The following is a 100754-nucleotide window of genomic DNA, read 5'->3' on the forward strand; positions in this document are numbered from 1 at the left end:
CTGACCAGTAACAGGTCCTCAGGGCCCGACCACGCCGGCGGCGCCGGAGGCGATCACGGACCGGACCTCGGCGACCATCAGGGCGATCTCCTCGGCGTCGTGGACGAAGTCGCCCGGTCGGCAGCGGACCAGGACCTGCACCGGCAGGCCTACGGCGGCGACCGCCTCGACGAGGGCGGCCGACGGGGTCAGACCGCCCAGTTCAAGGCCGGTGCAGAGTTCGACACGATCGGCTCCGTGGTCGAGGGCGACACGGGCACCGGCCGGTGAGGTGACGGCGATCTCCAGAGAGGGTCGGCGGACCGGTCCGGGAACCCCGGCGGCCGCCACCGGTGCCGGGGCCCGGCCCGCCCCGTCGGCCCGGGGCGGGCCGACGGGACGGGTGGCGTGGTCAGTCATTCGTCGTCCCCGGTGAGCGGCTGGTCGGAGGCCGGGATGACACGGGCCGTCAGGTCGGGGTCGGCCATGTCGCGGTCGAAGGGGAACATCGGGCGGCGGATGCGGCGGTGGCCGAGGCGCAACAGGTCCTGGTCGACACCTCCCGGAGTGAGGGCCATCTTCCAGCCGACCGACATGTCGAACAGCTCGGGCTCCAGGTAGCCGATCTTGACGATCACGATGTCGGCAGAGCGCGGGTGGAGGCCGAGGTCAGTGAAGTCGTGCTCGTGGTGGTAAGGCTTGCGCAGCCTGGTGAGGATCGCGTACACGCTGCCGACCCGGATGACGACCTCGGTCTCGGCGTCCCGGTCGCCGTGCCGGATCGCGTGGACCACGCCGGTGAGGGTGACGGGGCCGGCGTGCCGGTCGTCGACCTCGGCGCCGGCGGTGACGGTGACGGTGGCACCGACCCCGGCGGCGACGGCGGTCTCGATCGCGGCGGGGCCGGGGACCGAGGCGTAGATGACGGTCGGCCCGTCCTCCTTCTGGAACTCGGGGCGCTCCAGCAGCCGGGTCAGGCCCCAGGTGACGTCACCGGCGCCGCCCGCGGTGGGGTTGTCGCCGGTGTCGCTGATGAAGTACGGCCGTTGGTCGGAGGCGAGGGCCTCGTCGAGGAGTTCGTCGTAGGTGCCGGTCGGGGCGACGAAGTCGAAGTCGTGGCGGGCGGCCCAGACACCTCGGGCAAGTCGTTCGGCCCCGGCCGAGACCGCCGCCGTGTCGTCGCCGGTGACGACCACGACGGCGCGGTTGCGGGGCTCGTCGGCCCAGGCGTAGCCGACCCAGATGGCGGCATCCGTCACGCCGTCGGCGGCCTCGACCTCGTCGACCGCCGCGTACACGCTCTTCGCGGGTTCGATCCGGGTGGAGGTCTGCTCGCCGGCCAGGAGCACCGGGACCGGGATCCACGCCTTGACCGGGCGGGGGGCGCCGGACGTCAGCAGGCCGACCAGGTTGCGGACGGCACGCTCCTTCGTCTCCATGTGGTCCTCGTGCGGGGCCATCCGGTAGCACGTGATCAGGTCGCTGCTGTGGGCGAGTTCGCGGGAGACGTTGCCGTGCAGGTCCATCGAGGTGGAGATGATCACGTCGGGGCCGAGGGTGGCGCGTATCCGCTTCAGCAGCACGGCCTCGGCGTCGTCGATTCCCTCCACGGTCATGGCGCCGTGGATGTCGTACCAGAGGCCGTCCAGCGGGGGCAGCGCGGCGAGGCGCTCGATGAGCTCGTCGGTGAGCGCGGTCCAGGCGGCGGCGGTGACGGTGCCGCCGGGCAGTGACTTGCCGACCAGAGCGCCGTGCCACTCGGCGGCCTCACGCAGTGCCTGGCCAGGGGTGAGGAAGGGGTACCGGTCGAAGATCTCGGTGCCGCGCGACGGGTGGAAGGCGGGGGCTTCGGTGCGGGCCGGGGAGAAGGTGGACGACTCGATGCCGAGCCCGGCGACGGCGATGACCGGGCGGGCGGCGGGGGCGGGGGTGTGCGACATGGCTCCTCGGACGGGGTGTGGGTGCGTGAGGCTCGTTCCGCGGCCCGCCGCGAGGGGCGTGCCGCGGACTTCGATATCCGGGCGGGTGCGGGGACTTCGGGAGTGGGCCCTGGACAGGACCCTGGGTTCAGGGCTCGGGGAGGGGCGCAGAGCGGGGATCGCCCGGGAGTCGGGGTACGGGCCGTGGCTCCCGGGCGGGTGTGTCGCCGTGTGCTCGGAGTAATTTCCGTGGCTGTCAGGCTTTTTGCAGCGGCGTCAGATCCCCCTGCGGCCGGCGGCTGTGTGCTGCCGGTCGGCGCCGGGGGCGGCGCGGACGATGTCGCCGAGGGCGCGGGTCAGGGCGCGCTGCAGGGCGAAGAGCCCGGCGCCGACCAGGCCGGCGTCGGCGCCGAGACTGGCCCGCTCGATGGTGAGGTGTTCGGTCACCAGCGGGTGGCAGCTCTCGTAGAGCTTGCTGCGCACCGCGGCGACGAACGGTTCGAGGGTGGAGAGGATGCCGCCGAGGTAGACGGCGTCCGGGTTGAAGAAGTTGACGTTGGCGGCGAGTACCTGGCCGAGGTGGTCGCCTGCCCTGCGGACGGCGCGGGTGGCTTCCGGGTCGGCGTCGGTGGCGAGCCGTACCACGTCCTCGGGGCTGGAGACGTCGAGGCCGCGTTCGCGCAGGATGCGGACGAGCGCGGCGCCGGACGCCACCGTCTCCAGGCAGCCAGTGTTGCCGCAGGAGCAGGGGATGTCGGCGCCGCCGTCGATGCGGATGTGGGTGATGTCGCCGGCGGCTCCGGTGGCGCCCCGGTAGAGGCGGCCGTCGGCGATGACACCGGCACCGATCGCCGAGCCGATCTTCACCATGATGGACTGCCGGTGGTCGGCGGGCCTGACGCTCTGCTCGCCGACGGTCATGCAGTTGGCGTCGTTGTCGACGGCGGCCGGGACCCCGAAGCGCTCCTCCAGCCAGGCGGCGACCGGGAAGCGGTTCCAGCCGGGCATCCGGGACGGCAGCACGACGGCACCGGAGGCGACGTCCACCGGCCCGGGCAGTGAGAGCCCGACACCCCGCAGCCGGTCGCGTCCGTGCTGCTCGGCGAGGGACTCCAGGTGCTCGGCGAGCCTCGGCAAGGCGGCCTCGGGACCGTCGGCGACCTCGAACGGGACGTTGGCGACGTCACGGACGCCGCCGCCCGGGAGCACCACACCGATCCGGGCATGGCGGCCCCCGACGTCGGCGGCGACGGCGTACTCGTCGTTGCTGCCCGCCCTCAGGACCCTGCGGGGGCGGCCGCCGGTGGAGGACTGGGTGCCCTCCTCGGCAATGAGCCCGCGCTCGACCAGTTGAGCCACGGTGAGGGAGATGGTGGAGGCGGCCGTGCCGAGGAGCTCCGCGAGTTCGGCACGGGACGATGCCTGGCCCGAGGCGACGAGTTCGAGGACCCGCGTGGCAAGGGTGGTTGTGCTCTTGGGGGACACGCCCTTGGTGGTCTTGCGGTCCCGTGCACTTATTTCTGTCATGTACGAAGTAACTTCCGCAACGGTGGGTGTGATGGAGACAGTACGCCCGTCCAAGTGGGCGGGGAATAGGGCCAAGAAGAAAGTGGAGAACGTCCGTGCAAGTGAAATCGCCTCAAATCGGCGCGTAGACACCGCCCGAGGCACCTGGAGCGGAGGAGGGGAAGTTTTGTCGAAATTGCAGAAACTTACTTGTTATTAATTTTTGTTTGTTTGTTCGGGGCTTCCGTCATTGACTGTCGGCCGTACACAGCGCCGACCCCGCGGCGTCGACCCGGTCTCCCGGGACGGGTCCTTTCACACTGAGGAGAGCCATGTTCCTTGCTCACACGGCGGCCGGCCGCCGCCGGGCCCTCGTCGCGGGTGCCGCCGTCACCACCGCCGCGCTGCTCACCGGCTGTTCCGGCGGCGGTACCTCGTCGGCCTCCGGTTCGGCAACGTCGGACACCATCAACTACGCCCTCCCGGCGAACTTCACGCCGAACTGGATCCTCCCGGTCGGCACGGCCTCGCATCTGAACACCAACAACTCCTCCATATCCCAGGCCGTCTGGGAGCCGCTGATCGCGTACGACGGCTCCACCGGCAAGGTCGACTGGAACAAGGACAACTCGCTGGCCCGCGACGCGAAGTTCGCCGCCGACAGCAAGAGCGTGACGATCACCCTCGGCGATCGTCACTGGAGCGACGGCAAGCAGATCACCTCACGCGACGTGGAGTTCTGGTTCAACCTGGTCAAGGCCAACAAGGCGGACTGGGCAAGCTTCAGCCCGGGCAAGGCACCGGACAACTGGACCTCCTTCAAGACGGTCGACGACACGCACTTCACGATCACCTTCGACAAGGCGTACAACCAGGAGTGGATGCTCGCCAACGAGCTGAGCATGATCCGCACGATGCCGCAGCACGTCTGGGACAAGACCAGCGAGTCCGGCGCCGTCTCCGACCTGGACCGCACCGCCGCCGGCGCCAAGAAGGTCTGGACGTACCTCAACAACGCCGCCAAGAAGATCTCCGGCTACGCGACCGACCCGCTGTGGAAGACGGTCAGCGGCCCCTACACCATCAAGTCGTTCTCCACCGCGGGCAAGGTCGAGCTGACCGCCAACGCGAAGTACGACGGCGGCGGCAAGGCCAACATCAAGAACGTCAATCTGCTGCCGTTCACCACGACCGACGCCGAGGAGAACGCCCTCCGCGCCGGCACCGTCGACTACGGCTACATCAACGCCACCGACCTGAGCCAGGAGTCCTCTTTCAAGGCAAAGGGCTACTCGGTGAAGCCGTGGACCGGCTGGGCGATCACCTACATGCCGTACAACTTCAACAACCCCACCATGGGCCCGGTGTTCAAGCAGCTGTACGCCCGCCAGGCGATCCAGATGTCGGTGGACCAGGCCACCCTCTCCAAGGTGGTCTTCAACGGCACCGCCGTCTCCACCTACGGCCCGATCCCGCAGGGCCAGGACTCGCCCTTCGTCTCCCCGGAGCAGAAGAGCAACCCGTACCCCTTCGACACGGCCAAGGCGAAGAAGCTGCTCACCGACCACGGTTGGACCGAGCAGGGCGGCACCATGGTGTGCCACAGCCCCGGCACCGGCGACAACCAGTGCGGTGCGGGCGTCGACAAGGGCACCAAGTTCGAGATGCAGGTGCTGTCCCAGTCCGGCTCGACCGTGACCGACAACATGATGAGCGCGCTGCAGTCGTCGTTCGCGAAGACCGGCATCAAGTTCGGCATCAAGACCGCCCCGGTCAACTCCGTCCTGTCGCAGTCCGGCCAGTGCACCGCCGACGAGCCGAGCTGCAAGTGGCAGCTGTCCTTCTTCGGCACCGCGGGCAGCTGGTACTTCCCCGCCTACCCGAGCGGTGACTCGCTCTTCGCCACCGGCGGCGGCTCCAACTTCGGCAGCTACTCCAACGCCGAGGTCGACAAGCTGATCACCGAAACCACCACGTCCTCCTCGAGCGAAGCGGTGCAGAAGTACAGCGCCGCGCTCGCCAAGGACCTCCCCGTGATCTGGCTGCCGGAGCCCGACTACCAGATCTCCGTGGTCAGGAACGGCCTCGACGGCTTCGCCCAGGACTCCCTCGCCAACTTCCACCCCGCCATGTGGAAGTGGACCAAGTAAGCCCGGTCGGTGCCCGCGCGGGCCTGCGGAGTCGTCCGGCCACCAGGACGGCCGCCCCGGGGCCCGCGCGCACCCCTCGCGCACCCGCGCCACACCGGCCACGCCGACCACCACGTCGCCGTGACGTCCATGTCCGGGTGACGCCCGCGCGCACCACAGAGACGAAGCGACCGGAAAACACATGACCACTTCCTCGTACCTGATACGACGCGTCCTCCAGGCCGTCGCGGTGATCGTCATCGTGACGATCGTCGTCTTCGGCCTGCTGCACGCCCTGCCCGGAGGCCCCGCGCGCGGGATCCTCGGGCCGCAGGCCACCGCACAGCAGATCGCCCACTTCAACCACGAACAGGGCCTCGACAAGCCCCTGCCCGTGCAGTACTTCTACTACCTCGGCCAGCTGCTGCACGGGGACCTCGGGACCTCGTACACCCTCAACGCGCCGGTCTCCCAGCTCATCACCGAGCGGCTGCCGAAGACCTTGGTCCTCACCATGCTGTCGGCTCTCGTCGGCCTCGCCCTCGCCATCCCGATGGGCATGCGGCAGGCCGTGCGCCGCAACAAGCCGGTGGACTACGTCATCACCACGCTGAGCTTCATCGCCTACTCCACGCCCGTGTACTTCCTCGGGCTGATCCTGGTGCTGGTCTTCAGCCAGGGGCTGAGGTGGTTCCCGTCGCAGGCTCCGCAGGGCGAGACGCTGGGCCAGGTGTTCTCCGAACCACAGGCCCTGGTGCTGCCGGTGGTCGCGGGCGCGGCCTCCATGGTCGCGGTGTTCAGCCGCTACATGCGGGCGGCCACCCTGGAGAACCTCTCCGAGGACTATGTCCGCACGGCCAGGGCGGGCGGCTCCAGCGCCCGCGGCATCCTGTGGCGGCACGTGTTCCGCAACTCGCTGACGCCCGTGGTCGCCATGCTCGGCTACTACGTGCCGGTGCTCTTCGGCGGTGCCCTGGTCGTCGAGCAGCTCTTCAACTACCCCGGCATGGGGCTGCTGTTCTGGACCGCGGCGCAGTCCTCCGACTATCCGGTCCTGCTGGGCTGCGTCCTGGTGATCGCCGTCGCCACCGTCGTCGGCACCCTGCTCGCCGACACCGTCCAGCGGATCATCGACCCCCGAGTGAAGGCAGGCCAGGCATGAGCGCCGCCATCCAGCCGGACATGGTCCCGGCGAAGGCCGCCACGCCGCGTGAGGCCTCCGGCGCACGGCTCACCGTCCGCCGCTTCAAGCGCAACAAGCTGGCGGTCGTCGGACTCGCCATCGTGGTCTTCTTCTTCCTGTTCTGCTTCGCCGGTCCGCTGGTCTACTCCACCGACCAGACCCACACCATGCTCCAGCAGGTCAACCTCGCCCCCAGCGGCGCGCACTGGCTCGGCACCGACGCCGTCGGCCACGACGAGCTCGGCCGGCTGATGTACGGCGGCAAGGTCTCCCTGATCGTCGGCCTCGCCGCGGGCGTCCTCGCCACTGTCATCGGCACTCTGTGGGGTGCCGCCGCCGGTTACGCGGGCGGCTGGATCGACAGCGTGATGATGCGGATCGTCGACGCCGGCATCGCGATCCCCGCGCTGTTCATCCTGCTGGTGGTCTCCGCCATCACCACGCCGGGGCTGACCGGTCTCGTCGTCATCCTGGGCCTGGTGTCCTGGCTGGTGCCGTCCCGACTGGTCCGCGCCGAGACGCTGACCCTGAAGAACCGGGACTACGTCCTGACCCTGCGCGCCATCGGCGGCACGCACGCCCGGGCGATCCTGCGTCACATCCTGCCGAACTCGGTCTCCACCGTCATTGTCGCCGCGACCTTCCAGATCGCCGACGCCATCCTGCTGGTCGCCTACGTCTCCTATCTGGGCATGGGAGTTCGGCCGCCGCAGACCGACTGGGGCGGCATGCTCTCCGCCGGTCTTACCGCCGCCTACTCCGGCTACTGGTGGCTCATCCTGCCGCCCGGCCTGGCCATCATCCTGGTGGTGTGGGCGTTCAACGCGATCGGGGACGGACTCCGCGACGCATTCGATGTGAGGGGACGCGGATGACCGCCACCACCAACGGCTCCGCGGCCCGCACCGCGGCATCCGGGCCGATCCTCGAACTCGACGACCTCGGCGTCGTCTTCACCACCGAGACCGGCGACGTACCGGCGGTGAAGAACGTGTCCCTTCAGGTCGGGCCGGGCGAGACGCTGGCCCTGGTCGGCGAGTCCGGCTCCGGCAAGTCGACCATCGCGCTCGCCGCGATGGGCCTGCTCGCCGGGAACGCCCGCGCCACCGGCAGCGCCGTCATCGCCGGCACCCAGATCGTCGGCGCCTCGGAGAAGGGCCTCGCGGAGCTGCGCGGCAAGACCGTCTCCATGGTGTTCCAGGAGCCGGCCACCGCGCTCGACCCGCTCACCCGGATCGGCAAGCAGATCACCGAGGTGATCCGCAACCACCGCGAGGTGTCCGCCAAGGACGCCGCCGCCGAGGCCGTCGAACTGCTGCGCCGGGTCGGCATCCCCGAACCGGAGAAGCGTGCCCGCGCCTACCCGTTCCAGCTCTCCGGCGGACAGCGCCAGCGGGTCGTGATCGCCATGGCCATCGCCAACAGGCCGGGCCTGCTCATAGCCGACGAGCCGACCACCGCCCTGGACGTGACGGTGCAGGCCGAGATCCTCGACCTGCTGCGCCGGCTCGCCGTCGAGACCCGCACCGGCGTGCTGCTCGTCACCCACAACATGGGCGTCGTCGCCGACTTCGCGGACCGGGTCGCCGTCATGTACCAGGGCGAGATCGTGGAGACCGGATCGGTCGAGGACGTCCTGCTGCGCCCCACCCACGACTACACCCGTCGCCTGCTGGCCGCCGTGCCCCGGCTGTCCGTCGCCGAGACCACGGACGACACCGGCAGGAGTGCCGCGTCCGTGCCGGCCCGGACGCACGGTTCCGCGGCCGACCCTTCGGCCTCGCCTGCCCGGCCAGGGCCCTCCGAAGACGAAGCGCTGGTCGAGCTGCGAGACATCAGAGTGGAGTTCGGCCGCGGCAAGTCCGCCGTACGCGCCCTCGACGGAGTCTCGTTCCGGGTCGGTCCGGGGGAGACCCTGGGCCTCGTCGGCGAGTCCGGCTCCGGCAAGTCCACCGCCGCCCGGGTCGCGCTCGGCCTGATCCCGCCCACCTCCGGCACCGTCTCCCTGTTCGGCACCGACCTCGGCCGCACCCGTGCCCGGGCCCGCCGCGCCCTGCGGGCCGGAATCGGAGTCGTCCTCCAGGACCCGGTGGCTTCCCTGGACGCCCGGATGACCGTCGGCGAGTGCATCGCCGAACCCCTCCGGGTGCACCGGCGCGACCTGTCCGCCAAGGACCGGCAGACCAAGGTCGCCGCCGTCCTCGACCGGGTCCGGCTGTCCCGCGAACTCGCCCGGCGCGCGCCCCGCGAACTCTCCGGCGGACAACGCCAGCGGGTCAGCCTCGCCCGAGCCCTGATCCTGGAACCCCGGCTGCTGGTCGCCGACGAACCCACCAGCGCGCTCGACGTGAGCGTGCAGGAAGCGGTCCTGGAGGTCATCTCCGAACTCCAGGGCGAACTCGGCTTCGCCTGCCTGTTCGTCTCCCACGACCTCGCCGTCGTTCAGCACTTCGCGCAGCGCGTCGTCGTGATGCGTGCCGGACGTGTCGAGGAGCAGGGCTCCACCGGGACGACCCTGCTGCGTCCGGACACCGACTACACACGCCGTCTGCTGGCCGCCGTGCCGGTGCCCGACCCGGTGGTGCAGCGGAGCCGCAGAGGCGAACGCCTGGCCACCCTCGCCGCCGGCCGTACGGAGGCCCAGGCGTGACCGGACCTCTTCCCTTTCCCTACACCTCGCAGGACACAGCCATTTCCACCACCCTCCGGCCGTTGTTCGCCGGCATCGACATCGGCGGCACCACCACCCAGGTGGTGCTCTGCTCGGACGATCTGACCGTCCTCGACCGCGCGGAGGCCGTCACCCCGGCGCTCGAGGGCGGCCGGGCCATGGTCGGCGCCGCGCTCGACGCGCTCGCCCCGCTGCTGGCCCGCACCCCGGGCCGCCTGGTGGGCGCCGGAATCGGCGCCGCCGGCGTTGTGGACCCCGCGAACGGCCGCATCCTCGTCGCCAGCGACTCCTTCCGCGGCTGGGCCGGCTTCGCCGTCACCGACGCCGTCGAGGAGACCCTCGGCGTCCCGGCCTTCCTGGACAACGACGTCAACGCCTTCCTCTACGGAGAGGTCTACGGCGGAGCGGTGCGCGGCGAGTCCGACGTCCTCGGCATGACCCTGGGAACCGGCGTCGGCGGCGCTCTGTGGACCAACGGCGCCCTGTACGCGGGTCCGCACGGCGCGGCCGGCGAGATCGGGCACATCCCCGGCTTCGGCGACCTGCGCTGCTCATGCGGCGGCCGGGGCCACCTGGAGACCTTGGCCTCCGGCCGCTCCATCGGCTCTCGCTACGCCGACCGCACCGGCCGCCACCTTACCGCCCGCGAAGTCGCCGAGGCCGCTGCCCACGGCGACGAGGACGCTCTCGCGGTCTACCACGCCGCGGGAGCGGGCATCGCCCGCGCGATCGTCATCACGGCGGGCGTCCTCGACATCACCACGGTGGTAGTCGGCGGCGGCGTCAGCCGCGCCTGGCCCCTGCTGGAGCCCATCATCCTGTCCGCCCTCGCCGTCGACCCCCCGGTAAGCGGCCACCCCGTCCGCCTGGTCCAAGCCGCCCTGGCCGCCGACGCGGTCCCGGTCGGTGCCGCCGCCCGCGCCCGACGCCAACTGGGCACGGGGGTGAAAGCGACGACGTAGGGACAGGGCCACACCGGCCTCCGAAGTCCGCGGGCCTCGCTCGTCGCTCAGTCCGCCGGAGGGCTGGGCGAAGGTGGGTGTAAGTGTCGCCGCATCGCGGATGGGCCAGGGCCGCCCGAGCCTGTCGCGCTGCGGGAGGGCGCCGTCGGCATGTCCCAGGGGGCAAGGCCGCCCCTGGCCGCTGATGTGGAGCATGCCCCACGCCTCCGAATTTGCGTTGGAGCGCACTTCAATTCCTAGGTTCGGAGGCATGCGATACATCAAACTCGGAACGACCGGGCTGGAAGTCTCCGCCATCACCCTCGGCTGCATGAGCTTCGGCGAGCCGGACCGGGGTGGCGAGCCCTGGTCGCTGGGCGCGGACGCCGGCCGGGACATCATCAAGCAGGCCCTTGAGAGCGGCATCAACTTCCTCGACACGGCCAATGGGTACAGCGCCGGTAGCAGCGAGGAGATCGTCGGCCAGGCGGTCAAGGACTTCACCCGGCGCGAAGAGGTCGTTCTCTCCACCAAGGTGTGGATGCGGATGCGCCCCGGCCCGAACGGTGCCGGGCTGTCCCGCAAGGCGATCTTCGCCGAGCTCGACGCCTCTCTGAAGCGACTGGGGACCGACTACATCGACCTGTACCAGATCCACCGCTGGGACTACGACACTCCGATCGAGGAAACCCTCGAGGCGCTGCACGACGCGGTCAAGTCCGGGAAGGTCCGCTACATCGGTGCCTCTTCCATGTACGCCTGGCAGTTCGCCAAGGCGCTGTACCTGGCCGACCTGAACGGCTGGACCCGGTTCGTGTCGATGCAGGACCACTACAACCTCATCCATCGGGAAGCGGAGCGGGAGATGCTCCCGCTCTGCGCCGACCAGGGCGTCGGCGTGCTCCCGTGGAGCCCGCTGGCACGGGGCAGGCTGACGCGGGTCGCGGGCGCCGCCACGGCGCGCGCCGAGACCGACGAGGGCGGCAAGATCCTCTACCGCGACGGGGACCGGGCAGTGGCCGAGCGTGTCCACGAGATCGCGGCGAAGCGGGGTCTGTCGCCGGCCCAGGTCGCCCTGGCCTGGGTCATGCGCAACCCGGTGGTGACGTCGCCCATCGTCGGGGTCACCAAGCCGGCCCAGCTGGCCGACGCGGTCGCCGCGGTGGACGTCGAACTCGACGAAGACGAGGCCGCCTACTTGGAGGAGCCGTACCAGCCGCACGCCACCGCCTACCTGGAGGAATCCTTCTACAAGCAGCGGCCTGTGGCGGGCTCCCGATAGGCCGGCTACCGCCGGGCCTTCCACGACGCCACAGGAGCCGGCGGCGAGAACAGCAGCGGCGGAACCACGTCACGGCTCGACAACCGCGATGTCGGACGGCGGATTGAAGACGCAGAACTCGTTGCCCTCGGGATCGGCAACAACAATCCAGCGAAAGCCGTGTTCGCTGAGTTCTTCAGAGAGCCTCGCGGCCCCGAGCTCTTCAAGGCGGTTGACTTCGGACGCGAGGTCTGACGTGTCAAAGTCGAGGTCGAGGTGCATGCGGTTCTTGCCCTGCTTTGGTTCGGGCACATGCTGAAGCAGCAGTGTGGGCGCAGGCGAGGGACCGACCAGACTGAGGTAGGGATGCCCGTGAAATCCGCGCCGGTAGCCGAGCGGGGTGAGCGCAGCGAGCCAGAAGGCAGCTTGAGCCTCGGTGTCGGCACAGTCCAGAGTCACGACGATCTGCATGGCGGAACGGTAGAAGGCTCGACCCGCCATTGACGATCCAATTTCCGCTGGGATCGGCGGGTCACTCGGGCTGGTGCTCCGTCCCTTCGTAGTCCGGGCTCGAGAAGTCCGGGCTTGAGAAGCTGGGGCGCTGCCCGGTGGGATTGTCCGGGCTATCAGGGCTGCTGAACCCGGGTCTGTGGTAACCGAGTTGGGGCATACGGCCCGCGGAATCTTCCTGGCCGTTCCGTCGCGGACCGATGTAGGCGGGAGGATCCTCGAGCGCCTCCGTAAAGAACGGCATGATGCCGCGCTCCCGCAGCGCTGTCACCCATGCTTCTCTGGCCTCTTCCACCGCCTCGTCGGCATTGCCGTGTGCGCTTGCCTGCAACGACGTCGGGTCATTACGCAGAGCCGTCACGACCAGCCCGGCCACCGCGACGAGAATGCCCGCACCTGTCAGCGCCGTGAATACCCAACCAGCCACCACCAGGTGCTCAGCGATGGCCGGCGCGGGGTTGAGCAGCATCATCAGGAGTCCGACGAGGAAGAAGATCACGGCTACGCATCCGGTGAGCAGTGGGGCGAGCACGAGCATGACGGCGAGCAGTCCAGCCCCCTTCTCCTCCGGATTCCCCTCAGACCTGGCTTCCCGATGGGTTCGCCGGGTGCGGAGGACCGGCGGTCGTGCGGTCGTGTGCCGTGGCTGTGCTCCCGCCGTTGTCGGCGCCTCGGGGCGAACGCGCAGGCCGATCACCGCTGCCAGCAGACGACGGCCATAGGACATCCCGGCCCACCGTTGCGGAGCCACTCCGTCGCCGGCTCGCGGGCCTCCGGATTGTCGGGTGCCGAGAATGGTTTGGGTGAGACGACGTCCCAGGCCGGCTCGCGGGCGGCGGTCAGCTGCTGCCGGGCGGACGGACGAGGCAGGGGCGGAAGCCAGGTTCGACGGGGCATACGCAGTGTCTGATGACTCGTCCTGGAACACCCTGTCGCGGTTCTGTTCGCGCACCCGTACGTAATGGTCGTACTCGAGCGCTGCGGCTGCCGTGATGAGGGCGGTCGCGTTCAGTGCCATGGTGCGCAGCTGCCCGGGATTGAGTCGCTGGCCCAGGCTGGCCAGTTCGGGGCGGTCAGAGGCGTTGAGCAGAACCTCGTCAAGGATTCTCTCGTAGGTCTGGCGATCTTCAGCGAGCAGATGCGGAGCGCTCTTCACAGCCCCTCCTCCCCGATCGCGGGGCCCTGGTGCCATCGTGGCCTGCCCGGGCTGTCGAGGCCAGGCGTTGTTCCGTCGGCCGGGGTTGCAGGGTGGGAACCGTCGTCCTCAGGGCGCGTGAGGTCCGAGAGCTGCGGTTGATTTACGGGAAGCTCCGCGGGCGTCGGCTCGGACGTCTGGGCACTGGCGCCCGCGGTGGCCGGCGGCCTTGGCGCAGGCAAGTGCCGTGGAATGGGCCGGGCTGGGCCGGCCGTGGTCGCGTCTGGTTCGGCGGGCGGTTGTGTCAGAGGGGGAGGCCCGCTCCTCGGTGCGGTGACGGGGCGAGTGTTGGCAGTCTCCGGCTCGCCGGTCCCCGGCGTCGTGCCCAAGGCACTGGAGGGTGAAGCCGCACCGGCCTCCGCTGCCACCGCCTCGGCATCAGCTGGTTGCCGGTTGCCGGTCACCGCCTCGTTCACCGTCTGGATGCGGCTGAGCTGAGTGAGCAGCATGGGCGCCGACATTCCCACCACGACGGCTGCGTACTGGCCGTTGATCTGTCCTGTCTCGCCCAGTAGAGCAGCGGTACCTGCGCCCATGAGGCAATGCACGAGGGCCGCTGCGATGTCGACGGAGGGGTCGAAGTAGGCGAGGAAGCGTGGGCGGTTGTCCTGAGTTGGCTGCGTCGCCCCTGCCGCGACCGACTGTCGATGGGTGAGGCGATCGACTCGCCAGGACGTGAACCGGGCGTAGAAGTCCACGGCGCCGCGAAGCAGACCGCCCGCAGCCCCCAGCAGGGCTAACGTCGTGACGTCCACGTTCTCCCCCGGCTGGCGGCGCCGACGTCCGGCGGCGGGCATACGAGCATTGAATGAGCGTATAGCCGTGGGCGAGTGGGATGGAAGGCCAACTGGGCTTGTGGGCACGTGTCGTTGACGTCAGTATGCCGACGGCGCTCGCGGAGTCCGGGCCCGCAGTCGTAGAACACACCGTACGGACGGGCCTGTACGTCATTCCAGGATCAGGCGCGTTCCGACCCCGCGAACCACCGTCATCGGATCCTGCAGTTGATGCCCACCATGAACCGAGGCGGGCCAAACGCCGATCACTCGACTGCCGGATTCCTCGCACCGTTTCCGAATCCGGACTCCAGGTATTGGCGCAGGGCTTCCGTCCCTCCCGGAACGAAGCGCCATTCATCGACGACTTCGCGCAGCTCGGCCACTTGCGTCCAGTCCTGCCAGCCGATCTCACCCGACTCCGGTACCAGTTCCTCCGGCACGACGGCCTCATGCACCCCGATCCAGATGGGGCCAATCCCTTTCCGGCAAAGGAACTTGAACAGGAAGTGCACCGGCACACGGACGCCCAGCTCCTCGGACAGTTCCCGGGCCGCTGCTTCCTCATACGTCTCGCCCACGTTCACGGCGCCGCCGACCATCACGTCGTAGTAGCCCGGGAACCGGGGGTGAGTCTCGGACCGCCGCAGCACCAGGATCCGCCCTGTTCGATCACGGCAGATCGTCGTTGCGATGCGATGAGGCCAGCATTGGCGCTCCGCCTCGCCTCGCTCGACGACACCCAGCACACGGTCGTACTCATCGACATGCTCAACCAGTTCGCTCACAAAGACACGATCGCACCACTCGAGGAATGAGCTGTGGCATCGGCCCGAAGCAGCCGGGCCGGACGGCTGGGGAACGACGTGAACTTCCGGTTGGTAGAGGGACCGACGGCGGGGTATCAGAGGGCATGGCCCCTGCAACCTGGTGGTGGCACGGGACCATCACCGACGTCCCGTCTCTGGTCAGAGCGTGGCGATGTCGCCCGGCAGCGCGTTCACCGCGTCCGTGATCTCGGTGAAGTAGACGTAGCAGTCGTCGGACCCGCCGAGCGTGCCGCCGCTGTAGACGCCCTTGGCCCAGACCTGGCCGGCCCCGTCGACCGTGTAGACGGCGCCGCCGGAGTCCCCGTGGTCGGTGCAGATCCCGGTCCTCCGGTATCCCTCCGTCACATTGCGGATGATTTCACCGGAGTCGTACCTGAGGGACATGCTCGCGTTCTGCACGGTCCAGTTGCACTGCTCGCCGGTCCTCGCGCCGCTGGTGCAGAACTCGTCGCCGTAGTACGACTTGCGGTTCCAGCGCGCCGTCACGTTGCGCCAGTCGCTGGAGCTCACTCCGTAGACATAGACGCGGGCGACGCTCGCCGCCTGGCCCGCCGGAACCTGGATCAGCGACAGGTCACCGCGGTCGTAGGGGTCGTTCGGGTAGCGCACCGTACCGACGCCGTCGTTCCAGTTGTTGCTGATCGAGTAGCCCATGAACTGATTGCCACTGGACCACGCGCCGCCACCGTTCGGCATGCAGTGACCCGCGGTGAGCATGCCGTGATATCCGCCGGGGATGCGCCACGCGAACGCGGTGCTGCAGATGGCGGATGATTCGGACGCGTCGAACGAGGCTCCGCCGAGGAAGGGGCTCGTGTCGTTCTGCCGTCCCCCGTAGGCGGGCTGGAGCGGGCGGGCGCCCGGGGTCAGTTGAATGGCGATCCTGTCGCTGCCGTACCGGCGGGCGAGTTCTGCGCGCAGCTGGGGTGTCACGCTCCGGACCTGGACCACCACCCGGTTGTGGTCGGCCTGGATGCGCGATGCGTAGATGGCGTCCGCACCCGGTATCTGGGCATTCGTCAGGCCGATGGCCTCGTCCTGAATGCCTGCCAGAAGCGCCTTGCTGTTCGCCGCGCGCGGCACGTCCTCGGCCGCGGTGGCGGCGGCGCCGGAGGATGTGACGACGGGCGCGACCACGGCCCCGTTGGCCCGGTCGAGGTACGGGGGCGCAAACTCCGCGGGCTTCGCTTCGGCCCGCTGCTCGGCCGCGTTGAGGGCCTGGACTGCCTTGGCGGAGGGAGCGTCACCGCGAGGTGTGTCCTTGGTGAAGACCTCCACTCCGTCCGGCCCGGCCGGGGACACGATCGATGCCGCGATGTTGTCCGCCTGCGCCGAGGTGGGGCTGAGGCCGATGCCAAGGGTGAGGAGCGTGAGCGAGGCGGCCAACAGCGGTTTTCTGCGCAGCAGTAGAGATCTCCGGTTCGGGACGCGGACGACGGTGGTGGGGTAGGACGCTTCGGCAGCGGTGGCCATGGATGTCCTCTCGGAGGGGTGATCGTTTCTGTGCCCCCCCATGCTCGATTTCCGGCTCACACCGCGGAAGAAGGCACTTGGAAGTGCGTATCCTGCCGCCAGGTGCGGAGGGGGAGATGCGGTCGGTGCCCAGGGGGTTGAGACCGCGCTCGACGGCCTCGGTGATGTGCTGGGGTTCCCGTCGAGGTACGCGGTCAGGATTCCGGATCGGTCCGCGTTGGGCGGTGAGCGTGACCTGTCGCGGTGTTCGCCGGCCAGCGGTCGGTCCTCTTCTGGTCCACTTTGGAGAGGGTGCAGACGCCGTTCACACAGTTGCGTTCGAGACGGCCGCGGGTGATGGTCTGCGCCAGGCCGACCATCCAGCAGGTGGGGCAGCCGCGGAAGGCGATCAGGGCCAGCGGGGCTGCCAGGAGGGTGGCCGGGCCGAAGGCGGGCACGAGGGCGATCGAGGCGGCGATGAGCCCGAAGCCGATGGCGCCGCGTGCCGCGTGCCAGGTGGCGCGGGACGGACGTGCTGGCGAAGTTCGTCTGGGGCGCTGCGGGGCTTTCGGCGGCCGGGGTGTTTGTGCGCTTCGCGGTTCTCACGGTGGTCATGGTCGTGCCTCTCCTCCGGCTGCTTGATCGGCTGCCTGGTCGGCTGCTTGGTCGGCCGGTGTGAGTGAGTGACGCAGTGCTGCGCGGGCTCTGTGCAGCCGTGACTTCATCGCGGCGTTGCTCAGACCGAGTGACCGGGCGACGGTGTTGCCGGGCAGGCCCTGGACGTCCCGCATGATCAGGACCTGCCGCTGGTCACGAGGAAGGGCACTCACCGCGGCCGCGATCCGCTCCGCTTCCATCTGGCGCAGCACCGCTTCCTCGGCGGACTGCTCCGCGCACGCCTCCGATTCGCCTGCTGCCTGGTCACTGCGCGAAACGAGCAACCGCACCTGCCGCAGGCATTCGTGGCGCACGATCCGGAACATCCATGAGGCGAGCGCGCCGGTAGCGCGCAGCGTGCCGAGCTTCCGGTACAGAATGATCAACGCTTCCTGTGCCGCGTCCTCCGCGTCCTGCGGTGAGGCGCACAGCGACAGGGCGAACTTGCGCACGTGAGGCTGCGATTCGATGACGACAGCGGTGAGCGAGGTGACGTCGCCGTCCTGGGCGGCCTTGATCAGCCGATTGTCCGGCCAGGGTGAGCGTCGAGTCATGTGGTCCTACCCCTACTCCTGCTCCTACGCGGAAGGCGCTGTGCGTGAAGATGCTGGTCAGCCACGGCTCTTCTTCCAGCGCCTCATGAGGTGCACGCTGCACGCGGACACCAGCAGCGCGCCGATCACTACGATGCCAACGACCATGGTTTCCTCCTGATTTCCGTCGGCCCACGCGGCCGGTACACGGATAAGAGGCGGGGGAGCCCGGAAAGGATTCACCCCGGTCGTAGGAGATTCTCGAGACGGTTCGGTGTGCCGTCCCGGCAGCTGCCGGCAATGTACGCAGTGGACGTTCTCGGTGGCTCGGTTCGCGGCTCTTGGGCTTCTTGCGCAGAGATGAGCGGCACGGTTGTCGGGTGCAGTCGCGCGGGGATCGGCGGCACCCGAGTCAGGGCCGGCATCGGTGGGACGGTAACCGGGCCAGGATCAGGCGCCGCTGTTCTTGCGGGCCGCCGCGGACGGGGAGGGCCCGCACGCCGGGAGGTTCGACGCCGTGAGGTGATCGAGCCAATCGGTCAGACTGGCGGCGTCGCGAAGGTCGAGCATGACGGCGAACTGCCGTACCGGGTCGTGCGCGGAGACTTCTACCGGACCCAGGGAGTGTCCCAGGGCGCGATCACGATCGCGCCTTGACTGCTGCCGCCGGGCTGGCCCCCACCACTGGACCCCGGTTGGCGCCTCGGCGTCGTAGGGACCCAGCGTGCACACGAGTGGTCACGGTCATGCAGACCACCTTGGGAACCGACGTTGACGATCGAGGAGCCGGGCGGCATCAGCGGAGCAGGGTGCTGGATGCCCAGCAGCCGACCGTTGACGTTGACGTGGTGCACCCGGTCGAAGTCTTCGGCCCGTACATCACCGAGGCGGGCGCGCCAGATGACGCCCGCGTTGTTGACCAGGGCCGTGCACCTGACCGCACGACTCTCGATCGTGCTACTCGCGGGCGTGTGCGGGTGCGCTGTGGCGTACTGCGGGCTGAGCGGCAGCGATGTTGAGCTCGGGTAGGGCCGCGAGCGTGCCGCCTTCGACGGGTAGGCAGATGCCGTTGACGTAGGAAGAGGTGGGCCCGGCCAGGAAGGCGACGACGTCGGCGACTTCGGCGGGCGAGCAGAGTCGGCGTAGTGGGTAGGCGGCCTCGATGCGGTCGCGTTCGGCGGGGTCCTGCCAGCGGTGGGCGTTGCGTTCGACGGCTACGAATCCGGGCTCGACGACGTTCGTGCGCACGCCGAGTGGGCCCCATTCCACGGCTGCCGCGCGGGCCAGGGCGCCCAGTCCAGCTTTGGTGACCGCGTACGGCGCCATGCCCGGCACTGCCCCGTGGGCGTGCACTGAGCCGACCAGGACGACGGACGCCGGCCCCGGGCCCTTGCGCTGGACGAGTTCGGCGGCGGCCTGCCACGCGCTGACCAGTCCGACGTCGAAGACCCGATGCCACTGGGCAGGCGTCAGCGCGCCCAATGCCGCGCGCTCTTCCGCGAGCAGGGCGTGCACCAGAACGGATGGGGATTCGGGTCCGGCGTCGAAGGCGTTCGCCATCAGCCCGGGGTCGGTGGCATCCCCGGCGAACGCGGCGTGCACGTTCGGTAGCTCCAGTACCGAGGGGTTCTGGTCGACGGCCACGACAGCGAGGCCGCCGTCGGCGAGCCGGTCGACGACGGCGCGTCCGATGCCACCGCCCGCGCCGAGGACAAGGGCAGTGGTCATGATGCGACCCCCGTCCGCGCGTGTGCCGTGGGGGTCACACCGATGCCGGATCGGGGGCCCAGCGAGTACGTGGCCGCTGTGAGCGGCTCCGGCGGGCTCACCGTCGCCGCCCGCCACTCCACCTCGCCGAACATCGTCTCCAGTGGGGGAGAGGTGGACGGCAGAAGTGCGCTCAGGTGGGCGCTTGCCGCCGTTGCCACCGGGCCGCTCGGGTTGTGCAGGGAAACAGCGATGCCGTACCGGGCCGCGAGATCCGCGAGGCGCAGTACCTGGAGAGGGCCGGCCGCGTGTTTCACGTCCGGCATCAGGACATCGAGCGCTCCTGAACGCAGGGCAGGCAGTACCTCGGACTCGGACGCCGCGAACTCGCCGCCGGCCAAGGGGGTTCGGGTCGCTTCGCGGACCGCCCGCAGGCCATCCGGGTCGTCCAGCATCGCCGTGTCCTCCAGCCAGCCGAGGCGCAGTTCCGCCAACTCTTCGGCATGATCGAGTAGTTCGTCGACTGTCAGCAAGTGGTGGCAGTCGAGAAGGAGGTGACGTTCGTCGCCGATCGCCTCCCGTGTCGCGCGGGCGAGGCGGAGGCCTTCGGCCACCCGGTCAGGGCCGGTCAGCCCGTCCCATGGGGCGATCTTCACGGTGTCGTACCCGGCGGCGACCGCCCGCGCCGCCGTTTCGGCCGCGCTCGTCGGCGTGCGGGCGCGTACCGCGCGGTTGATGTTGGCGTACAGCGGGACCGTGCGCCGGGTGACCTCCTTGCCTGTGCGTGCCGCCAGCCAGTCGGCGAGGGGCAGGTCGGCCGCGCGTGCCATGGCGTCTGCGGCCGCGGTTGCCAGGCCCCCGGCGACGGTGCGGCCCGCGAATGTGTCCGGGAGGCGGTCGGTGGAGGTGAGGAGCCGGGCTGCCTCGTCCTGCGGGATGTCCGACAGCTCACCCCATCCCTCGCCTCTTTTGACCAGCAACCAGGTTGTTCGGGGCGTGACGCTGACCGGATGCAGACTGGCTGTCGCCGTGCAGCCGGAAGATGCGGGTGGTGCTGTCACGTGCGTCAAAGTCCTTTCAAGAACGTCAGTGGAAGGTCTCGAAGTTCAGAGGGTCGGCGTAGTACGCAGCGAGCAGGGGCGCCGCTGACGAGGCGGCGAGTGCGTGCGGGCCGAGCTCCGTCGGCTGTACGCACTCCGGGTTCCAGGAACGGCCGATGCGGCGGGCGGCTTCGGCGCGGACCTCGTCGACGTAGGGGAGGACACCGCCGGACAGGACGACAAGGGCGGGGTCGAAGAGGTCCACCAGATGGGCGACGGCTGCGCCGATGTGCCGGGCTCGGTGGCGAAGCAGGGCGTCGGCGGCCGTGCCGGGCGCGGCCAGTTCGGTGAGCTGTGACAGGTCCTCGCCCTGTGTGATCAGGCCGGCCGTGACTGCCTCGTCGACGACGGCTCGGTCGGATGCCACTGCCTGCAGAACGCCACGCCGCCCGCATGTGCAGGCCGGTCCCGACGCCTGTATCGGAAGGTGCCCGATCGCGCCGGCCGCGGCGCGCGCGCCGGTGAGGACCCGGCGATCGATGGCCAGGGCCGCGTCGATGACGTTGCCTGTGAACAGGTGGGCGGAGGTGTCGGCGCCGCGCGCGCAGCCGAACCACACTTCGGCGGTGGCGTGTGCACGGGCCCCCGAGTCGACGACGATCGGCAGATCGGGTCCGAGGGCCTCGCCGAGCAGAGCGCGCAGTGGGACGGCCTGCCAGCCGAGTGCCTCGTTGTCGACGACGAATCCGGTGCCGGGGTCGACCCATCCGCCCGTTGCCGCGCCGACACCGAGGATCGGCACGCCCCCTGCGTCGTTGCGCAGCTCGTCCACCAACGCCCGTGCCCCGCGGATGATGTCGTCTGCCGATCCGGGCCCCCGTTCCTGCCTGCGTACGTGCTGAACCGTGCCCCGGAGATCTACCAGTCCTGCGGTCGTGCGCTGTCGCCCCAGGTGCACGCCGATCGCGTACCGGGACCGGGTGGCCAGGTCGACCGGCACCCGGGGGCGGCCGCCGCCACCGGACAGCGCGGGCAGTTCCCGTAGCAGTCCGGTGGCGACGAGCGGGGAGACGATCCGGCTGACCGTGCCCGGGGCGAGGGAGAGCCGCTGGGCGAGGTCGGCTCGGGGCAGTGGCCCCTCGCCGAGCACGGTCTGAAGGACGTCCGCGGTGTTGGTGCGGCGCAGTCCCGCCGGTGTGCGCAGGTCGTCGGTCCCGGCTGTCGTCATGTTCCCGTCCTTCACGCCTCGTACTTCATCACTGTGCCGGTGCTGCGCCGGCGTTGGTCTCCTCCAACTCCACCCCGGTGGTGGCGAGGAACGGCGCGGAGGCGACCAGACCCGCGCACACAACGTACGCGCACGCCGCGACGGCGACCGTCTTGAGGCCGAAGGACTCCAGCATCGTGGGGACGAGGGTGACGTTGAGGGCGGCCATCAGACGGCTCGCGGACTGGGTGAGACCGGAGCCGACCCCGCGCAGATGGGTCGGGAACACCTCCGACGACCACACCCATGCGAGCACTCCGGGGCCGAACCAGGTCAGCAGCGAGTACGCCAGCCAGAACACCAGCAGTGCCGCGTGGCTTTTCGGGCCGAGGAAGGCGATGCCGAGTCCTGCGGCGAACACGCCGAGGCAGGCGGTGACGCCCATCGTGCGCCGGTTGACACGGTCGATGACGAGCGCGCCCACGAGGACACCGGCCAGGCCGACCGCGTAGCCTCCGAGCGAGAAGTACAGCGCGTGCTCGGCACCGATCCCCGCGGCCGTCATCACCAGCGGGCCCGCCACGGTGGCGACGGCGCCGCCGAAGGAGTTGAACGCGAAGAACCCGGCGACCACCGCCAGACGGCGCCCGGCGCCGTCACGCAGCAGTTCCCGCAGGTCCCGCTCTGCTGGGGCGGGCGCTGCCTTCGGCTCCTCGACCCCGAGCAGCGCGAACACCTGCCGCGCCTCCTCGTGCCGTCCCCGCGCGCGCAGCCATCGCGGCGACTCCGGCAGGAACTGCCGGGCGATGAGGACGGCGAGCGCGGGTACGGCCGCGAGGCCGAACATCCAGCGCCAGGTGTTGGGCCCGGCCACGTCGCGCAGTGCGAGTGCGACCAGGACACTTGTGATGGCGCCGAGCAGCCACATCATGTTGGGCAGCGAGCCTGCTATCCGGCCGCGCCGCGCCTTCGGCGATATCTCGGCGAGGTACGCGTGCGAGGTCGGGATGTCCATTCCCACCGCGACGCCGATGAGGAACCGGGCGATCATCAGCTGCCACACTTCGGTGACGAAGGCTGCGGCGATCGAGGCGGCGACGAAGAAGACGAGGTTGATGACGAAGATGACCTTGCGTCCGAACCGGTCGGACAGATCGCCGAAGACGACGAGCCCGACGGCTGCTCCGATGAACGCGACGGCGCTGAGCCAGCCGACCTCGAAGTTGGTCAGCGCGAACGCGGGCTTGAGGAAGATCATGGCCGCGCCCATGACGAGCAGGTCGTAGCCGTCGATGAACTCGCCGAAGGCGACGATGCGTGGGGTCCACTTGCGGGCGTATCTGGCGCGCTGCTCGGAGGGGCCCCCGGTGGGTGCCGGAGCGGTTGCGGAGTCGGTGGTGGTCATGGGCAGTCTCAGTTTCCTTCGTGGAAGCCGATGGACGGCGGGTCGGCGGGAGTGGTCCCGAAGAAGTCGCTGCCGCCGTTGGCGGTCACCGGCGCCCCGGCGCTCAGGGCGGGGGAGGTGGTGAGCAGTTTGAAGTCGTCCGGGTCCGACGATGTGGTGGAAGGCGAGGCGAGTTGGGGCGCCGAGGTGAGCGTGTTCGTGCCGGTCGGGGGGACGGCGGCGGAGTAGATCAGGTTGTGGTCGATCCGGAACGCGGAGTCGTTCAGTGTCCAGATGTACGATCCTGCGCTCGCTCCGCGGAGAAGGTTGTTGGTGAATGCCACGTCGAGCGCGCCGTCCTTCGTGGCGCTCTCCGTGACGACCTGGTGGCCGGCGTCTTCGGGCAACTGGATGGTGTTGTTGTAGATCCGCCCCCGCACGAGGCCGCCACTGCACACCTGGAAGGTCCGGCCGTGGTCATTGACGGACAGGTTGTAACGGACCACGAAGTCCTTGGAGTTGCCCGGCACGTCGGCGCCGTAGGGGCACAGCAGCATGAAGCCGCCGTCGTTGTCGTGCGACACGTTGTACTGGAACGTCACACGGTTCGTGGAGTGGTCGACGTCGTATCCCTGACCGTCCTTGGTGGAGTTGCCGCCCGACGCTTCGTTGTACTGGAAGGTGACATCGTCGCTGTTGGCGGTCCACATCCCGGCGTTGGGTGATCCGGCCCGCTCGTTGAAGCCGGCGAGGGTGTTGTGCTGGACGACGGCGTCGCTGCTGGTCTTGATGACGACACCGTCGCCGCCGACGTCGGAGAGGTGGTTGTCCTCGACAACGGTGCCGGTGTGCGGGTGCCAGCCGGAGGAGCAGTACGAGGACCAGAAGCTCACCAGATCGGAGCGCCGGCACCAGTTGGACCAGAAGTAGATGCCGGCTCGGTCCACCGACGTGATGGTGTTCTCACGGATTCGGATACCGGTGAAGGCGGAGGGAGTTGTGGAACCGAGTGCCTCGACGATGACGCCGCCGGACGCTCCCGCGTACTTGCCGTTGGAGACGGTCCCTCCGGTCGTGGCGGGGAGCACGCCGCGCACGTCGTGAATGTTCAGCCGCTGCAGCGTCACCCCCGAGAGGTCCCCGGAGTCGACGGCCTGCGCCCATACCCCGCGACGTGCGGTGGTGTTGTCTCCGGGGGCGGTCAGTTCCAGATCCTGCACCGTGACGTGCGAGGCGTTCTTGAGCCAGACGGCCGCGTAGTTGCCGTTCGCGTCGATGTGCGCGGCATTCCCGGAGCCGTAACTTCCGTACGTGACCGGCGAGTCAGCGGTTCCCGACCAGCGGGCGTACAGCTGCCCTTTGCATGTCGTCCCACGCTTGAACAGGACCGAGTCGCCGGCGCCGACGGTGAGCGCGTTAACGGCGGGCATGGAATTGAGTGGCGCGGCCTGGGTTCCGGTCCCGTTCGTGGCGGCGGAACAGTCGACGTAGAGGGTCGTGGGGGCGGCGGACGCGGGGGCGGCGAAGGTCAGTTGGGCGGCGCAGACGAGCGCGCCGAGGGCCAGAGAGAGGGGGCGGAGCACGGTCACCTCCTAGTTGTGTGCGGAAAGAAAATAAGCCTCCGGGGTGTCCGTCAAGGGGGTGCGCACGGATAGCCACACGCGTGCAATACGCGCAACACAAAGAACGGGAGTGAGTGGGGATAAGTTGGGAGGAATCACTCGCGGCGTGGCAGCTTGATCCTGCGTCTGCTCCCGGACACGACAACGCGGCGGGGGGGGGGGGGGGGGGGGGGGGGGGGGGGGGGGCGGGGGGGGGGGGGGGGGGTGGGGGGGGGGGGGGGGGGGGGGGGGGGGGGGGGGCGGGGGGCGCCCCCGCCGCCCCCCCCCCCCCCCCCCCCCCCCCCCCCCCCCCCCCCCCCCCCCCCCCCCCCCCCCCCCCCCCCGCGGCGAGGTCAGTTCTGTGCGTCGGGGGCTACCAGTTCGGGGAGCTTCGCGTCGAACTTCGTGCCGAACTCGCGGCCGTTGGACGTGCCGTGGTGGCCGCTGGAGGTGTAGCTGCAGTCACCGACGTTCTTCGGAAGCTCCGTTGCAGCACCACCCGGATCACCGCCGTCGTCAGAGCCGTCGTCACCCTCGAACTCGCCATCTGATCAAGATGGAGAGCGCTCAAATCGGTGAGGTCAGGTCACCGAGATGTGCCACTTGCCATGATCGGACAGGGTGACGTATCCGTGCTGGGGAAGGCGGAGGGTGCCCTTCTGGTTGACAGCGGAGGTTAAGCGGATCAGCTGCTTCCCGCCGTTGGTCGGCGTGTAGATGATGGTGCCGGGGGAGTCGATGAAGTCGTAGTGCACAACCGGGGCGTATTCGAAGTACGGCTTGGGGCTGAAATAGCCGAAGGTCCGAGTTCCCTTTCCCCGTGCTGTTTTGGTCGGGAGCTGAGGCAGCGCGTCGCTGTCCACGATGCGCATCTTCCATCGGCCCAGGCCACTGGCGGCCTCGTTGCCCACCGTGACTCGGCGGATGGCGAGGGCGTCGCAGTCGGCCGGCAGGACGATGTGCGACGGGCCAGTCCGGCTGATGGTGACGAGCGTGTCATGGGCCCGCTGATGATGAGGACCCTCGCGCACGGTCGACAGGTTGAAGCTCGTGGTGAAGCCCGCGCGGAACTCCAAGAGGACCGGCTTCCCGTCCCCTGCGCCCGGTATCTCGACAATCCGGCTGCGCCAGCCGGACCATTTGGCAGACGTGGCGCTGCCCACGTTCCCTCCCTGTTTCGGTCGCGAAGAGCTCGGGAGCCATGGTGGCACGCGGGCCCGGGGTCCGGCTCCGCTCCAGTCCGACGGGTGCGGCTGTAGCTCCGGAGGAGAACCTGGCATCGCCGACACCGGATCGAACTCCGCCTTCGGGAGACCGACTTCCCTGCGCGGCGGGCTACGGCGGCGTACCGGCCGAGGAGGTTGAAGGGGCTTCGCATCCTCCTCCCTGTTGAACCACTCATCCAGGTTGGAAGAGGCTCCCTGCTCCGTGCGCAGGGGAGTGATGGGCGTCCCGGTGAAGCCGATCGAGAGTGAGCCGTCAGCTCGCGGTTGGCCGCCCGTGCGGCGGTGAGGTCCTCGTCTCGTTCGGCAAGTTCCGCGCGGAGGTCGTGGATCTGCTGTCCCAGCTAGGTGACCAGGCGGGTGAGCGTTTCGACACTGATCTCCAATCCTGCCTGGCACCGGTCGTTTACGCGGCCGGGTTGAGTTCGGCCTGGCCGAACAACAGGGCGTAGCCGGTGGGGAGTTGGTGAAGGATGCGGGCGATGAGGTGGGGGCCGGCCTGAGTGGCGACGGCGGCGAAGACGGAGCCGGTGTCCCAGCGGGTGGTGGCCAAGGAGGTGCCGGAGCGGGCGGCGAGATCCTTGACAAAAGCCCAGCCGGTGAGCGGCTGGAGGTCGGGGATCTGCGAGGTCAGGACACGTGCGGCCTCCAGGGGCAGGCAGGCGGCCAGGTCGACGCGTTCGTCTCCGGTCAGCTGGCGGCCCAGCCCCGAAAGGACCAGGCGGACGACTTCGTCTGCTCGCTCGCGGGTGGGGTAGGCCCCTTCGTAGCGGACCTTCTCCAGCATCTGCTGATACGCCGCCCCGAACGACTGCTGGTGGTCAAGCGGTACGCGCACGTCGGTGGTCACTGCGCTGCATGCCTTTCGTCAAGCCAGGGTTGGACGGTGCCGGTGCGTGGCACCGGTGGTCAGGTGGGCTGGGGGCGGCCGAAGAGCAGGTCGTAGCCTGCGGGGAGCTGGAGCAGGATCTCCTCGAGGAGGTCGTCTGCGGCGGTGTCGGCGACCGTGGAGAGCACGGCGCTGACATCCCAGGTCGCGGTCTGCTCGGTGGCGCCCTCGATCCACGCCGCGGTCGCTCGCACGAACCGCTCCGGCGAGAGCGGTTCGGCGCTCTGCAGGGGGTTGAGCAGGATCAGGGCGAATTCCTCCGGCAGGCGTGCCGCGAGCTGGGCGCGGACTTCGCCGACCAGGTGCGCGCCGAGCAGGGCGAGCACCACGCGGGCCGCGCGTTCGGCCCCCTCTCGAGTGCTGTACCGGCCACGTTCTTGGACGTGGTCGAGGAAGGCTTCGCGTCGCAGAGTCATCTCGGCTGCCACCCCTTGTTGTTCTTCGAACTGCCCGCGGGGTGCGGAGGGCGGGATAGGGGGGGAGATCAGGTGTCCGTCCTCCGCACCTGTCCGGCCGGTGTCAGCCGGAGATCTCCTTGTGGCCGGTCCCGACGCCGATGGAGATCTTGCGGGGCTTGGCGCGCTCGGCGATCGGGATGCGCAGGGTGAGCACGCCGGCGTCGTAGTCGGCCTTGATGTGCTCGGTGTCGAGAGTGTCGGCGAGCACGATCTGGCGGGAGAAGGCACCCAGCGGCCGCTCGGACAGTTCCATCTGCACGTCGTCGGCCTTCGCCATCGGCCGGCGCTCGGCCTTGACCGTCAGCATGTTCCGCTCGACGTCGATATCGATCGCGTCCGCGGTGACGCCGGGGAGGTCGAAGGCCACCACGTACTCGTCGCCCTCGCGGTAGGCGTCCATCGGCATCGCCGACGGCCTCGACCAGGTCCCCGGGCCCATCAGCTGCTGCGTCAGCCGGTCCAGCTCACGGAAGGGGTCAGTGCGCATCAACATCGTGAAAACACCTCCAGCAGGTTCAGGCAGTTACTGCCAATGCGCCTCACTGACACCGTTGTAACATGTCATCCAATGGATGACAAACATGATGTCGTCAGTTCGATGACAAGCTCCAGGGAGGCGTCCGTGACCCCGGCCGACCAGCCGTCCACGAACGGCACCGACGCCCACAGCCCGGCGTCGTTCCTCGCCGCCGCGACAGCCCTCAACGCCATAGACGACGCCTTGCGCGAAGCCCAGCGGGACGCCCCGGACGCTTCCGACGCCGAGCCGGGCCCGGAGCAGGCCCTGGCCTCGTTGTTGCTGCTGCGGCAGGTCCGCGAGCGGCTCGCCGGATGGGAGACCTGCCTGATCGAAACGGCCCGTGACGCGGGCGCCAGCTGGGCCGACCTCGCCCCGCCCCTCGGCGTCACGAGCCGACAGGCCGCCGAGCGTCGCTACCTGCGCGGTCGCCCCGGCCCGGCCGGTACCACTGGCGAGCAGCGCGTGACGGCTACCCGCCAGGCCCGTGCCGCCGACCGCACCGCCGCCGCCCGGGCTCGCCACAACGCCGCCGACCTGCGCCTGCTCGCCGGACAGATCACCGCACTCACCGACCTACCGGCCGCGGCCCGCCGCCCGCTCGGCGAACTCCACGCGGCCCTCGCCCACGACGACGCCGCCGACCTCATCGCGCCCTTGGCCGCCGCCCGTCCCCACCTGGTCACCGCCCACCCCGATCTCGCCGCGCGGCTCGACATCCTCACGGCCCCGTAGGACGAGTCAAAGACCAGCCGCCCGCCGAGGGCGCCGGGCCGGGTCTTCAGGCGAGGCGGAACTCGTTGCCCTCGATGTCCTGCATCACAAGGCAGGACTCGTTCTCTTCGTCGGCATACATCGTGCGCACATGTGTCGCGCCGAGCGCGACAAGCCGTGCGCATTCGGCCTCGAGCGTGGACAGTCGCTCGTCCCCTACGAGTTCCAGGCCGGCCCGCACGTCGAGATGCACGCGGTTCTTGACCTTCTTGCTCTCGGGGGCGCGCTGGAAGAGCACGCGGGGGCCTGCGCCCGAGGGGTCGGTGCACCGGAAGTAGACGACCTGCTCCTTGCTGCGCCCGACGCTGATGGTCTTCGCCTCCGCGTCGATGTTCGTGATCGTGCCGGCGGGCGGGTAGCTCCAGATGTTCTCGCCCATGGCTCATCCTCCGCAGATCGTGAGTCATGGACGAGCACGACGTTTCACGCGGTGCGCCCATATTTGCGCTCCCGTCCCGCGTTCCCTGCCGCGCGCGGATAAACCGCCTGCTGACGCGTGTGGGGCCACGGGCAGTCCCGGAGAACAGCATGCCTTGTCCTCCCGCCGCATCATGTGGCCTCCTCGCGCAGCACGTCGGACACCGATTTGACGCCGCCGTGCGAGGTGAGACCGCCGTCGACGGGGATCTCGGCGCCGGTGATGAACGACGCATCGTCCGAGAGGAGGAACACCACCAGCGGGGCGACTTCCTCGGTGGTTCCGGTGCGGCCGAGGGGGGGGCTCGCGGAGGTTTGCCTCGCGGAAGGCGGGGGCGGCCGAGGCGGTCATCTAGGTCTCGATGTATCCGGGGTGGACGAGGTTGACGCGGATGCCGCGGGGCCCGAGTTCCAGCGCGGCCGTCCTGGACAGCCCCCGCAGCGCCCACTTGCTGGCGGTATAGGCCACCGGGTAGTGGGCAGTGAGGGCCGCAGAGGAGCCGACGTTGACGATCGAGGCGCCCGGCGGCATCAGTGGCGCCAGGTACTGGATGCCCAGCAGCGGCCCGGTGACGTTCACGCGGTGCACCTGGCCGAAGTCCTCGGGCCGCACGTCGCCGAGTCGGGCGCGCCAGGTGACGCCCGCGTTGTTGACCAGGCCGTGCACCTGGCCGTACGACTCCTTCAGCTCGGCGGCGAGACCGGACCAGTCCTGTGCGCTGGTCACGTCGAGGCGACGGCAGCCGCCATACGGCCGTACGTCGGTGGCGATCACCTGAGCGCCCTCCCGGGCGAGTGCCTCTGCCTCGGCGGCGCCCTGGCCTCGTGCAGCGCCCGTGACGACGACCACCTTGCCCAGGAGCCGCTGGGAGCGCAGGTCGCTCACGGCCGCTCCCGGGGCCGGCGCCGGCCGGCGGGCAGTGGTACCGAGTCCGGGCCGGGCGCGACGGTGTTGGACACGCTGCCAATGCCTTCCACGGTGAGGGTGACGGTGTCGCCGGGCTTCAGCGGCGGAGGGACCTGCTCGCCGCGCAGCCCCCACAGTTCGGCGAGGCAGCCGCCGTTGCCGCAGGTGCCCGAGCCGAGGACGTCACCGGGCATGACCCGGGTGCCGCGCGAGGCGTAGGCGACCATCTCCTCGAAGGTCCAGCTCATGTTGGACAGCAGGTCCTTGCCGACCACCTCCCCGTTGATCTCGGCGGTGAGCGCGAGACGCAGGAAGCCGTCGCCGTCCCGGTGCCGGTCGAGCTCGTCGGCGGTGACGAGGTACGGGCCGAGCGTGGTGGCCGTGTCCTTGCCCTTGCAGGGGCCGAGGCCGACCTTCATCTCGGCGGACTGGAGGTCGCGCGCGGACCAGTCGTTGAAGACGGTGTAGCCGATGATGTGGTCGCGCGCCTGCTCCGGGGTGAGATCGTGGCCCTCGCGGCCGATGACGGCGGCGACTTCGAGCTCGTAGTCGAAGGCGGTGCAGCCGGGCGGCACGGGGACGGCGTCGCCGCTTCCGTAGATCGCGTGCGGGTTGGTGAAGTAGAAGGTGGGGGCCTCGTACCACTGCTCCGGTACGCCGCTCGTGCCGTCGACCGAGCGGCGTACGCCCTCCACGTGTTCCTCGAAGGTGACGAAGTCGCGTACGGACGTCGGCTGGAGCGGGGGGAGCAACCGCACTTGGGAGACGTGCGGGCCGGGCGGCACGTCCAGGGCGGCGGCTCCCGCGGTGAGGAGGCCGGGTAGTCCGCCGCATGTGCGCACCAGATCGGCGAGTGACGCGGTGCCGGGCAGTGGGTAGAGGGTGCCGTCCGCCTCGACGACGGCGACGCGGGTGCGGTGCTGGTGTGCGTAGGTGGCGAATCGCATGAGGGCTCCTGGCAGCAGGGGCAGGGGGCGCGGAGGGCGGAGTCAGGGCATGGACAGGGCCGCCGCGCCCCCGGAGTTCGAGGGCGGAGGGTCAGACGGGCGGGGCGACGAAGACGCCGCGGTCCGGGTCGTTGAACGACTCCTTGGCGACCAGTTCGTTCATCGGGTTCGCGGTGCCCCACTGGTCGGTGACCTCGGGCCGGGAGAAGTCGTAGACGTGCGGGTGCCAGGTGTCCTCGTCCAGGCACTCCAGCTCGGTCGTGTACTCGACGGTGTTGCCGTGCGGGTCGAGGAAGTACGTGAACGTGTTGTCGCCCGCCATGTGGCGTCCCGGGCCCCAGATCTTCTGGTACCCGGCGCGCATCACGCGGCCGGAGCCGCGCATGTACTCGTCCAGGCCGCGCATCTCGAACGAGACGTGGTGCAGGGAGGTGTGCGGACCGCGCGCGATCGCCATCGAGTGGTGCTGGTTGGAGATGCGCATGAAGTGCATGACCTCGCCCATGTGCGAGGAGGACAGCGTGTCGGACAGGGCGAAGCCGAGGTGGCGCTCGTACCACTGCCGGGTCCGGTCGAGATCGGGGGAGTTGAGGACGACGTGGGAGAGCTTGACCGGGATGGCCTCCTTCTCCTCGATCTTGCGGTGCCGCCTGACCTCGACGTCGGCGGAGACCTCGACGGTGCGGCCGTCGACGTCGAAGAACCGGAAGCCGTAGCCGCCGCCGGGGGTGTCCACCGTGCCGGGCCGCGAGATCAGCTGGACGCCGCCGGCGAGCAGTTGTTCGGCGAGGGTGTCGACGTCGGCGGCGGAGGCGGCACCGTAGGAGACGAGGTCGAGGCGCTTCTCGTCGGCCTTGCGCAGGCGGATCACGTACTGCTCCGGACTGCCCTCGGCGGCGAGGAAGGAGATGCCGGAGTCCTCGGCGACCTTGGTCAGGCCCCAGACGCCGGCGTAGAAGTCGAGCTGCTTGTCGTAGTCGGGCACGGCGAGGTCGACGTGCCGCAGGTGGGTGAGCAGACGGTTGCTCATGACGGATCAGTCCTTCCGGAGGAAGAGGGCGGCCGCGGTGCCGCCGCGCACCGCCTCGAAGTCGGCGTCGGGCAGGCGGGCGGCGCGCAAGGCGCCGAGGGGATCATCGGAACCCATGTCGAAGGGGAAGTCGGAACCGAGCAGCACCCGATCCGCGCCGGCCACGCGCACCAACTCCCGCAGCACGCCCGGGTCGTGGACCAGGGAGTCGAAGTAGACACGCCTGAGGTAACTGCTGGGCGGGTGGGCGCATCCGGCCCCGGCGTCGGAGCGGGCCTGCCACGCGTGGTCGGCGCGTCCGATGTGGGTGGGCAGGTAGCCGCCGCCGTGTGCCGCGATGATCCGCAGGCCTGGATGGCGGTCGAGGACGCCGGAGAAGATCAGATGGGAGAGGGCGACGGCGTTCTCGGTGGGCTGGCCCACGGAGTTGGACAGGTACCACCGGTCGAGGCGCTCGTCGAGGGTGCAGCCGAACGGATGCAGGAAGACGATCGCGCCGGTGTCCGCCGCCCTGGCCCAGAAGGGTTCGTAGGCCGGGTCGGACAGTTCTCGCCCCGGGGAGTGGCTGGACATCTCGATGCCTTCCAGGCCCTGTGCGAGTGCGTGGTCGAGTGCGCGTACCGCCTGTGCGGGGTGTTGCAGGGGTACGAGACCGAGGCCGCGCAGCCGGTCGGGTGCGGCCGCACAGTGCGCGGCGGTCGCCTCGTTCGCCAGCCGGTACACCTTCTCGGCCGTCTCCTCGTCGGCCCAGTAGTGGTAGTGCGAGGGGGAGGGGCTGACCAGTTGGATGTCCACGCCCTGTGCGTCCATCGCCGCGAGCCGGGCCGCCGGATCGGTGAGGCGGGGCATGCGGTCCCCGATCATCGGGCCGTTGACGCGCAGCGCGTCCGGTCCGTTGCGGCGGGCGTCCAGGGCCCGGGCCTCGGCATGGCCCGGCAGGCCGTCCACCAGGGCCTCGATCTCGGGCAGCAGGACGTGCGCGTGCACGTCGACGGTGGGCGGGGGCGTCACGGCAGCTCCCGCAGCATCGTCATCGTGCGGTGCATCAGGCCGGGCACGTCGGCGTCGCGGACGCCGTCGAGCTGCCACTGGCCGATCTGGACGGAGGCGTCGACGACGGGACGTACGCGGGCCACGCGCCGCTCGTAGTACGCCTGGAACAGTGCGTCGTCCCAGGCGTCGGACGAGGTCAGGAGCTGCGCGAGCACCCAGGAGTCCTCCAGGGACAGGGCGGCGCCCTGGGCGAGGGTGGGCGGACAGCAGTGCGCGGCGTCGCCGACGAGGACGACACGGCCGCGATGCCAGGAGCCCTCGACCAGCATTCGGTCGAACCAGGTGTAGTTGACCTGGGCCGGGTCGGTGATGTGCGCGGTGATCTCGGGCCAGTGGCCGCCGTACTGCCGGGCCAGGGCGCGCATCTCGTCCGCGTACGAGCCGGCCGGGATGGAGGCACGGTCGCGGTTGGCCTCGACGACGTACGCGTAGATCGTGTCCGGGCCGGTGGGGCAGTAGCCGGCGATGTAGGCGGGGCCGCCGTAGGTGAGGTCGGTGCGGGTGACGCCGGCCGGGCGGGCTGCGGCGACGCGCCAGATGGCCATGCCGGTGGGCTCGGGCCGGTCCGTGACGCCGATGGCGGCGCGGGTCGTGGAACCCAGGCCGTCGGCGGCGATCACCAGGTCGTAGTGCCCTTCGGTCCCGTCGGTGAAGCGGACGGTGACCCCGGTGTCGTCGGGGGACTGGTCCAGGGTGGTGGCGCGCACGCCGAGGCGGACACCGGCGCCGCTGTCGCGGACCGCGTCGCTGAGGATGCGCTGCAGCCGGGGGCGCTGCATGCCGACGGTGGCGGGCAGGTCGTCACCGCCGGTGCGCAGGTCCTCGGCGACGTGCAGGACGGTGCCGTCCGGCGCGGTGATGCCGACCGCGCCGAAGCCGTGGCCGGACGCTTGCACCTGGTCCCACACGCCGAGTTCGCGCAGGACGCGCAGGGCGTTGCCTTGGAGGGTGATCCCGGAGCCCGCGGTGGCGTTCCAGTCGTCCGTGGCCTCGATCAGGTCGACCGCGATCCCGGCGCGGCGCAGCAGGATCGTCGCGGCGTTGCCGGCCGCGCCACCGCCGATGACGAGGACGGTGCGGGGTGTGCTCATGGAAGAACTCCCTTTGTCGCTCAAGGAGGTTGCCGTTCAAGGAGGTTGCGGGGACTACTTGACGGCGATCGGGTTGACCGGGGAGCCGACGGCGCCGGTGATGGGCAGGGGGGCGGCGGTGAGCCAGAACGCGTACACGCCGTCGGCGGCGCAGTCCTCGGCCAGCGTGTCCAGGTCCCACATCTCGCCGATGAGCAGCCCCATGTTGGGGATGGCGACCTGGTGCAGGGGCTGGAAGGCGTGCTCGAACTCGTTCGGCCGGACCTCGAAGCCCCAGGTGTCCGTGGCGATCGCGGCCATCTCGGTGCGGTGCAGCCAGCCGGCGGTCGTGAAGGAGAGGCCGGGCGAGGGGCCGCCCGCGTAGTCGCCCCAGCCCTCGCGCCGGGCCCGCGCGAGCCGTCCCGTACGCACCAGCACGATGTCGCCCCGGCCGACGACCACGCCGTGCGCGTCCGCCGTCGCGGTCAGATGCTCCTCGGTGATCGCGAACCCGTCCGGCAGCTCGCCGCCCTGGCCCGCGACGCGGCCCACGTCCAGGAGGACGCCGCGCCCGGCCACGTACGGCGCCATGTGCTCGATTCCGGTGACGAGGTCGCCGTCGGAGGTGACGACCTTCTCGGCCGCCCGCCCGTTCCACGCCTTGCCGTGGTCGAAGATGTGGCCGAGCCCGTCCCACTGCGTCGAGCACTGCAGCGGCATCGCGATGACGTCGTCGGCGCCGCCGATGCCGTGCGGGAATCCCTGGTTACCGAGGGCCGCGTCGGTGCCGGTGTCCAGCATGGTGTGCACCGGGTTGGTGCGCCGCCGCCAGCCCTTCTGCGGGCCGTCCATGTCGAAGGACTGGGAGAGGGAGAAGCTGACCCCTCGGCGGACCAGTGCCGCACCTTCGCGGCGCTTGGCCGCGTCGAGGAAGTTGAGGGTGCCGAGACGGTCGTCCTCGCCCCAGCGGCCCCAGTTGGAGTGCGCCTCGGTGGCCTCGGCGATGGCGCCCTCGGGGTCGTTCCGGTCCAGAGGCTTCAGAGGCTTCAGAGTCCCCTGAGACTCCTGAGATCCGGTGGTGGTCATGACGTCACCTCGGCCACACATCGGGTGCGCTGTGCACCGAGCCCGGTGATGGAGCCGTCCATCACGTCGCCGTCGCGCAGCAGGCGTCCCCAGTGCACGCCGTTGCCGGCGGGGGAGCCCGTCAGGACCAGGTCGCCGGGCAGGAGACGGGCGCTCTGCGAGGCGTAGGACACCATGCGGGCGACGTTGAAGATCATGTCCTTGGTGGACTCGTCCTGCATGGCCTCGCCGTTCAGCTTGAGGACGAGCCGTAGGTCTCCGGGGTCGGAGATCGACTCGGCGGGCACGATCCACGGGCCGAGCGGCGTGAAGCCGGGGGCGTTCTTGCTGCGCAGCCAGTCCGTGCCGATCTGCGGCATGTCCCGGCGGAAGACGGTCGCCCGGTCGGTGAGGTCGTTGGCGATCGTGTAACCGGCGACATGCTCCAGGGCCTCATCGACGGAGACACGGTGTGCCGGACGGCCGATGACGGCGGCCAACTCCAGCTCCCAGTCCGGCTTCTCGGCCCACGCGGGGAGGACGACATCGTCGTAGGGGCCCGTGATCGCGCTCGGCAGGCCGATGAAGACGTACGGCAGATCCTCCTGCGCCCGCCGGTCCATGATCTCGGCGGCCTCGGCGCGACGCTCGTCCTCGGGGCGGTCGTCGCCGTCCGCCCGGTGGGCGACGTGCAGATCGATGACGTGCTGCCGGTAGTTGGCCCCGGACTGGAAGACCTGGCGCGGCTCGAGCGGCGCGTGCACGCGGAACTCCGAAAGGGCCCTGCGCTCCGCGGTGTCGTCCTCGCTCAGGGAACGCAGCTGCGGCAGCAGCGCCGTCCACTGCTCCAGGAGCTGCCGGACCGTGAGTGTTTCGTCGTTGAGGGCGGCGCGCAGGTCCACGACGAGCTCGTCGGCGGTGACCAGGGCGGGGAACTTCGGACGGCTCGGGGCGGAGAGCGTTGCGAGGGCGAAAGGACCGGCGAAGGGCGCGGATGCGGGAGCGGGTTTCACGGACATGTCCTCCTGATTGCGGTGCGACTAATCTGGACCCGTCACCAGAGATCAGGGAAATCGATTGTGTGGATGACTGTCATCGGTGCGGCAGATGTTCGCAGGTCAGCGTCGCCCGACGCCGTACAGCAAGGGAAAGTCAGTGAACCTGGCCCGCCTGGACCTCAACCTCGTCGTCGCCCTGCGCGCCCTGCTGGAAGAGCGCAACGTCACGCGTGCCGGACAGCGCGTCGGACTCAGCCAGCCCGCCATGAGCGCCGCCCTGTCCCGACTGCGCCGCCACTTCGACGACGACCTCCTCGCCCGCGTCGGCGGGCACTACGAACTGACCGCCCTCGGCCAGGTGCTCCTCGACCGCACCTCCACCGCCTACGATGTCCTCGAACGCCTCTTCTCCAGCCAGGCCGAGTTCGATCCGGCGGTGGAGAGCCGGGAGTTCAAGCTGGTGGCGTCCGACTACGCCGTCTCCGTCTTCGGCGCCGAACTCGCCCGCGTCGTCCATGAGGAAGCCCCCGGAATCCGGCTGCGCTTCGCCCAGACACCGCCCACTGTGGTCGATGACACCGCCACTCTGCTCAGCACCGTCGACGGGTTGCTCATGCCGCACGGCGTCATCAGCGACTTCCCCGCCACCGACCTCTACGACGACCGGTGGGTGTTCGTGGTCGCCGACGACCACCCGTCCGTCACCGACGGGCTCACCCGACAGGACCTGGCCGACCTTCCCTGGGTCACGTACCAGCGGACCTACGACGCCCCGGCCGTACGCCAGCTCGGGATGCTCGGGGTGGAGCCGCGCGTGGAGGTGTCCGTGGACAGCTTCCAGCTGCTGCCGCTGCTGGTGGCCGGTACCCGCCGCATCGCCATGGTCCAGGCCCGCCTGGCCCGCCTGCTCGCGCCGATCGCCCCCGTACGGGTCGTGGCACCCCCGTACGAGGCGGTGCCGCTGCAGGAAGCGCTGTGGTGGCATCCGGTGCACACGCACGACGCCGCACACATCTGGCTGCGGGAGACGGCGGCGCGGGTGGGGGCGGGACTGTCGCCGGTGCAGGGCGGGTGATCCGCGAGGGAGCGCAGTGACCTCCGGCGGGCGGCGGGAGGTGTGCGACGCACCGCCGCGCCGAGTGTGGTTTGTACGGGGCGCCCCCGTCCTCGTCGACGTGTGCAGGCCGTGATGTATGTACGACGCAAGCAGCGGGCTGGGGTGCCAACGGGGAAGGGGCGTCACCGTCGACGCCGGCAAACGCCACGCCCCGAGGGGAAAGGGAGAACACCGCACGTGAGCACTACCTCGTTCACCTCTCGCGTCCTGGCCCTGGAGGCGTTCGGCACCCTGCCCAGGCTCGGGGAGCGGACCGTGCCCGAACCGGCGCCCGGTCACACCCTGGTCCGGGTGGTCGCGGCCACCGTCACATCCTCGACGGGCAGTTCGGAATCCTTCCCCAGCTGCCGTTCATCCCCGGCACCCAGGGCGGCGGCTACGTCGTCGCTTCGGACACGCACCCTGAGGGTGCGCTCGTCCGACTGCGGGGCGAAGGACTGGGGCTGAGCCGGGACGGTGCCTGGGCCGAGCACGCGCTCGTGCCCGACGCCGCCGTGGAAACCATGCCCGAGGGCACCGACCCCGCTCTGGCCTGCAGCTGCTTCTCGCCGGTCGGCACCGCCTGGGCGTCCGTGCACGCCATCGCCAAGGTGCAGCCGGGGGAGCGGGTGCTGGTGACCGGCGCGTCCGGCGAGTGATGGCCCAGCTCGGCTTCACCTGTCGCACCGCTCCCACAGCCCCGGCCGCCCCTGCGCCTCGGGACGACTCGTACCAGCGGGCTTCCGCCCTGCTCGGCACTCCATCCACCCGCCTCAGGTACGGCCAGGTGTGACACGAACGGAACGGTGAGCTCCGTCCGGCACGCACCGGCCGGGCCTCGCTGGGCCGCCTTCTCGGCCGGTGGCCGGACGGCTCAGGCTTCGGGCGCCGCCTAGGTCATGTCCGCTGGGAGGGGAGACGGGGTGCCTGAAGGCCGGCGTGATGCGGGGTGTCCATTCGGCGTTGCCCGCCGACCAGCGCCAGGCATGAGCCGTCCGAGGGGCGCCGGTGCCGGTGTGGTTACGACGGTGCTCCGTGTCTGGTCAGCGTTGTTCGGGCGAGGTCGCGTAGCCAGGTGTGGGCCTGGTCTGTGTCGTAGCGCTGATGCCATGACAGGTATATGGGGGCTGGCGGCAGTTCGAGCGGGAGGGGGAGAGTGGTCAGGCCGAGGTCGGTGACCGCTGAGTGCGTGGTGGCTTCGGGGACGCAGACCAGGACGTCGGAGCCGCGCACGAACTCCAGTGCGGCCGCTTCTGTGGGTGCGGCCGCCACCACGCGGCGGGTGAGGCCGAGTCGTGCGAGGGCGTCGTCGACGGAGTCGCTGAGGTTTCCGCGGCGGGAGACGACGACATGCTCGGCAGCGGCGTACTGCTCTGCGGTGAGGGCCCGGCCGCGGTCGAGCGGGTGCCCTCGTCTCATGACGATGACGAGGCGGGTCTCGCCCACGCTCTCGGCACGGATGTCCGGCGCGCTCGGCCGGGTGGCGTTCGCCTCCAGATCGACCTCGCCACGCCGTAGCTCGGGTGTGTCGACGCTCGCTTCCGCGAGGAAGCGCAGGCGTACGCCCGGTGCCTGATCGCGCACGGCGGAGAGCAGCGCGGGGCCGCACAGGGCGACCAGGGAGTCGTGCCAGCGGAGGGTGAAGGTGCGCTCCAGCGTGCCCAGATCGAGTTCTCGGCTTGGTGCCAGCACCCCCTGGACCTGCTGCAGCAGCTCGTGCACCTGCTCACGTACGGCGATCGCGTACGGCGTCGGGGTCATTGTCCGGCCGGTGCGCACCAGGATCTGATCCCCTGTCGTGCGACGGATCCGCCCCAGGCTCCGGCTCATCGCGGGCGCGGTGACGTGCAGGCGCGCAGCCGCCCCCGCCACGCTTCCTTCCTCGAGCAGTGCGTCGAAGGCGGAGAGCAGATTCAAATCCAATTGCATGGGAGTAATCCTAGCCGTGCCGTACATGCATTTGAAGTTAATCAATGGCCTCTATACCTTCGAAAGCAGAGCGCGCGGGACAAGGTGAACACCTCGGGTCGGGCGCCTCAACCAGCCTTCTGCGCAAGGGAGTTCAGTCATGTCCGAAACGCTTCAGGCCGCCGGTGTCACCGTCTCCGACACCGACCTGCTCGGCCAGACCGTGATCGCTGTGCGCGAGGCCGGATCGGCGCTCGTAGAGCGGTTCGGCGACGTGGTCTCCTACCGGACCCGGGAAGAGCTCATGAGCGCGCTCGCCGGCAACGACAACACGACTCTCGACATCCTGCGCCCCGCCCTCACGCGTCTGCGCCCGGACGCCGGCTGGGTGGAGGACGAACTGGACGGTGGGGCGCTGCCGTCTGGCGAATGGTGGGTCGTGGACCCGGCCGAGGGCAACGTCAATCACCTGCACGCCCTGCCGGAGTGGGCGGTGACCGCCACCCTCGTACGGGAGAACCGCCCGGTACTCACCGCGGTCCACGTGCCGCTGACCGGCGAGACCTACACCGCGCTCGCCGGCGGGGGCGCCCACCTCGACGGCCGCCCGCTGCGCGTCTCCCCGACCACGGATCTCGGCCTCGGCCTCGTGGCCACCAGCCAGGCCCGGCCGGACGAGGACGAAAAGGTCGTACGACGCGTCGGCTCATCGATCACCGCGATGCTCTTCGACGCGCTCGTCGTCCGCACCGCCGTCCCCGCGACCCTGCACCTGCTGAACGTGGCCGCGGGCCGGATCGACGCCTTCTGGCAGTTCGCCGGTGCTCGCGCGGATCTGCTGCCCGGGGCGCTGCTCGTCACCGAGGCGGGTGGACGGATCTCCGACACGGAGGGCCGCCCCTGGACTCCGCAGAGCGACAGCTTCCTGGCCGCCGCCCCCGGCGTTCACGCCCAGGCCGTCAACACACTCTCCCTCTGACCGCACATCACCATCCGCACACACAAAAGGACCTGATCAACATGACCACGATCGCCGTTCTCGGAAACGGCCGCGTCGGCGGCAACCTGGCCACCGCCCTCACCCGGGCGGGACACGAGGTGCCGGCGGTGGGCCGCACGCCGGACGCCGCCGCGTCAGCGGCGCGGACCGCCCGGATCGTCATCAACGCCACCCCGGGCGCCGGCTCGCTGGACCGGCTCGTCGCCCTGCGCGAGGAACTACGCGGCAAGATCCTCATCGACGTCTCCAACGCCACCGCCGACGGACCGGACGGCCTGCCCGGCGACCTGATCCACCCCGGTTCCAGCCTGGCCGAGCAACTCCAGGAAGCGCTCCCCGGAACACATGTCGTCAAGACACTCAACACGATGCTCTTCCCGGTGATGACCGCCCCCGCCGCCCTGGCGCAGGCACCCGACGCCTTCCTCTCCGGCGACGACCCGCAGGCCAAGCAGACCGTGCGTGAACTGCTCGTCGATCTGGGCTGGCACGAGGAGTGGATCACCGACCTCGGCGGGATCCGGACCGCCCGCGCCACCGAGGCCGCGATACTTTTCGTACCGCACGTGATCCGGTCGAGCGGATTCGCGCCGTTCGCGATCTCGATAGCCCGCTGACCCGCGCACGGGCAGTCAGTCCAGGAGGGCGGTCGCCTCGACCTCGACGAGGACATCCGGCTCGAAGAGGTAGTCGACGCCGATGAGCGATGCCGGAGGCAGTGGGGTCGGGAGACCGATCTCGCCGGCGACGGCCTCCACTCCGGCCATGAAGTCGCCTATCTTCTCAGGGGTCCATTGGGTCACGTAGAACGTAAGGCGCAGCACGTCCGAGAAGGTCGCGTCGGCGCCCGCCAGTCCGGTGGCGGTGTTGCGCAGTGCCTGGGCAACCTGTCCGGCCAGATCGCCGGGCGCAACGACGGTTCCGTCGGGCCTGCGCGCGATCTGGCCGCTGACGTGTACGTGCCTGCTCCCGGTACCCACAGCGACGTGGTGGTAGGGAACCGGCCGGAGCATGCCGTGCGGAGTGAAGTGGTGAACAGCCATGGGTCTCTCCTCTTCCGTTCTCGGTATCGGGAAGATACTTAGTAGGGGAAAGACACTTCAACGAGACCAGGTTTCGCCATGGATACCGCCGACGAAGTCCGCATCGACGCCCCGCACCGCGAACTGCTCGACCAGATCCTCGACAAATGGTCACTCGCCGTCCTCAACGAACTCTGCGAACGCCCGTGCCGTTTCAACGAACTCCGCCGGGCCATCCCTCAGGTCACCCAGAAGTCGCTGACCGCGACGCTCCGGCGGCTCGAACGCAACGGCGTGATCGAGCGCGAGGTCGTCTCCACCCGCCCTGTGGCTGTCAGATACCGGATCACCCAACTCGGCAAGACTTTGCGGCATCCCATCGACGTACTGCTGGCCTGGACCTCGCAGCACATGCCCGCCATCGAGCGCGCACGCCACGACTACGACGAACGCGAAGAACCCCGCCTGTGAACATGGCCGGGTGCGCTCGCGTATCGGCCGCCGTCGGCCTGCCGCGCCTGATGCCCCCGCGACGCTGGAACGCGACCCAAGCCGCATCTTGACCGTCAGGCGGCCGATCGAGTCGGCCTCCTTCAGCTGGCGGACCATGTCGTCGAGGCTGATGAAGTAGACGGTGAAGCCGGCCCGGTAGGCCGCGATGGCCAGGCCGCCGCCGATGTGGGTCTTGCCGACGCCCTCGGTTATCAACGGTCCGGCGGAATCATCTGGCTGAAGTTGCAGCTCATGGCGGTGATGCGATCTATTCATCGAGTCAACGGTGACCTGGTTCGCAGGCGCGACGCGTCCGCGAACCAGGTCGTCGTCAGCTCTGTCACTGCACTCGGTTTTGGTGCAGCCATGTCGTCTCGAGGATCAGGTAGCGCCAACGTTCGGCCGCGCCGGCCTCCGGATCGAGCATGTTGTTGAACTCCCCCACTCCGATGAGGTAGATCGCGGCTTCCTTGCAGTTCGTGCTGATGGAGATCCGCCCTCCGTCATCAACGAGTTCGAAGGACATGTCTTCCGGAAGGGCGACCAAGGCGATGTGTGTGGTCTTCTCAGGGTCGAAGTGAGCGTGACGATCGCGGGCGACCTTCCAGTCGTGCCCCGGCCATGCGCGACGCTCCGACGCCGTCGTAGGGACCAGGACCTTGGCGTCGATGAGCATGTCCTGGTCGATGATGTCGTGGCCCGCCTTCCTGCCACCGAAGAGAACCGGGCTGCCTCCTTGCGACTCGCGCCAGGCAGCAACGACGTACTCACCCATGAAGGAGCGTATCGGGCCGAAAGCGCTGTTCTCGATCTGCATGCAACCATCCCCAGTCCAAAGCCCGCCCCGTAGCGGACCATCGAAGAGAGCCTGCCGCATGCCCCTGACAATCAACTCTCCTTCCGTGGAGTGGAGGCGAATTGATCATGCTGGACCACGGCGGGCGAGTTCGCGCCGGAGGTCGAGGTTCTCGCCGTGGGCTTGTTCGAGCGCGTCCCGCAGGGCCTGTACTTCTTCGCGGTGTTGCTTTTTCAGGCGGGTGATCTGGCCGGTCAGGGCAAGGACGAGGGTGCTCTGTTCGTCGGCCGGAGGTGTGGGGGCGGGGATCGGCCGGGCTTGGGCCCGGAGCCGTTCGATGCGTCCGCGCAGGTCTGGGTGGTTATAGAGGAACGCATGGGAGACGCCAGCCTCGCGCTGGACGGCCTGGAAGGTGATCGGCTCACCGCGTTTGACCAGGGTGCGGATCGCCTTCTCCGCCGCGGTGGTCTTGGCCTGGGACTTCGCCTTCGCGGCGGTGGCGAGGGTCTGCGTGCGTTTGGCGCGGGCGTCGTCGGTCATGGCCGGGTCCTTCGGTGACGGTCTAGGTCGAGGGTGAGCGGGACGGGCTCGGTGGGGGCGGCGCCGCAGCCGGCGCCCTGGACGGCGCATCCGGGCTTGGAGCGGAGAGTGTCCAGGAGCTTGGTGAGAGCCGCGTGCTCGGCCCGTCGTTGCAGCAGCCAGACGTTGTCCTCGGGCATCGGGCGGCCGTGCCGATCCTGGAATGCGGTGGTGCTGCGGTTGATCAGGGCCTCGGTCTCGTCCAGTTGCCGTTCCAGAGCACTTTGGTGGGAGGCATCGGTAACGAAGACCGAGCAGGTCAGGCAGGCGTTTCCCTTGTCGCAGGTCTGCAGGGGCGGCAGCAGGCACCAGGCGTGGGGCAGGAATCGGTCGGCGCGGTTGAACAGGTGGAGGCTGTCGTGGTCGTCGTGGGAGAAGGTGACGTGGGTGCCGTCCGCACGGAGTTTCGCGGTGGCCAGGAACGCCTGCTCGGCGTGTTCCTGGCGGGCGGCGACGTAGTGCATCGTCATCGTCGGGGTCGCGTGTCCGGCATAGCGCATCAGCACGTGGACAGGTAGGCCGAGTTCGGCGAGCCGGGTCAGTTTGGTGTGGCGGAAGCGGTGGGTGTGGCTGAGCCCGACGGACTTGCCCTTGCTGTCGGTGATTTTCACGATCTTGCTGAACTCACGGAGCATCCAGCTGTAGGTGCCCGAGGGGTAGGGCTTGTCGCCCTGCCGGTTCCCGGTCCGCTGCAGGAACAGGTGGCGCGGGGTGATGCCGGGGAAGTGCTCGCGGACCCACCGTCGTTGTTCCTCGATGACCGCGACGACCTCGGCGTCGACGAGGATGTTGTCCGGCGCGATATCGATCTTGCTTTGTGCGTAGTGGAAGCGGGCGATCTCCTCGCCCTCGGCGGCGTCGACGGCCCGGTCGGGGACCGGGGAGAGGCAGTCGAAGCGGCTGGTGCGGATCTCGCTGGCCCGTCGTCCGGTGAGGATCTGCAGCAGGATCATGCGCATGGCCTGCGGGTCGTCGAAGCCGCGGGCGGTGCCCTGCTGTCCGTCGCTGCGGGTGAGGGCCATCTTTTCGTGTCGGGCGAGCCCGAGCAGGGGCAGCGCGGCGGGGATCTGCGCGAGTGCATGGTCGTCGACGTAGTTCTCGTCGTTGAGCTCGCGCCGGCCAGAGATGCGGGAGACCTGCCGGAACCAGCCAGCCGCGTGCGCGTCGGTGACCCGCGACCATGGGTTCGGCCCGAGGACCTGGCGGGCCTCGATGGGGTTGGCCGCGACGAACGCGAAGAGTTCGGCGACCGCCCGAAGGTCGTCGTTGACCAGGCGGGGATGGACGGGCTGCCCGGCGAACCGTTGCTCGTTCTGTCGCAGGAGCCGGTTGGCGGGATCGGTGTCCCAGCGGCGGAAGGCGGCGGCCAGCTGGACCGCGTGGGCCGGGTCGCCCAGGACGTCGAGGGGGTCGGTGAAGGTCTGCAGCCACCGGTCGAAGCGGGCGAAGCACCGCATCCTCTCCTGGCTCACCGTCGACCATCGCAGCGTGCCGGCCTCCAACTGCGTGCCCAGGCACCACTTCACGGCCTCCCGCAGCCACGGCTGAGCGATCCTCGAAGGGGAACAGCCGTAGTGGGCCTGGGGCTCGTGTTCCGCCAGCGGAATCCGCGGATCGCATCGCGGGTGCCACTCGTCCAGGGACCACCAGGGCCCGTCCGAACAGCGGGCGAGGAGGGCGAGGCGACTGAAACGGAAGATCACCCGCAGCCGGGCGACGCTGCCGCGAGGAATGAGCCGGCCCCAACGGGTGGCATAGAACCACCGCTGTAGGGCGGCCGCGGTCTCCCAGTCCATGGCCCGGATCGAGGCCGGGAAAGGGTGCTGGTCGCGGATCGCGCGGCGCAGGATGTTCGCGAACTGGTTGGTGCCAAGCACTGAGGAGCGGGTGCCGTCCATCGCCTGCCAGTGCGCCATCCAGGCCAGTTCGGCGGCGATCAGGTCGGGCAGACCGGTCAGGTCGATGCTCCGGTCACCGTTCTCGGTGATCTTCTCCCAGTCGTCGATGCCGTCCCTGATCACCGGCCCTTTCCAGGGGTCGGGCAGCTCGGCCCAGAGCCGCCAGAACGGATCCTCGTCGCCGGCCGCATGGAGATGACGCTGTTCACCGGCCATCATCGACCTGCCAGGCGGAGATGTACGACTTCCAGTTCGCCGCGGCCCGCAGGGCCTCGTCCTCGCGGACCCAGCCATAGAGGTCGAGCGTGGTCTGGACGTGTGCGTGGCCGAGTCGCCGGGAGACCACCCACTCCGGCGTCCCGGCCAGCAGCAGCGCGGTCGCGTGGCTGTGGCGGAACCAGTGCGGCGTCCAGGACGCGGGTCCGATGCCCTTCTTGCGCAGGGCGGACACCTTGTCCCGCACCGTGCCCTCGCGCAGGGCGGCCAGCAGCGGTGGTCGCTCCAGGTTCACCAGTAGTGGCGAGCCGGTATCGATCTCGATGCCGAGCTCGGCGGCCCGGCAGGCGAGGTGGGTGAGGTAGTCGGCGAACAGTCGCTCCAGGTCACTGCCGACATAGACCCGTCGGGGGCGCATCATCTTCACTCTGGCCCCGTTCGTGTTGTCCTCGCGCGGCACGATCTCGACATAGGGAGTGGAGCCGCGACCCATGACGAAGTCGCAGATCCGCAGGCCGAGGGCCTCTCCCAGGCGCATACCGGTCTCCGCGAGCAGGGCGAACAGCAGCCGGTCGCGCAGGTTCCCCCGCCAGTCGCCGACCGTGGCGTCCGGCATCGCGCAGCCGTCCATGATCGCCTGGATCTCGGTCGGCAGCAGCAGCGGCGGGCGGCCATGATGCCGCTGGCGCCGGACCCTGACCAGCGAGGACGACGCGGGAGCGGTGCGGGCATCCAGGTGCGCGAGCAGGCCCCGGCCCGGGGCCCGGCGCGGCGTCCCGCGCATGAGCCGGCCCGCGACCGGAACCGAGTAGACCGCCTCCTGCCAGCGATAGAAGGAGATCAGTGCGGCCAGCCTCGCCTCCAGCGTCCCGGCCTCGGGGGCCTGTTCGGGCTCGATCAGGGTGTGCTCGACGGTGCGGCCATTACGCAGCCAGGACAGGAACCCCGCGACCGCCGGGACCCCGAGATCGCCCCACCTTCCGGCCTCGTCGCGCTGTTCGAGGAACGTCCACCACTGGGCCAGCGAGGTTGCATAGCCACGGACCGTGTTCGGCGACCACAACTGCCGGTGAGCCTCCAGCCAGTCCTCGACCGGCGCGACCGTCCGGTACCTCTCGTCGATCACGGTCCACGTCCGCCGCCCGTTCCCGGGGCGGACCGCCAAGCTGTGCGCTACTGATGCCGTTCCGTCTCGTTGAAGAACTCCCGTTGATAGCAATGCATCAACGACACAGAACGCTCATGGTGACGCTCGTCGCAGACAGAGAATCGAGAGGCTCACGCCCCGCTGATAACGGGCGGCCCCAGCAGGGCGACGTTGGTCTTCGTCTCGACGAACGACAAGGTGGCCAGGTCCCGGATCTGGCATTCGCCCGCTGCATCAGATTCTCCGTCATGGAGCGACAACGGCCGTTTGCTGACCAGGATCTGAGCGGCAGCGGACCGGTTGAGGAGGTTCTGGAGCGGGCTGTCGCAGGAGCCGCCCTGCTGGGGCCGGACGGCGAAGTCAGGAACCGGGGTGGTGGTGCGGCGGCCTGTGCCGTCCGGTAGGCCGTCCCAGTGCGACTCGTCCACGACCCAACTCCCGCGGGCATGCGCTCGCGGGTGGACAGCCAACAGTGTGGACCCGCTCGAGTCCGGCGCCAGCAGATGCAGGGAGACGGTGTCGCCACCTGCCCTGACCTCGGCCAAAGTGGTACTGATCGACGAGCCGTTCGTGGATCACCGTCCCCTTCAACGTGATGTCGGCCCGCAGCCAAGCACCGATCACAGGCTTGAACGGCTCAAGCACCTGCCCGTGACAGCCCTTGCGTGACGGACCCGCCGGCGGAACGACCGGCGGCGGAGCCTCGATGTACTTCTTCACGGTCCGCCAGTTCAGCCCGGTCTCCCGGGCGATGGCGGAGATACTCAGCCCTGCCTCATGCAGAGCTCGGAAACGACGCAGATCCATCCAACGCTCCGAGTGCAGGATCATCGAGACGGGACACCCTTCGCCTCCTCTCACCTCGCGCGATGGCTGTCCCGCCCGCATCCTCCGTACTCACAACCCTCGTACGACACGCCCAAGATCAACCCGATCGAGTGTGTACGGGAGCCCGTACCCGCCTATGTGCGTGAGCTTGTACGCGGATACCCGGGGCGAGTTGCCAGATGCGGGGTGAAAGCCGCTCGCGCCTGGGCGCCGCTTCTGATGTTGTGAGAGGCCGAGGTACTCGGGTCTTGAGGGGACAGGCTGTGATGGACGACGGATGCATCTTTTGTGCAATAGCGAGAGGCCGGGCCGAGGCCAGCATCGTCCACGAAGACGAATCGGTGATCGCTTTTATGGATCTCCAGCCCGTCACCCCAGGCCACTTGCTGGTCATCCCCAAGGCACACGCGGTGGGACTGGAGGATCTCCAGGAGGACGTCGGCGTCCAGGTCTGGAAAGTGGCGCGTCAGCTCGGACGCGCCTTGCGCCGATCAGGCTTGCGATGTGAGGGCGTCAACTTGTTCCTTGCGGACGGCGAAGCAGCCTTCCAGGAGGTTTTCCACGTTCACCTGCATGTCTTCCCCCGCTTCACAGGTGACCCATTTCGCCTTGATGCTGACTGGCGCGTCCATGAGCGAGACCAGCTCGACAAGACGGCTGCTGCCGTCCGTGACGGCCTCGCTGCCCTTGATGCCAGGCAACGATGACGACCATCGCTCTCCGGGCCGGACACAGCTTCGGCCTGAGGCCGAGGAAGTTCATCGAGTGGCCCCTATCGGCGCCAATTCCCGGAGCCACTTCAAGACCACCAGACGGAGACGAAGAAGACGGAGAATGAGCGACGGGAACGCGGACACGATCCCGGTAGTGACCCTCGCGGCCGTGACGTCCTTCGTCGTCACCGAGCTCCTTCCGGAGTGAGTGACTGAGGGCGACCGAGGTCCGTGGACGGACGGCGCAAAGCCCGGTTCAGCCGCCGAGAATGCGGCTCTTCTGAGCCTCGAACTCGGCCTCGGACAGCACTCCTTGTTCCTTGAGCTGCGCGAGCTCCTTCAATTGGGCGATCGTGGCGTCCACCGACTCCCCGGCCTGCGGCTCGGGTGCGGCCGGCGGCGCGCTATAGACCTGCGGGGGAGCCGCCGTGGCGGCGCGCTCGTAGTCCTGCTGCGCCCAGCGGCCGGCCTGTCGGCGCGACACCCGGTTGGACACGGCGGTGGCGGTACCGGAGATGATCGCGGTGCGCGCGACACCGCGGAGAAGACCAGGCATGACGGATTCCTTGTCGTCGGTCGGCGTGCTGCCGTCAGGAGGCGGACCGGGCCTCGACGGCCTCCAGGCTCGCCAGGAGGTCCTCGACCGGGATCCTGCCGTTGGCCACCAAGCGCGCTCCGCTGCGGCGCAGGGCAGCCGCGAGGGGCGCGGCCCACAGGTTCTCGTACACGAGGACGCCCGCGGAGCTGCCGGGTTCTAGGACGGCGGCGGCCTCCTGAAGGTCGTCCTCGCCGAGCAGCCCCGATGAGGCTCCCTCGAACACGGTCAGGTCGAGTTCCCCGTCGCCGTCCAGGTCCTTGACCTCGACGGCGATGACCGAACCGTCCTCGTCCCTGCGTACGAAGGCCAGGTCGAGGACGCGGATGATGCGCCGGTCGACGAGATCGAGCAGCAGGGGCAGGCCTTCTCCCGTCATGCGATTGCCCGGGAACTCCAGGATCAGGTAATCGACGGGTCCCATCTCGGAGATTTCGTCGACACTCATTCCGACTCCTCGCTGGCGGCTCTCCGCCTCCGACGGTACGGCGAAACGGCCCCCCGCCGGCACTCATGGCCGCTCTCATTCCAACACCGCGGGGCTCCACACGCACCTTCGTGGCGGCCGGGGGCGGCCTCCGTCAGGTGAGCTCGTAGAGGCTTCTGCCGACCAGCCAGAAGCCCACCGTCAGGGACAGCACGACGATGGCCTGGTCCTGGTGTGTCGTGATCGCACGCATCAGAGCCCGCAGCCGGGCCTGGGCCCGGGCGGGCCGGAACGTCGCGTACAGCTCCATCGCCAGAAGGCTGGAGCTGGACAGCAGGCAGTGAGAACATCAGCGTCAGCCAGGTGACCGCCTGCGACAGGTCGGCGTTCATCACGGTCGCCGCGCCCGCCGCGACCATGCCCCAGGGCTGGAGCAGAAGGGCCATGCCGGCGGCCGACCACGCCGAGGTGTTGCGCAGCTTTCCGAGCCAGGCCGGCTCCTCCCTCGGACGGCTCTCCTTGCGCTGTCTGTAGACGCCGAACAGGACGAGACCGACCCCGATGGCGAGCTTGAGGGCGAGGGCGGCGGTCGACGGGGCACTGTGTTTCTTGGGCGGTGACCCGTCGGTGAGGAGCAGCATGCCGGCGATCACCAGCACCAGGCACGCCAGCCAGGCGAGGACGAAGACCAGCCCTTTGAGTAGTCCTCTGTGGCCGGACAGCAGAAGGATCAGGGCCATGGCCGGCAACGGGTGAAGTGTGATCGCCAGGCCGATGAGGATCATGTCGAGTGTCATCTGCGGGCGCTCTCGTCATCGGGGCCGCGGACGTGTCGGCCGAACCCACCCAGCCACGAACCGGCGGTGGGCGCGAAAGGTGGACGTCCATTGGAGCGAGCGGCCCCGGACTCCTCGCCACCCGTTCGGCGGACTCGCCGCGCTAGGGGCGGGCGGCGCTCTTAGCGTCCCAAACGGGGCCTCCACAGCAGCAGCGCACCCCACCCCACGCGTCACCACAGCTCCCGGGAGTAGCCGCATGACGGACGAGTCGATGGAGAAGCAGGCCGCGGAGGCATGGCTCTACGGGTAACCGCTGGTCACGGCGGCCATCACCAAAGAGGACATGACGGCGGTCCCGTCCCGGGACGACGCGCGCCGCAAGGCCCAGGCCAACCAGTTCTGCTACTTGCGCACCACCCCGGACGCCTCCTTCACCGAGGTCGTCTCACCGAACGCCGACACCCTGTACTCCAGCGCCTGGCTCGACCTGCCGGACGAGCCGCTGGCGCTCGCCCTGCCGGACTTCGGTGACCGTTTCTGGATGGTCCCGATCCTGGACGCCTGGTCGAACGTCTGTGCCGTCGTCGGCCGGTGCGAGTACGGCTCCATCGCCGGCCCGTTCCTGATCGCCGGGCCGTCCTGGTCAGGGGAGACCCCCGCAGGGCTGATGCTCCTGAAGTCGCCCACCGCCGTGAACTGGATCATCGCCCGGTACGCGACCAGCGGACCGTCCGGCTTCCCGGCCGTCAACCGGCTCCAGGACGGGACAGGGCTGATTCTGCTCTCGCGGTGGACCAGCGACCCCGCGGACCACTCCCCGCCCACGGACGTCCCCGTCCCGGCCGGTGCCGACACCACGGCGGCGCCCGTGGACCGGGTCCACGCGCTCAGCGGCCGCGCGTACTTCTCCCTGCTCAACCGGATGATGGTCGATAACCCTCCCGCCCCCGCCGGCGCCGCAGCCATGGCCCGGTTCGCCAAACTCGGCGTCGCGCCCGGAGCGATCCTGGACGACCTGCCCCCGAGGAGACCGCCACCCTGGACGCGGGTGCGCGGCGCGGCCCCGAGGCCCTGCGCGAGCTGTTCACCGAGGCGGAATCCGCGGGCTCCAGTGTGTGGACCGTGCACCGGGGCCTGGGGGACTACGGAACCGACTACGCCAAGCGCGCGGTCATCACCCGGTTCGGGTACGGAGCCAACCTCGACGCCGACGCCCTGTACCCGCACGCCACAACCGACTCCGAGGGCCGCCCCCTCGATGGCGCGCACAGGTACGTGCTCCACTTCGACGCCGGACAGATGCCGCCCGTCGACGGGTTCTGGTCCCTGACGATGATGAACGAGCGCCAGCTCTTCGCCGACAACCCGATGAACCGCTACGCGATCGGCGACCGCAGCGACATGCGGACCAACCCCGACGGCTCCCTGGACATCTACGTCCAGCACGACAGCCCCGGCCCGGACCGCGAGAGCAACTGGCTCCCCGCACCCGAGGGCAGCTGCAACGTGTTCCTCCGCCTGTACTGGCCCCGGCAGTCCGCCCTCACCGGCGACTGGACCCCGCTGGCCCTGCCGCGTACCCGCTGAGGCACGCCGGAGTGACGGGCGGCCGCGCCGACAGAGGCAAACCCTCCAAGGCGGCCGCCGATCGTTGTGCCGGCCAAGATCACCATGCGCGTCCGCGTCCGCGTCCGCCCTGACTCGTGGGACGTGGCGGTCCGAGCGGCCGCCGCCCTCCTTGCCCGTGAAGACACCTGGGACGCCGCACCGTGAGCGAACGCGCCATCGCGCCCAAGAGCCGTTGATTCCTGTTCCTCTGCTCCCACCCCGGCGGCTGCGAGCAGTTGGTGGACGGGATGTGGCAGGCCGTCCCCGCGCCGGCCCGCGGGCCGGCGGTCGGTGCTCAGCGCACGGGGCGGTAGGTCGCGATGATCACGCCGCTGCTGGTGGGTTCGGCGCTCACCAGCTCCAGCTTCTTCAGAGCGGTGTCGTCCTCGAACAGCTTCTTTCGGCCCTCGCCGGCCACCACCGGGTGGATCAGCAGTACCAGCTCATCCAGCAGATCCAGTTCCAGCAGGGAACGCACCAGCGTTGGGCTGCCCGCGACGGTGATGTCCTTGCCCTCGCCGGCCTTGAGCTTCTCGATCGCGGCCGTCAGATCGCCGTTGACGAGGGTGCTGTTGGCCCAGTCCTCGACGCTGTCCAGCGTGGAGGAGACTACGTACTTGGGCGAATCGTTGATCCACTTGGCGAAACCGGTGTCCTCGCCGCTGGTCACCGTCGGCCAGTACCCGGCCCACTCGGTGAAGGTCACCCGGCCCATCAAAATCGTGTCCGCGGTCTCCAGCGCCTTCCCCAGCGCCGCGCCCATCTCGTCGTCGAAGACGAACTGCCACTCGTTCGGAGACTGGACTACACCGTCGAGCGAGATGAACGGACTCGAAACGACCTTGCGCATGATTCCTCCGTGATGAGTTCCAGGCCGCCTGTCCGGTCAGGGCCCGGGGCGCTGAGACCGGGACGAGCCGACCCCGTCGGCTACGCCAGGAACCTACGCGGGCACCGAGGACGAGGGCTTGTACAGAAGCGACAGGGGCTCGGTTACATCCGGACTGCTCAGCCGAGTGGCGGTTCGGCCGATGTACCGGGTCAAGGACCGCGCCAGATGCGGCTGGTCGAAGTAGCCCAGCCGGTGCACGACGTCCTGGGCCGGCGCACCCTCCTGGATCAGTACCGCCGCCTCACGGGCGCGGTGGATCTGCCGGATGGCGCCTTGCGTGAGACCCGTCGCCGCGACAAAGCGGCGCTGCAGGGTGCGCTCGGAGACACCGAGCTGCGGGCCCGGGCGGTTCGCCCGTACGTCCAGGTGGTGGCCGACGCGCTCGCTGCCGAGGGCTTCGCCGTACGCCAGGACGTCGACGTGGTCCATGTCGCTGATGACGTGGAGGCCGCGGCCGCGCCGGTGTCGGCGCTGGTGTGGGACGAGCGGTGGGGCTGGTGAACCGCGAGACCAGCCGGCGGCACCCGATCGGGAGGGAGAGTGGGCTGCCGCTGGAGGGGGACGCCATCCGCTACCTGGGGGGCGGGCATGAGTCGGCTGTGCGGGAGTTGGTCGTGGGTGTCTATGACGGGCGGCGTGGAACGCAGCGACCGGCCCCAAAGCATCGGTCTTGACGGCGGGATGCGGGGTTGGCAGGAGCGGGCTGGGCTGGGCGCCGCGGACTACCGCTCGACCTCCGAGAGCCAGTGGGGCTCGCCTTGAAGCAGCCCACGACCCCCCGCAACGCCTTGTCGTGGTTGGAGCGTCCACCGTTCGATGCCCGCCCGGGCTGGCCGAGGCGGGCATCGAGGGGCTGCGGCTCAGGCGGGGGTGATGTTCTCCGCCTGCGGGCCCTTCTGGCCCTGGGTGATGTCGAAGTTGACCTTCTGGCCTTCCTGGAGCTCACGGAAGCCAGAGGAGTTGATGTTGGAGTAGTGGGCGAAGACGTCGGGGCCTCCGCCGTCCTGCTCGATGAAGCCGAAGCCCTTTTCTGCGTTGAACCACTTCACGGTTCCGGTGGCCATGTTGTCCTCCAAGGAGACTCGAAAAGGTCCCGCTTTGTGCGGGAACCGGAGGTGATCGTCCTGGTCCTCCGAGACTCTGAACAGCAGAGCGCCCGTGAGCTTGTACTCACGGGCGACCGGTACTTCGGATCCATGACAGCTAAGCAGGACGTTACACCGCCAGATGGCGGGCGCTCGTCAACTTCTCGGGTTGCAGCAGTCAAGCAGCAGGGCGACATCAAGGCCCGGAAGTCGTTCACGCTGCCACCCGCGCCCTGACCCGCCTGCGCGGCCGGCGCATCGCAGACCTCATCACCACCGAACCCTCCCTCGAGGTGGCGGAGGCCGCCACGCGGCTCGGCTTCCCGAAGGCCATACACCACGGACAGCGGTCGCGTACGCGGTCACCGAGTTGCGTGCCCGGGAGGCGCGACCGTACGACCAGGAGGTGGCTGACGCGCTCATTGCCGAGGGCCTGGCCATGCGGCAGGCAGTTCGGGGTATTCGTCGGCGAGCCGGGCTGCCGTCAATGCGGCGCGGAACATGGCAGATTCTTCCGGCCAATCGGCTCCCGCGACTCCCCTCCCTCGGCAAGGAAGGGGCTCTCCTTGGCGCTGTCACTGGCCGCAGCGTAGGCGGCCTGGACGTTGGGCGGGCCGCTACTCCCTGTCGTACTGGTGTCTAACGGACCCAGGTGCTGGTGAGGTTCTGGACGGCCGAGCCGTCGAGGTCGGTGAGCTTGGTGCCGACGAAGTCGCGCGCCCATGCGGAGGTCTGGACACGGAAGGCTGGGCGGTCGCCGGCCAGTGCCTCGATGATCGGGGCGGCGGCCTCGGCCGGAGACTGGGCGTTGCCGAAGGACTGCTGGGTGCGGGCGATGTACGCGTTGAGGGCCGGGGCGTAGGGCCCGGCCGCGTCGAGCAGGGCGGGGACGTCCAGGCTCAGGTTGGTGACGAACTCGCTCGCCACCGCGCCGGGTTCGACCACGACGACGTCGACGCCGACGGTGGCGGCGACCGGGGCGAGGGATTCCATGAAGCCCTCGACAGCGAACTTCGCGGCACAGTACGCCTCGTTGAAGGGCTGTCCGATCGCGCCGCCCACGCTGGAGACCGTGATGATCCGGCCTCGAGCGGCACGCAGGTGAGGCAGGGCTGCGCGGGTGGTGGCCACCACGCCGAAGAAGTTGACCTCCATGGCGGCGCGCACGTCGTCGAGGCTGCCCTGTTCGATGGTGCCGACCTGGGCGGCGCCGGCGTTGTTGATCAGTGCGTCCAAGCGGCCGTGCTCGGCGATCACCTCGTCCAGGCAGGCGGCGATGCTCTCGGCGTCGACCACGTCCAGGTGCTTGACGTGGATGCGGTCGGCGACCCCGTGCTCGGCGGCGGCTTCGAGCAGCGGCTGGGCCTTGGCGGCGTCGCGCATGGTGGCGATGGTGGTCCAGCCGGCTCGGGCGGCGGTGACGGCTGCGGCCAGGCCGATGCCGGAGGAGGTGCCGGTGATCAGAACCGTCTTCGGGGAGGGCATGCGGGTCTTCCTTGCTCTGGAGCGGAGGGGTGCCTCCGTAAGCGGGGAGTTCCCCGGTTGTGGGCAACCGTAAACGGGGAGTTCTCCGGTTGTCCAGCTAGACTGGTCCCGGACGAAGGGAGCAGGCTTGACCAGCCAGCCGAGCGTGTTGCGTGCCGATGCCCGCCGCAACCGGGAGCGGATCCTCGAAGCGGCCGTGCACGCCTTCTCGGAGAAGGGCGCGGATGTCCCGTTCGACACGATCGCCAAGGCCGCGGGCGTCGGCTCGGCCACGCTCTACCGCCACTTCCCGACCCGTGAGGCGCTGGTCGAGGCGGCCTACCGAAACGAGCTGGCCCGGGTCTGCGACAGCGCCGCCGGGCTGCTGGCAGACAACCCGCCCGACCGGGCACTGCGGCTGTGGATGGACAGGTTCATCGACTACCTGGCCGCCAAACACGGCATGGCGGACGCCCTGCGCGCCGCGGTCGCCTCCGGTGCGGACCCCTTCGCAGAGACCCTTGACAAGCTCCGCGCCACGCTCGGCACCCTGCTGGATGCCGGCGCCGACGCCGGTCTGCTGCGCTCGGACATCGACCCCTTCGACGTCGGCCTCAGCCTGTCCGGCGTCGCGCTGATCACCAGCGCTCCCGCCCAACGTGAACGGGCAGGCCGCCTCCTCGACCTGCTCCTCGATGGTCTCCGCTACGGCGCCGCCGGCCCGGCGTAAGGGGCGTGACCGTCTCCGGTCCCGCCCGAGGCGCGGCGCGAACCCTGTTTGCGCAGAATCCCAGGGCGGACGGGATCCTTTACCCCACGGTCGACCACTGCTGGGCCGGCGTCGCATACCGTCGAGGCATTCCTTGATCACGTTCGCGGGCGTTCCCGGCGGGTCGGGGACGCCGGAGTGAAGGTGCTGCGCATGGACGGAAGCGCCCTCCCGTCCGAGTCCCACGAGACTGCGGAAACCCTGCTCGTCGTCGACGGCACCCTCCGCCTGACGGCCGCCGGCGCCGAAGTCGACGTGCGCGAGGGGGAGATGTATGTCGTCGAGGCGGGCGTGGAGCATGCCGTACGGCCTGGCAGCCGGGGCACGCTCGTCATTGTCGACAGGTGATGAGGGCTCGCGGTGATCGGCGATCGGTGACCGGGTGAGGGTGCGGTGAACGGCCGGACCAGGTAGCCGAGTTGGAGGTGGGCAGGGCGGCAGGGGGGGGGCAGGGTCGGCTGCCGGGCCTGAGGTCCTGCGAGTCCCCGACGACCTCGTGGCCGCCGGGGCCCTTTCCTCGGTCCGGGCCGCGTGCTCGACCTCAGTCCCACTGCTCGTCGGCGAGGGAGGCCACGGGCTGGGGCTTGCCGATGAGGGCCAGGGCGATGAAGAAGTTGATCTGGCCGATCGCGATGGTCAGGGTGGCCATGGCCTTCTCGTCGTAATGCCTGGCGGCCTCGGCGTACACCTCGTCGGTGACACGCTCGCGGCCGTGCGGGGCGGGCTGCAGAGTGGCCTCGACAAGGGCGAGGGCGGCACGCTCTGCGTCGGTGAAGTAGGGGGCGTCCTGCCAGGAGGAGACGGCGGTGATGCGCTCCTCCGACTCGTCGGCCTTGCGCAGGAAGCTGGTGTTCAGGACGGTCAGGTACGTGTTGTGGACGATCTGCCCGGCACGCAGGTGGATGAGGTTGATCGTGGTGCGCGGTACCGACTGATTGCCGGTGGCGCGGAAAAGGGCAGCGCTGATGTCCTTCAACTCGGGCACGAACTCGCCCGGGTTCGGCATGCGGGAGATGGACGCGGAAGCGGTCTGATTCGTCATCGGGAGTCCCTCTTTCACAGTGGCCTGATCGGTGTCTTCATCCGTCTGACGGACGGGCGCGACGAGATGTGACAGGGATCGGGGCTGGATTCTCAGATCGGCCGGCCCGTGTCGGCGCGGGCCGCCGGGAGGCGTGTGGGTCTTCGGCAGCACGTTCCTTCGCGACGACCTTTGTCCAGCCCTTTGCGCCGGGGATCCTCCACATCACGCGGCTCACCCTGGACGCGCCGAAGCCGAGGAAATCGAACGACAGCGCCGCGTATTCGCGATTCGGCGGACGCCGCCTTCACGTGGCTGATGGTCGGCGACACCGCCCTGCGCCACGCGGTGGTCCGCGGCGATCCCCGAGTCGTGACAGGACGACTGTTCCATCCAGTGCAACTCCGGCGTCGCGATCGATCTGTGGGCTGAGGTCCTCGTCCAGCCGCGCGGTTCCCGGCAGACGGACAGTCTGTGCCGCGGTCGACGGGACGGTGTTGAGGGGCTCCCGCGCCGCGCCCCGTTGATCGTGTTTATCGGGGCGCAGCTGCACCGAAGATTCCCGAATGACAACGTCACCTGATGCCCAGCGAGTTGATGCAGGAATGGATCCGTTCAATCGAAGGGTCCATATGGTGGTGGAGGTACTGGACCGCCCGGAGGAAGTCGATCTGCTTTCGGCCTTGTGCGCGATGCTGGGCTGGCCTGCCCGTGCGCCGCTGCCGGACGAGATCAGGCTCGTCCCTGCGCCGGGATGGGCGCTGCGTATTGTCGAAGCGCGTATCCGTGCCTTACGTGACGGGGCTGTGGAGCAAGCGGTGGCCACCTTCGACGGTTACGCCCAGGCCAGGGCGGTGTCTGTTCACTGCCGCGACGCCACCCTGGTGGAGCGTCTCCACAGGCCGCTCGCAGAATGGCAACTGCGAGGCAAGCCCCAGACAGTGCGGCATGACCTGCTGCAGAGGGTTCATGCAGTGGCCGGGACGGACGGACACGATCAGGATTCCGGAACGGTACGTCTGGTCCGCGTGCCCGTGTCGCTCGAGGAGCCTCGTCCACGCAGGCAGGCACGCGCCCGCTGGATGGCCCGAAAACTGCTGTCCGAGCACGCCATTCCCAACCGGCGCGCAGACGTCACTCGACATGTGCTGCGGCAGCCGAAGGCACGGAGTCGCTGGCAAGTGGTCGTCGCCGCAAAATTCTTCCTGGGGCTGGTGCTCATGGTCGTCGCTGCCTTGGGGAAATGGGGTGCACTCGGCCTCGGCGGCACGGCCGGTGAATGGCTCGTGATCGCGATGACCGTCTATGTGGCGGGCGGGACGGTCCTGGCGCTCCGGCGCACGGCCACACATCGTGCTGTCCCTTGGATCCTGCCCTTCCTGGTTCCGCTGTCGGTTCCCGTCGTTCGCTGGCTCGGGGAGCAGGTGCAGAACCGGTATCTGCGGGCCTTCGATGTCTCCAGTGACGCAAGCGATGGGTTCGGAGTAATGCGGGCCGGCCTCTGGATCCTCATCGTCTTCTGCGGCGCGGCTCTGCTGCCCGTTGCCTACTTGGGGTGGAATCGCTTCCTGAACTCAGCCGTCGACCCGCGCCGCGCCTGGATGGCGTGGACTCCTGCGGTGACACTCGGCGCCCTGTTAGGAATTGCCTTGTCCGGAATCGTGCTCTACACGGCGTCGAGGGACGGGCGGGCAGCCCGCGGTGTCGAGGCCGCGAGCGGGGACTCGGCTGACTACTTCGGGCTTCATCTCGAGCATGTCTGTGTGACGTTCGTGACTGGTCGGGCTCCGTACTTCGGGGTGCGCCCTCCTGAGAACCGGGCTCTGCTCACCTTCGGTCCGGACGGCGACCGCATCGACCTGTGGGGCCCGCCGCTGAAGGGTTACGGCTCAGGGCGTAGCGCGAGCATCAGACTGGAGGACGCTCAGATCACCTACGTGAAGGGCATGGGGTCCCGCTGCCCGCGAACGTGACCGCGCTGGGCGGTTCAGTCGATGGCTCGATAGGTTCAAGGCAGCGGGGCCGAGCGTTCCGCGGGGTGCGGCGGCACAGAGTGTTTCCAGAGGCCTTTCAAAGAACTGGACGTGGGCCCGGCTGGTGCGTGGCAGCACACTCTCGTTCTGTTCCGGAGGGCCGGCGGACGGCCGCACGTCGGAGCGCACGCAATTGCGCACCCTCACTGGGGGAGTGTCGCGCCACTCGTTCCGGGGAGGCGAAGTCCAGAAGCCCACACCAACACCGCCTTCCGGGGCGCCAGCCGCCTGCTGCCCTTCCACCCCGGATCCCGCGTCGGCGGAGGTGGGTCGGGATCGCGCGGGACGAGTAGGCCTTGCCCGCGGACCGATCGCGGGCGAGGCCGCGTCGCGCCTCGGCCATCCCCGTCCGGATCGACGCCTCGGATTCACCCGCGGCACACCCGCCCGCCACGCGCATCTCGTCCGCGGCCCCGAGCATCGCCGCCATGACTTTCATGTCCCGGACAAACCGCAGGGCCGCCGGTTCCGCCGTCACCCTGGCCGCCTCCTTCATCGCGTTGCTCGGCCCGGGCGCACCGGCGTATGCGGCCGCCAACGCCGTCCCGTCGTACGAGGTGAAGATCAACCTCACCGCGGCGGCGCTCGACGCGTCCCACGCCCCGACCGTCGGCGTGCGTTCGGCCTTCGGTATCACGGGCTCGGCCAAGGCCCGTTCGTACTCCTACCACGACATCGACGCCCAGGCGCTCGATGGCGAGGGCTGGAGCGTGCGGCTGCGGCACAAGGAGGGCTCCTCCTTCGAGGAGAGTTACAAGAAGCGCTTCCCCGTCGTGGACGGCGACATCGGCGCAGCCCTGAACACGGCCAACACGGAGGGCTTCGACAGCACCGACACCAACTACAAGGCTGAAGTCGACTGGGGCTACGCGAAGCAGACGCTGAGCTTCAGCGCCGAGAAGAGCCACAGCGCGACGGGGTACTCCGGTACCTCGATGCCGTCGAGTGACACCGGACGCACCTGGCTGGTCAACGACATCCCCGGCAAGCTGCAGAACTGGGGTTCCGGCGGCTGGGGTGAGGGCGTCCTGCAGGCGTCACGTGCCCACGGTCCGGTGACCTCGCAGGTGTTCAAGGGCGCGTGGGGTGCGTCGGACGACGCGAGCATCGAGGTGTTGCCGGTCGTCAGCGCGGGCGGGACGGGCACGGAGTACGTCGTCGAGCTGGCCTTCAAGACGGACTCGTACACCGACGCTGCCGACCTGCACTCCGACGCGATCACGGTCGCAGAGGCCAACGGCTGGCTCTATCACGGGGACATCCTCAAGACGCAGCTGATCCTCGACCGCTACTGAGCCGCCCGACACGGGCTCGGGTGCGGCGCCCAGGGAAAGCCGACCTGGGTCCGTGATTCGGGGCCGGTGAGGACGTAGTCGCCGTCGGCCTGTGAGTTCGGGGTAGGACAAGAAGGCGACGCATCGCACAGGGGCCGCCATTCGGTGGGTTCGAAGAGCTCGACGACTAACCACCGGGCGGCGTCCCCGACGCCCTGAGGAAGCAGGCAGTGGCCGAAGTCGGCGCTACGGACCTGGCACTCGTGGACGAGGCGTGACCCGCGCTGGACACCCTCAAGAAGCACGGAGCAGACGTCGCCGCTGCAGCTGAGGACGGTCCGGGCCAGTGGCAGACGTGGTGGTGGGTGCGTGTGCGCGGGCAAGCGGTGTTCCTGCCGCTCATGCTGGTCATGCGTGGCCGTCGGAGCCCGAGGCGTGGCTGCTGATGACGCAGTCGTGTACGGGTACGAGGTCGACGGCGGCCGCATGCTTCTCACGTTCTGGCATGACCGCCTGCACGAGGTGATCTACCAGACCCCGGCGGAGGCCGAGGAGGGCTCAGCGAGCCGGAACGAGCGGCTGTTCGCGCACTACGGGCAGGGCGACGGTTGGAACGAGGTCGTCGACAACGGGTTCGGCAAGACCTATCGCCGAGCCGATCAGCAGAGATACGCGTTGTGGAGCTACGCGATGGACTTCACGACCTTCGGGACGATGGAATTCCACCAGGTCAGGTGGTGACCACCTTCTAGGCTCCGCCTCGACCTCGAACCTCCCGCACGCCGAGAGACTTTGGCCCGTTCCCGTGGGAGCCGGTCACTGTCACGCGCAGGTGCAGCCACCGTCAGAAACGCGCACCCCCTCGTGCTGGCTCCAAGGCCCGTGTGACTGAGCGTGGTACCTGGCGCTGATGGACAACTCTGATGCTCAGAACCGACCACGTAACCGACCGATGCTCAGGCTCGGTGCAGTGCGTCGGCCACTGCATCCGCTGGAGCAGCGGTCCCAAGAAATCGTTGCGTGGCGGCGAGTATTCGGCGCGACCGCCCAAGTTCCCGGAGACGCACGTGGGTAACCGACAAGCAGACATCGACTTCACCTTCCAGCACCCAACCACCGTGCGCGGCTTGCTGGAGGTGCTGGCCCCGGCAGGCTGGTCCGCTGAGGAGCGCCCCGGCCACATCGCGTACATGATCAACGACGCAGACGACATGTACGAGTGGTATGACAGCACCCCCGACTGCCTGAACGCCGTGCTCGCGGAGCTGGACTCCGCCGCGAATCTGCCCTTCACCGTGGCGCTGAACATTTACCACCCGCAGGGCGGAACTGGCGGCATGCTCAAGTTCTCCGCGCAGCGCAGGGAAGTCTCTTTCCTTCCCACCATCGACCGCCGGAGTATCCCGGAGGCGCCAAAGTTCACCGACCTCGCCTGGTACCTGGCGGCACTTGTCCCTTCCCTGCTCCGGGCCGGCCTCGAAGGGTACGAGGCCCGCGAGAACCCCAATTAGGCATCATCCGAGGCGAAGGTTGATGCCGTCCGCGCCGAGTGCGAGCGCGGCCGCGAGGCTGGACGACGCGAAGGACCTGCCGGCGCCCGAGCGCTCGGACGCTACTCAGGCGCTGAAGCCCTTGGTCGACCGCCTTCCGCAGACGTTTCAGCAGATGGCCGGCGTCCCGGAGCTGCTGTCCGCAGATGATGGTCGTGAACCGTCTTCCAGCTACCGAAGCAGGGGGGCAGGTCCCGCTAGGGGAGGCCGGTCCTCTGTCGGAACAGAATCCTGTTGATCACCTGACGGTGGCGCTGCCAGCGTCCTCCTCGTCCGCGATTCGCCGGCAAGTGCGGCTCCAGACGAGCCCACTCTGCATCCGAAAGATCTCCCCGCCCCATGCCTCACGGAACGAGTCCCCAGCGGGGGCGTCACGCGACCCATCGGACCCGCCCTAGTTTCCGGCTCCACCGACCTGGCTGTCGCGTTCCGGGGGGCCACCTCCGTCGGTGAAGAACTGCCAGAGAGTCAGGAGTGCGAGCAACTGGGCCAGCAGATAGGCGACTTGCAAGGAGAAGTAGCGGATCTGGTAGATCGACAGCAGCAGGCCGAGGCGGCTCTGCCAGTAGCGCCGCTCGCCACGGAACGTGTTCAGGTCCAGCATGATGCCGGTCACTGTGAGGACCAAAAGCATGCTCACCACGTAGAGCGCGAGATTCGCCTGCCCCTCCCCAGTGACGGCGTTGCCGATCGAGTCCATTCCCATCGGCAGGGCGAAGGCGGCCACCAGTGGAAGGGCGCGCACGGGCCCACGGCGTCCGGGAAGCCGCCGCCACAGCGCACCGAGCAGGAAGCCCGCAGCGGCCCACATGATCTCCCAGTAGCCTGCGCTCAGGGCCGTGTCGACCCAGCCGAACTGTGAATACAGCGTCTGGGTCAGGAACTCGCCCTTCAGGTAGTCGGCCCACAGGAGCAGTCCGCTGGCCGGGAGACCCACGATGGCGGCTGTCCGGGCGGCCCGCACTCCGTTGGCCCACCAGTTGTCGTTCGGGCCGAGAGCGAGAGCCAGATCAACTACGGAGACGTCGGAGGGCAGACGGTCTGCGGTGCCGTCTGAAGCCCGCCAGCGGTGCATGCTCCGAAGTTCCCGCTCATGGCTGCGCCGGTTGAGCGCCTCGTCGTCCGACTGTCCCTGGTCCAGACGTCGCAGTTTGGCGTGGATCTCCCGGAACCGGCGTGCCCGGTCCAGCAGTTCCGTCCTGCGGGACAGCGGCTCCCCCGCACGCAGCGGCACCCGCGATCTCTGGAGGGGGCGGTCGAGCACAGTCCTTCCTCGGCACAGTCGGAGCACGGCAGCCAGGGCGCCCAGGTACAGGAAGAACCACAGTCCGTACAGCGCCCAGCTTCCGGCGAAGACGCCGAGTGCCGGCCCGACAAGGAGTGGGAAGAGCGGCAGCATCCAGAACTCGTCCAGCCGATCGGGCTCATGCGCGGCGAGCGCGGCCTTGTTCGCTCGCTCCCGCAGGACCCCGAGCACCACAAGACCGCTGATCAGCCACCAGACGTATCCGGTCCACCAGTCCTGGCTCTGCACGGAGAACCATGTGAGGTCCCTCCGCAGTGCGTCGAGATGGGCCTTGCCGTACTCCGGGTCCACCTGCGCGCTGAGCCAAGAGGTGCGCTGCCAGGACAGCTCGGACGCGGCCGCCCGGCACAGGCCCAGGCCAGCGACGGCGACCACCAGCAGGGGAGCGGTCCATCGCAGAGACAGTTCCCGCTCCGTTGGCACGGCACCCGGGGCCGCCGAACGCGGGGGGACCAGACCGACAAGCTGGGCCATGCGCCACACCGCCGCCACGCTGCCGAGGAGCAGCACAGCCAGCACGCAGCCCACCGCGACGAACAGTGCGATCACCGCGTGGTCCGGAGCGTCCACGGGAAGGAAAGTGTGCTCGGTCAGCCCGAAGAACTCTGGCCACACCGCCACGGCCACGCCCGGCAATGTGAGCACTGCGCCGGCCGCCCAGATCGTGAAGCGGCGGGGTACGCCGAACGCGAGCAGGATCCATCCCAGGGCCAGGTTGATCAGGAGGGCGTGGTGGGCCTGGCGATCAGCCCACGGCCCCTCCGGGACGTGACGCCGCATAGTCTCGTAGAACACATTGTCACCGGTGCCGAGCAGGCTCAGCAGAATGCAGATGCCCGCCCACACCGCAGCGGTGCGGACCCGCGCTTTCTCCTGCACCGGCAGCGGACCGGATCTCTGCGTCCTGCGGAACGCGATGAGGAGCACGGCGGCCGCCGACAAGAGCCACGGCAGGATCAGGTTGTTGGCCATGACGAACCGCAGCCTGTCCTGCTGCGCCGCCCAGGATCGTGCCCAAGGCGGATCGAACACCACGGACACCTTCGGCATCGGCCTGCCCGCCTTCGGCCGCCACACCAGTCCGTTCTTGTCGTCGGCAGTCGGCCGAGGCGTGGCCTCGACGATGCTGGAGGATCCGGGCCACACGGTCACGGAGGTCCAGCGGGCCCCGGCCAGCAGTGGCATGTCGAGCGCGGCCGTCCAGTGGTTCTTGCCGATGCTGACGTCCCAGGGCCCGATGTAGAAAGTCCCCTGGGCGTCTGCCCACCCGTACGTGTCGGCGCGGACCCGCACCGTGCCCTTCACCGAAGTCACACGTGGTTCGGCTGCGCGCCACTCGGCCCACCACTGCGCTTGCCTGCCTTCGCCCCGCAGCAGGCAGCGCATCGCCCGGCGGTGTCCCTCGGAGTTCTCACCGAGCAGCAGGTCCGTGGCGTACGGCCAGGAATCCGGCACCTCGATGGTCAGCCGACTCACCAGCTTGGTCTGGGTCCGGGACCGGTCGTCAAGTTTCAGGGAGGCACTCACTTTGGCACGCTTCAGGCTGTCGGCGCCGCAGACGCCGTCCGCAGCGCGCGCGGGGTGGGGGATCGAGAGGAGCGTTCCGGTGAGTGTGATCACTGCGATCAGAGTCGCGACCCACAAGCCGACCGGTTGTCTCAACACGCATCCCCTAGTGCTTAGTTGATCGAACCCCATGATGAAGGGGTGGGGCCGCAGGCGCGACGGCATTCCCCGAATCGGTCATGCCCGCACGGCGGGTTGCGTTCCGTAGTTCGTCGGAACCGGTCCGCGTACGAGCCGCCTCGCTGGTATCCCGTTGGCAGGCTCCTGGCGTCAGCTTGCACGATCCTGCCAACGCCACGTGTTGATGTGTCCACGATTTCTGCAGATAGTTTTCTCACGCAAATCGACAAGCGGCTGCCGCAACCTCCGCTCCGTCGGGCAAAGCGGTGGCCGAGGCGTGCCCGGCGGGTTCGACCAACCCTCCACAAGGACTCTCATGAAGCGAATTGCTCGTACCCTCATGCCCGTTGGGCTGGCGGCAGCACTCGTCACCCCAGTGCTCACGGCACAGGCGGAGGCGCAGACACAGGTGCCGGGACCGGCGCGCGTAGCCGCTGTGCAGAGTGAAAACGGAGAAGTCGGAGCGGCGAAGGCGTACAGCCGCAACACCACTCTCTCGCGCGCGAAGAGCTGGCTGACGGCGAACCATGGCAAGCGGGTCCCGTACAGCCAGAGCAGGACCTTCGGCGGCTACCGCACCGACTGCTCCGGGTACGTCAGCATGGCCCTGAAGCTCGCGAAGCCGGGGACGAACACGGTGGGCCTGACGTCCAGCAGGTACACGCGGAAGATCAAGATGTCGTCCCTGCGCAAGGGCGACCTGGTCATCGACGCGAACGGCTCGAACACCACGCGACACGTCGTCATCTTCGTCAAGTGGACGAGCGGCGCCCACAGGTCGTACGTAGCCTACGAGCAGCGCGGCGGCTACGGCACCGATCGGAGCGTGCGCAGCTACGGCCTCGGCGCGGACCAGTACGACGCCTACCGGCCGAAGAAGTATGGCTGAGTGATAGGGCCCCGGTGCGTGCGCGGTGCGATCCGCGTGGGCACCGGGGCCTCGGTGTCATCCGGGCGGGGCGTCCGGAACCTTGACGGGGAGCTCGGTCTGTTCGGCGCAGTCGAGCTCCTTGGCCAGGGGGCGGGACGCGGCGTTCGACCCGATACTGCACTACCACGAGTTATTGCTCATCTGCGTTACGTTGCCAACGGCAAGATGTCGGAACGCCCTGATCAGGCAGATCCGACCACAGGTCCGCCCACTGCGTCGCCTCACCCGCACTCCGTCACCGTCAACCTCAAGTGCCCATCAAGTTGCGTATGTGGTCACGGCGTTCACCCAGAACTTGCCGTGTGCGCCACCGATATAGAACCCCAGCATCAGGAGGACATGCGTGAAGCGCCTTGTCAGTACCACCATCTCCGCCGCCCTGATCGGCGTCGGTCTCGTGGCCGGGGCGGCGGCCCCCGCCTCGGCGGCACCGAACTGCGACGACACGACGCAGTACTCGATCGGTAACAAGAAGACCGTCTGGCGTACCACTCAGGTGCACAGCGACTGGGCGAGGCCCGGTGTGACCATTTCGTACGCCAAGAACAAGACCGGTTCCGTGACCGCGACGGGGACTGCGACCCTCGGCGCCGAGGCCGGCGTCGTCTTCTCCAAGGCATCCACCTCCTTCAGCGTCTCTGTCGGCAAGACCTGGTCCAAGTCGGACACCTGGACCTACTCCGCCAAGGTCAAGAACAAGGCGGGCAAGTCCCGTGGCCGGTTGATGATGTACCACGAGGCCAAGGGCTTCAGCGTGACCAAGTGGCGGTGGGTACCCTCGACCACTTCCTGCAAGAAGAAGGTCTATTGGAAGAAGAGCAACCTCGTGGCTCCGGTGAAGAAGAACAGCAACCTGTGGGCCGTCCAGTACGCGTAGCCCTCGCCGGTGCAGTACGGACCGGCATAGACGGAGGGTGACGGTCCGCCCTTCCTGCTCCGCAAGTCGCCGAAGGCGCCCGGGAACCGCTCGGTCCCAGGGCGCCTTTTGTGCACGCAACACACCCCACGTCATGGCCACCCTCCGCAACCTCGCAATCGGAGCCTGCAAAACCCTCGGAGCGGCCAACATCGCCAAGACCACCCGCGCCATCCGCGACCAACCCGAACGAGCCCTCCCCATCCTGGGCATCACCTGCAAGCCCGACCTCAACGGAACTTGATCACGCCCTGGGAGTGCGTCTTGGCGGGCCGCGCTGCATCCAGCGTTCGTGTTGCCTTCGCGGTGCGTCGACTCCGGCGGGACAGCACGGTGGCCGGGACAAGGAGTATCGCGCCGAGGAAGAAGTAGCCGTTGATCACCATGGTCTTCCAGAAGTCCCATGACCCCGTGTCAACTGCCTCCTTCTCCATCCCGAGCAGGCCGTGCGGAGTGAGCCCCGTCGCCGTGGTGACGTTCTCGACGAGGCCGGGCACGCCCCGCATCGTCAGTACCGCGCAGCCGATCCACAAGGGCGCGCGCACCAGCCAGGACGGTGCACGCCGGCCCCACGGTTGGACCGTGGCCAGCACGCACACGACTCCGACAACCGACATCAGGACAATGAGGGCGTCGTAGGAGAGGAAGAGCCACACCGGAGTGCCGTCGTCGGGACCCATCGTGTCTTCGTACATGACGCCCATCTGCACGTGCCACACGAAGCTCAACACGAGCCAGGCGACGGCCGCGTATGCCCAGCGAAGGAGAGTTTTCCCGGGTTCGGATCGCATGCCCTCGACGCTACGAGCCGGGGCGCGGACGAGGCGTCGGCCGGATGGAGGAGCGCCTCCGCCGCACGGGGGAGGCGCGCCGCATCGAGCGGGAGACAGAGGCGGCTCGGGGCCTTCGCCAAGGGCCCCCAACCGCCCGCCCGGCCGTCGGTGACTCCCACACTCATTGACATCGATCATGCGACGGGCCCACTCCGTGACTCCCGAAGCCGTCGACAAACGACTCCCGTCCCCGGGTTCTGGCTCAAGTTCTGTGGTCCGTGTCTGTGGGGCGCCGATCAGATGTCGAACAGGGCTTCCTCTTGGGGCGGGATTGGAGGGTCCAGGACGTCGCGGAGGCGGGTGATGTCCTGGCGCCACTTCGACCAGTTCGCAGCTTCGGCCCACAGCTCGGCGAGTTCAGACCGGTTGGAGACCACTTGGTCCAGGGCGTCGACGGCGAGCATTCGAAGGTCTGCAGGCAACTCCGGTAGCGGCTGTGATGGGCCATAGTTCGAACACGCCCGATCGCCGTCAGGATGCTGGGCGACGACCAGGGCCGCCGCGCCCACGGCTCGCTCGCCGTCGTAGATACCCAGGATGTCCGTAGGCCCGGCGGCACGCGTGAGTACGCCCCGGATCATGGTTTCGCGATCTTCCAGTGCTGCCTCGTCCAGGTCACCGGCGAAGTCGGCGGCGGTGTCGTTGTCGAAGGGGCCGATGTCCCAGGTGCCCATGTCGCTCTCCTCGCGTGGCCGTCTGGGGGATCCTCGCACTGGCCACCGACAGCGAGGTCAGGAGGCAAGCAGTACCCGTTTTTGCAGGAGCTTGAAGCCAGCGCGTCCGTACATCTGCCGCTTGATCACCTTGATGCGGTTGACGTGGCTTTCCACGATGCCTGAGCTCCAGGGCAAGGTCAGGCCGGCGGTGACGGCTGCGAGGTCGCGTTCGAGGCCGTTGGTAAAGGTGTGCAAGCTGGGTAGGTCGTCGGCTCGGACCGCCGCGATCCATTCGGGGAGCCGCTCTCCCCGGAGCTGGGTGAGTATCTGCCCGAAGGAGCGGACGTGCCCGGCGAGGGCGTCCAGTTCGAGGCAGCCAGCCAGCACGGACTTGAGCTTCAGCCGCTCCTTCTCCGGAAGCGTGTCGGGGTGGGTCAGGATCCAGCTGGCAACAGTCCGGGGAGACGAGCGATGGGCTGGCGAACAGGAGGAAGCCTCCGGCACCCGATCGGACGGGAGACCGGAGTACCGCCCGAGGGAGCCGACATCCGCTACCTGAGCCCCGACGTGCGAGTGCCTGCCCAGGAACTGATCGCCTCTCCTACGACGGTCGACGAGGCAGCCGGCACCCGTTCTGAGGAGGAAGGCAACTACGGCTGGCGAGGTCTGCTTGCCGTGGGGCCTGGCGGTACGTCACTTAGCGTCGGTGGTGGGCGATGGCAGGGAGAGGCCCTGGGCTCCGCATCCGCACGGGTGCGGAGCCCTTGTCCGTGACGGGCAGTCCTCTGCTCACGGGGCCTGGGAGGCTCGGCTGTGGTTCCCCTCGCAGGCATGGGCGCAAGCGAGGGCGGGGCTCAGCAGCGGGTGGGCCTTGAGAGCCGTGTGCGGGCTTTTGTGAGGCGTGCCGGGTCTCACTTTCGGGTGGGGGCGGGGGCGCAGCGCGGGCCGGGGTGGGCGGCTGGGGCGAGCGTTTCGCGCTCTCACGCGCTGCGGTGCGGGGTATCCGTTCCGGGGCCGCTCTGCGTCCCGCTCACTCGCTCCGTGCTGCCCGTGTTTTGTCCTCGCCGGTACGCGTCGAGGGCCCCTGGGGGAGTGGGCAAGGAGGAGCGAAGGTTCGGGTAGACGATCCGGTCGCGTAGGTGTGAATTGCGGACATCCTCGGTGATGTGCGGTTCTGGTCGCCGATCGACCTGGAAGGTTTTGAAAGCTTTTCGGTGGTCCGCCCCGGCATAACCCACGTTGCACGTCGGCGGGTTGACATTCGCGTACGGCTGACGCAGTATCGGCGCGCCAATGTTGATCACCGTTAGTTCACTCAGCGGTCAACGTCAGTTCAATCATTGATTGTTGGTCGCCATCTGAGGGGCAGGGGCAACCTTGCGTGAGGGAATTGCGACGGTTTCCTACTGGTTGTAGGGATGCTGTGGATGCGCCGGAGTTCCTCTTGCTGACGGAACAGGAGTTGGAGTCTGCGGCTTACTTGGCGGGCGAGTCGGGCTCGATGATGGCCCGTCACCTGGGGTCTTCTAGCGCATGGTTAAGGTCCATGCCTCCGCGTGGAGGAGATGGTCGCCACCGAGGGTCGCGCCCGGGGCATTTTCTTGGTGCATCGTTTCCATCATCTGCTCTCTGGCATCCCGGTGTCCTGAACGGGTACTTTGCCGCATCGACTCTCGGGGCTGTCGTGCTCCTCGGTGCCGCTCCGGCGTTCGCCTACCAGACGGCGACGCTCTCCGGCACTGGGCAGGCCCGGGTCTACAACAACCTCGGGACGGCGAACGACGTCGTGGTCGGGGCCTGGGACGACGTGTCGGACTACAACCCGGTCTACGCCCAGTACTACCGCTCGGCGAGCTCCGGCACCCTCCGGTCGCTGTGGAACAAGAACGGCGGCGGCACCGAGACCTACTCCGACAACGGAAGCTGGGTCATCAAGGCGAAGATCTGCGAGTCGCAGATCGCCAATCCCGATGACTGCTCTGTGTGGGTTGCGATGGACCACTGAGTGGATTTCTGATGGGGTCCGCCACCGCGGGCCCCATTGTCGCGCCCACCATGTGCCGTGGCGTTCGCGATGGAACGGCTGAAGAGAGACCGTGCGATGCAATTGACCCCAGTTCTCGAAGTCCGCGCACTTCGCTATTCCGTGGCGGGCAGACCGCTGCTCGACGGAGTGAACCTCACCCTCCCGGCCGGGCGGTCGGCGGCGGTGACAGGGCCCAGCGGGACAGGAAAGAGCACTCTGCTCAACTGTGTTCTGGGACTGATCCGTTGCGAATCCGGCGAGGTCCGGGTTTCCGGCGCGGATCTCACTCGCATGAATCCACGAAGACTCGCCAGACATCGGCGCGACACCGTGGGCATGGTGTTTCAGTTCGGCGAGCTGCTGCCTGAGCTGACACCCGTGGAGAACGTCGCGCTCGCGGCGCTTCTGGCAGGGGCCAAGCGCAGTGAGGCCTTCGGCCGTGCGCAGCGGCTGCTCACAGACCTCGGGGTGCCTGCGGAAGACACTCCGACCGCAGAGCTGTCCGGTGGCGAGCGGCAACGGGCCGCAGTGGCACGGGCGCTGGTGAACCGGCCCACCCTGCTGCTGGCCGACGAACCCACCGGCTCGCTGGACGGACAGAACCGGGAAGCCGTGGCCGATCTGTTGTTCTCACTGCCTGAACGGTGGGGATGCGCGCTCCTGGTGGTCACCCACGACGAGTCCGTGGCGGCACGCGCCGACCTCAGGTTCTCCCTGCACGACGGGCTGCTCGTCGAGCACGGCGAACCGGTCCTGCGGGGCGCGCGGTGAGGCCCGGCAGCTCGCTGGGACGCCAACTGCTGCGCATGGGGCGTGCCGCGGGGCGGGGCTCCGTCGATGGCCGTATCCGGTTCGTGGCGCTGGCCGCCGCCACGATGGTGCTTGCAGTGACGCTGCTGACAGCGGTGGCGGCTCAGGCAACTTATGCGCAGCGCACTGAGCGTGGGGCGGCCCGCACTCCCGTACTGCACCTTCGCGAGGGGCAGGGGCCGAAACAGGCTCCCTTGCTGTTGCAGCAGCACTTGGACGACGTTCACGACCGTCAGGTGCAAGTCATTTTTGTGGAGCCGCAGCGCGCCGACGCCCCGGTGCCTCCCGGTATCGAACGCTGGCCGGCCCCCGGTCAGGCGCTGCTTTCGCCCGCGTTGGCGGCCGACGGCGTCGGCGACAGGTACGGGCGTGACGTGGGCCGGATTCGCCCGGAGGGTCTGGCAAGCCCGGGTGAGCGCTTTGCGTACGCGCGACCGGCCAAGGGAGAGCTGACGGTCGAACACGCCATGCTCGCCACCGGCTTTGGGACCTCGGGCGCCGCGGGCATGGGGGACATCGCCACGGTGCGCCCGTTGTCGGTCTTCATGAACCTGCTGATCGCAGCACTCGGGCTGCCGGCGGGCCTGTTCGTGGTGGTGGCCGCCCGGCTGGGCGCTGCGGGCCGTGACCGCCGAACGGCCCTTCTCGGGGCGTTGGGAGGCTCACGCCGCCAACTGGCCATGCTGAGCGCGGGCGAGGCCGCCCCCGCATTGCTGCTCGGCACGGCGCTGACGCTGCCGGTGCTGGGAGTGGTCCTGGCGACTGACGTACGCATCCCCTGGGTCGGCTACGTGCTGGCGGCTGAGGACATGCAGGCGTACGTCTGGCAGTTGGCCTGTGCGCTGCTGGCCGCGCCGTTGTTGCTCGTCGCCGTGGTGGTGCTGATGCACCAACGGTCGGGACCCGGCCGGTCCACCAGGCCGAGAGGTGAGCGCCGCGGGCGTCTGGTGAAGGTGTCGGCCGGCTTGTGTCCGGTCTTCCTGGGAATTCTGGCCTGGTCGCCGACGGCACTCCTGACGTATGGGGCCACCCCCACCCTGGCTCTGGTGTCGCTGCTGGGCACGGTCGGGGCATTGGCGACCCTGCCGGCGGCCATCGCTCTACTGCTGTCCACGGCCGGCCGCGCGTTGACCGCACTGGGGCGACGCCGCGGATATCCGGGAGCCCTCCTCGCGGGCCGCTGGACCCAGGGGCGTCCCGGCTATCTGTCGCGCCTGGTGGCGGGGGTGGTCATCGCAATGGGACTGCTGAGCATGGTGCAGGTCTACCCGAGCATGCACAGTGCCTCCGTCCAGGGCGCTTTGGCCCTGCGGCAACACTTCGGGCACAGCGTGCTCACACTCCAGGCGCCGCGTGGCGTCGAGGGTCGGATCGACACCTGGCTGCAGAAGGTGCCTCACGGTGCCGAGGTAGCGGTGATCGACTCCAGTCTGGGAGTCGCGAACGGCGGGGGCGAGGTACGGGAGAGCCGCGACGGTCGCGCGCAGGCCGGGCAAGCCGTCACGGTCCGAGGGAGCTGCTCGGCCCTGAAGGGGCTGGGCCTTCCCTGCCCAGGTGGCCGAGGCGCCCGAACCGTTCCTCTGACGGGGGCCACACCAGCCTTGCGTGCGCTACTGCCGCCGTCCGCGACGACGGTCGGGGTGACCCGCGGCTCCGTCGCGGCGCACCGGGGAGCCATGCTGGTGGTGTACTCCCCACAGGGCAAAGACCTGCCGTTGGGGACACTGAAGCGTGACACCCTGGCCGTCCTCGGGCCCAGTGCCCTGATAGAGGCTGTGGGGCAGAGCTGGGTCGGGGGCGCCGCTCTCCTGTCCGCCCAGCTGCGTTGGGTGACACTGCTGGGCACCACAGGGGTTGCGCTGGTGGCCTTGGCCGCGGCACTGAACAGTCTCGCCGAAGTCCTTCGCTTCGCTCGTTCCATCGCCCCGGTGTCCGTGCTGAGCGGGAGCCGGCGTGTGTACGCGACGGTGGCGGCCTGGACCCTTGCCGCGCCGCTGTGCGCGGCGGCAGCACTGGGCGCGGTAAGCGCGGTCTGGGTCACGCTCCCCTACACCACCCCGCCGCGGGACGGGGAACTGCCGCCCCAACTCCTGACCGCGGTGGTCGCTGTCCTCGCCGTGTTGGCCTTGGTGGTGGCGGCCTGGGCTGCCATGAGCGCGGTCCGACAGGCGGAGCGCTGGCGCCCACAGCACGACTGACCGGCTGCCGGCCGGTGTGACCTCGGTCGGGCCTCTGCCGCCGCCGAAGTTTTGCTCTGCGTGTGGTCTGGCGGTACGTCACCTAGCGTCGGTGCTGGGCCACGACAGGAAGAGGCCCGGGGCTCCGCATCCGTATGGGTGCGGAGCCCCTTGTTCGTGGCAGAGGACCTCCGCCCCGGGTGTGACGGCAGCGGCTGTGGTTCGTCGGTCGGCTGGGTGAGCGTCAGGGCTGGGGCGCGGAGTGGGTGGGCCTGTAAGCCCCCGTGCGGCTTGTGTGGGGCGTGCCGGGTCTCTCTTTTTCGGGTGGGGTTGCGGGGGCGCAGTGCGGGTCGGGGTGGGTGGCTGGTGCAGCGCTCCGCGCTGTACCAGCCTGGCCGCGTGGAGTGGTGGCCGCTCCGCGCCGACCACTCAGCGAGCGCTCAGCTCTCACGCGCTGCGGTGCCGGGCAGTCGTTCCCGGTGCGCTCCGGGCCAGCAGCCAGCCCGTCCTCGGTGGAACCTGAACACTGACCCCGCGGCCTCGGCCTTTTGCGCGACGAGCTCTGGGCAAGGCCAAGAAGGACGACCACCGAGCCTCTATGGGCAGTAGCCTCCCCTCTACGCTATCTGCGGTGTCTGGCAGGCATGTGCAACGGGGGCTCTCATGGATGATCTTCTGCTGAGCTCACTCGCCGCCGCTGTGCTGGTCGCTCAGATGCAGTCGGCCGAACCATGGGGATCGCGGCGCGACCACCTGGCGTGCTTCCTCATGGAATCAACGGGCTCCATGGCTCAGTCAGAGAGCTTCCAGGCTGAGTTGGATCGGTCCCGAACAGCCTTGCTACGGCCATCGCTGCGTTGATGAACGCGATCATGCAGTTGGCCGCCCGCTGGCGTGCCTGCTGCGTCAGCAGCGCCGCGGCCAGCCAGTCCCGCTTGTTGCCACCCTCCGCGTCCGGCACCCGCACGGCCGCCAGCAGCTGCCCGATCTCGCGTCCGGTCAGCCCCTGTGCGGTGTCGCCGAGCACACCGGCCACCGCCGTGACGACCCGTGCGGGCCAGGCCTCGAATCTATGCGCCACCATGTCCTTGCCACTTCCTCTCGCTTTCTGGCCAACCGGCCAGAATGGCACGGGCACGGGCACGGGCGCGGGACGGGCAGCGGGCCCTTTCACGCACCCACAAAGAACCGCGGCCCTCGGCATGCTCGTCCTGGGCCACGGCCGGCCCCCGGCCCAGCGGGGCAGGAGGGTTGTGCGTACCTGCATCCCGCTGCGGTCCCGGATGCCGTGGGCACCCGGGGCAGCTCATGCCTTCCGACCTGCCGCTAGGCCGTCCCGGCGTTCGTCCCCGTTCTGTCGGGACTGAACTGCGCCTGTCGGCCGAAGTTGAAGGCCAGCGCGGCGGGTGTCTGCGCGAGGTCGACGCGCGGGTGTGCGGATCCGTCCGCCGGGTTCAGCAGCCGGGCCGTCCACCCCTCGGCGTTGCGCACCACCTCCAGGGCGCTCTGGTCGGCCAGCGGCAGGATGGTCAGTAAAGACCAGGCCCCCGCCGGTCCGCGCCGGTCGTGGGGTGCGCGTAGTGCTCGGCCAGCCGGTCGCCGACCGCGCTGGCGCCCTGGCGGCACACGCTGCCCACGTACTGACACCCACGGCGGCTGTCCCACGCGACATACACTGCGCAGGCGGCCGCCACCCGGCGGCGTACCGCATCCGGCCGGGCCGGGCACACCACCACTGGCGAGCGGGTGTCGCCGCGCTGGACCACGCTGTCGTCGAGCACCGGGCCCACCAGGCGCAGCACCGGCCGCAGGGCCCGGCCGATCTGCGCGGGCAGCGTGAGACCGGCGCTCATTCGGTGTCCTCGTCGTCCTCGTCGTCCTCGTCGAACACGAAGAGGGAAGTGTCGACGGGCCCGAATTTCGTGAGGATCTCGGAGAGCTGGCCCAGCTGCTCGCGCTGGCCTTGGACTGTATCGAAGGTGCCGAATACCTGGTTGCCGCGCTTCTGGCTCATGCGGGCCAGGGCCCGCGCGGCCTTGGCGGCTGAGGTGATGCCCTGCTCGAGGGCCCGGCGCAGGCGCACATCCTCCGCCTCGGGCTCCTGGTTTTTGCCCCCCGACTTGGCGCTGGCCTCGGCGCGGTTCTTGGCGATGGTCTCCAGTGCCTGAGCTGGGTCCGCAGCGTGGACGAGGTCCCACTCGTAGTCGATGATCATCTGCTGGTCGGCCTTGTCGAGCATGGGCTCGCCGTCGTGGACCAGGTACGGCCGGGTCGGCGGCGACGTGGGCGCTGGCGATGGAGTGCAGCATTCGCAGCCCCCCGGCGGTCCGGGCCAGCAGATCGAGCAGCTTTACCGGTGTCGCCCGGAAGGGCGCCTTGCGTGCCTCGCGGTCGGTGCCCTCCTTCGAGCCGCGGTCCCGGGTGATGTAGCCGTCGAGGATCGCTGCGGTGCCGCCCAATACGGTCAGCTCCGCCATGGCGCCCGTCTCGCCGGCCAGAGCGCGCTCGAGGATGTCGTCGAGAACCTCGAACGTGTCCTCGCCCTTGGTCATCTCCCACGGCTGCTTCCACACGGTGTCGGTGATGGTGCCGCCGTTGCCGAAGGTTCGCAGGGGCTGCTCGATGCCCTCCTGGCTGCGGTAGTCCGACAGTGCCATGGGCGCCAGCCGATCGCTGACCCGCTGCCGGTCGGCTTTACCCATCCCGAATTCCTGCTTGATCAGCCGGTTCATAGAGTCCGCGTGCGGCCCGGCGAGCACCGCGTGCTGATGGACCGCGGCCGACCACAGCCGGTGTGCCGGAACGCCGAGCAAATCGTGCATGGCCTGCGCGCCCACGGTGCCGGACAGCACCCGGTGGACGTCTGGGGTGATCAGGCCCTCACGGTGGGCGTGCCGGTAGACCCGCTGCATGCCCTGCGTGTTCTGAGCCCTCTGCCTGAGCAGCAGCTTGCCGCACTCCTCGCCGCCTACGTCCCCCGTGGCCAGGACGAGCAGGTGAGCCGCGAGCCGGAAGCGCTTCAGGAACAGGCCGTGGAGGGAGCCGAGGCCGAGGAAGCGTCACAGGAGGACTGGGCCCGGTTCTACGAGCAGGTCGCCCAGGCGTACGTTGCCGAGTTCGGCTCCAGCCCCGACGCCGTGGCCTTCTCGGAGTACCTGCGCGAGCGTCACGGCCTGGACGCTCCTGAGACCGGCCTGCTCCCTGCGGAGGTCGACGCGCCCCCGCCGGCCGAGACGCCCGACACCGACGTGACAGTGGCGCCCGCCCCACAGACCCAGAAGCCCGTGGGGGAGCAGTCGGCACCCAGCCCGCACCCCGCGCCGGTCCCGTCTCAGCAACGGCGTTCCACTGTTGACGTTCCCCTCCAAACGGAGGCCCACAACACCACCACCGCGACGGAACCACAGCCGCTGACCGTCCCGGACCAGTACTTCCTCGCCTACATCCACTACGTGAACACACACGGCCGGGAGCCGAAGGGATCGGCGGCCTTTGAGGAACTCTCCCAAAACCTCGCCAACGACGGCGTCTTCGGCACCCGCGGTCAGCCAGTCAGCCCCAGCACACTGCGCCGCTACGCACTCGAGCAGAGGATCTACCGCCGTTGGGCCGAGGAACGTGGCTGTGTGTGGTCTCGGGACATGTTTGACGGTTCGTCATCAGGTGCCACTTGACGTACTGGTGTGCGTCTCAGGAGATGCTTGACTGCTTCTGACTGTCCTCGCGTTTGGAGACAACGCGGAGCATGCTGACCGGGCCGGTGTCCCTGCGCTGTTTGACGGCGATCTCTTCGCCTTCGTGGAGGATGCGGAAGTAGGTGTCCTCGATGACGACTGTGACCAGCTTGCCGGCATTCCGCTTGCCGAGTTTCAGGCGCTGTCGGGTAACCATGATCCGGCCGTTGTCGCTCGCCCGTCGCTGAACTCTCATGGCTCCGGTCGGCAGCGCCGGGGCAGGCAGGGGTCCGCTGGCCGCTCGTGCTCCGCGCAGGGAGGGCAGTTGGTCACGGCCCACGGGGCAGGGCCAGGTGCCGATGAGAGCGTTGTCGGTGAGGGCGTGCATGAGGTGCCCGTCGAGCCGCAGGGTGATTTTGCGTCCCGCGAAGCCGTTGCTGACGTGGTAGTCCTCTCCTTTCACACTGATCAGTCCGTCGCGGTGGACGAGACGGTCGATCTCGACGGCCTGTCCGGCGGGGACGAGGAGTCGACCGGTCTTCCCGTTGCTGCGGGGCAGTGCCGGAACACCTGGTGGCGGTCCGGCTGGCCGGGCCCCGCGCATGGTCAGCCAGCGCAAGTTCTCGGGAGTCAGCCGCGAAGCGACCGTCTTGACCAAGTGACCGTCCATGACGACGTGGACACTGAGCTGGTCTGCCCAGACCGTGAGGACACGGCCGGCCATGGCCTGCGGGAGCGAGACCCTCAAGGCCCCGGGCACCAAGGTGAGTTCTCCGCCGGGTGGAACCCGAGCCTCGAACTCGACGGCACCGGATCCCGCCGGAGGCGGTGGTGGTGTCTCGATGACACCGATCACGAACTGTTCGGGCTCCTCCTCACGGAGGCCGCCCTCCGCGGAAGGAATCGGATCGGTGCGGGTGGGGCCATTGGGTCGGAAGCGACTTGCTGGGACGGCCATGTCCAACGACTGGTGGGGGCGCTGGTAGTTGTAGGCGGCCACCCACTCATCGACTGCCTGCTGGGCCGCTTCCTGGGAGGTGAACGGCGCGACGCGGTCGAGGAACTCCTCCCGCAGGGTCCGATGGAATCGCTCGATCTTCCCGGTTGTGGTCGGCGAGCGTGGCTTGGTCCGCCGGGCTGTGATCCCGTTCTCCCGGCAGACGCGTTCGAACAGCACCTCCACCGGCTCGGGCTTGGTATGGCGCCCGGTGAACTGCTTGCCGTTGTCCGTCAGGACCTCTGACGGGACGCCGTAGCGGCGCATTGCCGCGGCGAATGCCTCGCAGACGGCACGACCAGTGGGAACTGCGACCACGGTGGAGATCACCACGAATCGTGAGTGGTCATCGATCCCCGTCACCATCTTGCACTCGCGCCCGTCAGCGAGCATGACCCCGCCGACCAGATCCATCTGCCACAAGTGCATCGGAGCTTCCCGCTGCCACCTGCGGTACTTGCGCTTGTGCTCCTGGACTTGAGCCGTGATCAGCCCGTTCCTGGCAAGCACGCGGTGCACCGTCGCTCGTGAAGGGACCGGAGCGTCTTGCCGCTGAGCCAGCTCATGGCTGATGCGACGGGCACCCCACCTCGGATGCTGCCGCCGTACTTCACAGATCGCCGCCTCGACGGCAGCTGGCAGTCGAGTCGGACTGCTCCGCGGACGCCGGGACCTGTCCGACAGACCGAGCAGTCCCTCCTGCTCGAACCGCTTCCGCCACGTGTGCAGCGACTGACGGGTCGTTCCGTACCGCTCCGCGACCTCGCCGATCGGTGAACCACCCAGGACCTCACACACGGCCCGGTACCTGTACTGCGCCATCGCCTCCGGATCCATGCCCCCTCCGCCGCCATGCCAGCACAGCGAGACGGTCAAGGAAGTGCTGAGACCGAACTTGCCCACCACCCGAAAGCCGTCAAGCAACTCCCGACGACAAACGGTCAAGGAAGTCCTGAGCCGTTACACAGCCACCGGGTCCGGGCCGTGGACGCCGTACGCCAGAACGAGCGCACGGAACTCGCCCGCGACCTGCACGACTTCGTCGCCCACCACGTCACAGGGATCATCGTGCACGCCAACGCCGCCCTGATGATCCAGGAGACCTCGCCGGAGCAGATCGAGCCACTGCTGGAGGGCATTTCGCGAGCCGGGTCCGAGACCCTCGTCTCCATGCGCCGACTGGTGCGGGTACTGCGCGAGGAAGACCACCACGGTGCCCGCCCGGCGGAGATGCTCACCGAACTCGACCGTCTGGTCTCCGCCTTCTCCGAGAACGGAACCGAGGCCCGGCTGGACGTCGCGGACTTGGTGCGCGCGGTCCGGCTGGCTCCCGAGGTGGAGACCTCCGTCCACCGTGTGGTGCAGGAGGCGCTCACCAACGTACGCCGCCATGCTCCTGGGGCGGACGTGGCCGTCCGCATCGGCCTCGACCGGCGCACTGGCGGCGACGTTCTGCGGGTGGAGGTGCCCAACACGGCGCCAACGGTACGACCCACCCTCCCCACGGGTGGCCGGAGTGGCTTCGGACTGGTCGGCCTGCGCGAGCGGGTGGAGGCCGTGGAAGGAGCCCTCACCAGCGGCCGGACTCCGGACGGCGGATGGTGCGTGACCGCCACCTTCCCGGTCCTGGACGCTGTGGCATGATCCCCCGCATGAGCGGCACGAACGGGGCGAGCACCACGGCGGGCGGATCCAGCGGTGCGGCCCGGACACGGGTGTTGATCGCGGACGACCAGGAGATGGTTCGCACCGGCTTTCGGCTGATCCTGGGCACCCAGCCAGACCTGGAGGTCATCGGCGAGGCCGCAGACGGCGCCGACTGCGTCGAACTCGCCCGCCGGCTGCGCCCGGACGTCTGCCTCGTCGACATCCGCATGCCCCGCCTTGACGGTCTGGAGGTCACCCGGACCCTGGCCGGGCCGGGCGTCCCCGACCCGCTGCGCGTCGTCGTGGTGACCACCTTCGACCAGGACGACTACGCGTACACCGCTCTGCGCAACGGCGCCTGCGGTTTCCTTCTCAAGGACGTGGCCTCCAACCTGTTGATCGAGGCCGTGCGCTCCGCGGCCCGTGGCGACGCCTTGGTCTCGCCCGCTGTCACCGTCCGGCTGCTGGAGCACATCGCGCGACACCAGCCGATGCCCACCGCCCCCAGCCCGCTGTCCGAACGGGAACTCGACGTCGTACGCCTGCTGGCGGTCGGCCGCACCAACCAGGAGATCTGCGACGGGCTGTACTTGTCCCTGGGTACCGTCAAGACCCACTTGGCCAACATCAAGGACAAGCTGGGCGTCCGCAACCGCGTCGAGATCGCCGCCTGGCCTGGGACTCCGGTACCGTCTGACGGGAGGCAGGCGCACACTAGCGTGCGGCGCGGTGGATATCAGCGGCCGGTCCAGTGCGGGGAGCGCTTCTCGGTGAAGGCGCGTGGGCCCTCCTTGGCATCATCGGAGGCGAACACTGCTTCCACCAGGCCCTTTTGGCGCTCCTTGGCTTCTGTGGCGGGCCATACGGTGGAGCCCACGACGATCTCCTTGCTGACGCGGACGGCGAGCGGGCCGTTGGCCGCGATGGCGGCGGCGAGCTCGCGTGCGGCATCGAGTGCCCCACCGGGCTCGGTGAGCCGGTTGACCAGGCCGTAGCCGTGGGCGCGGGGTGCGTCGAGGAAGGCGCCGGTCAGCGCCAGCTCCATGGCGATCTGGTACGGCAGGCGCTGCGGCAGGCGCAACAGCCCGCCGGCGGCTGCGACCAGGCCGCGCTTGACCTCGGGGATGCCGAACTTGGCGTCCTCGGCGGCCACGAGCAGATCACAGGCGAGGGCGAGTTCGCAGCCGCCGGCCAGCGCGTACCCCTCGACCGCCGCGATCAGCGGCTTGCGGGGCGGCGCGTCGGTGAGGCCGCCGAGACCGCGTCCCGGAATGCTGGGGCGCTCTCCCTTCAGGAAGGCCTTGAGGTCCATGCCGGAGCAGAAGGTGCCGCCGGCGCCAGTGAGGATGCCGACGCTCAGGTCGACGCGGGAGTCCAGCTCGTCGAGCGCGCCTGCGATGCCCTCGGAGACGCTGAGGTTGACGGCGTTGCGTGACTCGGGGCGATTGATCGTGATGACGGCGACGCCGTCGGAGAATTCGGTGCGGACCGCATCGGACATGGGGTGGTGGCTCCGTAGGTGGTCGGTGGCCGGAGGCCGGGAGAGGTACGGTGTCCGACCGCCGGGACCCGGCCTCCCGCACGGGGAGGCCCAAGTCCGTTGAAACGGGAGGCCGGTGGGGGCTGCTACTTCGGAGCCATGCGGATGGCGCCGTCGAGGCGGATGACCTCGCCGTTGAGCATCGAGTTGTCCACGATGTGCGCGACGAGGGAGGCGTACTCGTCCGGGGCGCCGAGGCGCGGCGGGTGCGGCACCTGCCGGCCCAGCGCATCGCGCACTTCCTGCGGCGCCCGGCCGAGCAGGGGAGTGTCGAAAAGCCCCGGGGCGATCGTAGTCACCCTGATCTGGCGGCTGGACAGGTCACGGGCGATCGGCAGCGTCATGCCGACGATCCCTCCCTTGGAGGCGGAGTACGCCGCCTGCCCGATCTGCCCGTCGAACGCGGCCACCGAGGCGGTGTTGACGATGACACCGCGGTCGCCGTCCAGCAGCTCGTTTCCGCCCATCTTCGCGGCGGCCAGCCGGATCACGTTGAATGTACCGATCAGGTTCACGGTGACCACCTTGGTGAACCGCTCGAGGTCGTACGGTCCGTCCTTGCCGACGGTCCGGCCCGAACCGCCGATCCCGGCGCAGTTGACGACCACGCGCAATGGCCCCTGTTCCGCTGCGGCCTCGACCGCTCGCGTCACATCTGCCTCGCTGCTGACGTCACCGGCGACGAAGGAGGCGAGCTCGCCCAGCTCCTTGGCGACGGCCTGGCCGTTGGAGGACGGCAGGTCGAAGAGCACGACACGAGCGCCGGACCCCAAAAGCTTCCGGGCCGTGGCCAGGCCGAGGCCTGAGGCCCCACCGGTGACAAGAGCGGAAACACCTTCGGTACGCATGGAACTCCCCACTTTCTTCCCTGTGGCGGGTGGCTGCGGCGAACTGGCGGGCCTGTCACCGGTGTTGAGCAGTGTGTGTGCCGGTGCGTCACGCGGACCTGGCTCCGTCTTCGGAGGAACGGCATCCGTTGCGCTCCGCACACCAAGGCGATGACCGCCGGTGAGGCTCCCCGAGTCTGTTAACTTAACGATCGTTCTACCAGTGCCGTCCTTAGGCAACCATAGGCCCCAGGCGGTGTCAACGGAAGGATGACCGTGGCTCTTGAGATCACCGGTACCGCGCAGTGGCAGGCCTGGCAGGACCATGTCCTGCCGCCGGTCGAGCGCGTCCGCGACGGATTGTGGTCCATTCCTGTCCCCATCCCGGACAACCCGCTGCGCTACGTCCTGGTGTACGCGCTGGAGTCCGGCGACGGGGTGGTACTCGTCGACGCCGGCTGGCCTGCCGACGCGTCCTGGGCGGCTCTGTGTGACGGTCTCGCCGAGATGGGCGCCGCCGTCGAGCGCGTCAAGGCGGTCCTCGTCACGCACAACCACGCCGATCACCTCGGCCTGGCCGGCCGCGTGCGCGAGGCCTCGGGTGCGTACGTCGCCCTGCACGCCCTGGACGCCGCCCCGCTGGGCGAAGGTCTCGGTGGCCGAGAGCAGTGGCGCCGTGATCTCCTGCACCACCTCACCCGGAACGGCGTGCCCGACGCCGAGGCCGTCACCACGGTAGATGCCGTGAACGCCGACCTGCTGTTCGGGGCCCCGCGCCCCGACGTGCTGCTCCGGGACGGAGGGCGGATCAAGCTCCCGGACCTGGACCTGCGCGTGGTGTGGACCCCCGGGCACAGCCCCGGACACTCCTGCTTCCACGAGTCGGGGCGCCGGCTGATGTTCTCCGGCGACCACGTGCTGCCCCGGATCACGCCCGCGATCGGCGTGTACGCCCGGACCGTCGGAGACCCGCTGGCGGACTTTCTGCTCTCCCTCGAACGGCTCGGGCAGTACGACGTCGAAGAGGTTTTGCCTGCCCACGAGTACCGCTTCCGGCGCCTCGACCAGCGCCTGGCCCAGATGGCGCGGCACCACACCGAGCGGCTGGCGGAGACCTTCGCCGCGGTGTGCGCGGCGCCCGGGGCCACCGGCTGGGAGCTCGCGGCCCGGCTGGAATGGTCACGGCCGTGGGAGGCCTTCGGTGTGCAGCAACGCCGGTTCGCCCTGGGGGAGACGCTGGCCCACCTCAAGCTGCTCGTGGCCCGGAAGGAGATCGTTGAGCGTGGAACCGGGCCCACGTGTTGGTACCCGGACGCGTCGCAGTGACCCGGGCAGTGTCGGCGGCGGGTACTGGATGTCACCCGGTGTGCCGGACGGCCGGACTGGCTGATCGATCGATAAGTTGGCTAGTGAGCTGGAGACCCGTCATTCCCGGCCCTCACCAGCAAGCATAGGAATCGCCTAACCCAAGGCTCCGTCCTGAGTCTTTGTGGCGCGGGTCGGGCGGACCTCACGATGGCTCCCACCGCCCCCCACTGCCGGAATCCCGCGCATTCCCGAGCCGCAGTCGGTGCTTCCGGCCCCCAAGGCGCACGTCCCCGAAGGAGCCGCCCCGTGACCACGAGCAAAGTGGTAGATGCGAGTCCCGCCCCGAAAGAGTCCGTGACCGAATCCCGGGCCAAGGCCTGGGGGGTCACCGGCCTGCTGATGCTCCTGTACACGGTGAACTGGGCCGACAAGGCCGTGTACGGCCTGGTGGCCCAGCCGCTCGCCGACGAACTCGGACTCAGCGCCTCCCAGATCGGCTTCATCAGCAGCGCGTTCTTCGTGACCTTCACGCTCGGCAACCTGATCGCGGGTCTGCTGAACAAGTGGATGGCCCTCAAGTGGTCGCTCGTCATCCTCTCCATCGGCTGGTCCGTCGCGATGCTTCCGGTGGTCGCCTCGGCCACTTTCACGGTCCTGCTGCTCAGCCGGATGATGCTCGGCTTCCTGGAAGGGCCGACGAGCCCCATCGTCCACACGGCGCTCTACTCATGGCACCCGCGCGAGAAGCGGGGACTCCCCTCGGCCTGCATCACCGCCTGCGCCTCGATCGCCAAGATCGCCATCGCCCCCGCTCTGGCACTGGTGATCGCCTCGCACGGCTGGCGCACGGGCTTCGTGGCTCTGGCGGTCGTGGGCCTGGCCTGGCTCGTGCTGTGGCTGCCGACCTGGCGGCCTGGTCCCTACGGTGACGAGCCGGCCGGCCAGAAGGCAACGGACGCGGCTCCGGCCGAACCCGCCGTGCCGTGGGCCAGGATTCTCCTGTCGCGCACCTTCGTAGGCGGAGCCCTGGGCGGCATGACGATGTACGCCCTGGTGACCGCGGTGCTGACCTGGCTGCCGTCGTACTTCGAACTGGGCCTGGGCTACACCCGGGTGGAGGCCGGCGCCATGTTCGGCTTCCCGAGCATCGCCGGCATTGTGATCATGTTCCTGCTGTCCTGGACCAGTGACCGGATGATCGCGAGGGGTGTCAGCTCCCGCAAGCTGCGCGGCGTGCTCCCCGCGGCAGGTCTGCTGGTGTGCGGCGCCGCGACGGCCGTGCTGCCGATGATCGGCGCGCCCGCCCTTGCGGTGGCCGTCGTCTCGATCGGCTATGCGTTCGGTGCGAGCGGCTTCCCGCTCCTCAACGCGGCTGTGTCCGAAATCGTTCCGCCGCGCCAACTCGCCGGAACCCTCGGCATCTTTCTTGCCCTTCAGTCGCTCGGCGGCGTCTACGGCCCCTTCCTCACCGGATGGATCGTGGACCGGGCGGCCACCCCCGCCGTCGGCTACGCCCAGGCCTTCCAGGTCCTCGGCGTGATGGTGCTGGTCGGTGGACTCGCCGCGCTGCTGTGGGTCAACCCGGAGCGGGACAAGGCGCGCCTGCGTGGCATCGGTGTCCCCGCCGGTTCGGCCTGACCGGCCCATCCCATAGTCCGCCCGGCGGTCGTTGCGTGGTGTTCCCGGCCGCCGGGCCCGACGCCTGTACGGCGGGGCGGGGTATGGTCCGAGTGTGGATCTGAGGCGGATGGAGTACTTCGTCGCGGTCATCGATCACGGTGGGATGACCAAGGCCGCGAACGCGCTCTACATCGCTCAGCCGTCGCTGTCCCAGACGATCCGCAGCCTCGAGCGCGAAGTGGGCGTGCAGCTCTTCGACCGAAGCGGACGCAAGCTCGAACTCACCGCCGCGGGCCGCACGTTCGAGGACTCCGCCCGGCGCGTGCTGCGGGACACCGCGCTGGCCCGGAGCAAGGTCGCAGCCGTACGCGAGCTGCGGGCGGGCCGCCTCGAGATCGCGGCCACCGGCGACCTCAACGTCGATCCGCTGCCCCGCCTGGTGAGCCGCCTGTGCACGCAGCACCCCGGGATCGAAGTGCGCATCAGCGATCCGGGAACACCAGCCGCAGCCGCCGCGACGGTGCGAATGGGCGAGGCCGAGATCGCACTGACCACGCTGCCGGTGAAGGCCGACGCACTCACAGTCCGATCACTGGGGAGCCAGCGCATGGTTCTGGCCATGACCGCTGAACTCGCCGCCGACCTGCCGGATCCGCTGCCTCAGTCCCGGATCGGGGACGTGCCGCTGATCCGAGAGCCGGACGACTGCTTGCCGCGGCTGCTCGCCGATCCCGAACTGGCGCCCCCCGTGGAGCGGGCGAGTGTGCAGTGCGCGCACCGGCAGACGACGTGGGACCTCGTGACGGAGGGCGCCGGCGCGGCACTCCTGCCCGAGCAGTTCGCCACCACCCAGCTGCCCGGGGTGGAGCTGCGGGCTCTGACGCCCGATGTGCGCCGGGAGCTGGGCCTGGTCTACCGAGCCGATCAGCTCTCGCCGGCGGCCGCGGCCTTCCTGGCCGTGGTGGAGTCGGTCGACCGGGCGACGTGATCACGCGCGAGACCGACGAACGCGGCGGCGGCCGACGAGAGGGTATGCCGGTCGAAGACCAGCCCGTACGGCACCCTGAGACGCGGGGTCAATGCCCGTACCTGCGCTCCCGAGGCGCGCGCGGTCTCGGCCATGGACCGCTCGATCCAGGTGGCCCCCAGACCGGCGAGCGTGAATGCCAGCCGGGCCTCCCGGCTCTCGACCGTGGCGACGGGGCGCCGCGTCTGCTGGGCCGGGGGCAGCATGCGGAGGATCGAGATCGCGTGTGAGGGGCCCTGCCCCCGGGGGACGACCACCATCGGGGTGTCCACCTCTGCCCATGTCATGGGGTCGGACTCCGGCACCTCGGCGTCGGGCGGGTAAGCCAGCCAGTATTCCTGGTAGCCCAGTTCGAGAACGTCAAGGGAGTGATCGCTCTCGGCGAGGTTCATGGACCGGTCGAACGGGAGGTGGGTGACCACGATCTCGCACTCCGCGTCACGGAACGGTCCGGCCAGGGCGGCCGCCTCGGTGAGATTGCCGATGGTGATCGACACCCGCGGATGGCGCCGCCGGAACAGGGCCACCAGAGTCGGCAGCATCCCGCTGCTGACGTACGGCAGACTCCGGATGTTCAGCTGTCCGCGCAGATGACCCTCGGTGTCCGGCACAGAGCCCCCGGCCGACGCGACGTCACGGAGGATCGCGCGGGCGGAGCCCACGAGTGCGTGGCCGGCCGAAGTCGGCATCATGCCCCGCCGGACCCGGCGGAACAGCGGTGTACGCAACTCGTGCTCCAGCGCGCGGATGCCCTGAGAGACGCTCGGTTCTGTCACGCCGACCGAAGCCGCCGCCGCTTTGACACTGCCTTGTTCGACGATCGCCAGGAAATATCGCAGGTGATGCAGGTCCACCGAGCCAGGCTAGCGAGGGTCCAGGCCCGGAGGGAGTCGTGGTGAGGAGCGCGTCGACACCGCTGGCCCTGGCCGCGAAGGCACCTATACGGAATGCCGCGCCCGGTCGGCGCCATCAGGGGGAGACGCCGCGGGCACGTCGAGTCCCTCCGTCAGGTCCTCGATCGCCGTGACCAGCCCCAGGCAGCCGCTGAGTGCCCGTGCCCGGATGTGTGAGACGCCGTCGGCCGCTTCCGGGTCTCCGAGCCAGGCCAGCCCGCTGGAGACCGAGAGCAGGTCGAAGGCTTGGCGCAATGCGCCGGGCGGAACAGCCTCACCTCCGCTCGCCGCGCCGGACAGCGCCGTGAGGTGATCCTCCACCGGTGCCGCGAACTCGGCCAGCTCGGGCACTGCGTCGTCCTCGCGGTCCGGAAGATGCTCGGCCAGGAGCGCCGCGGCACGGTTGAGCTTGGCGACGCTCACCATGATGCGCCGGAGTTGGGCCTCGGACCAGCGTCCCCGGTGGCTTCTCGGCTCGTGTGCCAGCTTGCCGACGGCCTCGTTCAGTTCCTCGTGCACCTGTCGCAGCGAGGCACGCAGAGTGTCCAGGGCATTGCGGTCCACAGCGGCGGCCTCCGCGTATCCGGTCAGCAGGAGGGGCAGCAGCTTCGCCTGCAGGCGAAGCCAGCGGGCGAGCAGAACCGGGATGTGCCGGTGGTGCCAGGTGGGCAGCAACAGGAAGATCGCCATCGCGATGAGGGATCCGAGGAGGGTATCGGCGGGACGGCCGAAGGCCACCGGGCCCTCCGGAGCGCCGATGTTGTGAATGAGGAAGACGAGCCACGCGGTGAGGACGATGTTCAGCACATGCTGCCCCGTGCGCAGCAGGGTGAACGAGAGCGCCGCGAACACCACGACAGCGATGGCGAGGGCCCCGTGACTCCATGAGAACTGGAGCAGACCCCAGGCGACGAGTCCGCCGGCGATCGTGCCGATGGGGCGGCTGATGCCGCGGGCGAAGGTGTGCTCGTAGTCGGGGAAGAGCACCAGCATGGTGGTGAGGGCGGCCCAGAAGCCGTGCCCGGGCACACCATGCCCCCAGAAGTCGCCCACCGCCCGGCCCGCTGCCTCTGCCACGGTGGCGCCCACGCCGACCCGGAGCGCGTGCCGGAACAGTGGGTCACTGGGCCTGAGCGCACGGGCCAACCGGTGTACCCCGGCGGACACAGGTCCGGTGCCGGAGTAGAGGGTGGCGATTTCCTCGTGCGGCGCCGACGCGACGCCCCGACGAGAGCCGGCGGAGAGAGCGGCCAACCGCTCCGCCTCTGCGATCTTCGGCAGCAGGCTCCCGGCCGTTTGACCCTGCCAGGCGGCCAGCTCATCTCGGGCCCCGTCCGGAGCCTGCTGTGGCCGGCCCGAGGTGATCGTGCGGGCGATGGTTTCGAGTGTCGCAGCCACGGAGGGGTACGGCACCCTGCGGGCGCCCTGTTCGGCGTACAGGGTGCGACGGATGCGTTCGGCCTCGCCGAGCAGACCGTAGAGCGGTGCCGCGGCCGGACGCGCGAACTGCGGCAGCAGCCCGAGCGCGGCGCGCGCCGCGGAGAAGGAGGCCGAGGCGGGACGCGCCGTGCCCGCCGCCTCGGCCTCCTCGCGGGCGTACGAGGCGAGGAACCGGTACACGTCCGCGACCTTCCGTCGCTGAGCGGCGAAAGGTAGGCCGTACGGGGGAAGCAACTGCGCGAGGACGGTCAGGGCACAGCCCGCGGCGATCCACTTGGTCATTCCGAAGCCGGCTTCCCGGCCCGGCGAGATGTCCGCCGTGACCATGAGGCCGATGACGACCAGATAGGCGCGGATGCCTGCCGCCCGGCCCAGCGCCCACCAGAGTCCGCTGAGGAACGCGACGGGCGCCAGGACGATCAGGTAGTACCACCCGAGAGGTTGGACGACTACGCCCAGCGCGACCGAGCAACTCAAGGCCACGGCGATCACGAGCGCGTTGACGAATCGGTGACGCATCGGCGTGAGCAAGGTGCCGATACCGCAGATGAAGGTGCCCACGCTCATCATGGCCGTGGCCAGCACGTTTCCGGTGGCCCATCCGATGGCGGCTCCCGCGGCCACCGCGAGCACCGCTCGCCCGAGGGCCCAGGGATCGGCGAAGGCACGCTCGGTCCGGAAGCCCTTGCGCATGGCGTGCGCCAGCGATGCCGTCCACGCCATGAGGCCACACTCCCTTGTCCGAGGATGTAGATGCGTGCATCGTGCAGGTAGTTGATTCTTGCGTTCGGATACCAGGATCTTCGCGAGTCTCGCAGGGCCGCAAGGGCTGTCTGGTCGGACGGTCGGGGCCGGGCTCGAACTTCTTCTCTTCAGGGATGGCTTAACGATCGTTCGAATAATAGGCTACGTCGAGGAACACTCCCAGCGAGAGGAGAGGCTGCCGTGCGCCTTTCGGTGTTCGACGAGGATCATGAGGCGTTCCGTGCGACGCTGCGTGACTTCATCGGCAAAGAGGTCGTACCCTCCCACCACGAGTGGGAGGAGCAAGGCCATCCGCCGCGCGACTTCTATCGCAGGCTCGGTGAACTGGGCATCCTCGGCATCCAGGTTCCCGAGGAGTTCGGCGGCGCGGGGGAGTCCAGCTTCAAGTTCGCCGCGGTCGTCACCGAGGAAACCGCGCGGGCCGGAGTCTCCTTCGGCAACTACTCGGTGCACGCCAACCTGATCCTGCCGTACCTCATGGCGTACGCGACGCGGGAGCAGAAGGAGCGGTGGCTGCCCGGTTTCGCGAGCGGCGACCTGATGACCGCGATCGCGATGACGGAGCCCGGCACGGGTTCCGACCTCGCCAACATCCAGACGAAGGCCGAGCTCTCGGCGGACGGTACGCACTACGTCCTCAACGGTGCCAAGACGTTCATCACCGGCGGAGCCCTCGCCGACCTGGTGCTCGTCGTCGCCCGCACCACCCCCTTCGATCCGGGGAACCGGCGGGCGGGCCTGTCCATCCTGTGCGTGGAGTCAAGGAGCGAGGGCTTCGCGGTCGGCCGCCGGCTGCAGAAGATCGGCCTGAAGGCCTCCGACACCGCCGAGCTGTCCTTCACCGACGTCAAGGTGCCGGTGGAGAACCTGCTCGGAGAGCAGGGCGAAGGCTTCTCCTACCTCACGCACAATCTGCCCCAGGAGCGCCTGACCATCGCGCTGGGCAGCGCCGCTGCCGCGACCGCCGCTCTGCGTTTCGCGACCGACTACGTCCGGGAGCGGACCGTCTTCGGCAAGCCGGTCGCCCACTTCCAGAACACCAAGTTCGTGCTCGCCGAGTGCGCCACCGAGGTCGAGGCCGCGCGGCTCATGGCGGACCGTGCCCTGGAGCTGCACGACAGCGGCGAGCTGACCGTTGCCGACGCGGCCAAGGCCAAGCTGTTCTGCACGGAGGTGGCAGGCCGCGTCATCGACAAGTGCCTCCAGCTGCACGGTGGTTACGGTTACATCACCGAATACCCCATCGCCCGCCTCTACGCCGACACCCGTGTGTCCCGTATCTACGGCGGGACGAGCGAGGTCATGAAGACGATCATCGCCAGGTCTCTCGGCCTCTGACCGACCCGTCGCCTCTCCGGCGGGCATCCGGGAGTCGAGCCTAGCCGCGCCCCGATCAATCCGCCCGAACGTACGATCAGGAGTATCCCGCATGCGTGACGCAGTCATCGTCGACGCCGTTCGCACAGCCGTCGGCAAGGGAAAGCCGGGCGGTGCGCTGTCCGGCATCCATCCCACCGACCTGTCCGCCCACGTCCTCAAGGCGCTGGCCGAGCGCAACAGCCTCGACCCCGCCACCGTCGACGACGTCATCTGGGGCTGCGTGTCCCAGGTCGGCGAACAAGCGGGCGGCATCGGCCGCTACTCGGTCCTGGCGGCGGGCTGGCCCGAGCACGTTCCCGGCCTGACCGTCGACCGCCAGTGCGGGTCCTCGCAGCAAGCCGTACACCAGGCCGCGGCCGGGGTCATCGCCGGCCAGTACGACATCGCGATCGCCGGCGGCGTCGAGTCGATGTCCAGGGTACCGATGGGCTCGCCCCGCATGGGCGGCCGGCTCGGTGAGCCGTTTGGGACGCTGGTGGCCGAGCGCTACGACAACTACCGCTTCAACCAGGGCGTCGGCGCCGAAATGATCGCCGAGGAGTTCGGGCTGACCCGCGAGGACCTCGACCAGCACGCCCTGGACTCGCACGCGCGTGCCGCCCGCGCCATGGCCGAGGGCCGTTTCAAGAGCCAGATCACCCCGGTCACCGTCACCGACACGGACGGCAGCACCCGTGTCTTCGACACCGACGAGGGCATCCGGCGCGGCGGCACCCTGGACGCCATGGCCGGCCTGAAGACCCCGTTCAGGACGGACGGTGTCGTATCGGCCGGCAACGCCTCGCAGATCTCCGACGGTTCGGCCGCGCTCCTTGTCACCACGAGTGACATCGCCGAACGTAACGGATGGACGCCGATAGCCCGCTTCCACACGGGAGTGGTCACGGGCGTCGATCCGGTCACCATGCTCAAGGGCCCCATCCCGGCCACGCGCAAGGCACTGGAGCGCTCTGGCCTCGGCATCGACGACATCGGCGCCTTCGAGATCAACGAGGCGTTCGCCGCGGTCTCGCTCGGCTGGCAGCGCCAGACCGGCGCGGACTACGAGCGGATGAACCCCAACGGTGGCGCCATCGCCCTCGGCCATCCGCTCGGCGGCTCCGGCGCCCGCCTGATGACCACCCTGGTCCACCACATGAGGGACAACGGCATCCGGTACGGCCTCCAGTCGATGTGTGAGGGCGGCGGCATGGCCAACGCCACCATCCTGGAAATCATCTGACCGTCCGGCCGCCCAGGCCCGACACGCACGGCCCCAAAGCTCCGGGACCGCATGCCAACCGGCCTCGACAGAAAGGCACAACCATGGAAGCCGCTGACTTCAAGGCGGTGCTCGACGCGGTCCGCCACCTCATCCGCGAGGATGTCGTGCCACGCGAGGACGAGATCGAAGAGACGGACACGATCCCGGAGGACATCCGGCGCAAGGCCGCGGCGATGGGCCTGTTCGGCTACACGATCCCCGAGGAGTACGGAGGCCTGGGGGCGAATCTGTACGAGGACGTCCAGCTGGCCTTCGAGTTCGGCTACACCACGCCCGCGTTCCGCTCGATGTTCGGCACCAACAACGGCATCGCCGGCAAGGTCCTCGTCAACGCCGGAACCGAGGAGCAGCGCAAGCACTGGCTGCCCCGGCTGGCCGAGGGCGCGGTGGCTTCCTTCGCGCTCACGGAGGCCGAGGCGGGCTCCGACCCCTCGGGCCTGACCACCCGCGCGGTACGAGAGGGCGACAGCTACGTCATCAGCGGCGCGAAGCGGTTCATCACCAACGCCCCGCTCGCGGACCTGTTTGTCGTCTTCGCCCGCACCGGCGAGGAGAAGAGCGGAACCAAGGGCATCTCCGTATTCCTCGTCGAGGCGGGCCTGCCCGGTGTCACCGTCGGACCCAAGGACCACAAGATGGGCCAGGCAGGTGCCTGGACCGCCGAGGTCTTCTTCGACGAGGTCCGGGTTCCTGCGGCCGCGCTCGTGGGCGGGGCGGAGGGAGTGGGCTTCGGCACGGCGATGAAGTCCCTCGTGCGCGGGCGGGTGCACATCGCGGCGCTGTGCGTGGGCATGGCCGAACGCATCCTCCAAGAGTCGGTCGCGTATGCCGCTGGCAACCGGCAGGGCGGACGGCCGATCGGCGAGTTCCAGCTGGTCCAGGCGATGCTCGCGGAGATCCAGACCGGGGTCCTGGCCGGCCGCGCGATGGTCCTGGAAGCCGCGCGTGCCTACGACTCCGGTGCGGACCGTCGCGTCGCGCCCTCGGCCGCCAAACTGTTCTGCTCCGAGATGGTCTCGAAGGCCGCCGACCACGCCGTACAGATCCACGGCGGCATGGGCTACATGCGCGGCACCGTCGTCGAGCGCTGCTACCGGGACGCCCGCCTGTTCCGCATCTACGAGGGCACCAGCGAGATCCAGAAGCTGATCATCGGCAAGGCCCTGCTCAAGGACACCAAGTGACCGTACCGGCAGCCACGAACGAGCCGACCGAAACCACAGCCCCCGCCCTGGCATACGCCGAAGGACTGGCCGCAGGGGAGCTGCGCTTCCAGCACTGTGCCTCCTGCGACCGCGCCGTGTTCCACCCCCGGGTCCTGTGCCCGCACTGCGGTGCGGAATCCCTCGAGGTGCGGACGAGCGCCGGCCTCGGCACGGTGTACGCCACCACCGTGCTGCACAACCGGGGCAGTGGTCCCCGCAACGTGGCTCTGATCGATCTCGACGAGGGATTCCGGATGATGAGCCGGGTCGAAGGCATCGACCCGGAACAGGTCACGATCGGTGCCCGCGTGCGCGTGGCTGTCGTGGCGGCCGACGGCGAGCCACTCGCCGTGTTCCGGCCGGCAGGAACCGCATCGGAGGTACCGGAATGACCGCAGAGCGCAACCTGCGCGGCAAGGCCGCCGTCATCGGCGTGGCCGAGTCCGATCTGGGCCAAGTGGCGCCCGGCCTCACTCACTTCGACCTCATCGGCCAGGCCACCTCGCGCGCGCTGAAGGACGCCGGGATCGCCAAGTCGGAGATCGACGGCTTCTTCTGCGCCTCCTCGTACCTTCCGTTCCCCACCCTGGACGTCGCCGAGTATCTCGGTATCCGCCCCCGGTACGCCGACTCGACGAACGTCGGCGGGAGTTCCTTCGTCTCCCACCTGCTCCATGCCGCCCTGGCCATCGACGCGGGCCTGTGCACCAACGCGCTGATCGCCTACGGCTCCACCCAGCGTTCCGACGGCGGCCGCCTGGTGTCGCCGACGAAACTGCTGCCGTGGGAGGAGGCCTACAAGCCGCGCTACCCCGTCTCCATGTACGCCCTGGCCGCATCGCGGCACATGTACGAGTACGGCACCACGCGCGAGCAGCTGGCCGAGGTGGCCGTTGCCGCGAGGGACTGGGCCCAGCTCAACCCGAAGGCATTCACGTACGGCAAGGGGCCGCTGACCGTCGAGGACGTGCTGTCGGCGCAGATGATCAGCCATCCGCTGACCTCGAAGGACTGCTGCCTGGTCACCGACGGCGGCGGCGCCGTCATCCTCACCAGCGCCGAGCGTGCCCGCGACCTGCACTCCGCACCCGCCTACTTCCTCGGCGGCGGCGAGGCCAACTGGCACCGCTCGATCTCCCAGATGCCCGACCTGACCACCACCGCCGCTGTCGACTCGGGCCGCCGCGCCTTCGGCATGGCCGGCCTCAAGCCCTCCGACGTGGACGTGGTCGAGCTGTACGACGCGTTCACCATCAACACGATCCACTTCCTGGAGGACCTGGGCTTCTGCGCCAAGGGCGAGGGCGGTGCCTTCGTCTCCGGCGGCCGGATCGCCCCCGGCGGCGAGCTGCCGGTCAACACCAACGGGGGTGGCCTGGCCTACTGCCACCCCGGTATGTACGGCATCTTCCTCATCATCGAAGCCGTACGGCAGCTGCGGGGCGAAGGCGGCCGACGACAGCAGGCGGACACCCACGTCGCCCTGGTCAACGGCAACGGCGGCGTCCTTTCCAGCCAGGCGACCGCACTCCTGGGCACGTCGGAGGCCTTGGGGTGAGAAACACCGCCGGCGGTGCCGACGCGCACACGGGACCCGAACCCTGCCGCGCACCGCGAACTGCGTGACCGTACTCGACCGCACCGATGAGGCAGGCCGCGCCCAGCCTTCCGTCAGGCCGAAAGGAACACCATGCCCTCTGGAGAACCGTCCCCGCAGACCGGGCTGTTGACCGGCCTCAGGGTGGTCGAGATCTCGAGCTACGTGGCCACACCCCTGTGTGGTCTCGCCCTCGCGCAGCTGGGCGCCGACGTCGTCCGGGTCGAGCCCCTCGGGGGCGCGGCCGACCGCACCAGATGGCCGCTCGCCGATTCCGGTACGAGCCTCTACTGGTCCGGCCTCAACAAAGGCAAGCGCGCCGTAGCCATCGACATGGACTCCGCCGAGGACCGCCGGCGGGTCGTCGACCTGATCGTGCAGGGCGGACCCTGCGTCGTGGTGAGTAACGGCGACAGGTACCCGGAGTTCGGCTACGAGGCGCTCAGCGCGCAGCGCCCCGACGTCATCCACGTGCTCCTACGGGGACGTGCCGACGGGGGAGCGGCGGTCGACTACACGGTCCAGGCCGGCACCGGGTTCCCGCTGATCACCGGAGAGCCGGGAACCATGTCGCCGGTGAACCATGTGCTGCCGGCCTGGGACATCGCGGCGGGTCTCTATCTGGCGGTCGGTCTGCTCGCCGCGGAGCGGGGCCGATTGGTCACCGGCCGGGGGCGCGAGATCACGGTCGCGCTCGACGATGTCGCGTTCGCCACGGCGGGAAACCTGGGCTACCTGGCCGAGGCTCAGGTCACCAGCCACGATCGGACCAAGTCCGGCAACGACGTCTTCGGCACCTACGGCCATGACTTCGTCACGGCGGACGGAGTGAGTGTGATGGTCGTCATCCTGACGAAGCGTCACTGGACCAAGCTGTTGAACGCGACCGGCCTTACGATGGCGTTCGAGGGCCTGGCAGAGGCGCTCGGCATCGACTTCTCCAGCGAATCGGACCGGTACGAACACCGGGACGTCATCTCGACCCTGCTGGCCCGCTGGTTCGCTGCCACCCCTTTCGAGGAGGCAGCCAAGAGCCTGGACGGCCAACGGATCCTCTGGGAGCGTTACCGGAGCTTCGAGGAGCTCGGGAGCGACGGAGGCGCTGCCCTTCGCGAGCGCGACCTGTTTGACGTGGTCGACCAGCCTGGAGTGGGCCCGCACCTGGCGCCGAAATCACCTATCGTCGTCGACGGCGAGCGCCTGGACCCCCGTCCGGCCCCCTTGGTGGGTCAGCACAACGCCGACCTTCTCGACAAGGCGAACGAGCCCGAGGCCCCCAGGCGGTAGGAGTGGGCGCAGGCCGACGGGCCGGTGTCGGGGAACCAGGACTTTGTTCCCCGACACCGGCCCGTCGGCGGTCCACGCTCGGGATGCCGCTCCCTTGGAAGCGGTCAGGTGTTCACGCGGAGCCGGGCGGCTTGTGCTGAGTCAGTCGGCTCACGTCGCGCAGGCCGCGAGGATGCGGCGGGCGCGCTCCAGTACAGGCTTGTCGATCATCTGTCCGTCGATCACGGAGACGGAGTCACCCGCGGCGACCACGGTGCGTGCCCACTCCACTTCGCCCTCGCCGGGGGCGAAACCGGCCGCGGCCGACGCGATCTGTGACGGGTGGATACACAGCTTCCCCGTGAAACCCAGGCGGCGGGCGTGCTCGATGTCCGCCACGAGGACATCCGTGTCCTTCACTCTGGTGGTGACACCGTCGACCGGAGGATACAGGCCCGCGGCCGCCGAGGCGGAGACCAACCGCGAGCGGGCGTACGTCAGAGCCATGTGGTCGTCATGACCGATGCCGAGCTGACTTGAGAAATCGACGTTGCCGAAGGCCACCCGGACCGCGCCGACCGTGGCACACACCTCCGTGGCCCGCTCCACACCCGCGGCCGTCTCGACGAGGGGAAGCAGCAGGCACTTGCCGGCCGTACGACAGGCGACGTCCGCGAGTACGGCGGGATCCTCGGACTTGGGCACCATGACGGGTGCGTTGAACCGGGCCGCCACTTCGAGATCGGCTTTGCACCACGGTGTACCCGGGGCGTTGATCCGCACCACGGCACTGCGGCCCTCGCCCAGCCACGCGGCCACATGGGCGCGCGCGGAGTCCTTGTCCTGCGCGGCGACAGCGTCCTCGAGGTCGATGATGACCGCATCGGCGCCGGCGGACCTGGCTTTGGCGAACCGGTCCGGCCGGTGCCCGGGGACGAACAGCAGACTGCGCGCGGTCTCCAGCCGGCTTCGGGTCAGGGTCATGCGAAGGTCACCTCCGCCGTGGCGTGGCGCTGGTCGCGATGCGTCGCGATCTGCAGAGCGGCGTCGTGGTCGGCAGGCGCCCCGGTCGCCAGCAGTCGCTCGCCGGCGAAGGCGGGGCTGCGCAGCCGGTAGGACAGCGAACGCACCGGATGGTCCGGAGCGTTGAGGCGTACGAGTTCGAGCATCGACAGGACCAGGAGCGGCCCGTGGACGACGAGGCCGGGGTAGCCCTCCTGCTCCTGGGCGTACGGCGCGTCGTAGTGGATGCGGTGCGCGTTCGCGGTGAGGGCGCTGAACCGGAAGAGGAGCCTGGGGTCCGGCTGCAGAGGAAGCTGCCAGGGCGCGCCGGAGTGCGGCGTCGCCGAGGTGTCGACACCGGTCGGATGCCGCCCGTCACTCCGCCCGGAGCGGTAGACGATGTCCTGCTCCTCGACCAGGCGGGTGCGGCCCTCCTGGAGATACTCGTAGCGCACCGTGACGAAGAGGAGTTCCCCCGTCTTGCCCTGCTTGGTGGTCACCGTGCCCACGCTGCTGATGCGCCGGGCCGGGTCCCCGATCCGCAAGGGCTCGATGATGTCGCAGCGCCCACCGGCGAACATCCGCTGCCGGTCGGGGATGGGCGGCAGGAAGTGGCCGTGGCGAGGGTGCCCGTCTTCGCCCAGCTCGCGCTGTGCCGGCCACTGCAGGAAGTGCAGCCAGTGCCACAGCGGGGGGAGGGCGTCGCCGACCGCCGCGACCGGCTCGGGCCGGTCGAGCAGCGCCGACAGCGCGGCCACGGGGGCGGGGGACAGAACGTCATCGTCCTCGACCGCTCCGGGACTCCACGACTCCACGTACGGGCCGAGCCCGCTCCGGGCGATGTCCATGGGGTTCTCCTCAACAGGTGGCTCTGTCCGAGCCCTACCGTGTGTGTACGGCCTGCCGACGATGCCCGTCCGACGCGGCCGACTCACCAGCATGCTTGCTGATGGATGACCATGAAAAATAGAAAGACCTGATGCCGGCATGCCTCGACGGCATGAGGCTGCGCCGGACGCGGTCACGCCTCCTTGGCCCGCCCCCCGGCGGGCAACTGCGCGGAGGGCCACTGCCCTTGACGTACGGCCGCGTGGATGCGGCGGGTCAGTTCCTTGGCCACGACCTCGGCGGCCGGTGCCATCCGCCCCGCCCGGGAGGTACCGAGCACGATCGAGCGCCACACCTCGGGGTCGCGCAGGGGCGCCGCGCTCAGCGACCCGTCAGCCACGTCCTCGGCGATACCCACACCTGGCAGCACGGTCCAGCCGTGGCCGGCCCGCACCAGCTGCTTCTGGACGTGCATGGAGTTCGTCTGGACGATCAGATTCATCTCCGCCTGGGCCTGCGCGGCGGCCTGGTCGATCAATGCGCGCAGCCCGTGGCCGGCCGCGGGAACCACCAGCGGATTCGACACGACCTCCCGGAACGGGACGGGCCGGTCCGCCCGGAGTCCGGCCGACGGAGGCGCGACCGCCCACAGCTTCTCCCGCACCAGAGGCTCGACATTGAGCGAGGGTGTGCCCGCGAGGTTGTAGAGCAGGGTCAGATCCAGATCACCCTCGTCGAGCCACTGCTGCAGGTGGCCGGAGTAGGCGGTGAGCAGGCGCAGATCGATGCCGGGATGGTCGCGCAGGACGGCGGAGGTCAGTGGCTCGGCCAGCAGGTTGCTGGTGCTGTCGAGCAGGCCGACGGTCACGATGCCGGACACCACGCCGGGCGTCGGCTGCAGCTCGGCGCGGGCCCGCTCCAGCTCGTTGAGGGCGCGCCGGGCGCGTTCGACCATGGTCGCTCCGGCCGCCGTGGGCTGCATGCCCTGCCTGGTTCGCTCGAAAAGCGCGACGCCGAGCTCCTGCTCCAGGGTGCGGATCTGCCGGGTGACAGCCGGCTGGACCAGGTGCAGCAGCTCGGCCGCGCGCGTCACGCTGCCCACCTCGGCCACCGTGACCAGCGCTCTGAGTTGCTTGATGTCCACCGGTTCCTCCGCTCCATCCGCGCTCGGCATGGGGCCATCACAAGTTGGTATTTCACAGCCCATGCCATGCGCCTACATTATGTATCTGCCAGGGGAGCGGGTGACGTTCCCACAGTGCACGCTGCCACAGCGATGCACCGGGCGGCGCGAGGGCGACCGCACACGCCCTCCCCACCGGCGGATCTTCCGTGTCTTCCCCTGGGGAGGCCCGCCGGGCGCCGCCCGGTACGCAGCACCTTCCCCGCACGTCCTGGAGGTCAGAACATGACCGCGCTTCCGCTCTGCGGAGTCACCGTCGTCAGTGTCGAGCAGGCTGTGGCCGCCCCGTTCGCCACGCGCCAGCTCGCCGACCTCGGTGCCCGGGTGATCAAGGTGGAACGACCCGACGGCGGTGATTTCGCGCGCCGCTACGACACCACCGTGCACGGCGAGTCGAGCTACTTCGTATGGCTCAACCGGTCGAAGGAGTCCGTCACTCTCGACCTCAAAACGTCCGCCGGCCGTGACGTGCTGGAGGAGCTGCTGGCCCGGGCAGACGTGTTCGTACAGAACCTGGCCCCGGGAGCGGCGGCCCGTCTGAGCCTCGACAACGAGGCACTCGCCCGACGGCACACCTCCTTGATTGCGTGCACCATCTCCGGATACGGCACCAGCGGCCCATGGGCCGACCGCAAGGCGTACGACCTGCTTGTGCAGTGCCAGACGGGCCTGGTCTCACTGACCGGTACACCGGAGGAGACCGCGCGGGTCGGAGTGTCGATCGCCGACATCGCCGCGGGCATGTACGCCCACTCCGGCATCCTCACGGCGCTGTACACGAAGGCGACGACAGGGGTGGCCCCGGCGGTGGAGGTGTCGCTGTTCGAGGCGCTGGCGGAGTGGATGAGCCAGCCTGCCTACTACACGCGCCACGGCGGCACACAGCCCGCGCGGATCGGCACGCAGCATGCCACCATCGCGCCCTACGGCGCCTACACAGCGGCTGACGGCAGACAGGTCCTGTTCTCCATCCAGAACGAGCGGGAGTGGGTGTCGCTGTGCGAACGGCTCCTTGAGCGCCCGGAGCTGGCGGCCGATCCGCGGTTCGCCACCGGGGCAGACCGCGTCGCCCACCGGGACGAGCTGAACGCGATCATCACGGAGCGGTTCCTGCGCTCCGGCAGCGGCGAGGCGATGAAGCTTCTCGACGAGGCGGGCATCGCCAACGCCGGGGTGAACGGCGTCCGGGAGTTCATCGAACACCCGGCGCTGGCCGGGCGGAATCGCTGGCAGGACGTGGGCATCCCGGGTGCGGTGGTGCAAGCCCTGAGACCCCCGGCGGACCTGACCGGTTTCGCTCCGCGGATGGATCCTGTGCCGGGCCTTGGCGAGCACACCGAACGGGTCCTGGCCGAACTCGGCCTCGATGCGGACCGGATCGAGGCAATGCGGGGCGACGGCGTCATCTGACCGCACACGCTGGCGTCGCGGGGCCGGACCGAATACCTGGACTGCTTGAACGACTTGAACGACGAGGAGCACAACGTGAGCACCCTGGACACCCTTTCCGATGACGAGCAGTTCGTCGTGAAGACCGTGCGCGATTTCGTCAACAAGGAGGTGAAGCCCGTCGTCCAGGAACTCGAGCACTCCAACACCTACCCCGAAGCCCTGATCGACCAGATGAAGAAGCTCGGCATCTACGGGCTCGCCATCCCCGAGGAGTACGGCGGCAACGCCGTCTCCATGCCCTGCTACGTGCTGGTCACCGAGGAACTCGCGCGCGGCTGGATGAGCCTGGCCGGCGCCATGGGCGGCCACACCGTTGTCGCCAAGCTGCTGCTGCACTTCGGCACGGAGGAGCAGAAGCGCCACTACCTGCCCAAGCTGGCCACCGGCGAGATGCGGGCCACCATGGCCCTGACCGAACCCGGCGGCGGTTCGGACCTGCAGGCCATGCGCACCGTCGCCCGCAAGGACGCCGATGGCTACTTCGTCAACGGCTCGAAGACCTGGATCACCAACTCCCGTCGCTCCGGGCTGATCGCCCTGATGTGCAAGACGGACCCCGACGCGAGCCCCGCGCACCAGGGCATCTCCATCCTCCTCGCTGAACACGGCCCGGGCCTCACGGTCTCCCGTGACCTGCCCAAGCTCGGCTACAAGGGTGTGGAGAGCTGCGAGCTGGCCTTCGATGACTACCGTGTGCCCGCCGACGCCGTACTCGGCGCCGTCGAGGGCAGGGGCTTCTCGCAGATGATGAAGGGCCTGGAGACCGGCAGGCTCCAGGTCGCGGCCCGCGCACTCGGTGTCGGCCGCGCCGCCCTTGAGGACTCCCTCGCCTACGCCCAGGAGCGCGAGTCCTTCGGCAAGCCCATCTGGCAGCACCAGGCCATCGGGCACTACCTCGCCGACATGGCCACTCAGCTCACCGCGGCCCGCCAGCTGACCCTCTACGCGGCCCGCGAGGCCGAGGCGGGCCGGCGCGTGGACATGGAGGCGGGGATGGCCAAGCTCTTCGCTTCCGAGACCGGCATGCAGATCGCCCTCAACGCGGTCCGCATTCACGGCGGTTACGGGTACTCGACCGAGTTCGACGTGGAGCGCTACTTCCGCGACGCTCCGCTGATGATCGTCGGTGAGGGCACCAACGAGATTCAGAAGAACGTCATCGCGAGCCAGCTCGTCAAGCGCGGCGGGCTCGACGCGTGACCACGTGAACCGAGTGGTGTACCACGTGGACTCGGCGGAGCACCCAAGAGATCGAAGTGGCCCGGATGAGGGCTGTCGTGAAGAACTGCAGGAACTGGAGGCGCCCTCATGGTGAACATCGTGGTGTGTGTGAAGTACGTGCCGGACGCGACCGGTGACCGGCATTTCGCTGATGACCTGATCGTGGACCGTGACGACGTGGACGGTCTGCTTTCCGAGCTGGACGAGTACGCGGTGGAGCAGGCGCTGCAGATCTCGGAGAACTCGGACGACGATG

92 protein-coding genes and 11 pseudogenes (1 of these 103 cut by a window edge) are annotated in these 100754 nt (G+C 69.2%); 42 read left to right on the plus strand and 61 right to left on the minus strand.

Features of this window, described 5'->3' with window-relative positions:
• Positions 1 to 4, plus strand: partial view of an SUMF1/EgtB/PvdO family nonheme iron enzyme gene (locus ACIBTU_RS08835; RefSeq protein WP_399125382.1) — the 3' end only. It extends 236 nt beyond the left edge of the window; the window shows 4 of its 240 coding nt (coding positions 237–240); its start codon lies off the left edge, out of view; the stop codon is at positions 2 to 4.
• 23 nt (positions 5 to 27) lie between these two features.
• Here ACIBTU_RS08835 and ACIBTU_RS08840 read toward each other — a convergent pair.
• The 3 genes and pseudogenes from ACIBTU_RS08840 to ACIBTU_RS08850 all read right to left on the minus strand — a co-directional run.
• A pseudogene (locus ACIBTU_RS08840) lies at positions 28 to 399 on the minus strand (copper homeostasis protein CutC); the annotation flags it as partial.
• Entirely contained in the window at positions 396 to 1919 is a 1524-nt protein-coding gene (locus tag ACIBTU_RS08845) for a M81 family metallopeptidase (protein WP_399125266.1), read from the minus strand. The gene ACIBTU_RS08845 and the pseudogene ACIBTU_RS08840, both read right to left, overlap by 4 nt.
• Before the next feature lie 255 nt (positions 1920 to 2174).
• Positions 2175 to 3425 (minus strand): ROK family protein, encoded by a 1251-nt coding sequence (locus ACIBTU_RS08850; protein ID WP_399125267.1) that lies wholly within the window; start codon positions 3423 to 3425, stop codon positions 2175 to 2177.
• Between the two features lie 311 nt (positions 3426 to 3736).
• On the opposite strand from ACIBTU_RS08850, the gene ACIBTU_RS08855 reads away from it, so the two are divergent.
• The 6 genes from ACIBTU_RS08855 to ACIBTU_RS08880 all read left to right on the plus strand — a co-directional run bounded on the left by ACIBTU_RS08855 (position 3737) and on the right by ACIBTU_RS08880 (position 11610).
• Positions 3737 to 5554 carry a peptide ABC transporter substrate-binding protein gene (locus ACIBTU_RS08855; RefSeq protein WP_399125268.1) on the plus strand — a complete coding sequence of 606 codons (1818 nt, stop codon included), beginning with the start codon at positions 3737 to 3739 and terminating at the stop codon, positions 5552 to 5554.
• Positions 5555 to 5735: 181 nt separating this feature from the next.
• Positions 5736 to 6695 (plus strand): ABC transporter permease, encoded by a 960-nt coding sequence (locus ACIBTU_RS08860; protein WP_399125269.1) that lies wholly within the window; start codon positions 5736 to 5738, stop codon positions 6693 to 6695.
• Entirely contained in the window at positions 6692 to 7591 is a 900-nt protein-coding gene (locus tag ACIBTU_RS08865) for an ABC transporter permease (RefSeq protein WP_399125270.1), read from the plus strand. The genes ACIBTU_RS08860 and ACIBTU_RS08865 overlap by 4 nt, the downstream gene beginning before the upstream one ends.
• Complete coding sequence (locus ACIBTU_RS08870; RefSeq protein WP_399125272.1) at positions 7588 to 9366, plus strand: dipeptide ABC transporter ATP-binding protein; 1779 nt, start codon at positions 7588 to 7590, stop codon at positions 9364 to 9366. The genes ACIBTU_RS08865 and ACIBTU_RS08870 overlap by 4 nt, the downstream gene beginning before the upstream one ends.
• A gap of 62 nt (positions 9367 to 9428) precedes the next feature.
• Positions 9429 to 10349: an ROK family protein gene (locus tag ACIBTU_RS08875; protein ID WP_399125383.1), complete on the plus strand. Its 921-nt coding sequence runs from the start codon at positions 9429 to 9431 to the stop codon at positions 10347 to 10349.
• 250 nt (positions 10350 to 10599) lie between these two features.
• A complete protein-coding gene (locus ACIBTU_RS08880) occupies positions 10600 to 11610 on the plus strand; it encodes an aldo/keto reductase (RefSeq protein ID WP_399125273.1) in 1011 nt (336 codons plus the stop codon).
• 69 nt (positions 11611 to 11679) lie between these two features.
• Here ACIBTU_RS08880 and ACIBTU_RS08885 read toward each other — a convergent pair whose 3' ends face one another.
• From ACIBTU_RS08885 to ACIBTU_RS08960, 16 genes and pseudogenes are all read right to left on the minus strand, one after another.
• A complete protein-coding gene (locus ACIBTU_RS08885; RefSeq protein ID WP_399125274.1) occupies positions 11680 to 12060 on the minus strand; it encodes a VOC family protein in 381 nt (126 codons plus the stop codon).
• A gap of 61 nt (positions 12061 to 12121) precedes the next feature.
• Positions 12122 to 13255, minus strand: a complete 1134-nt coding sequence (locus ACIBTU_RS08890) for a phage holin family protein (RefSeq protein ID WP_399125275.1) — start codon at positions 13253 to 13255, stop codon at positions 12122 to 12124.
• Between the two features lie 1081 nt (positions 13256 to 14336).
• Positions 14337 to 14858 (minus strand): NUDIX hydrolase, encoded by a 522-nt coding sequence (locus ACIBTU_RS08895; RefSeq protein ID WP_399125276.1) that lies wholly within the window; start codon positions 14856 to 14858, stop codon positions 14337 to 14339.
• A 180-nt stretch (positions 14859 to 15038) separates the two neighbouring features.
• On the minus strand, positions 15039 to 16373 hold the full coding sequence (locus tag ACIBTU_RS08900) for a S1 family peptidase (RefSeq protein ID WP_399125277.1): 1335 nt from the start codon (positions 16371 to 16373) through the stop codon (positions 15039 to 15041).
• A 194-nt stretch (positions 16374 to 16567) separates the two neighbouring features.
• Positions 16568 to 16810: a hypothetical protein gene (locus ACIBTU_RS08905; protein WP_399125278.1), complete on the minus strand. Its 243-nt coding sequence runs from the start codon at positions 16808 to 16810 to the stop codon at positions 16568 to 16570.
• A 153-nt stretch (positions 16811 to 16963) separates the two neighbouring features.
• Complete coding sequence (locus tag ACIBTU_RS08910; protein ID WP_399125280.1) at positions 16964 to 17563, minus strand: RNA polymerase sigma factor; 600 nt, start codon at positions 17561 to 17563, stop codon at positions 16964 to 16966.
• 728 nt (positions 17564 to 18291) lie between these two features.
• Positions 18292 to 18493, minus strand: a pseudogene (locus tag ACIBTU_RS08915) (SDR family oxidoreductase); the annotation flags it as partial.
• A 6-nt stretch (positions 18494 to 18499) separates the two neighbouring features.
• Positions 18500 to 19270, minus strand: a complete 771-nt coding sequence (locus tag ACIBTU_RS08920) for an SDR family NAD(P)-dependent oxidoreductase (protein ID WP_399125281.1) — start codon at positions 19268 to 19270, stop codon at positions 18500 to 18502.
• Complete coding sequence (locus ACIBTU_RS08925; RefSeq protein WP_399125384.1) at positions 19267 to 20310, minus strand: enolase C-terminal domain-like protein; 1044 nt, start codon at positions 20308 to 20310, stop codon at positions 19267 to 19269. The genes ACIBTU_RS08920 and ACIBTU_RS08925 overlap by 4 nt, the downstream gene beginning before the upstream one ends.
• 25 nt (positions 20311 to 20335) lie before the next feature.
• On the minus strand, positions 20336 to 21517 hold the full coding sequence (locus ACIBTU_RS08930; protein ID WP_399125282.1) for an ROK family protein: 1182 nt from the start codon (positions 21515 to 21517) through the stop codon (positions 20336 to 20338).
• Positions 21518 to 21545: 28 nt separating this feature from the next.
• On the minus strand, positions 21546 to 22901 hold the full coding sequence (locus tag ACIBTU_RS08935; RefSeq protein ID WP_399125283.1) for an MFS transporter: 1356 nt from the start codon (positions 22899 to 22901) through the stop codon (positions 21546 to 21548).
• Positions 22902 to 22909: 8 nt separating this feature from the next.
• Positions 22910 to 24463, minus strand: coding sequence for a right-handed parallel beta-helix repeat-containing protein (locus tag ACIBTU_RS08940; protein WP_399125284.1), 1554 nt, complete (start codon positions 24461 to 24463; stop codon positions 22910 to 22912).
• A gap of 599 nt (positions 24464 to 25062) precedes the next feature.
• Positions 25063 to 25644 (minus strand): hypothetical protein, encoded by a 582-nt coding sequence (locus tag ACIBTU_RS08945; protein WP_399125285.1) that lies wholly within the window; start codon positions 25642 to 25644, stop codon positions 25063 to 25065.
• Between the two features lie 466 nt (positions 25645 to 26110).
• Positions 26111 to 26554, minus strand: a complete 444-nt coding sequence (locus ACIBTU_RS08950; protein WP_399125286.1) for a DUF2267 domain-containing protein — start codon at positions 26552 to 26554, stop codon at positions 26111 to 26113.
• Positions 26555 to 26613: 59 nt separating this feature from the next.
• Positions 26614 to 27009: a DUF2267 domain-containing protein gene (locus ACIBTU_RS08955; protein ID WP_399125287.1), complete on the minus strand. Its 396-nt coding sequence runs from the start codon at positions 27007 to 27009 to the stop codon at positions 26614 to 26616.
• Between the two features lie 103 nt (positions 27010 to 27112).
• Complete coding sequence (locus tag ACIBTU_RS08960) at positions 27113 to 27544, minus strand: Hsp20/alpha crystallin family protein (protein WP_399125289.1); 432 nt, start codon at positions 27542 to 27544, stop codon at positions 27113 to 27115.
• Between the two features lie 129 nt (positions 27545 to 27673).
• Here ACIBTU_RS08960 and ACIBTU_RS08965 point away from each other — a divergent pair, with 129 nt between their 5' ends.
• Positions 27674 to 28303, plus strand: a complete 630-nt coding sequence (locus tag ACIBTU_RS08965; protein ID WP_399125290.1) for a type III effector protein — start codon at positions 27674 to 27676, stop codon at positions 28301 to 28303.
• A gap of 46 nt (positions 28304 to 28349) precedes the next feature.
• Here the strand turns inward: ACIBTU_RS08965 and ACIBTU_RS08970 are convergent, their stop codons facing one another.
• From ACIBTU_RS08970 to ACIBTU_RS09005, 8 genes and pseudogenes are all read right to left on the minus strand, one after another.
• Positions 28350 to 28721: a VOC family protein gene (locus ACIBTU_RS08970; protein ID WP_399125291.1), complete on the minus strand. Its 372-nt coding sequence runs from the start codon at positions 28719 to 28721 to the stop codon at positions 28350 to 28352.
• A 170-nt stretch (positions 28722 to 28891) separates the two neighbouring features.
• A pseudogene (locus ACIBTU_RS08975) lies at positions 28892 to 29645 on the minus strand (SDR family NAD(P)-dependent oxidoreductase).
• Positions 29642 to 30613: a fumarylacetoacetate hydrolase family protein gene (locus ACIBTU_RS08980; RefSeq protein WP_399125292.1), complete on the minus strand. Its 972-nt coding sequence runs from the start codon at positions 30611 to 30613 to the stop codon at positions 29642 to 29644. The pseudogene ACIBTU_RS08975 and the gene ACIBTU_RS08980 overlap by 4 nt, the downstream one beginning before the upstream one ends.
• 91 nt (positions 30614 to 30704) lie before the next feature.
• Positions 30705 to 31643: a VOC family protein gene (locus ACIBTU_RS08985; protein ID WP_399125293.1), complete on the minus strand. Its 939-nt coding sequence runs from the start codon at positions 31641 to 31643 to the stop codon at positions 30705 to 30707.
• 6 nt (positions 31644 to 31649) lie between these two features.
• Positions 31650 to 32654, minus strand: coding sequence for an amidohydrolase family protein (locus ACIBTU_RS08990; RefSeq protein ID WP_399125294.1), 1005 nt, complete (start codon positions 32652 to 32654; stop codon positions 31650 to 31652).
• Positions 32651 to 33787: an FAD-dependent monooxygenase gene (locus tag ACIBTU_RS08995; protein ID WP_399125296.1), complete on the minus strand. Its 1137-nt coding sequence runs from the start codon at positions 33785 to 33787 to the stop codon at positions 32651 to 32653. The genes ACIBTU_RS08990 and ACIBTU_RS08995 overlap by 4 nt, the downstream gene beginning before the upstream one ends.
• Positions 33788 to 33841: 54 nt before the next feature.
• Complete coding sequence (locus tag ACIBTU_RS09000; RefSeq protein ID WP_399125297.1) at positions 33842 to 34852, minus strand: cyclase family protein; 1011 nt, start codon at positions 34850 to 34852, stop codon at positions 33842 to 33844.
• Positions 34849 to 35850, minus strand: coding sequence for a fumarylacetoacetate hydrolase family protein (locus ACIBTU_RS09005; protein ID WP_399125298.1), 1002 nt, complete (start codon positions 35848 to 35850; stop codon positions 34849 to 34851). The genes ACIBTU_RS09000 and ACIBTU_RS09005 overlap by 4 nt, the downstream gene beginning before the upstream one ends.
• A 136-nt stretch (positions 35851 to 35986) precedes the next feature.
• Here ACIBTU_RS09005 and ACIBTU_RS09010 point away from each other — a divergent pair, with 136 nt between their 5' ends.
• Together ACIBTU_RS09010 and ACIBTU_RS09015 are read left to right on the plus strand one after the other, a co-directional pair.
• Positions 35987 to 36904 (plus strand): LysR family transcriptional regulator, encoded by a 918-nt coding sequence (locus tag ACIBTU_RS09010; RefSeq protein WP_399125299.1) that lies wholly within the window; start codon positions 35987 to 35989, stop codon positions 36902 to 36904.
• Positions 36905 to 37425: 521 nt separating this feature from the next.
• The gene (locus tag ACIBTU_RS09015; protein ID WP_399125300.1) at positions 37426 to 37584 is read left to right on the plus strand and encodes a hypothetical protein; all 159 of its coding nucleotides are present in this window, start codon (positions 37426 to 37428) and stop codon (positions 37582 to 37584) included.
• A 361-nt stretch (positions 37585 to 37945) separates the two neighbouring features.
• On the opposite strand, the gene ACIBTU_RS09020 is transcribed toward ACIBTU_RS09015, so the two are convergent.
• A complete protein-coding gene (locus ACIBTU_RS09020; protein WP_399125301.1) occupies positions 37946 to 38854 on the minus strand; it encodes a LysR family transcriptional regulator in 909 nt (302 codons plus the stop codon).
• A 139-nt stretch (positions 38855 to 38993) separates the two neighbouring features.
• Here ACIBTU_RS09020 and ACIBTU_RS09025 point away from each other — a divergent pair, with 139 nt between their 5' ends.
• Complete coding sequence (locus ACIBTU_RS09025) at positions 38994 to 39812, plus strand: inositol monophosphatase family protein (RefSeq protein WP_399125302.1); 819 nt, start codon at positions 38994 to 38996, stop codon at positions 39810 to 39812.
• Between the two features lie 41 nt (positions 39813 to 39853).
• Positions 39854 to 40450, plus strand: a complete 597-nt coding sequence (locus tag ACIBTU_RS09030; RefSeq protein WP_399125303.1) for an NADPH-dependent F420 reductase — start codon at positions 39854 to 39856, stop codon at positions 40448 to 40450.
• A 15-nt stretch (positions 40451 to 40465) separates the two neighbouring features.
• On the opposite strand, the gene ACIBTU_RS09035 is transcribed toward ACIBTU_RS09030, so the two are convergent.
• Positions 40466 to 40876 (minus strand): RidA family protein, encoded by a 411-nt coding sequence (locus ACIBTU_RS09035; RefSeq protein ID WP_399125304.1) that lies wholly within the window; start codon positions 40874 to 40876, stop codon positions 40466 to 40468.
• A gap of 78 nt (positions 40877 to 40954) precedes the next feature.
• Between ACIBTU_RS09035 and ACIBTU_RS09040 the strand changes: the two genes are divergently transcribed.
• A complete protein-coding gene (locus ACIBTU_RS09040) occupies positions 40955 to 41326 on the plus strand; it encodes a winged helix-turn-helix transcriptional regulator (protein WP_399125305.1) in 372 nt (123 codons plus the stop codon).
• A gap of 93 nt (positions 41327 to 41419) precedes the next feature.
• On the opposite strand, the pseudogene ACIBTU_RS09045 reads toward ACIBTU_RS09040, so the two are convergent.
• The 6 genes and pseudogenes from ACIBTU_RS09045 to ACIBTU_RS09070 form a co-directional block, all read right to left on the minus strand.
• A pseudogene (locus ACIBTU_RS09045) lies at positions 41420 to 41623 on the minus strand (ATP-binding protein); the annotation flags it as partial.
• Between the two features lie 64 nt (positions 41624 to 41687).
• The gene (locus ACIBTU_RS09050) at positions 41688 to 42164 is read right to left on the minus strand and encodes a hypothetical protein (RefSeq protein ID WP_399125306.1); all 477 of its coding nucleotides are present in this window, start codon (positions 42162 to 42164) and stop codon (positions 41688 to 41690) included.
• Positions 42165 to 42269: 105 nt separating this feature from the next.
• Entirely contained in the window at positions 42270 to 42683 is a 414-nt protein-coding gene (locus ACIBTU_RS09055) for a DUF6262 family protein (RefSeq protein WP_399125308.1), read from the minus strand.
• Positions 42680 to 44836 (minus strand): tyrosine-type recombinase/integrase, encoded by a 2157-nt coding sequence (locus ACIBTU_RS09060; protein WP_399125309.1) that lies wholly within the window; start codon positions 44834 to 44836, stop codon positions 42680 to 42682. Before ACIBTU_RS09060 ends, ACIBTU_RS09055 begins: the two co-directional genes overlap by 4 nt.
• Entirely contained in the window at positions 44826 to 45962 is a 1137-nt protein-coding gene (locus tag ACIBTU_RS09065; protein ID WP_399125310.1) for a tyrosine-type recombinase/integrase, read from the minus strand. The genes ACIBTU_RS09060 and ACIBTU_RS09065 overlap by 11 nt, the downstream gene beginning before the upstream one ends.
• Before the next feature lie 152 nt (positions 45963 to 46114).
• On the minus strand, positions 46115 to 46411 hold the full coding sequence (locus ACIBTU_RS09070) for a hypothetical protein (RefSeq protein WP_399125311.1): 297 nt from the start codon (positions 46409 to 46411) through the stop codon (positions 46115 to 46117).
• Positions 46412 to 47077: 666 nt separating this feature from the next.
• Between ACIBTU_RS09070 and ACIBTU_RS09075 the strand changes: the two genes are divergently transcribed.
• On the plus strand, positions 47078 to 47518 hold the full coding sequence (locus ACIBTU_RS09075; protein WP_399125385.1) for an HIT family protein: 441 nt from the start codon (positions 47078 to 47080) through the stop codon (positions 47516 to 47518).
• Positions 47519 to 47780: 262 nt separating this feature from the next.
• Here the strand turns inward: ACIBTU_RS09075 and ACIBTU_RS09080 are convergent, their stop codons facing one another.
• The 4 genes and pseudogenes from ACIBTU_RS09080 to ACIBTU_RS09095 form a co-directional block, all read right to left on the minus strand.
• The gene (locus ACIBTU_RS09080; protein ID WP_399125312.1) at positions 47781 to 48080 is read right to left on the minus strand and encodes an SHOCT domain-containing protein; all 300 of its coding nucleotides are present in this window, start codon (positions 48078 to 48080) and stop codon (positions 47781 to 47783) included.
• A 34-nt stretch (positions 48081 to 48114) separates the two neighbouring features.
• Positions 48115 to 48567, minus strand: a complete 453-nt coding sequence (locus tag ACIBTU_RS09085; protein WP_399125314.1) for a DUF6325 family protein — start codon at positions 48565 to 48567, stop codon at positions 48115 to 48117.
• A gap of 133 nt (positions 48568 to 48700) precedes the next feature.
• Complete coding sequence (locus tag ACIBTU_RS09090; RefSeq protein WP_399125388.1) at positions 48701 to 48856, minus strand: hypothetical protein; 156 nt, start codon at positions 48854 to 48856, stop codon at positions 48701 to 48703.
• Between the two features lie 94 nt (positions 48857 to 48950).
• Positions 48951 to 49343 (minus strand): annotated as a pseudogene (locus ACIBTU_RS09095) (GAP family protein); the annotation flags it as partial.
• 325 nt (positions 49344 to 49668) lie between these two features.
• Between ACIBTU_RS09095 and ACIBTU_RS09100 the strand changes: the two are divergent.
• A pseudogene (locus ACIBTU_RS09100) lies at positions 49669 to 50034 on the plus strand (DUF1254 domain-containing protein); the annotation flags it as partial.
• 413 nt (positions 50035 to 50447) lie between these two features.
• Complete coding sequence (locus ACIBTU_RS09105; RefSeq protein ID WP_399125315.1) at positions 50448 to 50912, plus strand: DUF1214 domain-containing protein; 465 nt, start codon at positions 50448 to 50450, stop codon at positions 50910 to 50912.
• A 316-nt stretch (positions 50913 to 51228) separates the two neighbouring features.
• Here the strand turns inward: ACIBTU_RS09105 and ACIBTU_RS09110 are convergent, their stop codons facing one another.
• The 4 genes and pseudogenes from ACIBTU_RS09110 to ACIBTU_RS09125 all read right to left on the minus strand — a co-directional run bounded on the left by ACIBTU_RS09110 (position 51229) and on the right by ACIBTU_RS09125 (position 54395).
• Entirely contained in the window at positions 51229 to 51783 is a 555-nt protein-coding gene (locus ACIBTU_RS09110) for a dihydrofolate reductase family protein (RefSeq protein WP_399125316.1), read from the minus strand.
• A gap of 93 nt (positions 51784 to 51876) precedes the next feature.
• Positions 51877 to 52152 (minus strand): annotated as a pseudogene (locus tag ACIBTU_RS09115) (helix-turn-helix domain-containing protein); the annotation flags it as partial.
• A 533-nt stretch (positions 52153 to 52685) separates the two neighbouring features.
• Entirely contained in the window at positions 52686 to 52889 is a 204-nt protein-coding gene (locus tag ACIBTU_RS09120) for a cold-shock protein (protein ID WP_399125317.1), read from the minus strand.
• Between the two features lie 660 nt (positions 52890 to 53549).
• Entirely contained in the window at positions 53550 to 54395 is an 846-nt protein-coding gene (locus tag ACIBTU_RS09125; RefSeq protein ID WP_399125318.1) for an SDR family NAD(P)-dependent oxidoreductase, read from the minus strand.
• A 127-nt stretch (positions 54396 to 54522) separates the two neighbouring features.
• On the opposite strand from ACIBTU_RS09125, the gene ACIBTU_RS09130 reads away from it, so the two are divergent.
• Positions 54523 to 55104 carry a TetR/AcrR family transcriptional regulator gene (locus ACIBTU_RS09130; protein ID WP_399125319.1) on the plus strand — a complete coding sequence of 194 codons (582 nt, stop codon included), beginning with the start codon at positions 54523 to 54525 and terminating at the stop codon, positions 55102 to 55104.
• A gap of 192 nt (positions 55105 to 55296) precedes the next feature.
• A complete protein-coding gene (locus ACIBTU_RS09135; protein WP_399125320.1) occupies positions 55297 to 55491 on the plus strand; it encodes a cupin domain-containing protein in 195 nt (64 codons plus the stop codon).
• Between the two features lie 193 nt (positions 55492 to 55684).
• On the opposite strand, the gene ACIBTU_RS09140 is transcribed toward ACIBTU_RS09135, so the two are convergent.
• Positions 55685 to 56185: a carboxymuconolactone decarboxylase family protein gene (locus ACIBTU_RS09140; RefSeq protein ID WP_399125322.1), complete on the minus strand. Its 501-nt coding sequence runs from the start codon at positions 56183 to 56185 to the stop codon at positions 55685 to 55687.
• 617 nt (positions 56186 to 56802) lie between these two features.
• Between ACIBTU_RS09140 and ACIBTU_RS09145 the strand changes: the two genes are divergently transcribed.
• The 4 genes from ACIBTU_RS09145 to ACIBTU_RS09160 all read left to right on the plus strand — a co-directional run bounded on the left by ACIBTU_RS09145 (position 56803) and on the right by ACIBTU_RS09160 (position 60982).
• The gene (locus ACIBTU_RS09145; protein WP_399125323.1) at positions 56803 to 58137 is read left to right on the plus strand and encodes a hypothetical protein; all 1335 of its coding nucleotides are present in this window, start codon (positions 56803 to 56805) and stop codon (positions 58135 to 58137) included.
• 488 nt (positions 58138 to 58625) lie between these two features.
• Positions 58626 to 59492 (plus strand): hypothetical protein, encoded by an 867-nt coding sequence (locus ACIBTU_RS09150; protein WP_399125324.1) that lies wholly within the window; start codon positions 58626 to 58628, stop codon positions 59490 to 59492.
• A 414-nt stretch (positions 59493 to 59906) separates the two neighbouring features.
• Positions 59907 to 60212, plus strand: coding sequence for a hypothetical protein (locus ACIBTU_RS09155; RefSeq protein WP_399125325.1), 306 nt, complete (start codon positions 59907 to 59909; stop codon positions 60210 to 60212).
• A 182-nt stretch (positions 60213 to 60394) separates the two neighbouring features.
• On the plus strand, positions 60395 to 60982 hold the full coding sequence (locus ACIBTU_RS09160) for a hypothetical protein (RefSeq protein ID WP_399125327.1): 588 nt from the start codon (positions 60395 to 60397) through the stop codon (positions 60980 to 60982).
• A gap of 131 nt (positions 60983 to 61113) precedes the next feature.
• Here the strand turns inward: ACIBTU_RS09160 and ACIBTU_RS09165 are convergent.
• Both ACIBTU_RS09165 and ACIBTU_RS09170 read right to left on the minus strand, forming a co-directional pair.
• Positions 61114 to 61362: pseudogene (locus ACIBTU_RS09165) on the minus strand (transposase); the annotation flags it as partial.
• Between the two features lie 53 nt (positions 61363 to 61415).
• A complete protein-coding gene (locus ACIBTU_RS09170) occupies positions 61416 to 63947 on the minus strand; it encodes a DUF6185 family protein (RefSeq protein WP_399125328.1) in 2532 nt (843 codons plus the stop codon).
• A gap of 502 nt (positions 63948 to 64449) precedes the next feature.
• On the opposite strand from ACIBTU_RS09170, the gene ACIBTU_RS09175 reads away from it, so the two are divergent.
• The gene (locus tag ACIBTU_RS09175; RefSeq protein WP_399125329.1) at positions 64450 to 64902 is read left to right on the plus strand and encodes an NlpC/P60 family protein; all 453 of its coding nucleotides are present in this window, start codon (positions 64450 to 64452) and stop codon (positions 64900 to 64902) included.
• A 385-nt stretch (positions 64903 to 65287) separates the two neighbouring features.
• A complete protein-coding gene (locus ACIBTU_RS09180) occupies positions 65288 to 65821 on the plus strand; it encodes a hypothetical protein (protein ID WP_399125330.1) in 534 nt (177 codons plus the stop codon).
• Between the two features lie 269 nt (positions 65822 to 66090).
• Here ACIBTU_RS09180 and ACIBTU_RS09185 read toward each other — a convergent pair whose 3' ends face one another.
• The 3 genes and pseudogenes from ACIBTU_RS09185 to ACIBTU_RS09195 form a co-directional block, all read right to left on the minus strand.
• Entirely contained in the window at positions 66091 to 66651 is a 561-nt protein-coding gene (locus tag ACIBTU_RS09185; RefSeq protein WP_399125331.1) for a hypothetical protein, read from the minus strand.
• 278 nt (positions 66652 to 66929) lie between these two features.
• Complete coding sequence (locus ACIBTU_RS09190) at positions 66930 to 67367, minus strand: DUF4259 domain-containing protein (RefSeq protein ID WP_399125332.1); 438 nt, start codon at positions 67365 to 67367, stop codon at positions 66930 to 66932.
• Between the two features lie 57 nt (positions 67368 to 67424).
• Positions 67425 to 67820 (minus strand): annotated as a pseudogene (locus ACIBTU_RS09195) (transposase); the annotation flags it as partial.
• Positions 67821 to 69033: 1213 nt separating this feature from the next.
• Between ACIBTU_RS09195 and ACIBTU_RS09200 the strand changes: the two are divergent.
• From ACIBTU_RS09200 to ACIBTU_RS09210, 3 genes are all read left to right on the plus strand, one after another.
• Positions 69034 to 69354, plus strand: a complete 321-nt coding sequence (locus ACIBTU_RS09200; protein WP_399125333.1) for a hypothetical protein — start codon at positions 69034 to 69036, stop codon at positions 69352 to 69354.
• A gap of 96 nt (positions 69355 to 69450) precedes the next feature.
• Positions 69451 to 70146 (plus strand): ABC transporter ATP-binding protein, encoded by a 696-nt coding sequence (locus ACIBTU_RS09205; RefSeq protein WP_399125387.1) that lies wholly within the window; start codon positions 69451 to 69453, stop codon positions 70144 to 70146.
• Positions 70147 to 70229: 83 nt separating this feature from the next.
• Entirely contained in the window at positions 70230 to 72383 is a 2154-nt protein-coding gene (locus ACIBTU_RS09210; RefSeq protein WP_399125334.1) for a hypothetical protein, read from the plus strand.
• A 745-nt stretch (positions 72384 to 73128) separates the two neighbouring features.
• Here the strand turns inward: ACIBTU_RS09210 and ACIBTU_RS09215 are convergent.
• From ACIBTU_RS09215 to ACIBTU_RS09230, 4 genes are all read right to left on the minus strand, one after another.
• Positions 73129 to 73446 (minus strand): hypothetical protein, encoded by a 318-nt coding sequence (locus ACIBTU_RS09215; protein WP_399125335.1) that lies wholly within the window; start codon positions 73444 to 73446, stop codon positions 73129 to 73131.
• A gap of 242 nt (positions 73447 to 73688) precedes the next feature.
• The gene (locus ACIBTU_RS09220; RefSeq protein ID WP_399125336.1) at positions 73689 to 73853 is read right to left on the minus strand and encodes a hypothetical protein; all 165 of its coding nucleotides are present in this window, start codon (positions 73851 to 73853) and stop codon (positions 73689 to 73691) included.
• Positions 73854 to 73891: 38 nt separating this feature from the next.
• The gene (locus tag ACIBTU_RS09225; RefSeq protein ID WP_399125337.1) at positions 73892 to 74215 is read right to left on the minus strand and encodes a hypothetical protein; all 324 of its coding nucleotides are present in this window, start codon (positions 74213 to 74215) and stop codon (positions 73892 to 73894) included.
• On the minus strand, positions 74212 to 74601 hold the full coding sequence (locus ACIBTU_RS09230; protein WP_399125339.1) for a hypothetical protein: 390 nt from the start codon (positions 74599 to 74601) through the stop codon (positions 74212 to 74214). Before ACIBTU_RS09230 ends, ACIBTU_RS09225 begins: the two co-directional genes overlap by 4 nt.
• Here ACIBTU_RS09230 and ACIBTU_RS09235 point away from each other — a divergent pair.
• On the plus strand, positions 74570 to 76036 hold the full coding sequence (locus ACIBTU_RS09235) for a hypothetical protein (RefSeq protein ID WP_399125340.1): 1467 nt from the start codon (positions 74570 to 74572) through the stop codon (positions 76034 to 76036). The genes ACIBTU_RS09230 and ACIBTU_RS09235 overlap by 32 nt on opposite strands.
• A gap of 16 nt (positions 76037 to 76052) precedes the next feature.
• On the opposite strand, the gene ACIBTU_RS09240 is transcribed toward ACIBTU_RS09235, so the two are convergent.
• Positions 76053 to 77870: an IS481 family transposase gene (locus ACIBTU_RS09240; RefSeq protein WP_399125341.1), complete on the minus strand. Its 1818-nt coding sequence runs from the start codon at positions 77868 to 77870 to the stop codon at positions 76053 to 76055.
• A 147-nt stretch (positions 77871 to 78017) separates the two neighbouring features.
• Between ACIBTU_RS09240 and ACIBTU_RS09245 the strand changes: the two genes are divergently transcribed.
• Together ACIBTU_RS09245 and ACIBTU_RS09250 are read left to right on the plus strand one after the other, a co-directional pair.
• The gene (locus tag ACIBTU_RS09245) at positions 78018 to 78677 is read left to right on the plus strand and encodes a sensor histidine kinase (protein ID WP_399125342.1); all 660 of its coding nucleotides are present in this window, start codon (positions 78018 to 78020) and stop codon (positions 78675 to 78677) included.
• An 8-nt stretch (positions 78678 to 78685) separates the two neighbouring features.
• Positions 78686 to 79377 (plus strand): annotated as a pseudogene (locus tag ACIBTU_RS09250) (response regulator).
• A 39-nt stretch (positions 79378 to 79416) separates the two neighbouring features.
• Here the strand turns inward: ACIBTU_RS09250 and ACIBTU_RS09255 are convergent.
• Complete coding sequence (locus ACIBTU_RS09255) at positions 79417 to 80181, minus strand: crotonase/enoyl-CoA hydratase family protein (RefSeq protein ID WP_399125343.1); 765 nt, start codon at positions 80179 to 80181, stop codon at positions 79417 to 79419.
• Between the two features lie 125 nt (positions 80182 to 80306).
• Positions 80307 to 81068, minus strand: coding sequence for a 3-hydroxyacyl-CoA dehydrogenase (locus ACIBTU_RS09260; RefSeq protein WP_399125344.1), 762 nt, complete (start codon positions 81066 to 81068; stop codon positions 80307 to 80309).
• Positions 81069 to 81323: 255 nt separating this feature from the next.
• Between ACIBTU_RS09260 and ACIBTU_RS09265 the strand changes: the two genes are divergently transcribed.
• The 3 genes from ACIBTU_RS09265 (at position 81324) to ACIBTU_RS09275 (ending at position 84963) form a co-directional block, all read left to right on the plus strand.
• Complete coding sequence (locus tag ACIBTU_RS09265) at positions 81324 to 82373, plus strand: MBL fold metallo-hydrolase (protein WP_399125345.1); 1050 nt, start codon at positions 81324 to 81326, stop codon at positions 82371 to 82373.
• Positions 82374 to 82709: 336 nt separating this feature from the next.
• Positions 82710 to 83993: an MFS transporter gene (locus tag ACIBTU_RS09270; protein ID WP_399125346.1), complete on the plus strand. Its 1284-nt coding sequence runs from the start codon at positions 82710 to 82712 to the stop codon at positions 83991 to 83993.
• Between the two features lie 94 nt (positions 83994 to 84087).
• The gene (locus tag ACIBTU_RS09275) at positions 84088 to 84963 is read left to right on the plus strand and encodes a LysR family transcriptional regulator (RefSeq protein WP_399125347.1); all 876 of its coding nucleotides are present in this window, start codon (positions 84088 to 84090) and stop codon (positions 84961 to 84963) included.
• Here the strand turns inward: ACIBTU_RS09275 and ACIBTU_RS09280 are convergent.
• On the minus strand, positions 84900 to 85856 hold the full coding sequence (locus tag ACIBTU_RS09280) for a LysR family transcriptional regulator (RefSeq protein WP_399125348.1): 957 nt from the start codon (positions 85854 to 85856) through the stop codon (positions 84900 to 84902). The genes ACIBTU_RS09275 and ACIBTU_RS09280 overlap by 64 nt on opposite strands.
• 84 nt (positions 85857 to 85940) lie before the next feature.
• Positions 85941 to 88058: an FUSC family protein gene (locus tag ACIBTU_RS09285; protein WP_399125349.1), complete on the minus strand. Its 2118-nt coding sequence runs from the start codon at positions 88056 to 88058 to the stop codon at positions 85941 to 85943.
• A 222-nt stretch (positions 88059 to 88280) separates the two neighbouring features.
• On the opposite strand from ACIBTU_RS09285, the gene ACIBTU_RS09290 reads away from it, so the two are divergent.
• From ACIBTU_RS09290 to ACIBTU_RS09315, 6 genes are all read left to right on the plus strand, one after another.
• Positions 88281 to 89438, plus strand: coding sequence for an acyl-CoA dehydrogenase family protein (locus tag ACIBTU_RS09290; protein WP_399125350.1), 1158 nt, complete (start codon positions 88281 to 88283; stop codon positions 89436 to 89438).
• Positions 89439 to 89529: 91 nt separating this feature from the next.
• Positions 89530 to 90702, plus strand: a complete 1173-nt coding sequence (locus tag ACIBTU_RS09295; protein WP_399125352.1) for a thiolase family protein — start codon at positions 89530 to 89532, stop codon at positions 90700 to 90702.
• A gap of 83 nt (positions 90703 to 90785) precedes the next feature.
• Positions 90786 to 91928: an acyl-CoA dehydrogenase family protein gene (locus ACIBTU_RS09300; protein WP_399125353.1), complete on the plus strand. Its 1143-nt coding sequence runs from the start codon at positions 90786 to 90788 to the stop codon at positions 91926 to 91928.
• Positions 91925 to 92341 (plus strand): Zn-ribbon domain-containing OB-fold protein, encoded by a 417-nt coding sequence (locus ACIBTU_RS09305; RefSeq protein ID WP_399125354.1) that lies wholly within the window; start codon positions 91925 to 91927, stop codon positions 92339 to 92341. The genes ACIBTU_RS09300 and ACIBTU_RS09305 overlap by 4 nt, the downstream gene beginning before the upstream one ends.
• Positions 92338 to 93507, plus strand: coding sequence for a thiolase (locus tag ACIBTU_RS09310; protein WP_399125355.1), 1170 nt, complete (start codon positions 92338 to 92340; stop codon positions 93505 to 93507). The genes ACIBTU_RS09305 and ACIBTU_RS09310 overlap by 4 nt, the downstream gene beginning before the upstream one ends.
• Positions 93508 to 93639: 132 nt before the next feature.
• Entirely contained in the window at positions 93640 to 94833 is a 1194-nt protein-coding gene (locus tag ACIBTU_RS09315; protein ID WP_399125356.1) for a CoA transferase, read from the plus strand.
• 150 nt (positions 94834 to 94983) lie between these two features.
• Here the strand turns inward: ACIBTU_RS09315 and ACIBTU_RS09320 are convergent, their stop codons facing one another.
• From ACIBTU_RS09320 to ACIBTU_RS09330, 3 genes are all read right to left on the minus strand, one after another.
• Positions 94984 to 95796, minus strand: coding sequence for an HpcH/HpaI aldolase/citrate lyase family protein (locus ACIBTU_RS09320; RefSeq protein WP_399125358.1), 813 nt, complete (start codon positions 95794 to 95796; stop codon positions 94984 to 94986).
• The gene (locus ACIBTU_RS09325; RefSeq protein ID WP_399125360.1) at positions 95793 to 96662 is read right to left on the minus strand and encodes a hypothetical protein; all 870 of its coding nucleotides are present in this window, start codon (positions 96660 to 96662) and stop codon (positions 95793 to 95795) included. Before ACIBTU_RS09325 ends, ACIBTU_RS09320 begins: the two co-directional genes overlap by 4 nt.
• Before the next feature lie 173 nt (positions 96663 to 96835).
• Positions 96836 to 97786, minus strand: coding sequence for a LysR family transcriptional regulator (locus ACIBTU_RS09330; RefSeq protein ID WP_399125361.1), 951 nt, complete (start codon positions 97784 to 97786; stop codon positions 96836 to 96838).
• 264 nt (positions 97787 to 98050) lie between these two features.
• Between ACIBTU_RS09330 and ACIBTU_RS09335 the strand changes: the two genes are divergently transcribed.
• From ACIBTU_RS09335 to ACIBTU_RS09345, 3 genes and pseudogenes are all read left to right on the plus strand, one after another.
• Positions 98051 to 99235: a CaiB/BaiF CoA transferase family protein gene (locus ACIBTU_RS09335; RefSeq protein ID WP_399125362.1), complete on the plus strand. Its 1185-nt coding sequence runs from the start codon at positions 98051 to 98053 to the stop codon at positions 99233 to 99235.
• A gap of 75 nt (positions 99236 to 99310) precedes the next feature.
• Positions 99311 to 100477, plus strand: a complete 1167-nt coding sequence (locus ACIBTU_RS09340; protein ID WP_399125363.1) for an acyl-CoA dehydrogenase family protein — start codon at positions 99311 to 99313, stop codon at positions 100475 to 100477.
• Between the two features lie 108 nt (positions 100478 to 100585).
• Positions 100586 to 100754 (plus strand): annotated as a pseudogene (locus tag ACIBTU_RS09345) (electron transfer flavoprotein subunit beta); the annotation flags it as partial.

The organism is Streptomyces sp. NPDC050145 (genome assembly GCF_044460245.1).
Lineage (GTDB): Bacteria > Actinomycetota > Actinomycetes > Streptomycetales > Streptomycetaceae > Streptomyces.

What these genes read in the sequence shown, in the direction of transcription:
- ACIBTU_RS08850 (WP_399125267.1), bottom strand. Translation starts at nt 3,425, where the DNA reads ATGACAGAAATAAGTGCACGGGACCGCAAGACCACCAAGGGCGTGTCC.
- ACIBTU_RS08930 (WP_399125282.1), bottom strand. Translation starts at nt 21,517, where the DNA reads ATGACGACAGCCGGGACCGACGACCTGCGCACACCGGCGGGACTGCGC.
- ACIBTU_RS09260 (WP_399125344.1), bottom strand. Translation starts at nt 81,068, where the DNA reads ATGCGTACCGAAGGTGTTTCCGCTCTTGTCACCGGTGGGGCCTCAGGC.
- ACIBTU_RS09080 (WP_399125312.1), bottom strand. Translation starts at nt 48,080, where the DNA reads ATGCCTGGTCTTCTCCGCGGTGTCGCGCGCACCGCGATCATCTCCGGT.
- ACIBTU_RS08860 (WP_399125269.1), top strand. Translation starts at nt 5,736, where the DNA reads ATGACCACTTCCTCGTACCTGATACGACGCGTCCTCCAGGCCGTCGCG.
- ACIBTU_RS09185 (WP_399125331.1), bottom strand. Translation starts at nt 66,651, where the DNA reads ATGCGATCCGAACCCGGGAAAACTCTCCTTCGCTGGGCATACGCGGCC.
- ACIBTU_RS09040 (WP_399125305.1), top strand. Translation starts at nt 40,955, where the DNA reads ATGGATACCGCCGACGAAGTCCGCATCGACGCCCCGCACCGCGAACTG.
- ACIBTU_RS09025 (WP_399125302.1), top strand. Translation starts at nt 38,994, where the DNA reads ATGTCCGAAACGCTTCAGGCCGCCGGTGTCACCGTCTCCGACACCGAC.
- ACIBTU_RS09205 (WP_399125387.1), top strand. Translation starts at nt 69,451, where the DNA reads ATGCAATTGACCCCAGTTCTCGAAGTCCGCGCACTTCGCTATTCCGTG.
- ACIBTU_RS08960 (WP_399125289.1), bottom strand. Translation starts at nt 27,544, where the DNA reads ATGTTGATGCGCACTGACCCCTTCCGTGAGCTGGACCGGCTGACGCAG.
- ACIBTU_RS09055 (WP_399125308.1), bottom strand. Translation starts at nt 42,683, where the DNA reads ATGACCGACGACGCCCGCGCCAAACGCACGCAGACCCTCGCCACCGCC.
- ACIBTU_RS09295 (WP_399125352.1), top strand. Translation starts at nt 89,530, where the DNA reads ATGCGTGACGCAGTCATCGTCGACGCCGTTCGCACAGCCGTCGGCAAG.
- ACIBTU_RS08980 (WP_399125292.1), bottom strand. Translation starts at nt 30,613, where the DNA reads ATGCGATTCGCCACCTACGCACACCAGCACCGCACCCGCGTCGCCGTC.
- ACIBTU_RS09085 (WP_399125314.1), bottom strand. Translation starts at nt 48,567, where the DNA reads ATGAGTGTCGACGAAATCTCCGAGATGGGACCCGTCGATTACCTGATC.
- ACIBTU_RS09075 (WP_399125385.1), top strand. Translation starts at nt 47,078, where the DNA reads ATGGACGACGGATGCATCTTTTGTGCAATAGCGAGAGGCCGGGCCGAG.
- ACIBTU_RS09320 (WP_399125358.1), bottom strand. Translation starts at nt 95,796, where the DNA reads ATGACCCTGACCCGAAGCCGGCTGGAGACCGCGCGCAGTCTGCTGTTC.
- ACIBTU_RS09000 (WP_399125297.1), bottom strand. Translation starts at nt 34,852, where the DNA reads ATGACCACCACCGGATCTCAGGAGTCTCAGGGGACTCTGAAGCCTCTG.
- ACIBTU_RS09160 (WP_399125327.1), top strand. Translation starts at nt 60,395, where the DNA reads ATGCTCAGAACCGACCACGTAACCGACCGATGCTCAGGCTCGGTGCAG.
- ACIBTU_RS08985 (WP_399125293.1), bottom strand. Translation starts at nt 31,643, where the DNA reads ATGAGCAACCGTCTGCTCACCCACCTGCGGCACGTCGACCTCGCCGTG.
- ACIBTU_RS09240 (WP_399125341.1), bottom strand. Translation starts at nt 77,870, where the DNA reads ATGGATCCGGAGGCGATGGCGCAGTACAGGTACCGGGCCGTGTGTGAG.
- ACIBTU_RS08870 (WP_399125272.1), top strand. Translation starts at nt 7,588, where the DNA reads ATGACCGCCACCACCAACGGCTCCGCGGCCCGCACCGCGGCATCCGGG.
- ACIBTU_RS08920 (WP_399125281.1), bottom strand. Translation starts at nt 19,270, where the DNA reads ATGACCACTGCCCTTGTCCTCGGCGCGGGCGGTGGCATCGGACGCGCC.
- ACIBTU_RS08970 (WP_399125291.1), bottom strand. Translation starts at nt 28,721, where the DNA reads ATGGGCGAGAACATCTGGAGCTACCCGCCCGCCGGCACGATCACGAAC.
- ACIBTU_RS09120 (WP_399125317.1), bottom strand. Translation starts at nt 52,889, where the DNA reads ATGGCCACCGGAACCGTGAAGTGGTTCAACGCAGAAAAGGGCTTCGGC.
- ACIBTU_RS09125 (WP_399125318.1), bottom strand. Translation starts at nt 54,395, where the DNA reads ATGCCCTCCCCGAAGACGGTTCTGATCACCGGCACCTCCTCCGGCATC.
- ACIBTU_RS08935 (WP_399125283.1), bottom strand. Translation starts at nt 22,901, where the DNA reads ATGACCACCACCGACTCCGCAACCGCTCCGGCACCCACCGGGGGCCCC.
- ACIBTU_RS08855 (WP_399125268.1), top strand. Translation starts at nt 3,737, where the DNA reads ATGTTCCTTGCTCACACGGCGGCCGGCCGCCGCCGGGCCCTCGTCGCG.
- ACIBTU_RS09005 (WP_399125298.1), bottom strand. Translation starts at nt 35,850, where the DNA reads ATGTCCGTGAAACCCGCTCCCGCATCCGCGCCCTTCGCCGGTCCTTTC.
- ACIBTU_RS09235 (WP_399125340.1), top strand. Translation starts at nt 74,570, where the DNA reads ATGATCATCTGCTGGTCGGCCTTGTCGAGCATGGGCTCGCCGTCGTGG.
- ACIBTU_RS08900 (WP_399125277.1), bottom strand. Translation starts at nt 16,373, where the DNA reads ATGGCCACCGCTGCCGAAGCGTCCTACCCCACCACCGTCGTCCGCGTC.
- ACIBTU_RS08845 (WP_399125266.1), bottom strand. Translation starts at nt 1,919, where the DNA reads ATGTCGCACACCCCCGCCCCCGCCGCCCGCCCGGTCATCGCCGTCGCC.
- ACIBTU_RS09050 (WP_399125306.1), bottom strand. Translation starts at nt 42,164, where the DNA reads ATGCAGATCGAGAACAGCGCTTTCGGCCCGATACGCTCCTTCATGGGT.
- ACIBTU_RS09310 (WP_399125355.1), top strand. Translation starts at nt 92,338, where the DNA reads ATGACCGCAGAGCGCAACCTGCGCGGCAAGGCCGCCGTCATCGGCGTG.
- ACIBTU_RS09090 (WP_399125388.1), bottom strand. Translation starts at nt 48,856, where the DNA reads ATGGAGCTGTACGCGACGTTCCGGCCCGCCCGGGCCCAGGCCCGGCTG.
- ACIBTU_RS09150 (WP_399125324.1), top strand. Translation starts at nt 58,626, where the DNA reads ATGACTTTCATGTCCCGGACAAACCGCAGGGCCGCCGGTTCCGCCGTC.
- ACIBTU_RS09035 (WP_399125304.1), bottom strand. Translation starts at nt 40,876, where the DNA reads ATGGCTGTTCACCACTTCACTCCGCACGGCATGCTCCGGCCGGTTCCC.
- ACIBTU_RS09190 (WP_399125332.1), bottom strand. Translation starts at nt 67,367, where the DNA reads ATGGGCACCTGGGACATCGGCCCCTTCGACAACGACACCGCCGCCGAC.
- ACIBTU_RS08995 (WP_399125296.1), bottom strand. Translation starts at nt 33,787, where the DNA reads ATGAGCACACCCCGCACCGTCCTCGTCATCGGCGGTGGCGCGGCCGGC.
- ACIBTU_RS08910 (WP_399125280.1), bottom strand. Translation starts at nt 17,563, where the DNA reads ATGACTCGACGCTCACCCTGGCCGGACAATCGGCTGATCAAGGCCGCC.
- ACIBTU_RS09325 (WP_399125360.1), bottom strand. Translation starts at nt 96,662, where the DNA reads ATGGACATCGCCCGGAGCGGGCTCGGCCCGTACGTGGAGTCGTGGAGT.
- ACIBTU_RS08955 (WP_399125287.1), bottom strand. Translation starts at nt 27,009, where the DNA reads ATGACTCTGCGACGCGAAGCCTTCCTCGACCACGTCCAAGAACGTGGC.
- ACIBTU_RS09300 (WP_399125353.1), top strand. Translation starts at nt 90,786, where the DNA reads ATGGAAGCCGCTGACTTCAAGGCGGTGCTCGACGCGGTCCGCCACCTC.
- ACIBTU_RS09255 (WP_399125343.1), bottom strand. Translation starts at nt 80,181, where the DNA reads ATGTCCGATGCGGTCCGCACCGAATTCTCCGACGGCGTCGCCGTCATC.
- ACIBTU_RS08880 (WP_399125273.1), top strand. Translation starts at nt 10,600, where the DNA reads ATGCGATACATCAAACTCGGAACGACCGGGCTGGAAGTCTCCGCCATC.
- ACIBTU_RS09030 (WP_399125303.1), top strand. Translation starts at nt 39,854, where the DNA reads ATGACCACGATCGCCGTTCTCGGAAACGGCCGCGTCGGCGGCAACCTG.
- ACIBTU_RS09225 (WP_399125337.1), bottom strand. Translation starts at nt 74,215, where the DNA reads ATGAGCGCCGGTCTCACGCTGCCCGCGCAGATCGGCCGGGCCCTGCGG.
- ACIBTU_RS09315 (WP_399125356.1), top strand. Translation starts at nt 93,640, where the DNA reads ATGCCCTCTGGAGAACCGTCCCCGCAGACCGGGCTGTTGACCGGCCTC.
- ACIBTU_RS09230 (WP_399125339.1), bottom strand. Translation starts at nt 74,601, where the DNA reads ATGCTCGACAAGGCCGACCAGCAGATGATCATCGACTACGAGTGGGAC.
- ACIBTU_RS09215 (WP_399125335.1), bottom strand. Translation starts at nt 73,446, where the DNA reads ATGGTGGCGCATAGATTCGAGGCCTGGCCCGCACGGGTCGTCACGGCG.
- ACIBTU_RS09135 (WP_399125320.1), top strand. Translation starts at nt 55,297, where the DNA reads ATGGACGGAAGCGCCCTCCCGTCCGAGTCCCACGAGACTGCGGAAACC.
- ACIBTU_RS08865 (WP_399125270.1), top strand. Translation starts at nt 6,692, where the DNA reads ATGAGCGCCGCCATCCAGCCGGACATGGTCCCGGCGAAGGCCGCCACG.
- ACIBTU_RS09020 (WP_399125301.1), bottom strand. Translation starts at nt 38,854, where the DNA reads ATGCAATTGGATTTGAATCTGCTCTCCGCCTTCGACGCACTGCTCGAG.
- ACIBTU_RS09060 (WP_399125309.1), bottom strand. Translation starts at nt 44,836, where the DNA reads ATGGCCGGTGAACAGCGTCATCTCCATGCGGCCGGCGACGAGGATCCG.
- ACIBTU_RS09335 (WP_399125362.1), top strand. Translation starts at nt 98,051, where the DNA reads ATGACCGCGCTTCCGCTCTGCGGAGTCACCGTCGTCAGTGTCGAGCAG.
- ACIBTU_RS08885 (WP_399125274.1), bottom strand. Translation starts at nt 12,060, where the DNA reads ATGCAGATCGTCGTGACTCTGGACTGTGCCGACACCGAGGCTCAAGCT.
- ACIBTU_RS09110 (WP_399125316.1), bottom strand. Translation starts at nt 51,783, where the DNA reads ATGCGCAAGGTCGTTTCGAGTCCGTTCATCTCGCTCGACGGTGTAGTC.
- ACIBTU_RS09285 (WP_399125349.1), bottom strand. Translation starts at nt 88,058, where the DNA reads ATGGCGTGGACGGCATCGCTGGCGCACGCCATGCGCAAGGGCTTCCGG.
- ACIBTU_RS09140 (WP_399125322.1), bottom strand. Translation starts at nt 56,185, where the DNA reads ATGACGAATCAGACCGCTTCCGCGTCCATCTCCCGCATGCCGAACCCG.